85 protein-coding genes, 6 tRNA genes and 1 pseudogene (2 of these 92 running past the window's edge) are annotated in these 115,343 nt (G+C 26.8%); 67 read left to right on the plus strand and 25 right to left on the minus strand.

What is annotated here, in order from left to right; translation table 4 throughout:
• The 4 genes from rsmG to EXC36_RS00520 form a co-directional block, all read left to right on the plus strand.
• Nucleotides 1-343: the 3' portion of a 16S rRNA (guanine(527)-N(7))-methyltransferase RsmG gene (rsmG, locus tag EXC36_RS00505; RefSeq protein WP_129689988.1), read on the plus strand. 341 nt of this gene lie to the left of the window's left edge; 343 of the gene's 684 nt are visible here — the last part of the coding sequence; its start codon lies off the left edge, out of view; its stop codon occupies nt 341-343.
• A gap of 138 nt (nt 344-481) precedes the next feature.
• Nucleotides 482-2,578, plus strand: a complete 2,097-nt coding sequence (locus EXC36_RS00510) for a fructose-specific PTS transporter subunit EIIC (protein WP_010924933.1) — start codon at nt 482-484, stop codon at nt 2,576-2,578.
• A gap of 230 nt (nt 2,579-2,808) precedes the next feature.
• Nucleotides 2,809-3,144, plus strand: a complete 336-nt coding sequence (locus tag EXC36_RS00515) for a S1 domain-containing protein (RefSeq protein ID WP_010924934.1) — start codon at nt 2,809-2,811, stop codon at nt 3,142-3,144.
• A complete protein-coding gene (locus tag EXC36_RS00520; protein WP_010924935.1) occupies nt 3,132-4,415 on the plus strand; it encodes a glucose-6-phosphate isomerase in 1,284 nt (427 codons plus the stop codon). The genes EXC36_RS00515 and EXC36_RS00520 overlap by 13 nt, the downstream gene beginning before the upstream one ends.
• Here EXC36_RS00520 and EXC36_RS00525 read toward each other — a convergent pair whose 3' ends face one another.
• Both EXC36_RS00525 and EXC36_RS00530 read right to left on the minus strand, forming a co-directional pair.
• Nucleotides 4,416-5,567 (minus strand): AlbA family DNA-binding domain-containing protein, encoded by a 1,152-nt coding sequence (locus tag EXC36_RS00525; protein ID WP_010924936.1) that lies wholly within the window; start codon nt 5,565-5,567, stop codon nt 4,416-4,418.
• Nucleotides 5,568-5,638: 71 nt separating this feature from the next.
• On the minus strand, nt 5,639-7,540 hold the full coding sequence (locus EXC36_RS00530; protein WP_129689990.1) for a lipoprotein 17-related variable surface protein: 1,902 nt from the start codon (nt 7,538-7,540) through the stop codon (nt 5,639-5,641).
• 1,934 nt (nt 7,541-9,474) lie between these two features.
• Here EXC36_RS00530 and EXC36_RS00535 point away from each other — a divergent pair.
• The gene (locus EXC36_RS00535) at nt 9,475-9,864 is read left to right on the plus strand and encodes a hypothetical protein (protein ID WP_010924939.1); all 390 of its coding nucleotides are present in this window, start codon (nt 9,475-9,477) and stop codon (nt 9,862-9,864) included.
• Nucleotides 9,855-10,301: a hypothetical protein gene (locus EXC36_RS00540; RefSeq protein ID WP_010924940.1), complete on the plus strand. Its 447-nt coding sequence runs from the start codon at nt 9,855-9,857 to the stop codon at nt 10,299-10,301. Before EXC36_RS00535 ends, EXC36_RS00540 begins: the two co-directional genes overlap by 10 nt.
• Before the next feature lie 52 nt (nt 10,302-10,353).
• Here the strand turns inward: EXC36_RS00540 and EXC36_RS00545 are convergent, their stop codons facing one another.
• Entirely contained in the window at nt 10,354-11,067 is a 714-nt protein-coding gene (locus tag EXC36_RS00545) for a potassium channel family protein (RefSeq protein WP_129689992.1), read from the minus strand.
• 162 nt (nt 11,068-11,229) lie between these two features.
• Between EXC36_RS00545 and EXC36_RS00550 the strand changes: the two genes are divergently transcribed.
• The 9 genes from EXC36_RS00550 to grpE all read left to right on the plus strand — a co-directional run bounded on the left by EXC36_RS00550 (nt 11,230) and on the right by grpE (nt 15,958).
• Entirely contained in the window at nt 11,230-12,033 is an 804-nt protein-coding gene (locus EXC36_RS00550) for a Cof-type HAD-IIB family hydrolase (RefSeq protein ID WP_010924942.1), read from the plus strand.
• A gap of 106 nt (nt 12,034-12,139) precedes the next feature.
• Nucleotides 12,140-12,214 (plus strand) — tRNA-Cys (locus tag EXC36_RS00555).
• Nucleotides 12,215-12,216: 2 nt separating this feature from the next.
• A tRNA-Arg gene (locus EXC36_RS00560) sits at nt 12,217-12,293 on the plus strand.
• A gap of 21 nt (nt 12,294-12,314) precedes the next feature.
• A tRNA-Arg gene (locus EXC36_RS00565) sits at nt 12,315-12,391 on the plus strand.
• A 97-nt stretch (nt 12,392-12,488) separates the two neighbouring features.
• On the plus strand, nt 12,489-13,061 hold the full coding sequence (locus EXC36_RS00570; RefSeq protein ID WP_010924943.1) for a thermonuclease family protein: 573 nt from the start codon (nt 12,489-12,491) through the stop codon (nt 13,059-13,061).
• Between the two features lie 109 nt (nt 13,062-13,170).
• The gene (gene rpmE, locus EXC36_RS00575; protein WP_010924944.1) at nt 13,171-13,380 is read left to right on the plus strand and encodes a 50S ribosomal protein L31; all 210 of its coding nucleotides are present in this window, start codon (nt 13,171-13,173) and stop codon (nt 13,378-13,380) included.
• A gap of 38 nt (nt 13,381-13,418) precedes the next feature.
• On the plus strand, nt 13,419-14,027 hold the full coding sequence (locus EXC36_RS00580; RefSeq protein WP_041363932.1) for a hypothetical protein: 609 nt from the start codon (nt 13,419-13,421) through the stop codon (nt 14,025-14,027).
• A gap of 43 nt (nt 14,028-14,070) precedes the next feature.
• The gene (hrcA, locus tag EXC36_RS00585) at nt 14,071-15,114 is read left to right on the plus strand and encodes a heat-inducible transcriptional repressor HrcA (RefSeq protein WP_010924946.1); all 1,044 of its coding nucleotides are present in this window, start codon (nt 14,071-14,073) and stop codon (nt 15,112-15,114) included.
• Entirely contained in the window at nt 15,104-15,958 is an 855-nt protein-coding gene (grpE, locus tag EXC36_RS00590; protein ID WP_050780360.1) for a nucleotide exchange factor GrpE, read from the plus strand. Before hrcA ends, grpE begins: the two co-directional genes overlap by 11 nt.
• Before the next feature lie 220 nt (nt 15,959-16,178).
• Here the strand turns inward: grpE and EXC36_RS00595 are convergent, their stop codons facing one another.
• Together EXC36_RS00595 and EXC36_RS00600 are read right to left on the minus strand one after the other, a co-directional pair.
• Entirely contained in the window at nt 16,179-17,750 is a 1,572-nt protein-coding gene (locus EXC36_RS00595; protein WP_010924948.1) for a TrkH family potassium uptake protein, read from the minus strand.
• A 78-nt stretch (nt 17,751-17,828) separates the two neighbouring features.
• A complete protein-coding gene (locus tag EXC36_RS00600) occupies nt 17,829-18,401 on the minus strand; it encodes a thymidine kinase (RefSeq protein ID WP_010924949.1) in 573 nt (190 codons plus the stop codon).
• A gap of 212 nt (nt 18,402-18,613) precedes the next feature.
• Between EXC36_RS00600 and EXC36_RS00605 the strand changes: the two genes are divergently transcribed.
• From EXC36_RS00605 to EXC36_RS00630, 6 genes and pseudogenes are all read left to right on the plus strand, one after another.
• A complete protein-coding gene (locus tag EXC36_RS00605) occupies nt 18,614-18,841 on the plus strand; it encodes a YneF family protein (protein ID WP_010924950.1) in 228 nt (75 codons plus the stop codon).
• 117 nt (nt 18,842-18,958) lie between these two features.
• The gene (gene gyrA / locus EXC36_RS00610; RefSeq protein WP_010924951.1) at nt 18,959-21,622 is read left to right on the plus strand and encodes a DNA gyrase subunit A; all 2,664 of its coding nucleotides are present in this window, start codon (nt 18,959-18,961) and stop codon (nt 21,620-21,622) included.
• 290 nt (nt 21,623-21,912) lie between these two features.
• Complete coding sequence (locus tag EXC36_RS00615; RefSeq protein WP_010924952.1) at nt 21,913-22,896, plus strand: hypothetical protein; 984 nt, start codon at nt 21,913-21,915, stop codon at nt 22,894-22,896.
• A 398-nt stretch (nt 22,897-23,294) separates the two neighbouring features.
• Nucleotides 23,295-24,293, plus strand: a complete 999-nt coding sequence (locus EXC36_RS00620; RefSeq protein WP_143756256.1) for a hypothetical protein — start codon at nt 23,295-23,297, stop codon at nt 24,291-24,293.
• Entirely contained in the window at nt 24,283-24,723 is a 441-nt protein-coding gene (locus EXC36_RS00625) for a hypothetical protein (RefSeq protein ID WP_010924954.1), read from the plus strand. The genes EXC36_RS00620 and EXC36_RS00625 overlap by 11 nt, the downstream gene beginning before the upstream one ends.
• A gap of 84 nt (nt 24,724-24,807) precedes the next feature.
• Nucleotides 24,808-25,079, plus strand: a pseudogene (locus EXC36_RS00630) (IS3 family transposase); the annotation flags it as partial.
• 264 nt (nt 25,080-25,343) lie between these two features.
• Here the strand turns inward: EXC36_RS00630 and yidC are convergent.
• The 6 genes from yidC to EXC36_RS00660 all read right to left on the minus strand — a co-directional run bounded on the left by yidC (nt 25,344) and on the right by EXC36_RS00660 (nt 32,879).
• On the minus strand, nt 25,344-27,170 hold the full coding sequence (gene yidC, locus EXC36_RS00635; protein ID WP_129689994.1) for a membrane protein insertase YidC: 1,827 nt from the start codon (nt 27,168-27,170) through the stop codon (nt 25,344-25,346).
• Nucleotides 27,154-27,489 carry a ribonuclease P protein component gene (gene rnpA, locus EXC36_RS00640; protein ID WP_010924957.1) on the minus strand — a complete coding sequence of 112 codons (336 nt, stop codon included), beginning with the start codon at nt 27,487-27,489 and terminating at the stop codon, nt 27,154-27,156. Before rnpA ends, yidC begins: the two co-directional genes overlap by 17 nt.
• Nucleotides 27,490-27,516: 27 nt before the next feature.
• Nucleotides 27,517-27,663: a 50S ribosomal protein L34 gene (gene rpmH / locus EXC36_RS00645; RefSeq protein WP_010924958.1), complete on the minus strand. Its 147-nt coding sequence runs from the start codon at nt 27,661-27,663 to the stop codon at nt 27,517-27,519.
• A 219-nt stretch (nt 27,664-27,882) separates the two neighbouring features.
• Nucleotides 27,883-30,666: a cation-translocating P-type ATPase gene (locus tag EXC36_RS00650; protein ID WP_129689996.1), complete on the minus strand. Its 2,784-nt coding sequence runs from the start codon at nt 30,664-30,666 to the stop codon at nt 27,883-27,885.
• 69 nt (nt 30,667-30,735) lie between these two features.
• Nucleotides 30,736-32,427, minus strand: coding sequence for a GIY-YIG nuclease family protein (locus EXC36_RS00655; RefSeq protein WP_129689998.1), 1,692 nt, complete (start codon nt 32,425-32,427; stop codon nt 30,736-30,738).
• 35 nt (nt 32,428-32,462) lie between these two features.
• Nucleotides 32,463-32,879: a Dps family protein gene (locus EXC36_RS00660; protein WP_010924961.1), complete on the minus strand. Its 417-nt coding sequence runs from the start codon at nt 32,877-32,879 to the stop codon at nt 32,463-32,465.
• 162 nt (nt 32,880-33,041) lie between these two features.
• On the opposite strand from EXC36_RS00660, the gene EXC36_RS00665 reads away from it, so the two are divergent.
• From EXC36_RS00665 to rnc, 6 genes are read left to right on the plus strand one after another with little or no spacing between them, the layout of a single operon-like run.
• Entirely contained in the window at nt 33,042-35,021 is a 1,980-nt protein-coding gene (locus EXC36_RS00665; protein ID WP_129690000.1) for a hypothetical protein, read from the plus strand.
• Nucleotides 35,022-35,024: 3 nt separating this feature from the next.
• On the plus strand, nt 35,025-35,711 hold the full coding sequence (recO, locus tag EXC36_RS00670) for a DNA repair protein RecO (protein WP_010924963.1): 687 nt from the start codon (nt 35,025-35,027) through the stop codon (nt 35,709-35,711).
• Between the two features lie 16 nt (nt 35,712-35,727).
• Complete coding sequence (locus EXC36_RS00675) at nt 35,728-36,039, plus strand: hypothetical protein (RefSeq protein ID WP_129690002.1); 312 nt, start codon at nt 35,728-35,730, stop codon at nt 36,037-36,039.
• Nucleotides 36,026-37,663: a DAK2 domain-containing protein gene (locus EXC36_RS00680; protein WP_129690004.1), complete on the plus strand. Its 1,638-nt coding sequence runs from the start codon at nt 36,026-36,028 to the stop codon at nt 37,661-37,663. The genes EXC36_RS00675 and EXC36_RS00680 overlap by 14 nt, the downstream gene beginning before the upstream one ends.
• Nucleotides 37,664-37,665: 2 nt before the next feature.
• Nucleotides 37,666-38,643, plus strand: a complete 978-nt coding sequence (gene plsX / locus EXC36_RS00685; protein WP_129690006.1) for a phosphate acyltransferase PlsX — start codon at nt 37,666-37,668, stop codon at nt 38,641-38,643.
• Nucleotides 38,643-39,368 (plus strand): ribonuclease III, encoded by a 726-nt coding sequence (gene rnc, locus EXC36_RS00690; protein ID WP_010924967.1) that lies wholly within the window; start codon nt 38,643-38,645, stop codon nt 39,366-39,368. Before plsX ends, rnc begins: the two co-directional genes overlap by 1 nt.
• 127 nt (nt 39,369-39,495) lie before the next feature.
• Here rnc and EXC36_RS00695 read toward each other — a convergent pair.
• The 3 genes from EXC36_RS00695 to trmB all read right to left on the minus strand — a co-directional run bounded on the left by EXC36_RS00695 (nt 39,496) and on the right by trmB (nt 41,307).
• Nucleotides 39,496-39,569 (minus strand) — tRNA-Trp (locus EXC36_RS00695).
• Nucleotides 39,570-39,577: 8 nt separating this feature from the next.
• Nucleotides 39,578-40,684 carry a redox-regulated ATPase YchF gene (gene ychF / locus EXC36_RS00700; RefSeq protein WP_041363939.1) on the minus strand — a complete coding sequence of 369 codons (1,107 nt, stop codon included), beginning with the start codon at nt 40,682-40,684 and terminating at the stop codon, nt 39,578-39,580.
• A gap of 11 nt (nt 40,685-40,695) precedes the next feature.
• Nucleotides 40,696-41,307, minus strand: a complete 612-nt coding sequence (gene trmB, locus EXC36_RS00705) for a tRNA (guanosine(46)-N7)-methyltransferase TrmB (RefSeq protein WP_010924970.1) — start codon at nt 41,305-41,307, stop codon at nt 40,696-40,698.
• 100 nt (nt 41,308-41,407) lie between these two features.
• Between trmB and EXC36_RS00710 the strand changes: the two genes are divergently transcribed.
• The 8 genes from EXC36_RS00710 (at nt 41,408) to sufU (ending at nt 47,048) form a co-directional block, all read left to right on the plus strand.
• A complete protein-coding gene (locus EXC36_RS00710; RefSeq protein ID WP_010924971.1) occupies nt 41,408-41,923 on the plus strand; it encodes an MHJ_0274 family protein in 516 nt (171 codons plus the stop codon).
• Entirely contained in the window at nt 41,907-42,506 is a 600-nt protein-coding gene (gene pgsA, locus EXC36_RS00715) for a CDP-diacylglycerol--glycerol-3-phosphate 3-phosphatidyltransferase (protein WP_041363941.1), read from the plus strand. Before EXC36_RS00710 ends, pgsA begins: the two co-directional genes overlap by 17 nt.
• A 20-nt stretch (nt 42,507-42,526) precedes the next feature.
• Entirely contained in the window at nt 42,527-42,997 is a 471-nt protein-coding gene (locus EXC36_RS00720) for a transcription antitermination factor NusB (RefSeq protein WP_083801825.1), read from the plus strand.
• Nucleotides 42,960-43,415, plus strand: a complete 456-nt coding sequence (locus tag EXC36_RS00725) for a hypothetical protein (RefSeq protein WP_010924974.1) — start codon at nt 42,960-42,962, stop codon at nt 43,413-43,415. The genes EXC36_RS00720 and EXC36_RS00725 overlap by 38 nt, the downstream gene beginning before the upstream one ends.
• Complete coding sequence (locus EXC36_RS00730) at nt 43,416-44,132, plus strand: TlyA family RNA methyltransferase (RefSeq protein WP_129690008.1); 717 nt, start codon at nt 43,416-43,418, stop codon at nt 44,130-44,132.
• A 1-nt stretch (nt 44,133) separates the two neighbouring features.
• Nucleotides 44,134-45,282, plus strand: coding sequence for an aminotransferase class V-fold PLP-dependent enzyme (locus tag EXC36_RS00735; RefSeq protein WP_041363946.1), 1,149 nt, complete (start codon nt 44,134-44,136; stop codon nt 45,280-45,282).
• A gap of 91 nt (nt 45,283-45,373) precedes the next feature.
• Nucleotides 45,374-46,537, plus strand: a complete 1,164-nt coding sequence (locus EXC36_RS00740; RefSeq protein WP_129690012.1) for an aminotransferase class V-fold PLP-dependent enzyme — start codon at nt 45,374-45,376, stop codon at nt 46,535-46,537.
• Between the two features lie 76 nt (nt 46,538-46,613).
• A complete protein-coding gene (sufU, locus tag EXC36_RS00745; protein ID WP_010924978.1) occupies nt 46,614-47,048 on the plus strand; it encodes a Fe-S cluster assembly sulfur transfer protein SufU in 435 nt (144 codons plus the stop codon).
• A gap of 77 nt (nt 47,049-47,125) precedes the next feature.
• On the opposite strand, the gene EXC36_RS00750 is transcribed toward sufU, so the two are convergent.
• Nucleotides 47,126-47,341: an MAG6790 family protein gene (locus EXC36_RS00750; protein ID WP_010924979.1), complete on the minus strand. Its 216-nt coding sequence runs from the start codon at nt 47,339-47,341 to the stop codon at nt 47,126-47,128.
• 173 nt (nt 47,342-47,514) lie between these two features.
• Between EXC36_RS00750 and EXC36_RS00755 the strand changes: the two genes are divergently transcribed.
• From EXC36_RS00755 to EXC36_RS00830, 16 genes are all read left to right on the plus strand, one after another.
• Entirely contained in the window at nt 47,515-49,392 is a 1,878-nt protein-coding gene (locus EXC36_RS00755; RefSeq protein ID WP_010924980.1) for an MYPU_1760 family metalloprotease, read from the plus strand.
• A gap of 26 nt (nt 49,393-49,418) precedes the next feature.
• A complete protein-coding gene (locus EXC36_RS00760; RefSeq protein WP_010924981.1) occupies nt 49,419-51,209 on the plus strand; it encodes a DUF402 domain-containing protein in 1,791 nt (596 codons plus the stop codon).
• A 70-nt stretch (nt 51,210-51,279) separates the two neighbouring features.
• Nucleotides 51,280-51,957: a 23S rRNA (guanosine(2251)-2'-O)-methyltransferase RlmB gene (rlmB, locus tag EXC36_RS00765; RefSeq protein WP_223212138.1), complete on the plus strand. Its 678-nt coding sequence runs from the start codon at nt 51,280-51,282 to the stop codon at nt 51,955-51,957.
• A gap of 90 nt (nt 51,958-52,047) precedes the next feature.
• Nucleotides 52,048-53,250 (plus strand): IS3-like element IS1138B family transposase, encoded by a 1,203-nt coding sequence (locus EXC36_RS00770; protein ID WP_041363864.1) that lies wholly within the window; start codon nt 52,048-52,050, stop codon nt 53,248-53,250.
• Between the two features lie 32 nt (nt 53,251-53,282).
• Complete coding sequence (locus tag EXC36_RS00775) at nt 53,283-53,822, plus strand: sigma factor (protein ID WP_165152503.1); 540 nt, start codon at nt 53,283-53,285, stop codon at nt 53,820-53,822.
• Between the two features lie 40 nt (nt 53,823-53,862).
• The gene (rpmG, locus tag EXC36_RS00780) at nt 53,863-54,003 is read left to right on the plus strand and encodes a 50S ribosomal protein L33 (RefSeq protein WP_010924984.1); all 141 of its coding nucleotides are present in this window, start codon (nt 53,863-53,865) and stop codon (nt 54,001-54,003) included.
• Nucleotides 53,967-54,236 (plus strand): preprotein translocase subunit SecE, encoded by a 270-nt coding sequence (gene secE, locus EXC36_RS00785; protein WP_010924985.1) that lies wholly within the window; start codon nt 53,967-53,969, stop codon nt 54,234-54,236. Before rpmG ends, secE begins: the two co-directional genes overlap by 37 nt.
• Nucleotides 54,236-54,826 carry a transcription termination/antitermination protein NusG gene (gene nusG, locus EXC36_RS00790; protein ID WP_010924986.1) on the plus strand — a complete coding sequence of 197 codons (591 nt, stop codon included), beginning with the start codon at nt 54,236-54,238 and terminating at the stop codon, nt 54,824-54,826. Before secE ends, nusG begins: the two co-directional genes overlap by 1 nt.
• A 77-nt stretch (nt 54,827-54,903) precedes the next feature.
• A tRNA-Tyr gene (locus tag EXC36_RS00795) sits at nt 54,904-54,987 on the plus strand.
• A 1-nt stretch (nt 54,988) separates the two neighbouring features.
• Nucleotides 54,989-55,063: transfer RNA gene (locus EXC36_RS00800), tRNA-Gln, on the plus strand.
• 87 nt (nt 55,064-55,150) lie between these two features.
• Nucleotides 55,151-56,581, plus strand: coding sequence for a proline--tRNA ligase (gene proS / locus EXC36_RS00805; RefSeq protein ID WP_041363954.1), 1,431 nt, complete (start codon nt 55,151-55,153; stop codon nt 56,579-56,581).
• A 149-nt stretch (nt 56,582-56,730) separates the two neighbouring features.
• Entirely contained in the window at nt 56,731-57,108 is a 378-nt protein-coding gene (locus tag EXC36_RS00810) for a thioredoxin family protein (protein ID WP_010924988.1), read from the plus strand.
• A gap of 129 nt (nt 57,109-57,237) precedes the next feature.
• Entirely contained in the window at nt 57,238-57,492 is a 255-nt protein-coding gene (locus tag EXC36_RS00815; protein WP_129690016.1) for a DNA cytosine methyltransferase, read from the plus strand.
• 55 nt (nt 57,493-57,547) lie between these two features.
• Nucleotides 57,548-58,540 (plus strand): DNA (cytosine-5-)-methyltransferase, encoded by a 993-nt coding sequence (dcm, locus tag EXC36_RS00820; RefSeq protein WP_129690018.1) that lies wholly within the window; start codon nt 57,548-57,550, stop codon nt 58,538-58,540.
• Nucleotides 58,527-61,400: a DUF262 domain-containing protein gene (locus EXC36_RS00825; RefSeq protein WP_041363959.1), complete on the plus strand. Its 2,874-nt coding sequence runs from the start codon at nt 58,527-58,529 to the stop codon at nt 61,398-61,400. Before dcm ends, EXC36_RS00825 begins: the two co-directional genes overlap by 14 nt.
• Nucleotides 61,401-61,508: 108 nt before the next feature.
• A complete protein-coding gene (locus EXC36_RS00830; protein ID WP_041363962.1) occupies nt 61,509-62,765 on the plus strand; it encodes a Y-family DNA polymerase in 1,257 nt (418 codons plus the stop codon).
• A 7-nt stretch (nt 62,766-62,772) separates the two neighbouring features.
• On the opposite strand, the gene EXC36_RS00835 is transcribed toward EXC36_RS00830, so the two are convergent.
• From EXC36_RS00835 to EXC36_RS00870, 8 genes are all read right to left on the minus strand, one after another.
• Nucleotides 62,773-63,162, minus strand: coding sequence for a DUF4231 domain-containing protein (locus EXC36_RS00835; protein WP_010924993.1), 390 nt, complete (start codon nt 63,160-63,162; stop codon nt 62,773-62,775).
• Nucleotides 63,155-63,625: a DUF4231 domain-containing protein gene (locus EXC36_RS00840; RefSeq protein ID WP_129690020.1), complete on the minus strand. Its 471-nt coding sequence runs from the start codon at nt 63,623-63,625 to the stop codon at nt 63,155-63,157. The genes EXC36_RS00835 and EXC36_RS00840 overlap by 8 nt, the downstream gene beginning before the upstream one ends.
• Nucleotides 63,625-64,128, minus strand: coding sequence for a hypothetical protein (locus EXC36_RS00845; RefSeq protein ID WP_010924996.1), 504 nt, complete (start codon nt 64,126-64,128; stop codon nt 63,625-63,627). The genes EXC36_RS00840 and EXC36_RS00845 overlap by 1 nt, the downstream gene beginning before the upstream one ends.
• Before the next feature lie 214 nt (nt 64,129-64,342).
• On the minus strand, nt 64,343-65,314 hold the full coding sequence (locus tag EXC36_RS00850; protein WP_129690024.1) for an aromatic motif membrane protein: 972 nt from the start codon (nt 65,312-65,314) through the stop codon (nt 64,343-64,345).
• Nucleotides 65,307-66,146, minus strand: coding sequence for an aromatic motif membrane protein (locus tag EXC36_RS00855; protein ID WP_041363965.1), 840 nt, complete (start codon nt 66,144-66,146; stop codon nt 65,307-65,309). The genes EXC36_RS00850 and EXC36_RS00855 overlap by 8 nt, the downstream gene beginning before the upstream one ends.
• The gene (locus EXC36_RS00860) at nt 66,136-67,098 is read right to left on the minus strand and encodes an aromatic motif membrane protein (RefSeq protein ID WP_010924999.1); all 963 of its coding nucleotides are present in this window, start codon (nt 67,096-67,098) and stop codon (nt 66,136-66,138) included. The genes EXC36_RS00855 and EXC36_RS00860 overlap by 11 nt, the downstream gene beginning before the upstream one ends.
• Nucleotides 67,073-67,780, minus strand: coding sequence for an ABC transporter ATP-binding protein (locus EXC36_RS00865; protein ID WP_010925000.1), 708 nt, complete (start codon nt 67,778-67,780; stop codon nt 67,073-67,075). Before EXC36_RS00865 ends, EXC36_RS00860 begins: the two co-directional genes overlap by 26 nt.
• Nucleotides 67,780-69,600, minus strand: a complete 1,821-nt coding sequence (locus tag EXC36_RS00870) for an ABC-2 transporter permease (protein ID WP_129690026.1) — start codon at nt 69,598-69,600, stop codon at nt 67,780-67,782. Before EXC36_RS00870 ends, EXC36_RS00865 begins: the two co-directional genes overlap by 1 nt.
• Before the next feature lie 448 nt (nt 69,601-70,048).
• Between EXC36_RS00870 and EXC36_RS00875 the strand changes: the two genes are divergently transcribed.
• From EXC36_RS00875 to infB, 8 genes are all read left to right on the plus strand, one after another.
• Nucleotides 70,049-71,980 carry a PTS ascorbate-specific subunit IIBC gene (locus EXC36_RS00875; protein ID WP_165152505.1) on the plus strand — a complete coding sequence of 644 codons (1,932 nt, stop codon included), beginning with the start codon at nt 70,049-70,051 and terminating at the stop codon, nt 71,978-71,980.
• A 201-nt stretch (nt 71,981-72,181) separates the two neighbouring features.
• The gene (locus EXC36_RS00880; RefSeq protein WP_010925003.1) at nt 72,182-72,487 is read left to right on the plus strand and encodes an Asp-tRNA(Asn)/Glu-tRNA(Gln) amidotransferase subunit GatC; all 306 of its coding nucleotides are present in this window, start codon (nt 72,182-72,184) and stop codon (nt 72,485-72,487) included.
• The gene (locus EXC36_RS00885) at nt 72,480-73,802 is read left to right on the plus strand and encodes an amidase family protein (protein ID WP_041363968.1); all 1,323 of its coding nucleotides are present in this window, start codon (nt 72,480-72,482) and stop codon (nt 73,800-73,802) included. Before EXC36_RS00880 ends, EXC36_RS00885 begins: the two co-directional genes overlap by 8 nt.
• Nucleotides 73,795-75,216, plus strand: coding sequence for an Asp-tRNA(Asn)/Glu-tRNA(Gln) amidotransferase subunit GatB (gene gatB, locus EXC36_RS00890; protein WP_041363972.1), 1,422 nt, complete (start codon nt 73,795-73,797; stop codon nt 75,214-75,216). The genes EXC36_RS00885 and gatB overlap by 8 nt, the downstream gene beginning before the upstream one ends.
• On the plus strand, nt 75,216-76,274 hold the full coding sequence (locus EXC36_RS00895) for a YihY/virulence factor BrkB family protein (protein WP_010925006.1): 1,059 nt from the start codon (nt 75,216-75,218) through the stop codon (nt 76,272-76,274). The genes gatB and EXC36_RS00895 overlap by 1 nt, the downstream gene beginning before the upstream one ends.
• Nucleotides 76,275-76,437: 163 nt before the next feature.
• Nucleotides 76,438-78,090, plus strand: a complete 1,653-nt coding sequence (gene nusA / locus EXC36_RS00900) for a transcription termination/antitermination protein NusA (protein ID WP_010925007.1) — start codon at nt 76,438-76,440, stop codon at nt 78,088-78,090.
• Nucleotides 78,074-78,376: a YlxR family protein gene (locus EXC36_RS00905; protein ID WP_041364332.1), complete on the plus strand. Its 303-nt coding sequence runs from the start codon at nt 78,074-78,076 to the stop codon at nt 78,374-78,376. The genes nusA and EXC36_RS00905 overlap by 17 nt, the downstream gene beginning before the upstream one ends.
• Nucleotides 78,349-80,160, plus strand: a complete 1,812-nt coding sequence (infB, locus tag EXC36_RS00910; protein WP_129690030.1) for a translation initiation factor IF-2 — start codon at nt 78,349-78,351, stop codon at nt 80,158-80,160. The genes EXC36_RS00905 and infB overlap by 28 nt, the downstream gene beginning before the upstream one ends.
• Nucleotides 80,161-80,279: 119 nt before the next feature.
• On the opposite strand, the gene EXC36_RS00915 is transcribed toward infB, so the two are convergent.
• The gene (locus EXC36_RS00915; RefSeq protein ID WP_129690032.1) at nt 80,280-82,691 is read right to left on the minus strand and encodes a hypothetical protein; all 2,412 of its coding nucleotides are present in this window, start codon (nt 82,689-82,691) and stop codon (nt 80,280-80,282) included.
• Nucleotides 82,692-82,847: 156 nt separating this feature from the next.
• Nucleotides 82,848-84,575: a hypothetical protein gene (locus EXC36_RS00920; protein WP_129690034.1), complete on the minus strand. Its 1,728-nt coding sequence runs from the start codon at nt 84,573-84,575 to the stop codon at nt 82,848-82,850.
• 833 nt (nt 84,576-85,408) lie between these two features.
• Between EXC36_RS00920 and tig the strand changes: the two genes are divergently transcribed.
• From tig to EXC36_RS00960, 8 genes are all read left to right on the plus strand, one after another.
• A complete protein-coding gene (gene tig, locus EXC36_RS00925; protein ID WP_010925013.1) occupies nt 85,409-86,788 on the plus strand; it encodes a trigger factor in 1,380 nt (459 codons plus the stop codon).
• Nucleotides 86,781-86,945, plus strand: a complete 165-nt coding sequence (locus EXC36_RS03965) for a hypothetical protein (RefSeq protein WP_010925014.1) — start codon at nt 86,781-86,783, stop codon at nt 86,943-86,945. Before tig ends, EXC36_RS03965 begins: the two co-directional genes overlap by 8 nt.
• A gap of 452 nt (nt 86,946-87,397) precedes the next feature.
• Nucleotides 87,398-89,098, plus strand: coding sequence for a lipoprotein 17-related variable surface protein (locus EXC36_RS00930; RefSeq protein WP_129690036.1), 1,701 nt, complete (start codon nt 87,398-87,400; stop codon nt 89,096-89,098).
• A 30-nt stretch (nt 89,099-89,128) separates the two neighbouring features.
• Nucleotides 89,129-97,003 carry a gliding machinery surface structure protein Gli349 gene (gene gli349, locus EXC36_RS00940; protein WP_408634246.1) on the plus strand — a complete coding sequence of 2,625 codons (7,875 nt, stop codon included), beginning with the start codon at nt 89,129-89,131 and terminating at the stop codon, nt 97,001-97,003.
• Nucleotides 97,004-97,025: 22 nt separating this feature from the next.
• Nucleotides 97,026-97,481, plus strand: coding sequence for a hypothetical protein (locus EXC36_RS00945; protein ID WP_129690040.1), 456 nt, complete (start codon nt 97,026-97,028; stop codon nt 97,479-97,481).
• Nucleotides 97,408-98,610, plus strand: a complete 1,203-nt coding sequence (locus EXC36_RS00950) for an IS3-like element IS1138B family transposase (RefSeq protein WP_041363864.1) — start codon at nt 97,408-97,410, stop codon at nt 98,608-98,610. The genes EXC36_RS00945 and EXC36_RS00950 overlap by 74 nt, the downstream gene beginning before the upstream one ends.
• Nucleotides 98,611-111,450, plus strand: coding sequence for a gliding machinery surface structure protein Gli521 (gli521, locus tag EXC36_RS00955; protein ID WP_408634247.1), 12,840 nt, complete (start codon nt 98,611-98,613; stop codon nt 111,448-111,450).
• 671 nt (nt 111,451-112,121) lie between these two features.
• Nucleotides 112,122-115,343: the 5' portion of a lipoprotein 17-related variable surface protein gene (locus EXC36_RS00960; RefSeq protein WP_129690044.1), read on the plus strand. The gene runs 165 nt beyond the window's last position; the window shows 3,222 of its 3,387 coding nt (coding positions 1-3,222); its start codon is at nt 112,122-112,124; the stop codon falls past the right edge of the window.

Genomic DNA, 115,343 nt, shown 5'->3' on the forward strand with positions numbered 1-115,343 from the left:
TTTTAATGGAAGAGTTGAAAATTTTAACAAAGAAATTCACTTTGATTTTATAACTGCTCGTGCTTTAGCTCCTTTAAATATTTTGATGGAACTTACTATCAATTTAGGATCAATTTTGCCAAAACTAACTAACTATATTTTTGTTAAAGGTGCAAATTATTTAAGTGAATTAAATGAAGCTCAAAATGCAATAAAGATTTTAAAATTAAAAGTTTTTGATCCTAAAAAAATTGATGTTTTTTTTGACAAAAATATTTTTATGATTCATTACATAAAAACAGCAAATGTTTCAAAAGAATATCCTAGAGCTTGAGATAAAATTATAAAAAAACCAATTAGATAAAATGATTTTTAAGTTGTTAAATTTTTAACAACTTTTTTATTCTTTAAAGCTTAGTTAAAAAAATTCAGATATGCTAGCATGGTATAATTTTTTTAGTATAAAAAAAATTGTTATTTACTATATGTAAAGGATATAAAAATGCAAATAAGTTATTTTTTAAAAAACAAAAATTTCATTTATTTTAATAAAGAATTTAAAGACAAAAATCAAGCTTTAAAATTTTTTTCAAACCAACTTTTAACTCAAGGATATGCCCATGAAGAGAAAAAAGTTTTTGATCTTTTTGTCCAGCGTGAAAACGAGCTCTCCACTGGTATTGGTGATTCAATAGCACTGCCTCACATTAGAAGTGATGTAATGAAAAAAAGCACACTCATGTTTGCAAAAGTTAAGGATCTAAATTGAGACTCACTTGATGGCAAAAATGTTAAATATATTTTTGTAATTGCCATGTCAAAAGATGAAGGTCAAAATTCTCATCTTGAAGTAATTGCACAACTATCAAAACTTTTGTTAAACAAAGATTTTATTAATAATTTAAATAGTATTAATGAAGCTGAAAAATTCATTTCTTTAGTTGATAAATTTGAAAATCAATTACTTCAAGATGAAGCAAAAAATGACGTTATTCAAAAAAGCAATGAGGACTATGAAATTGTTGCTGTTGCTTCTTGTCCAACTGGAATAGCTCATACTTATTTAGCAGCTCAAAGATTAGTTGAAACTGCAAAAGATATGAAAGTTAAAATTAAGGTTGAAACTCAAGGAGCTCAAGGAAGTAAAAATGTTCTTAGTTCAAGAGATATTGAAAAAGCTAAAGGTGTGATTTTAGCCATCGATAGAGAAATTGAAAAGCAACGATTTTTTAATTCTGAAAATGTTATAGAAACTTCAACAAGAGAAGCCATTCATAATCCTAAAAATTTAATTGAAAAATCTAGAAATTTACAAGGAAAAAAAATCAAAGCTTCTCAACCAATTTCACAAGAAGATACTCAAGGTGGATATACTTTTGATAATTTTTTCAAAAGAATGTATAGATCACTTATGAGTGGAATTTCATACATGCTTCCTTTTGTTGTTTTTGGTGGAATCATCATTTCAATTGGATTTTTAATTGACACAATTTATGGAGCTACAAGTGGAATTTCTTCTGATCCAAAATTTTTAGCAAATTTTGGATCAAATCACATAGTCGCTAAGTGATTTAATAGATTAGGTGGAATTGCCTTTAGTATTATGGTAGCAATTTTAGCCGCCTATATTACTTATTCATTAGTGGGCCGTCAAGGACTCTTGCCTGGTTTTGTAATTGGTTTTATTTCATCAGGAAGATTAAAAGATACTTATAGTTTTTTAACTGACTCATTAACAAATAACTATGGTCTAAGCCCAGATAAAGTCTTAGAAACAGGATCGGGATTTGTTGGAGCAATATTAGGTGGTTTTTTTGCGGCTACCATGTTAATTTTGATGTCAAAATATATTTTTTCAAAACTACCAAAAAACTTGTATGGAATTAGAGATATTTTGTTTATTCCTATTTTAGGAACTTTGACAATAGCTTTTGTTTTTTGAGTTTTGAATATTGTATTTATTTACATTAATTATGGTCTTACAATACTTCTTCTTATCATAGAAACAAGAAGAGAAATCATTTGACTTCTTGGATTAATTTTAGGAATTATGATGGCAGTGGATTTAGGAGGGCCTATTAATAAAGCAGCTTATGTTTTTGGTACTTTAACCTTAGCTCAAATGCAAGGAAAAGGAACAATAGCTATGGCATCAGTTATGATTGCTGGTATGACTCCACCACTAGGTATTTCTGTTTCAATGTTTCTTCACAAAAAACTTTGATCAAAACAAGACATTGAAGCTGGAAAAATTTCCAATATTTTATTTGGACTTTCATTTATTTCAGAAGGAGCTATTCCTTATACTTCAAGAAACACAAAAGTAATGATTCCTTCTAACATAATAGGAAGTGCTGTAGCTTCACTTCTTTCAGCTTCATTGGGTGTAAGTATAGCAGCTCCTCATGGAGGAATATTTGTCTTCTTTTTAGCAAGATCTTCTTTATTTGAAAGCCAAGGATTAAGCATTGCTTTTGGAATTTTATTTTTAATTGGCTCAATTATTATAGGAAGTTTTGTATCAGCTTTTAGTATTTACTTTTTAACCAAGTTTTATCAAAAAAGACAAGCCAAAAAAGAATCTTTAAAGACAAAATAAATTAATTTAACAAAGTATAAAAAAAGACACCCATTGAAGGCGTCTTTTTTTTGTAAGTTTGTAAAAATTCACTATTACTATAACACAAAAAATATCTTTTTTTTTTTTTTTTTTTCAAAAAAATTATTGCTAGTTTGCTTAATAAGCTATATAAAAAAATATTTAAAATTTAAAAAGGCTAAAGCTAGATTATGCTATTTTATAAAATATAAAGTAAAATAATCTTACATATGAAAGTCGGTTCTATAATAAAAGGTAAAGTTGAAAAATTTAATACTGAAAAAATTTATTTAAATTTTAAAAACGGCTATAAAGGAGTTGTTGAAAAAAACGAAATATCTGATTTCAACACTAAAAATATTAGTAGTTTCCTAGCAGTAAATAATGTAATTGATGTCCAAATTTTGGAAAAGGACATCAAAAATAAATTTTTAAAATGCTCTTTTAAATCTTTAAGAGCAAATTTTAGAAAGAAAATTTTTTCATATACGCTAGAGCCTACTAAAAATGGTTTTACTAATTTATTAAATCTTACAAACAAGGAGTTAAAAAAATGAGAAGAATAAGATTAAATCTTCAAAATGCTATTAATGAAGAAAAATTAAAGGAATATGTCTCTGAAGTTGAACAAATTAACACAAAAATGAATAATTTGTCTTTAGAAGGCTTTGAATATTTGGGATGAAAAGACCTTCCAGAAAATATTAATAAAAATGAAATAGACAAAATTATTGAAACAGCTAATTTTTTTAAAAAAGAAGGAATTGAAGTTTTAGTTGTTATTGGAATAGGTGGTTCATTTTTAGGAGCTAAAAGTGCAATGGATTTTATTCAAGGTAACTATCCAACTAAAAAAAATATGGAAATTATTTTTGCTGGAACAAGTATTTCTTCAACAGAATTGACCCAGCTTCTTTATTATGTGGAAAACAAAAAATTTGCTATTAATGTAATTTCAAAATCAGGAACAACTCTTGAACCTGCCATTGCTTTTAGAGAATTTAGAAATTTACTTAATTCAAGATTAGGTGAAAATAATGCCAAAAGATACATAGTAGCTACAACTGATGCAAACAAAGGCCTACTTTTTGAAATGGCCAAAGAAAAGGGATATGCTCGCTTTGTGGTTCCTGACAATGTTGGAGGAAGATTTTCTGTTTTAACTCCTGTAGGACTTTTACCACTAGCTTGTGCTGGAATTGACATTGAAAAACTTTTAGAAGGAGCAAAAGAAGCCAACGCATTATACAAAAATTCAAACTTACTTGAAAATGATGCTTATAAATATGCTGTAGCTCGCTTTTTATTGCAAAAAAAATTCCCAGTTGAAATGTTAGTTTCTTACGAGCCAAATCATATGTTTTTATTAGAATGATGAAAACAATTATTTGGAGAATCTGAAGGAAAACAAGGTAAAGGAATTTTACCTCATAGTGCAATTTTTACTCGTGATCTTCATTCATTGGGACAATTTATTCAAGATGGTTCAAAAATAATGTTTGAAACTGTTATTTGAGTTGATAAACCTATTTTTGACTTAAAAATTGAAAAGGAAATTGAAGATTTAGACAAACTTAATTATCTAACAAATAAAAGCCTTCATCAAATCAATAAAGCGGCATTTGAAGCTACAGTTGAAGCTCATACTAAAGTTGGACTTGTACCAAACATTATTTTAGAACTTGAAGATAGTAGTGAAAAAACTCTTGGAGCACTTTTTATGTTTTTTGAAAGGGCAGTTGCTATGAGTGGATATTTATTAAAAGTTAATCCATTTAACCAACCTGGAGTTGAAGTTTATAAATCTAATTTATTCAAAATACTTGAAAAAAAATAATTACTTTTTAAAGTAAATTATGTAAAGATATGAAATTTCATCAAGTGATATGGACTCTTCTCCATATCACTTTTTTATATTTGAAATTCCATTTCCTCTTTTTTGATAATTTAGATATGAAAAAAGCTCAACTATGTTTGGATATTTTCAACTAATTGATTGTCTTTTTTGAATTTTTTCTAATGCGTTTTTTTGATATGAAAGAAACTGAATATGATCATCAAAAATTTCAATTATTGGACCATTATTTCCAAAGTGATAATAATCATTATGAATAATTATGTTGTAAATAATTTCAAGTAATAAATCATCTTTGATTTTATCCTTTGTAAAAAATAAAAGATGCTTTGCTAGAAAAAAGATGTAATAAAAAATGCACTTATTTTTGATTATACTTTGACCAAAAGGAATGGCATCAGTTTCTGTTTTTGAAAAGTTATTAATTTTGATTTTTGTAGTGTTTTCATCTGAGAGTAAAAAGGCTTCATAATTAAGATATTTTTGTTTTAAAATAGTTAGCTTTTGCTCTTTGAATTTTTTTCAAAATTTTGGATTTTTATCATAGTCATGATAGTGAGCTTTTAAAATTTCTCTTAGCTGCATAAAATTCAAATTATCAACTTGACTAGGAATGAGTTGAAAATCAATTTCATTTTTGCGATAGTTTTTTAAAATAGCTATTTCTTTGGGTCTTAATAATATGCTTTGTGATCCAATTCTTTCATAGACAAGACTTTCACTTCCTAAAGTATTTTTAAGTTCATAAACTATTTCTTTAGTAGGGTATATTTTGATAAGAATTATGTAAGGATTTTTCTTGTGTATTTTTACTGAAAAATACAAATTACTCAATCACGGATTAATCATTAATTTAATTTTGCTTGCAATATAAATTAGGGTTTTATCAACACATTTTTCAATGTTAGCAATGTCACAAAAATGAATTTTATCAATATTTAAATTTGATGTTTTTCTCTTTTCTCATGCATAGTATTGAAGGCCCTTTTCATTGCCTTTATCATCTACTCCAAAATAGATTTTTCCGCCCTTACCTGAATTTAAAAAAGCAACAATTGTTTTTAATCATTTATTAGCATCTTTTGAAAAAAATAATTTGTACTCAACATTAGAATCTTCACCTTTTAGTTCCATAATTAAAATTATGAATTAATTTTATTAATTTAATAAAAAAACTTTTACAAATAAGTTTTGTAAAAGTTAATCTAAGCTTTTTGATCTTCTTTTTTATCTGATGGAACAGACTTTAGTCCTGTTAATGTAAATGTTTTATCTTTTTGAGTTCTTGAAAATTTATTTTTTAGTTGAAGATATACTCTCAACTCTCCTGATTCAGAAGATTTATCCTTATTAACTCCTGCAATAAGGCTAAGTTCATAACCTTCAGGAATTAAGAATTCTGAGTTATCTTTTGTTAGAAGGCTTATTTGATTATTTTCGATTTTTGATCTATCTGGAATTTCTTTATTTGACTTATTTTTTAAGTCAGATCCATCAGCTATTTTTATGCTTTGAATCTTTTGAAATTCTAAGTTTAAGTGCTCTCGAGATGTTATGAAATTAGTAACTTCAATTTCTTTTAATTTTGATGATTTTTCTCCGTTTTTTGAATCAGGATTTTCATCACTTCCATTATGTATGTTTGCTTTAGAAAGTTTGTATCGTAGCCTAGCTTTTTTATCTCTTTCATAGTCACCTCTTCCTCTAAAATCTTCAAATTTTAAATCTAAATTTTTAGGAATAGTAACATCCAAATATTCTTGCAATTTTTTTATTTTATTTTCTTTTTCTTGAATTTCAGATAATAGACCTTCAAGGTGAGTTACGCTAATAACTTTTTTAAATGTTTGCGAAATTACAATATCTTCATCTATTGAAAATTCTTTAAAATCTCCAATGACATAAGTAAAATCTTTTTTGATATTTTCATTTAAATTATGTGTCAAAGTTACTTTAATTTTGCTTTGCTTTTCAACGTCATTTACTCATAATTTTTGAAAAACACTTTTGTAATTTTTTAAGTTTATTATTGATGAATGTAGACTAATTTTTGAATCTATAATTTTTCCATTTTCATCAATTATTTGACTAGCTAATATTTGTTCTTTGTCATTTACATTTAGTGTTAAATCATTTTGACTTGCAACATCTAATTTAGTTTTAAATCCAAATATTTGAATTGTTTTTTGTCTAATAGATTTACCTTTTTCGAATTTTAAATTTACCTTTAAACTACCTTGATCATCATCAAAATTTGAACCATCATTTTTTTCTAAAAGCTCAATTGAAGCACTTATTCCTTTAGATTTAAAATTGTCTTTATTTTCTTGAGATATTTCAACTTTAGAAATGTCCAATAAATCATCTTTTGATATTTCTGAAGCAAACTTTGATTTGATTAAAACTTCACTTTTATTTAAATTTAAAGTTTGAATTTTTTCAATTTCTTTTTCTAGTAATTTTTCACTTCCAAAATCTTCAAATGAATAAAGAAATTCTTTATAAATATTTGGGTTATCTTTTAAGACCAATTTAAGTTTTAATTGAACATTTTGCTGATTTTCATTAATGGTTACTAATTCAAAGTTTTTTGTGTATTTATCAAGATCTAGAAGCTTTGAAGATAATGAAAATTTATTATCTATAATCTTTTTATTTTCATCAATTATTTGACTAACTAATATTTGTTCTTTATCTATTACATTTAGTGTTAAATCATTTTTACTTACAGCATCTAATTTAGTTTTAAAACCATATACTTTAATTATTTTTTGTGAAACAGATTTACCTTTTTCAAGTTTTAAATTTACTTTTAAACTACCTTGATCATCATCAAAATTTGAACCATCATTTTTTTCTAAAAGTTCAATTGAAGCACTTATTCCTTTAGATTTAAAATTGTCTTTATTTTCTTGAGTTATTTCAACTTTTGAAATATCTAGCAAATCATCTTTTGATATTTCTGAAGCAAACTTTGATTTGATTAAAACTTCACTTTTATTTAAACTTAAAGCTTTAATTTTTTCTATTTCGTTTTTTTCTAGTTCACCATTATTTTTATTGTTATTGACTAAAATAGAAATATAAGATATTAAACCTACATTCACAGCAAGAAAAAGCCCTAATACTAGAGTTTTTATTTTTTGGTTATTTTCATAGAATTCCTTATAAATTTATTAATTTACAAAATATTGATTAAATTTTTAATTGATTTTTTACAAAAGTCACAAATTCATCTAGATTAGATTTATTTTATATAAACTTTGAAATACAACAACAAAATATTTTTACTCTTTTAGTAACATAACAAAAATTTAATATTACATTTTGTAAGATATATTTTTAAACTAAGCAAGAAAAGCAAAGTGACTATAAAACATAGACTTTAGATAAATTTAAAATATTAAAATAATCTTCAATTTGAATTTGAAAAAGATGTTTTTAAATAAGTTGAAAATTTAAAATTTTCTATATTTTTAAAATTGATGTTTCAATATAAATTTTAAAAATATATGATTGATAAATTAGAATAAAAAAATATTTAAAAGAGACTTAAAACACTTGACTTTGTTGAAATATTTTCATTCTGAGATTGACTTCAATCTTTCTTTATTGTATCAACGAATATAATTTTTTTGTAATTTATTAAATGATATCTTTGAAATATTTAGTTTATTTATGAACTCACTTTTGATATTTAAAAAGAAATATTTTGCTTTTTGATTATCAAGTTAATTTCCAATTTTGTTTATTTGAATAATGCCATTATTTTCAATGATAATTTAGCTATGTTTTATTGATAAATATTGACTTTTATGTTACAAGAAAATTATTCATAGTTTGTCAAATTTGATTTTGGAATTAGCACTTTTATTATTTTTATTTTTTAAAGTTTTTGGAGTGTTAATTCCTGAAAAAAAATTCAAAAAACATTATAGTTTTTTTATTTTTTGAAAGGAACTTTTTTGTTATTTATTAGATTTTTTCTAATCCTTAATTTGACTAAAATAAATTAATTCAAGCCTGTTTTTAAATAAAAAAGATCAAAAAGAACATAAAAAAAACTAACAATTTAAAATTGTTAGCTAATTTTTTAAAAAATTATTTTATTTTGTTGAGCAACCACATGAAGAACAACTGCAAGTCATTTCTGAACAGTTACAGTGTTTTGCATCATTGAAATCGTGTTTTGAGTAATTCACAACTCCTCCTTTAAATTTAATTTTTTTTATATATAGCTATATATCTTAATTATACATATTTTTCAAAAAAATATAAAAAAAGTTCATTTTTTGTTATTTTTGAATGCAAAAATGCATTTTTTTAAAAAATAGCCTTTTTTTTAATTTATTTTAATAGGCTCTTGCAAAGTGAGTAAATCTCTTACCATGTAATTACAAATTAGACATTTATTCTTGTGAAGTTTTTGATTATCAAAAATAGTATAGCTAGCTCTTGCTCATGTTTCTTTTTGGGTTTTTTTCAATATTAGCTGTGGTATAAAATAGAGCAAAAATAACAAATTTTTAATTTAAGCCCTTATCCTAAGATTAAGTGCCAAAATATCAATTTGAAGCAGGCTCAGAAAATAAGGAGTAATAATTGCTCTATTTTCCTTGTTAGTGAAGATAATAACTCCTATTAGCCTTGTAGAAATATCACAAGAGCTTTGAAAGATAAATTATTTTTTTCTTTTTTTATCTAGCTTTATTGTTTTGTTATTTTAAATAAAAATGAAGTTTGGTTTGTTATTGAAGTTAATGTATTACTTTAAAAGACAAAAAAACGGCAATAATGAAAGCCTAAATATATGGAATTTTATGGTTTTTTAATTCATAAAATAACTAAATATGATCAGTAAATACATAAAAAAAATTTAGTAATGCAAAATATAGTTAAAAAACAATTTGTGAAAATTATTAGTATTTTTTTCTATTTTAGAATAGTTTTTAATTGAGTATTCAATAATTTGTAGCTAAGAGGCTATTTTAAAATAAAATAATTTAGTAAATCTATATAAAAAAATTTAAAAGGTGGCTATATGAAAACAAATTGAATCATAAAATCTAAAATAAATAATTTGTTAGAAATTAGACCTACTAATTTATGTGATAAATTAACTTTAAAAAAATTGAAAAATATAGATTTTCTTGAAAATTCATCATGTTTTGAGTTAGAAAATTTTGGTGAAATTAAAAATAACATAATAGATAAATGTAGTAAAAATTATGAGAATTTATCTAAAAACATCTTAGAAATAATAAGTTCACTTTACAATGAATATTTAGCTAAGTTTAATAAAACTAATGACTTAAATTTTAAAGTTCAAGAGCCAAGCAAAGAAGAAAATTGAGAATATGATTTTAATGAAAAAGCTAATCTAATTTTCAACTACAAAAATATATTAAAAATAAGGGAAAAATGAAACTAATACAAGTGCAATTATTAGATTTTGAATTACAAGAAATAGTTGAAAGAATTTTTTATAAATATGAGCTAATGAAAAAGGAAATTGAAAAGGAAAATGAATTTGATTTAATAGTCTATAGTGAACACTTAAGAGACATAGTAATTTTCCAAAGATTTTTGCCTGATATAAGAAATGAAACAATTTATAAAAAGAACTTAAATCGAATTTTTCTTTTTATGGCAAAAATCAAACTTTCAAAAGATAAAAATAACAAAGAAGAAGAGCTAGCTTGAGTTAAGAATTTACAAAAAGAAGTTGATACTTTAGTTGCATATATAAAAATCAAATTTGATTATTTAAAAGATGCTCAAAAAGAGTTCATAGAAGCTATGAAAAACAAAATAGAAGATAAGATAAAAAACTCAAAAAAAGATGAAGGTGATGGCTTTATAAACTAAAGAAAAAATCTTATTTAAAATGACCTAGGATGGTTTTTAAATAAGATTTTTATTATTGCTGTTCAGTTGTGTGAATTGAAGTTTTTGTTGTTTCTTTTCTTTGTCGATTTAGAATTTCAAAAACAGCTGTTACAAGATGAGTTTTTCCGATGATTGTTATGATGTCATTTCTTTTTAAAACAGTGTTACCAGTAGGCACTTCTACTATTGTTCCTCTTTTGATTAAAAGAACATTAATTCCCTTTTTACTCAAGTTCAAACTCTTAAGAGTTCTTCCTTCAATTTTAGTGTTAAAAAGCTTGGTTGAACCAATCACAAAATCATCTTCAAGTTCTTGAAGTTTTTCACTAAAACGAATGAACTTATCATTTCCTGCAATTAAAGCAGTTTTAGTTCCAATTTCCTCTTCGGGATTGATGATAACATTTACACCAATTTGCTTTAAAACTCTAGAGTGGTTTTTTGATGAAGCTCTAGCTATAATATATTGAACATTTAACTCTAAAAGTGAGGCTACAATTTCGATGTTGTTATTAGCTGAGACAATAACAGTTTCAACATCCTGGATTCCTAAATTTTTAAGAGCATTAATATCAGTGGCATCAGCTACATAAAGAGATGAAATTTCATCTTCAAAAGGTTTGAGTCTGCTTGGATTGATATCAATTAGCATAATATTTTTTCTCATTTTTAATAGCTGCTTTGATATGGCAGAGCCAAAACGACCAATACCAATAATACAGATATCTTTTCTTAACTTAATCATGTGTGTCCTTAAATAATTTTGAAAGCTTCAAAGTACTATAAAATTTTAATAGAAATATAAGGTTATAGTTATCAAAGCAAATAAATCCAAATTTAATAGCTTTTTAAATTATAAACAAATTTAATTTTATAAAATTTTAAAAAATTAAGGAACATTTTTTATATGAAACCAAATATCAAAGCTTATTTTATTGACCTTGATGGAACTCTTGTTGATCAAGGAAAAAAAATTTCCCAACAAAACCAACAAGCCATTCAAAGTGCCCTTTCTCAAAACAAAGCCATCATTATCTCCACTGGAAGAAATATGAATGAAAAAAATATAAAGCTTTTAAGTAATCTTAATGTGGAGAGCATAAGCTTTTTAAATGGATCAATTATTTTGCACAAAGGCCAAATAATTCAAGATTTAAGTATTGATTTAAAACACATTCCTTTTTTTGCAAACTATGCCATTAAAAATAAATTAACTATTGCCTTAAGCCATAAAAAAAGTGCTAAGATTTTTTGGATTCATAGATTTAGCAGTTCAAAAAAAATATTAAAAAAAATTAATAAAACAATTGAAAACGGCTTAAAAATTTACAAGATTTCTCTTTTTTCCTTTGATAAAGAAAAAATTTCTAGCTCATTTCAAGAGCTTAAGTCACTAAATAACATGGATCTTTCTTTTGTTACTTCTTATGGAGGCAAAATTATTGAAATTACAAACATAAGCGCTGATAAAGGCCAAGCCGCTAGAAAAATTATGTCATTAATTAATGCTAGTGCTTCTGAGTCAATGCACATTGGTGATTCCTTGAATGATGCCCCTGCTCTAAAAGCCCTTGACCATCTAGTTGCTATGGCTTCAGGGGATAAAAATCTTTTTAAATATGCTTCTTGAATAGGCCCTCATTACAAAAAAGGGGGAGTTGCTAAAGTTATTTTGGAAAATGATTTTTATAAAAATGACAAAAAAATATAAAAAAAATTATAAAAATCATAGTTTATTTATAAAAAAAGCATTTTTTTTATATAATCAATAAAGTTTTTATATTCATAAAAACAAAAATGTCTTAAAATTCGTATATGGCACCATAGCCAAATGGCCAAGGCATGGGTCTGCAACACCCTGATTACCGGTTCGAGTCCGGTTGGTGCCTCCAATGCACTCATAGCTCAACTGGATAGAGTACTAGGTTGCGGTCCTAGAGGTTAGGGGTTCAAGTCCTCTTGAGTGCGCCAAATCTTTTTAAGACCACTTTTGCGTTAGTAGCTCAACTGGATAGAGTACTTGGTTTCGGCCCAAGAGGTTAGGGGTTCAAGTCCTCTCTAGCGCGCCATATCAAAGAAATTTGTAAAAACTCAGCAAGTTTTGCTGTTTTTTTCTTTTTTTACTTCTTTTTAGATTTTTTTGCCATTAACTAATGGAGGGCTCAAATGCTAAAAAGAAGAAAAATAAAAAATAAATGAATTTTTATGTTATTTTTAATAAGCAGTTTTTTTCTAATTCCTTTTGGCCTACTTAGTTGTAAAGCAACATCGGCTCAAAAAACTTACACTACAAAAATTGTTAAAGTCTATGATGGAGACACTTTTTATAGTACTAACAAAACTTATCGAGTTTTTGGAATAGACACACCCGAGCTTTCTAATGAAAAAACAGCTAAAATTGTCTCACCAATCGAAAATCACTATGGAAGTCTTGCTCGAAGTTTTGTTGAGAAAAAAATTCTTGGCCAAAATGTAGAAGTTCAAGAAATAAAGCTAGATAAATACAAAAGAATTGTTTCAAAAATTTTTGTAAATGGTCAAGATCTTGCCAAAATGCTCATAAGTGAAGGATTAGCAAAAGTAGCCTATATTTCAACTGATAAAAAGAGCCTTTTTTATACAAAAGATAGCTCTTATTATCATGAATTGGTCAAGCTTCAAAGCTCAAGTCAAAAAGCCAAAAAGGGGTTTTGGAAAAAAACTAAATGAAAATGAATTAATCTGGATAAAAAGATTTAAAATTTCTATAAAAAGCATTATTAATCTAAGGTATACAAACCTATTAGGTTATAATATTTTTGTAAAAAATTCAAAAATATAAGTAAGCAACTTATGTGAAAGGTAAAAAATGCAAAAGGACATTCATTTAAAAATGGAACCACTGAAGATTACATGTTCAACATGTTTTACTTCATTTGACATTGTTTCGTCAAGAAAAACAATAGCTATTGACATTTGTTCAAAATGTCACCCATTCTATACAGGAGATAGAACATTGGCTAAAGCAACTGGTCAAATCGATAAGTTCCAAAAAAGATTGCAAAAAAAGCAAAAATAAATATTTAACTATTAATTAATTTGTGAAAAGGAATAAGTATGTCAGATTGAAAAATAAGTAAAAATTTGCAAAACGAACAAACAAGAGCAAATTTAAATAAAAAACCGACTTTTGAAAATCTTAGAAAAGATAAATTTTTTAATCCGACAAATTATGATGCATTTCGCAATCCACAAGAAAATGTTGGCTATTATCCTAATCAAAATGTTGGTTATGTTCAACCAAACCCATATAATACTCAACCTTTTTCATACAACCCAAACAATCTTAACAACCAAGGTCATATTCACCATACTCAAACTCACCAGTTTAATCCAACAGCAAATAATTTTAGAGTTCAACAAAATCCTACAATGCCAGTAGTTGATCACACTCATGTCATTGATATTACTCAATTAAATACTATTAATATGGAGCAACATAGACCTTCATATCAACAGCCTTATAGACAAGATTATTTTTCACAGGATAGCATTTTAGATGAAAAAGATCTTTCACAAGAAAATAGGGAAAAATATAGAACTTTAAAATATTTATTGGAAAATGGTTTTATTTCTTCAGATGAGTTTTTGATTAAAAAGAAAAAAATTTTTATGAATGAAGTCACTCCTAATAGTGAGAGAAAAAATAGTTCATTTAAAAAATAATATTTACAAATTGTAAGTATTATTTTTATATATTTTAATTGTTATGAATTTTGAAAATAAAGAAATAAAATTAGAGACTAAAAAAACTATTTTATTTAAAAATATTGTTGAGCTTTATCTAAGAACTGGTAAACCCATAGGTTCTAAATTTTTAGTTGAACAAGACTACGGATTAGGAAAATCATCAGCTACTATTAGAAACATGATGCATGAATTTGAAGAAATAGGACTTTTAGAAAAAAGTCATATTTCTAGTGGAAGAATTCCTTCAACACTTGGCTTAAAATACTATGTTAAATATTTGGCCAATTCTGAAGATAGTGATCTAAAAAAGCAATTAAAAAAATTGTTTTTTCAAAGAAAGCTAACCATTGATGAAACCATTGAATTAGCTGCTAAAAGTATTAGTGAAATTGTTGGTCTTACAATGGTAACTTCCACTGAAAATAGCTTTGAGACTTTAAAGTCAATTCAACTAGTTTTATTAGACAAAAATGAGTCAATTATTATCATAGTTCTTTCATCAGGAAAAGTTATTTCTAAAAAGCTTGCTATGAAAGATTCGATAGTTCTAGATGATTTAAGAATAGCAGTGAGAATTTTTAAAGAAAGACTCATTGACACAAAAGTTTCAGAGCTTCATGAAAAAACTTTAGCTCTTAAGCCAATATTAAAAATTTCAATTCAAAACTATGAAGATATTTTGCAAGAATTTATTATCAATATCTTTGACTTTGAGGTTTCTCAAACCAACAATGTCTATGGTAAAAAAAATATTATTTTAGCCCGTGATATTAAAAGAGAAGATCTTACAAAAATTATAAAATTAATAGAAAGCACTTCTATTTGACAAACCATTGAAGATAATTTAGAAGAAGAGGAAAATATCAAAATTGAAATAAGACCAGATAATTCATCTTTTTTATCAAAGAAAATTAGTATTGACAATAAAATAAGAGAAATAAGTGTTGTTGGTTCTAAAAAAATGGACTATGCAAAAGCTAAAAGTGCTTTAATGTTAATTGAAGATTTAGTTGAAGAAAATAAGAAAAAAGAAAAAGGAAATAATGAAGATAATGAAGAATAAAATTTTAGTAAAAAACAATGAATTAACAGTTGACATCTCTGCCTTTGATGACAAAGATGAAGTACTTTCATTGCAAAGAAAAAACTTTAATTTGATCTTGGGAAAAGATAGTTTTTTAAGAGGTTTTGATGCAAATTTAATAGGTCAAAAATCACTTCCACTTTATGAATTTTCAATGGTCATTCCAAGTGATTTTAAAGATGAAAAATTAAGAGGAAAAACCCTTGATTTTAAAGTTCATAATAAAGCTAAAATTAAAGTTAATTCAGAGACTAATTTAGATAAAGAAAAAATTAAATCTTTAGAAAAAGAACTAGCAAATCAAAAAGAAAAAAATGCACTTTTATTACTTGATAATGTTAAGTTAAAATCTGAAAAAGAAAAGATTATCAAAGACTTCAAAGATGAGATCAAAACTTTTGAAAATAGAGCTAGAGAAAAGATTGCAGAAAAACTTAATTTAGAAAAACAACTTCTAGAAAATAAGTTTGAAGATTTTAAAAAATATGGATCACAAAAAATTTTTGAATCAATCATGCCAATCATTCAAAATCTTTTAGTTGCAATAGAATGAGGGAGCAAAAGTCAAAACCATGAAGTAAAGCAATATGTAATTGGTTTTACCTCACTTTTGGATCAACTTTTAAATACACTTAATTCATTTAATCTTGTTTTAATTGAGCCAAAAATTGGAGAGATATTTGATCCAGTTTTTCATGAAATAAAAGACTTTAGTAATGACTTGACTAAAGCAAAAGATTCAATAACTGAAGTTGTTTCTCTAGGTTATAAATTACATGAAAGAGTACTAAAACCAGCTGGTGTAAAAGTGGTTAAAAACTAATACAAAAAAACATAAAAAAGCAAACACATTAAAAAGTTGTGTTTGCTTTTTATTTTGACTTGGCTTTATGATCAAAAAACAAACTTTAGTATTTGTTTTTAAAAGCTTTTTTGATTAAGTTTTTTTAAAAAAATAGATTTTAAAAAAGCAAAAATAAGTCTAAACAAATATTAAAAAAACAAGAGATTAATTTCTTGTTTTTTGTCAATTAATTTTGGAACTAACCAATTGAAATGTCAGTTTCAACATAGTCATATAATCAAGGTTTTTTTCTCTTGTTTTTTCATGAAAGAATTGTTGAAGAAATACCAAGCTGACCAATAAACATTAAAAGACTCAGTGATACCAAGGAGAATGTATTTAATAGATGTGTTAGTCCAGTTGAAAGACCCGTTGTTCCAAAGCTTGAAGTAACCTCGAAGATGATGTGGCTAAGATCATATTCTCTTTCTTGGGTTCCATCAAAAAGTCTATGAGAAGTTAAAAGAATAAAAGTATTTGCAAGCACAATTGTCATTGAAAGAGTAAAAACTAGATATGACATTGAAACAGTGCTACTTTCAATTTTTCTTTTAAACATCCTTAAAGAAGGTTTGTTTGAAAGTTTGGCGGCTATACCTAAAAGTATGATTGCAAAAGTTGTTGTTCTTATTCCTCCACCAGTTGAAGAAGGACTAGCTCCTATAAACATGGCAATTGAAAAAATAAGAAGTGAACCAGGAGTTAAATTATAAAGATCAACTGATGAAAAACCAGCACTTCTAGTTGAAAGGGTATTAAAAATTATTGCCATGGATTTATCAAAGTTGCTTCCATTTTCTTTGTTGTTTCAAATGCTTGAAGCGCTTTTAGAAGTTGTTTCAAAGATAAAAACTAGAGCAATTGAAAAAATGGTCACTAGGAAGTAAAAAAGAACAGAAACTTTGGTAAAAAGAGATCAAATAATAGGCTCATTTTTTCTAAAAAGTTTTATATAAAGATTTTGAACAATATCATACACTGTTGGATAACCAATTCCTCCTACTATAAAAAGGATTATAAAGATAATTTGAAGTGAATAGTTTTGGTTATATGGAAGGATGGATTTGTCACTAATAATGTCAAAACCAGCATTATTTAAAGCTGTAATTGAGTGAAAAATTCCATATCTTATTGATTTTTTTCAGTCTCTTATTGGGCTATCAAAAGTATAGCTTTTTCTTGAATAAGTTGATGAAGGAGCTACATAATAAAAATAAAGAGTCAAAATTATTGATGAAATGATCATAAAAACAAACATTGTAAAAATTGAAACAACAATAACTCTAGTTGTTTTACCAACTTCTTTTGCCCCTCTTTCAATACTTACTAGTTCTCTTTGGTTAATATTGGAATTTAGTTTGAAAATTCAAGAGATAAAAAACATCTTAAGTGTGAAATATCCTAGTCCACCAACAAGAATTAAAATGGCTATTATGGCCTGACCTACCATATTTCAGGAGCTATAGGTTGGTTTTAAAACAAGCCCTGTATCACTAAAGGCACTAGCTGCTGTAAAAACACTTTCAAAAAAACTTATCTTAGCATTTGGGTTTTGTGAAAAACCTTGATAAAGAAAAATTGAACCAAGCATTGTAATAATAAAGTAGGTAAAAAGGATGTATCTAGCTTTTGATATATTTTGTTTGAAAACTCCATATCTTGAATAAAGATAGGGAATTTTACTTTTTTCTAGAATTTGTCTTAATCAATATTTAAAATACACATATACCTCGTTGATGTTATTTGATTTTTCATCAAATATAAAGCTCATTATATTATATTTAAAACTTTGCTAAATCCAATAACGAGTTTTTTAGCTTAAAATTAAAGCTTTTGAGTATAAAAAAAGTTAATTTTTATCTTTGCTTCCTTGAATATGACATTTTCTACATCGAGCTTCATATTCATCAACATCACCTAAAAGTTTAATCTCTTTGCTTTCAACTTTTCTAAAAGTAGTAGTTGCAGCTCTTTGACATTTTACACATATTGCCTGAAGCTTAGTAACTTTTTCGGCTATTGAAAGTAAATAAGAAACAACTTCAAAAGGTTCTCTTTTGAAGTTTTGATCAAGCCCACTTACTATTATGTGGTAGCCACTATTTGCAAGTTCTTCAATTAAATAAACTATGTCAAAGTCAAAAAAGTGAATTTCATCAATGACTAAAGCATCAAATTTTTCTTTTTCTAAAATTTTTCTAATTTGCTCAGTGTTTTTGACACTGTGAGTTTTAGTTTTTACCCCTGCTCGAGAGATAATCTCTTCTTTGCTAAATCTTGTATCAAAAGCAGGCTTGATCAAAAGAGTTTTTGCCTTTGCATAGTTTAGCAATCTAAAACGGCGTAAAAGCTCCTCTGTTTTACCAGAAAACATAGGTCCTGTTATTACTTCAATCATTCCTTTATTAAATCTGTTGTACATGTTCTTCCTAATAAGCTAATTTTTGTCTAAGTGTAAATGTAATAAACTATCATAGTACAAATCAAAAAAATTTTTTTATTTTAAAAAAGTTATTTTGATAAGAAAGCACTAATTAATAGATAAAAATTTAAAAAAATATATAATAAAAAAACTATATTTAACTTATAAATTTGAAATTTTAATTTCATAGCTATGGAAAGGATAAACAATAGATGTCTATAGGTTTGGCAGTAGGTTTAATCGTTGGACTTTCGATTTTGTTTTTTATCATTGGTGGAGTTGTAGCTTTTTTTGTAACTAGAAGACTTTTCCAAAAACAATTAAAAGAAAATCCACCTATTAATGAAAAAATGATTAGAGCTATGTTTTTACAAATGGGTGTAAAAGCTAGTGAATCAAGAATTAGACAAGTAATGAGATCAATGCAACAAGCTAAATAAAATTGTTGACATTATCTAATGGCAAAGAATCTGCTTTTGTTATATAATAACAATAATGTTTTTATGTATTTTAATACATAAAATCTTTTTTGTTGTAAAAAGATTTAAGGAGATTTAATGATTAGTTTTTGAAACTATGATGATAATGATGAAGATGATTTTTTAGTTGCAGATGATGAGTTAAAAGTTGTTTTCAAACAAGAAGAAACTAAAAAAGAGATAATTAAAGTTGAAGAGGAAATTATTCCTCAAGAAGATGAGTCCTATCAAGTCAAGTCACAATTAATTGAAGAGCCCATTTCTGGACTAGCCCCTGTGACTGTTTCTAAGGAAATGCAAAATTCATTTTTAGAATATGCCATGAGTGTCATTGTCTCAAGGGCTATTCCAGATGCCCGTGATGGACTTAAGCCAGTTCATAGAAGAATTTTGTATGGAATGTTTGATCTTGGTCTTCACCATAGCTCGGCTTTTAAAAAATCAGCTAGAATTGTCGGAGATGTTTTGGGGAAATACCACCCTCATGGAGACGCTTCAGTTTATGAGGCTATGGTTAGAATGGCCCAAGAGTTTTCAATGCGCTATCCTTTAGTAGATGGTCATGGAAACTTTGGTTCAATAGATGGTGATCCCGCCGCTGCTATGCGTTATACTGAAGCTCGTCTTTCTAAACTTTCAGCAGAGATGTTAAATGGAATTAGAAAAAACACAGTTAATTTTATTCCTAACTATGATGCAAGTGAAGTTGAACCTGAAGTGCTTCCTTCTCGTTTTCCAAATTTACTAGTTACAGGTGGACAAGGAATTGCAGTTGGAATGGCAACAACTATTGCCCCTCACAATCTAGCTGAGACAATATCGGCTACTATAGCTTATGCTAGAAATCCTCAAATAAGCCTAGCTGAGCTAATGGAGCATATTAAAGGACCAGATTTTCCTACTGGTGGAATTATTTTAGGTACTAAAGGAATTATTGATGCCTTTGAAACAGGTAAAGGTTCAATTTCAATTAGATCAAAAACTGAAATTGAATATTTATCAAATGGAAAAACTAGAATTATTGTTAGTGAAATTCCATACTCTGTTCAAAAAACAACAATTATTGAAAAAATTGCACTTTTAGTTAAAGAAAAAGTTATTGAAGGCATTAGTGATCTAAGAGATGAGACCAATAGAAAAGGAATTAGAATTGTAATTGAAGTTAAGAAAAACTTTGTTCCTGAGGTTGTTTTAAATAAATTATTTAAAACCACTAATTTACAACTTAACTTTAATGTTAATATGGTTGCTTTAGTCAATGGAGAGCCTAAACTTTTAAGTCTTAAAGATGCTCTAAGAGTTTATTTGGATCATCAAAAAGAAATAGTAATTAGAAGATTAAAATTTGACCTTGAAAAATCAGAGGCTCGTCTTCATATTTTAGAGGGACTAAAAATTGCAGTTTCAAATATTGATGAGGTAATTAGAATTATTAGAGCTTCAAAAACTGACTCAGAAGCTCAAGAAAAATTAGGACAAAAATTTAGCTTAAGTGAAATTCAAACCAAAGCCATTGTTGAAATGCGTCTTGGAAGATTAACGGGCCTAGCCATTGAAAAAATGGAACAAGAAATTCAAGAGCTTTTAATTACAATTTCAAATATCAAAGAAATTTTAAACTCTGAGCAAAAGCTTATTGATTTAATAGTTGAAGAACTTGAAGAAATTAAAGAAAAATATGGAGATAAGCGTTTAACTCAAATTGACTCTTATGCAATAGCTAATATCTCTGATGAGGATTTAATTCCAGAAAGAAACATTGCCATTATTCAAAGCGTTAAAGGTTATGTAAAAAGAATAAATCTTTCTGAGTATAAAGTTCAAAACCGTGGAGGAGTAGGAACTTCAACTGCTAAAACTTATGAAGATGATGATCTTGCATCTATTATTACAACAACTACTCACACAGATTTATTAATTTTTACCTCTTTTGCTAAAGTCTATCGAATTAGAGCTCATCAAATTCCAGAAAGCTCTAAACAATCAAAAGGTATTCCATTTATTAACTTAATTCAAATTGAAAAAGACGAAGAAGTTGTTTCAATTTTACCAGCTCAAAATTATGATGATGGTAAGTTCTTAGTAACTCTAACTCAAAATGGTCTTATTAAAAAGACTAAAATAGAGCATTTCCAAAGAATTAATACTAATGGAAAAATAGCTATGGTTATTCTTGAAAATGACAAGCTTGTTAGAGCTATGATTTTAAACAATGATGAAGAAATTATAGTTGGATCAAGCGAGGGTAAAATTGTTCGTTTTGATCTCTCTGAAGTAAGAGACACTGGAAGAAAATCAGCTGGAGTTAGGGCAATAAAATTAGCTCCAAAACACAAGGCTATTTCACTAAGTGCTTCAAGTGAAGGAAAATATGTCTTTTCATTAGGTTCTCTTGGATTTGGTAAAAAAACTCCTATAGAAGATTACAGGAAAACAAAGCGAGCAGCCAAAGGTGTAATTACTATTAAAGTTGACAAAGCTGGTAAATTAGTTCATTCAGGTTTTGTTGAAGGAAGCGAAGACATCATTATTTTAAATTCAAAAGGAATTGCAATTAGAACAAGCCTAGAACAAGTCTCTGATACAAGTCGTTCTACTAAGGGTGTAAAAATAATTCAACTCAAAAAAGATGAAAAGATTAAATCATTAACTTTAATTAATGTAAATAAAATTGATGAAGAAATAAGTAAAACTCAAGAAATTGAATTTAATATGAATTTAGATTCAAATTCAAGTGAATAAAATAATGAAAATGCTTTTTTAATTGAAATTTTAAATCTCCCACATTAACTAATCTAGAAAAAAAATTTTTCATATTGAAAATTAGGAAAAAATTTAATATAAAATTAAAAATGAAGTATTTAAGAAGTATTTAAATAAAGTATTAGTAAGTAAGGTAATAAGAAGGTAAAAGGTTATATTCTATGAATTTTAATTTTAAAAGTAATTTCTAGTATATAAAACTTTATTATTAGGGTAATTCTAATACTTTTTATTTACTTTGTTATATATCCATCGGGAGAAATGAAAATATGAAAGTAAAAAATAAAGTATTTATAGGAATATTAGTTGGTGTTTTACCTGTTAGCATCATATCATCAGTAGTGGCATATAAAATTATTAATGATAATAAAAAAACTTCTATTGAAAAAAATGAATTGTTTACTGAAAGTGAAGAAAAAGGTATTCAAGAAAGTTTGAAAAATGAATCTATTGAAAACCTAGATAAGGTGATTAATGAAACTTTTGAAAAAAGTTTAAAATTCAATTACAATATTGATCCAAATAAAAATAATGAACTATCTAATGAGGCAAAGGAATTTGTTTTAAAAACTGCAAAGGAATTTGTTAGAGATTATAGAGAAGGACATAGAAATATTGATGATGTTTTTAAAATGGCAGAAAATGCTGGATATTCTAAAATAAAATTAGAATTAAAGGCAAAAATAGACCAAATAAAAAAAATAAGAGAAAATATTAGTGAAAACAATAGCAATAATAATGATAATAATAAAACACAAAAAATAAAAAAGAATTTAGAACTTTTACACAAGCCATGAAGAGGAACTTATAGAGATATTGCTAATTCCATTAAAAAATCAGCAATTACTTCGACTGCTGTAGCAGGAGTAGGTTGAGCTTTAGCTGCAGGGTATTGAGCTGGAGCAGCGTTTTTTGGTTTAACAGTCCCATCTGCTATTGCAGCTACAACTCAAGCAACAATTCTTTCAGCAGAAGCTGTCGCATATTGAGCAGCATATGGAATAATTACAAATCATGAATCTTTCAATCTTTCAATTGTTGATCAAATTATTGTGGCTGAACACGTATATAGTCACTATAGTTTTATAAAAAACGTTAAAACTACATTGTATGGATTAAATATTGCAATAAAAGCTGTAAGATTTACTCTTTTAGGAACTGTATTTGCTGCTCCACAAGGATTAACAGTTGTTCATATTTGAGATATTATAAGTTCTATGGCTAGCACAGTTGAGGAGATTTTTGAATTATAATTATGAATAACAGAGAAAATCTTTTAAATAGTGATTACACACATATAAAAAAATTTTTAGACTTAAAAATAAACAAGTTTTTTGCCTTCATTCCGTTTTTGTCTAATTTCTTATTTTTTATGGTTTATGTTAGTATGTTAGAAGCTAAAATTTTTGATAGAAAAGTTGCTATGAAATTTAGGCAAAATCAATTTTTTAAATTGATACTTTTACCATTGCTTGTAATTTTATGACAAGCTTGATCGCTATTGTTTTTTGGAATTGTACGTGAAAAAACCCTTGAGAATAATTCAATAAAAATTTTTTTATGGTTTTATAGCTTTTTTATTTTTTATATATTAGTAAATCCAATTATTTTAATAAAAAGAAATGCTTATATACATTCAATCTTTCGAAAAATGAAAGATACATGTGAAATAATTTTAGATCCTTTGAAAGTAGTAGAGATTAACTCTTGATATGAATATTTAATAATTTATTCACAAATGCTTGTTCCAAATTTAAGAGTTAGAGCAAGTGATAATTTTAAATTTAAAATTGATAATCCTCCATATTTTAATAATGAAAAAGAAAAAGAAATATTAAGAAAGCAGCAACTGCAAGAAAAACATTTTTTTGGAGCATTTGCTAAATACATTTTTATGCGAAAATATTTTCTTTCTCTTTTTAACTCAATTTGAGCACTTTATTTAAGTGTTTTATTAAAAAATGAAAATTTTGATTTATATCTAAAAACAAAAATTTCAAAAAAATACTCATTTAGCTTTTTTATTTCATTTTTATTTTGATCAGGACTGACTGCATTTTTAGTTTTGTACATTTTTTCTTTGATAGAAATTAATTTTCTATGATTTATAGTTATTGTTATAGTTTCCTTTTTTTCATATTTTGTCTTTTCTTTTGTCAAAAATATAATTATTAGAAAAAATATTAGAAAAATAGGCCGTAGAGAAAATCCTATAATAGAAGTTGTAAAGAGTAATTTTATTGAAAACGTACTTATTGGAAGTAATGGTGATAAAAATATAACTTTTGAAGAAAAGAGAAAAATAATATTTCAGAATTTCGTAAATGCACTAAAGTGACATTCATTTTTTTGAACATTTTCGCTATTGATATCTGTAGTTGCAATTGCTATTAGTCTTTGAATGTTTATAGATAAAAATAATGACCTAAATAATTTTTCATTTTTATATATATTTATTTCTGCTTGAATTTTTTTCGCTTTAGATTACCTTTTATATATGATTGTCTTTTCAATTACAATCAAAAAATTAGGATACAAAATACAAAAAATTGACTACTTTAAAATTTTGTTTTTACCAATATTGGCCAACTCAATTTTGAAAAAATATAAAAGTAGTTTTATGACTAAAGAGGATAGAAATGAAATTTAATTTAATAGAAAAAATTTTACTTGGTAAAAATAAATCTAAGTTAATGTCTAATGAACAAAAACATGAATTTATTTCAATTAGATTTGCCTTTATATCAAGACTTATATTTATGATAATTTTTATAATTTTCATTATTTCGATTATTGGATTTAGTATTGCATTATTGTATTATTTTATTTACGTTCTTTCTACAAGCGAAAATCGATTAAAGCTTATAAAAATTGTTTCAATTGTTTCTTCCGTTATTTTTGTTGTTTCAATTGGATTTTTTTATTTACAAAGTTTTTTATTTGTTTTGACATCTAAAAAAATAAATTTTGAAATTACAAAAACCGAAAGAAATAAAATATTATCACTTCCATTTTTTATTATGAAAGTTACTTATCCATATACAAAAAAGTTTCCACAAAATATCAAGAAAAATAAATAGTCTTTTTAAACCAAGACAAAAAACAAAAAACACTTTTAAATATACTTTAAATTAGGAGTGTTTTTTGTTTTTTTTATCCTGCTTAATGTTAAGTTGATTTTAGATCATATTTCTAAAAACAAATTTGACAAAGAGTGAATAATTCACTTAGATCATGGGAGTCAATATTCATCCACTCAATATAGTGAAATTATCAAAGAAAATATGGAATTATTTCAATGAATAGAATTGAAAATTCACTTGATAATAGAGGAGCATAATAGTTCTTTTCAAACATCAAAAGTGAGTGTTTAAATGATCTTAAAATTTCAAAATTATCATTCAATGAATTACAAGAAATTATTAAAAATACAATAATGAAAGATTGTAATTAATTCTAGACTAAGCTGCTTTAAGTCTTTTTTAAATAGTCTATTTTTTGTCCTATTTAAATTTATTTACTAGTGTTTATTTTTTATTAAAACTCAAAAATTATTTTAGAGTATAAATACAAGCCTAATATAAATAAGTTCATAATTAAAAATTATTAATTTAAGTTAAAAATAAAAGACTAACTATTTTAAATAGCTAGTCCACTATTAAGAATTTATTTTTCTATAAAGTATTATTAACAATTATTTTTAATGTCTGTCCAATCAAGGCCGTACTCTATTTTTAAAAAAGCTTGTTTTTTGGAAATGATGAACAAAGAGTGTTTGACCAATTGTTCATAGACCTCCAATTATTCAGTAGATTTGAACTCCAGCTTGAAGTGTTATTGTAAAGACCATAAAAACAATTAACATAATGTTTTGAGTTTTATTGTTCTTTTTGTAAGATTGCATCTCATAGACATTAGCTCTTTCTTTAATTTTCTTTTTAGCAAGCCATCTAGGAAGAATTTGAGAGATAACCTGAACAATTAAAGCAAGAGATACAACTCATAAATAAACTCAATTTTTTGCAAGAATTTCTTGATATGAAGCTGTTGAGAAATTAACACCTAAAAAGAAGTTTGATTTAATAACCGGAACACTTTGGATAACCCTTCAAACTGCAATAAATAAAGGTGAAGATCAAGCAATGGAGGCAACAAAATCAATTGGTGAAATATTATGCTTTTTGTATAAATCTTGAATTTCTTTTTGCTTTCTTTGCTTCATCATCTTATTATTTTCATAAGCTGCATATTTAGCATCAATTTTAGCTTTTTTACCTTGCAATTCTTGTTGCTTGTATTGACTAAAAGTTGCTTTAAAGGTAAGTCCAAAAATAAAGAGCCTTGTTACAACAACAACAATAATAATGGCAAAGACAATTCCAAATCCTGATTCAAAAGCACTTGCTACTCAGTTAGTAAATGAAGCTATTGGAGCAACTAATAGAGCATAGAAAGGTCCATAATTTCAATACTCTCCTCAAGTAACAACTGGAATTTGACCATAATCACTTTGAGCAATTTTTTCTCCTTGTGAATAAACTAGTTCAAAATCATCAGCATTATTTAAAGACTTTTTAAGTCCAGTAAAGCCATTTTCACTTATTAGTGGATTTACTCTTGTAAGATAAGCATTTAACGCTGCACTTTCACTATCACTAAGAGTTATTGAATTTAAATCCTCTTCACTAAGCTCTTGTTTGTTTAGTTGAGTTTTTAAGTGGTTGGTTGTTCTTTTTTCAAGACTTGTTAAAAACTCATTAAAACTAGCATATTTACTTCCATCAGCTCTTAAGATATTTTGATAAACAGGGAGCTTTAAGGTTTTGTCATAAAGAGCTTGTAAAAAGTCTCTTGCAAATTTAATATTTGGTTGATACTCTCTAGAAATAGGCACTTCTGAGACTTTAAAAAGCTTTAGATGTTCAATTATTTTTGGATTGTTTTCTCTGAATTTAATTGCATCACTATCTCTTTCAGTTAAACGACCTATTGCATAAATATCAGTGAATTTGTTTATTGGATCATAAGTTGTTAAAGTATCATTGAAAAATAAATACTTACCACTATTGTCTTTATAAATAATTGACTTATTTTCTTGTCCATCAGAGTCTATATAAGTGTTATCTTCTAAAATGGCTAGAGCGCTGTTGCTTGATTTAGTTTTTCCATAAACTCCGTTGTGGTTTTTTGAAAAATCTTTTAAAGCTTGTAGGCTTTGTTCATCTTTAAGAAGCTCGTTAATGTTACGATCTTTAACATAGCCGTTTTCTTCTTTTTTATAAACATTTACCCTTGGAGCGACTTTGTCTTTGCTTGGATAAAGCTCAAGCCCAGCTCCTACATTAGGTGAAGATTGTACAACAAAGCTTTGGATACAGCCAGTTAGGGCTAGTCCAATTAAAAAAATATAAACTACAAGTTTGAAAATCTTGAAGTATTTTTTGAAATTTGTTTTAGAAAATTTGTTGGAATTGTTAGATGAAGAATTAAAATAGTCATATTTTTTTGATCTATTTTCTCTTTTCATTTTTAAACCTTTCTAACATTTTTTGGATCTCTTTTTTCTTTTCTAGAAAATCAAGAGCCATAAAATTTTTCCTAACAATCATAACAATTTTATATTCCAAATTAGTTAAATCTTGAATGTCTCTTAAAATTGCCATAATTTGTCTTTTATAAAAATTTCTTTTAACAGCTCCTGCAAATTTTTTTGGAATGGAAACACCGATTTTAAAAGTATTATTTCTTTGATAATAAAAAATTAGATTCTTGGAAATAACTTGGCGTTTTGAATTAATTATCGCTTGAAATTCTCAATTTTTTCTAATGTGATATATTTTTTTCATTTAAATATCCATTAAAAAACACAAGAATTACTTATCAGAAACAGTAAGTTGTTTTCTTCCCTTTGCTCTTCTAGAAGCTAAAACTAATCTACCTTTTTTTGTTGCCATTCTTGCTCTAAAACCGTGTGTTTTAGCGTGTTTTCTCTTATTTGGTTGATATGTTCTTTTACTCATTTTAACTCCTATATTATTTAAATTTATTCATTATTTTTCAATGCAAAATTATCTTGCAACATTAGCTAGCAATTATTTATTATATTAAATTTTTATTAGCATTGAAGATATAGCGTTTTTTTCTATTCTATCACAAAAATTTATAAATGAAAGTAGATAAAATAATATTACATTTTTTAAAAAAATATCTAAAATAACACTTTTAAATTAGCCAATATTTTAAAATCTACTTTTTTTACCTTTTATCATTTCAAAAGAAATGATCTTGTCCACCTTTTTTTCTTTGACAAAAAATTTGACAAAAGCTTTATGAATTTCTATTAGCAAAGTTGGTACAAAAGCTAGAGCAATTGAAATTCACAAAATCAAAGACATCTCAACGAATCTAGTATTCATTTTGAAAAACTCAGCTAGTTGAGGAACAAGTGAAACTAGTAAAATTAAAATAGAACTAAAACTTATTGCAAGAACAACTACTCAGTTTTGTTTTAAATTAAGTCTCAATATTGATTTGTTACTTAATAAATTAATTGCGTTTATAGATGAGCTTAGTCCTAAAGTTACAAAAGAAGCTGTTGAGGCAAAAGAGACTATTTCCTTTGGACTAGCACTAGAGACATTATTTATATAATAATTAGCAGCTAGGCCATAAACTAGAAGACAAAGAAAAGCTAAGATAAATCCTTGAATAAAAATTCTTCAGCCAAGTTTATTGGCAAAAATTGACTCATGTTTGTATCTAGGTCTATTTACCATTAAGTTTAGATCATTTTCAACAAGACCAATGGCAATAGCTGGAAAGCTGTGAGTAACTAAATTAATTCATAAAAGCTGAGTTGCTCCAAAAATGTAGACCTCTTTTTCAAAAAAGCCTTGGTGATATTTAAAAATTAAACTATAAATTATAATTCCAAAAAACACAGCCAAAATTTCAGCAACTGAAGTAATTAGTAAATTTTCAATAACCTTTCTTATTTTGAAATAAATTTTTCGGCCATTTTCAACTGAATTTTTAATTGTTGTGTAATTGTCATCAAGCAAAATAACATCACTAGCTTCTTTTGAAACATCTGTTCCAGTTATTCCCATTGCAAAACCAATATCACTAGCTTTTAAAGCAGGGGCGTCATTGACTCCATCTCCTGTCATTGAAACAACTTGATCATGATCTTGTCAGGCTCTAATTATATTAAGTTTATCCTCTGGTTTTACCCTTGCATAAACACTATAATTTTGAATATTTTCTCTTAGTTTTTCATGAGGCATTTGTGCTAATTCTTGGCCTGTTAAGTATTTATCCCCTTCGGATCAAAGTCCTATTTCTTTGGCAATGGCCACAGCTGTTTCGGGGTGGTCTCCTGTAATCATAACTGTTTTGATTCCTGCATTTTTAACTTCAAAAATAGCATCTTTAACTTGCTCTCGAGGAGGATCAACTATTGCAAGAAGTCCTAGTAGGCTAAAATCTTTTTCAATTTGCTCTGATTCTAAATTTTCTTGATAAGCAAGATTAGAATCAATTTCTTTAATGGCAAGGGCTAAAACTCGATAAGTTTTTCTTGATCAATCCTGGTTTATTTTTAAAATTGGCTCTTTGTCAACTTTTAATGATCTTTTTAAAATTTCCTCACTAGCTCCTTTGGTAATGGCTATAAATTTATTTTGATATTTAAAAATCATAGTCATCATTTTTCTAGAGCTATCAAAAGGAATTTTATTAACAAGAACAAAATCTTTTTCTAAATCAGATTTTGCTAAATTATTTTTTAGAGCAAATTTAATAATTGCAGTTTCAGTTGGATCTCCTACTTCTTCAATTGAGTTATTTTCACCTATTTTTACTTGAGCAGTTGTACATAAACTTGCATAGTGAATTAGAGATGAAAAACTTTTAAAGTCTTTTTGAGTTGAAAAAAATTTATTTTCTTTGATGTTATAGACATCAACTAATTCCATTTCGTTTTTAGTTAGAGTTCCAGTTTTGTCAGTACAAATTACTGAAGTTGAGCCTAGAGCCTCAACTGCTAAAAGTGATTTAACTAAGGCGTTTTGTTTTGACATTCTTTTAACACCTAAGGAAATAATTATTGTAGTAAAAGCAGCAAGACCCTCTGGAATAGCAGCTACTGAAAGAGAAATTGCAACTATTAAAGAATTAATATAAATTTCTTTTTGACTTGCAAAATTTGCAAGAGCTATTTGAATGAAAAAAGTTATTAAAAAAAGTGATATTCCAAGAAAACCAAAAAGCTTACCTAGTTTGTGTAATTTAATTTGAAGTGGACTTTGAAGTTTGTTTTGCTCATCTAAAAGTGATGAAATTTTTCCAACTTCTGTTTGGCTTCCTATTTTAATTACAATGGCTTTTGCATAACCATTTGTCACAGAACATGAGCTAAAGATTTTATTTTTTTCTTCTAGTTTTTCAAAGTCTAAATTAGCTATTTTTTCGACAGCTAGTGACTCTCCTGTAAGTATTGATTCATTAACATTAAATTGAGAAGATTCAATCAAAATTGAATCTGCAGGAATTTTATCTCCAGCTTCTAAAATAATTAAATCACCAGGAACAAGTTCGCTTGAATCAATGTTAATTAATTGACCATCACGAATTACCTTAGATTTTATGATATTCATTTTTTTAAGTGATCTAACTATTTGATTACTTTTTATAACTTGGACAGTTCCAATTAAGCTATTTAAAAAAATAACTAATAAGATAATAAAAGGCTCAACAAAAGCTATAACTAGTTCTCTTGAAAAAGCTCAATTATTTTGACTAAGCTCAACTAAAATAACAATAAAACTTATTAGTACTGCAAAAAGAAGTAATAGGTTCATAAAGTCTTTAAATTGATCTAGAAAAATTAAAAGTCAATGACGATTTTTTTTCTCTGGAAGTTCATTTTTTCCATAGATCTCAGCTCTTGTTTTTACCTCTTGAGTTGATAGACCTTTTTCGAGGTTATCTTTAGAGATTTTACTTAAATCATTTTCATTCATATTCAATCCTTTTATTGATTTTGCTAAAGACTAAATTTTATAACATTAAGATATAAAATTCTTTTAATTTTAAATGCTTGATTTTATTTTTTTTGCAATATTTAATGGAATAACTTTGGCAAGTTCTTCTTCAGAGGCATTATAAATATTTGAGTAAGTTTCAAAGTGGGAAATTAATTTTTTTTCCATCTTTGGACCTAATCCTTTGATATTTAAAAGTGATCCCTCCAAAGATGATTTGTCCCTTCTATTATAGTGATGTTTTTTTGCAAATTGGTCAACTTCATTTTGAATCATAGATAAAAAATTTTTGACTTCTTTATCTTCTAAAAGATGCTCTTTTTCATTTGTGTCAATTAATTTTTTTGTTCTATGAAAATCATCTTTTACAAGAGCTATGATTGGAAAAGTTAAATTTGCTTTTTTCATTTGCTTTTTTACCTCATGTAATTGAGCAAATGATCCATCAACTATAAAAAGATCAGGGACTATAAAACTTTTTGAATTAATATATTTTAAAAACCCTTCTTTAAAATATTCAATATCAGCTTTTCGATCATGATTTACATCTAAATTAAATTTTCTATATTCATTTGTGTTTTTGATTCCATCAATGTAACTAACAACAACTGAAATAGGATGAAAATTAGCAAAATGAGAATTATCCATCATGACAATTCTATGAAGATTTTTTACATTGATTAAATTTGATAGTTTATCTAAATTATTTTTAGTTCTTTCTATTTTTAAAAGATGTGTTTTTTCTTTTTCATTGATATTTGTAAGAGTGTTTTCATTAACTAAATCAATTAATTTTTTATAAATTCCTTTTTTAGGATAAAGAACTTTTGATTCAAAATTAAGTTGCAAATTAAGCTTTAAAAATGACTTATCTAAAATCAAAATATTAGGTGCGATTTTGTTTTTGTAAAACTCATTAATAAACTCTTCAACACTTGATTCAAAAGAAGTTTTGATTTCAATTATGTGATCAACTTTGTTTAATAAAATTCCATATTTATAAAAAAAAACAGTACTAAAAAGAAGGCCATTTTTTTCAATTATACTAATGACATCAATGTTTAAAATTTTTTTTAATTCAGCTATTTGAGACTCTTTTAATTTAGTTAAATATTCATGTGAGAGTTTTAAATCATTGGCTACTTCAAATTGATAATTTTGAGCGGCAATGAGCATTTTTTCTTTAATTTGATTTAGATATAAATTATTTTTAAAAGACAAGATATCTTTGATTTTTTCAAAGCGTTGTTTTCAAAAAACAGAGTCTTTATTTTCTATAAAAATTCCATTTTCATATAATGCTTCTCTTTGTAATAATTTAAGGATTATTGAAGAGCCATGTCCTGTCGGAAAAGGACCATAATATAATGTGTTTTGACTGTTTTTATAAACTCTTCTAGCTATAGAAATTTCTAAGCCATCTTTATTTAAAAAAATTTTGATATATGAAAAACGCTTGTCATCAGATAACAAGATGTTGTAATAAGGTTTGTGTTTCCTAATTAGGTTTCTTTCAAGAATCAAAGCTTCTTTTGGATTTTGTACAATGATTATTTCAAAGTTAGCAATTTTTTCTACAAGAGCATGAGTTTTATAAGAATTTAGTGATCCTTTGAAATATTGCTTCATTCTATCATTTAAATTGTTTGCCTTACCAATGTAAAGAATAGAATTAAATTGATCTTTTCAAAAATAAACTCCCGGCTTTTTAGGAACACTATCCAATTTTCTTATATCCATAAAATTATTTTTTTAATTACACTTTTAACATGTTGTTATTCAATGGTAGCGCCAAATTGTCACTTGGCTTTGTCTAGGCCTAAAATAATTTCATCAATTAATGGCTGTTCTGTAAAACTTCAGCTAACTAATTCAATGTGTTTAAGTAAAATCTCAATATCATTAACAACATTTTTTGCTATATGTTTAATGTCAAAAGCTACATCTTCTTTTTCTTCTTTAATTAATGAAATTTCAAGAGCTTTTTCTAATGACGAAATTGAAAATTTTCCGTTCATTCTAATTTTTTCAGCTACATCATCGGTGTAGTCTCTTACTTGTTTTATTAATTTTTCTAATTGTTTGTGTCATTGAAAAAAATGAGATCCATAAAGATTTCAGTGATAAGCTTGTAGTTTTTGGTTGAAAATAGTTAAGCTAGCTTGCAAAATTCTTAGTTTATCAAGGTTCATAATTAATCCTCCATTTTTATAATAATTTTCTATGCTATCATTTTATCTTAAGTTACGTTTTTTATCTTAAAATTCTTATATATCAATTTTATGTGTTTCAATTAATGGTTTTAACTAGAAATTGAATAAAAAATTTTATAAAATACCCATTAAGGAGATGCTATGACCAAAAAAAATAAAAACTTTAAAAAATTAAAAATTTATTCTTTTTTTTCTTTTCCATTTTTACTAGCTTTGGTTCCTTTTGTTGCTATTTCTTGTGTTCAAAATAACCAAGACAAAACTAGTAGTTCAGAAACACAAGAAATGGCCAATCAAAGCAAGCCATCTAATGAGCAAAAAAAAGATGATCAAACAAGTAAAAATGAAAATACAAATAAGGATATGGCTACTCCTAGCCAACCTGAGAAAAAAGACGAAAACGCTTCAAAGAATAATGAAAAAAATAACTTATCAAGTCCAAACAATGCTCAAGATAAAAAAGATCAAAGCAACAATCAAAGTACTAAGCAAGATCCAAAACAAAGTGAAGATCAAAAACAATCAGATACAACCAAAGATCAAGAATCACAAAAAAAGGTTGACATACAAAAGTTTTTTGACAACTTTAAAATTTCGGTAAAAAACACTGATAAATTCCCATCTATGTTATTAAAAAATGAAAGTGATTTTGAAATAGAAAAAGAAAATTTTAATTTAACAAATGATGATGCTTTTTCAAAATTAAATGTAAAAATAAATGCATTGGAATTAGATGATTTAAAAGGAACTTTAAAAGTTAATGTAAGTGTTTTAGATGGTAAAGATAAACATACTGAAGAATTTAGCTTCAATGATTTACAAAGTGAAGCAAAATTTTCAACTAATCATTTTTTTCTAGGTAAAGACATAAAAATTACTAATGATAAAACTGATTTTCAAGATGCAAATAAATTTGTTGAAGAGTTAAAAAAAATAACTGATGTAAATGAAAAAGTTAAAAAACTTCAAGAGATAATAGATTTCAAAATTTCACTTAAAGAAGATGAAAAATATCTTAGTGATATGATTAAAGTTTCGAGCATTTTTTCAGAAAAATTAGAAGTAAAAACTCAAGGTGAATCTAATCTTAGGCTTAAAGCTAATACATTAATTTTTAAATACAAATTAACTCTAAATCATAGTTTTAAAAAATTGGAAAATAACAAAATATCAATTGTCACAAAAACTTCTGAAATTAATAAATTGATCTCTGAAGCAAAAGAAATTAATGTTCCTTTTAAACTACAATTAAAAGCATTATTTGATAGTATTGAACCAAGAGAAGAGATAACAGAAAGTGAATATAAAAATCAATTACCAAGTTATTATGAGGTTCTTTGAAAAAAATATAAAGCAGGCTCATCTGATGCAAGAGATTTAGGTGGAAAATTAAATCATTTTGATGCTCCTTATCAACTATTTACCAAATGATTTAAAACGGGAGAAAAATTTGAATCAGCAGATAAATCAGGCTATGATATTTCAAAATATAAAGTTAAACCTGTTTTTGAAATTCAAAGTTCAAATGATCTTGAAGGAACTTTAAAATTAATTCTATCTTTTAAAGTTGATGATCATCATAAAGATGCAGATAATTTAAATGATTTAATAAATGATCAAACATTTGCTATTACAAAAGTATTTACCCTAAAAGGATTTAGAAAATTCACAGAAAAAGAATTAAGCAATAATGGTAGCAAAGGATTAGAAACTAGATTAAAAATAATTACAAGTAGTGCTAAAAATCAAATTGAAAAAAGTTTAACTGAAGAGCAAAAACAAAAAAATGAATTTATTGTTGTTAATAATGAAGAAACCATTAAAAAACTAAAAGAAAATCTTAATTCACAAAACACAGGAAGATCAGCAATTAAACTACAATATAAATCTAATAATGAATCAGAAGATGTTACCAAAAACGAAAATAATATTTGATTAGAAGATATTGTAGAAAAATATGTTCCAAGTATTGAATATACTAAATTTGAATACAATCCTAAAACAAAAGATCTAAAAATTTTTTATACATTAACACTAACAGTTAATGAAAAAATCTTTAGTTCTGATACTTACTACCAAATAAACTTAAATCCAACTAATAGAGAAAAGAAACAAATCTAATATATGGCAGAGATCATAAAAAAAGGAATTTTGTTAAGTGTTAAAGACTACTCTGAACATGATGTTATTTTAAAAGTTTTGTTTATTGATTCAACTGAGGCCATTCTTGCAAAAGGTATTAGAAAAATAGAAAGTAAAAATAGATCAAATTTAATGGTTGGTTCAATAGTTGAATTTATTTATTTTAAAGCTAGATTAGAAACTAAAATTTCAAGATTAAAAAAAGCAACGTTAATTCAACTTTTTGATTTTACTAGTGTTCAAAATCAATTTTTGTTTCAAAGAATTTTTCACTTTATAAATCAATTAACTAAAATAGATGAATATTTTTTCCAAAGTTATAGTGATATTCTAAATTATCAAAAAAAAGATTGCAACTCTCACATAATTACTTTTCTTTATTTTAGGACAATGAAGTCTTTAGGAATTGAACCTAATTTTTCAAGTTGCTATAGATGTGGATCATTTGCACAAATAGTTAATGTTAAAGTTCATGAAGGTGGCTTTTTATGTAGTAATTGTTCACTAAAAAGAAAGCCAATAAGAATGCTTAAAAATTTTTATTATTTAACTTTTACATTTAAAGATTATTTGAGAAATACAACCTTTGATGAAAATGAGATAATTAAACAAGAACTAATAAGCTATTTAGAAGAAAATGGCTTTTATTTTGGGCAAAATCAAAAATAAACTTGGAGAAAATAGTATGGAAAATTTAAAACTAGATATAATAAATAACTTGAAAAACATAATTGGTTTTTGTTCTTTAACTAACATTGATTTATCTGAAGCGTTTGCAAAAAAAGTAAATGAAAATAAATGAAATGAACTAATTTTAATTGAAACTAATGAAAAACAAGTTTCAATTAAATTTGCATTGATTGTAATGGATTCTATTAGACTAGATTTTATTATGAAATCAATTAAAGCATCTATTAAAAACATTCTATCTTCATATTCATTAACTATAAAGACATTAGATATATATGTAAGAGGAGTTTCTTGTGATAAAAAATAAAATTGGAGGCCATGAGTGATCTAAAGCTTTTATTTCGGCTTCAAATAATCTTCAAAATCATAAAAATGAAATTAACGCCTTAAATGTTTTTCCAGTTCCCGATGGAGATACTGGAACAAACATGGTAGCAACAGTAGTTGATTCAACCTTGCTTTTAGAGGATGAAAAGGAAAGTTTCATTGGTGTTATCTCAGAGATAATTTCAAAAAATATGTTGCTTTCAGCTAGAGGTAATTCAGGGGTTATTTTAAGCCAAATTTTTAAAGGTTTTTCATTAGCTTTTCAAAGCAAAAAAACAATTAACATAGCTGAGGCCATCGATGGCTTTGAACAAGCTTATAAAAGTGCCTATTCTGCAGTTTTACGTCCTGTTGAAGGAACAATTCTAACTGTTGTTAGAGAAACTTATGAACATTTATTTAAAAACAAATCTAATATTGATGATTTTATTTCCTTTTTTAAAAAAGCTGTTGAAGGAGCAGAAAAATCTCTTGCAAAAACTCCCGAAAAACTTCCTATATTAAAAGAAGTTGGAGTAGTTGACTCTGGAGGAAGAGGTTTTGTTGAAATTTTAAAAGGCTTTTTAGCTTTTTTCCAAGATGAGCCAATTGCTTTAAAGCAATTAGATAGCTCTGATTCAGCATTTTTTTTAAGCAAAGAAGTCTATGATGGTGAATTTGGATATTGTAGTGAATTTATTCTTGAGTTAAATGATGAAAAAATCAAAAAATTTAATAGAGATAAATTTGCAACAAAATTAGAAAAAATTGCCTCATCTGTTGTAATTATTCATGACAAAAATATTTTAAAAGTTCATGCTCATGTTGAAGAACCTGGAGTGTTTTTAAATATGGCTCAAAGGTTTGGTGAATTTACAAAAATTAAAATTGAAAACATGACAGAACAAGCCAATGAATCAAAAAAACTTACAAATCAAGAAGTTACATCTTTAATTTCAAAAGTTAATCAAGTTTCGGGGATTGTCTCATGTAATTTAGGACAAGGCTTTATTGATGAAATGAAAGAGTTAGGATGCAACTTTGTTATTGAAAGTGGTCAAAGTCAAAACCCAAGTGCCAAAGAAATTATGGAAGCCATTGAAAGTGTTGGAGCTCCTAATGTTTTTGTTTTACCAAATAATTCAAATATCTTTTTAGCAGCTCAACAAGCTGCTCAAACAGTTAAAGATAAAAATGTTTATGTAATGCAAACTAAATCGCAAGTCGAAGGAATTGTTGCCATGGAATATTTCAACCATGAAGCTAGTTATGAAGATAATAAAGAATTAATGGAAGAGGCCCTTGAAAACGTTCAAACAGGTGAGGTTACAAAAGCAAGCAGAAGTACAAAAATTAACGATGTTAAAATCAACAAAGATGAGTATTTAGCAATTGCTAATGGAAAAATTGTCGGTTCAGAAAAAACCAATGTTGAAGCCTTTAAAAAAGTTTTAAAACATTTAGTTAATGAAAACTCTGATTTAATTACAATTTACTATGGAGACTGAGTTTCTAAAACAGAAATTGAAGAGTTAACAAACTTTATTGAAATAAAATATGAAGTTGAAATTAAAATCAAAAATGGTAAACAACTTGTTTATGACTTTCTAATTGGAGTTGAATAATTATGAAAACAATAGCCTTTGACGTAATGGGAAATGACTTTGGACCACAAGCTGCAGTGCAAGCAAGCTTAGAATTTGTTCAAAAAAATCCTGATTTTCAAATAATCTTAGTTGGTGACAAAAAAGAAATCGAAAAATTTACAAAAGAAACTAGTCAAATTAAAATATTAGAAAGTCATAATATAGCCTCATCAAAAGATGGGCTTCGTCAAGTTTCTAAAATGGAAAATTCCATGAATAGTGCTCTTGATTTAGTTGTTGAAAAAAAAGCAGATGCTGTTCTTTCAAGTGGTGATTCAGGGGCTTATTTAACTAGTGCTTTATTAAAAGTTAAAAGGCTAAAAGGAATTTTACGTCCTGCTTTTATGCCTATTTTTCCAACAATTGTCAAAGATAAAAAAATTCTTGTTCTAGATGTTGGGGCTAATTTAGAAACAAAAGTTGAATATTTAATTCAATGAACAAAACTAGCTTCAATTTTTAGTAATAAAATTTTAAAAGTAAAAAATCCAAAATGTGCTCTTGTTAACATTGGAGTTGAAGATTACAAAGGTTTTGATTTTCATAAACAAGCAAATGAAGAATTAAAGCAAAGTAATGCCAATTATATTGGATTTTTAGAGCCAAGGAATATCCTTGATGGAAAAGTTGATGTAGCTGTTGTTGATGGCTATGGAGGTAACTTAATTTTAAAGTCAATGGAAGGAGCTGTTTTGGCTTTAAAAAAAGTTATTAAAGAATCTATAACTAAAACTTTTTTTAGAAAAATTTTGGCTCTTTTTCTAAAAAAAGCTTTTAAAGATGCTGCCGAAAGATTAGATTATAGAAACGTTGGTGCAGCTTGAGTTTTAGGACTAAATGGTATTGTTGTAAAAAGCCATGGATCAAATGATTTTAAAGCATATTTAGGTGCTTTAGAGCAAGTAAAACAAGGCATTAATGCAAAAGTAATTGATGTTTTTAGAGAGACTCTAGAATAATGAGAAAAAAAACATCTTGAAATATCAACACTCACATTCAAAAACATTTTAAAGATCTTGTTTTTGAACTTAATAAATTAGGTATTAATCAAATAAGTCAAAAAGAAAAAAACATTTTTTTTCAAGCTTTTACTCACACTACTTTTCACAATTTATATAAAGCAAAATCATATGAAATGTTAGAGTTTTTAGGTGATGCGATTTTACAAAAAAATGTCTCTGAATATATTTTTAAAAATACTGAATCAAATAAAATAAATCCAGGAACTGCAACTTTGATTCGTTCAAAACTTGTTAATAAAACTTGTCTTTCAAATTTAGCAAAAGAGCTAAAACTTGACAAGTTTTTATTGCTTCCAAAAGGCCAAGAAGAACTTGTTAAAAATGAAAAAGTTTTATCCGATCTTTTTGAGTCTCTTTGCGCTGCAATTTATATAACAAAAGGCAATGATGTTTTAGAAGTTTTTCTTCAAAAATATCTTTATCCAAAAATGCAAGATTTAGAATATAAAACTTTAAAAAATGCCAAGGGACGTTTTCAAGAAATTTTTCAAGCAACAACTAAATCAGCTGGAAAATATGTCATTAGTTTTGATGAAGAAAAAAAGATTTATGAGGCTAAGTTAATTCACTCAGAGACTATCTATGGAATAGGCTATGGAAAAAACAAAAAAGAAGCTGAACAAAACGCAGCTGAAGACGCTTTGAAAAAGTTAGTAATTTAATAAAAAAATCAAGTTCAATTGAGCTTGATTTTTTTGTGTTTTTTTGCTTTTATAAAAGTATCTAATAAAACTATTTTTTTGTAAAAATCAAGATTGTATTGTCTTGATTTTTGGTGCAAAATGCATTTGGCGAGAGATGTAGGAATCGAACCCACGCAAACAGGTTTGGAATCTGTAGTACTACCATTATACTAATCTCCCAGAAAAAATTATTTACCGAATTTAAAATGACAAATGTCACCATCTTGCATAAGGTAGTTTTTACCCTCAAGACGCATTTTACCATTTTCTTTTGCATTTTGTTCAGAACCAGCTTCGATAAAGTCTTTGTATGAAATAACTTCGGCTTTAATAAACTTTTTCTCAAAGTCACTATGAATAATTCCTGCACACTGAGGAGCTAAAGAATTCTTCTTGTAAACTCAAGCTCGAGCTTCAACTTTACCTACTGTAAAAAAAGTTTCTAAATCAAGTAGTTCAAAAGCTTTTCTTGCCAAAATATTAATACTTGAATCTTCAATATTCATAGCTTGCATCATTTCATTTTTTTCTTCTTCATTTTCAATGCTAGAAAGCTCAGTTTCAATTTTAATACAAATTGGAATTGTCATAAAATTTTGCTCTTGAGCAAATTTTAAAAGTTTTTGATAATTTTGATTTTTATCCAAATTATCAAGATCATTTAAACCGATGTTTGCTACAAAAATTTGAGGCTTCATTGTTAAAAGTTGATGTGATTTAATTAGATCTTTTTCTTCTTGATTTAAATTAATTGAAATGGCTAATTTTTGATTAGAAAGAGCTTCTTTAATTTTGTTTAAAAGTTCATATTCTTTTTTGACTGTAGCATCATTTGAACTAAGAGCTCTTTTTTTAATTCTATTTAAAATATTTTCAACACTTTGAAGATCAGCTAAGATAAGTTCTAAATTAATAGTTTCGGCATCAAAAACTGGATCAATTTTTCCACCAACATGTAAAACATCATTGTTTTCAAAACATCTTACAACATGAATGATGGCATCAACTTCTCTGATGTTTGCTAAAAACTTATTTCCTAGTCCCTCACCTTTTGAAGCTCCAGCTACCAATCCTGCAATGTCGACAAAATCAAAAGTTGCATAAATTATTTTTTTTGAATTAGCCAACTTGGCTAATTTTTGCAATCTTTTATCAATTAACTCAACACTTGCAATGTTAGGTTCTATAGTTGTAAAAGCATAATTTGCTGATTCAACACTTTTTTTAGTAATAGCTGAAAAAAGCGAACTTTTACCTACATTTGGAAGACCAACTATTCCTGCTTTTAATGACATCATCTACTCCTTTATTTTTTGAAACTAAACTCAACAAAATTTATATTTTTTCCTAGTGAAACAAACTTTTGTTCATAGCTAGTTTTTACATTATCTTTTGCAAATTCTGATTTTTCTAAATCACTTGTTTTGTTAATAATATTTAGACCATTTTTTTCTAAAGACTCAAGAGTTCATTGAAAAAAATCATCATTGTCAGTTTTTAATTTAATTAGACCATTTTCAGAGAGAATTTTTGAATAGATCTTCAAAAATTTTTCATAAGTAAGCCTTCTTTTATAGTGGCGTTTTTTAGGTCAAGGATCTGAAAATGTAAGTCAAATTAAATCAAAAGTTCCTTCAAAAAAATCCAATGCATTTTCTACATCATCAACAATGATAAAAAAATTATTTAACTCAAGCTTTTTTGCTTTTTTAGCGGCTATTAGTGCAACAGTGGGATATTTTTCAATTCCTACAAAAATTTTTTGTGGATTTTTTTGAGCTAGTTCAATGAGCATTTGACCTTTACCCATACCAATTTCTAAAGTTGAATTTTTTTCAACTTTAAAAGGAAAATTCTTAATTACATTTTCACAGCTTTCAAGCTCTAATTTAGCATTTTTATTATTTCTTAGTCTCATAGTTTATTGAATTAAAATTTTGTCTTAGATAACAAAAATCTTTACTATAGAATAGTATTACAAAATTAATTATTTAATTTAAAATAAATAGAGGTAAATTATGGAATATATTGTATGAGTCTTTTTCGGTCTAATTTGTGTAGCATTAATTGCATACTTTATTTTTAGTTTTATTAAAGACAAAAAAAAGCAAAAAAAAATTAGAATTCAAGAAAAAGAAACTGAGAAAAAAACTCATGAAAAATATCAAGAATACATTTTTCAAATTAATGAAGTAATTGATGAAAATAAAAATTTACTTGATTCATTTATAGCTTCAATTGGAAAAATGAAAATGGGAGAAGTAACTAAAAAAGCCTCTTTATTTTTGGAGTCAATTTATAATAGTAGAATTTATTTAGCTTTTTTTAAAGATAATCTTAAATATACAAAATTTGTTAAAAACTTAAGTGTAATTGCAAAAACTAAATCTAATTTGTGAGAGAAAAAATGTCAAAGTCAACTTAGCTTTTTTAAAGAAGAAAAAGAAAAAATTACTTTAGATGAACTAACAAAGCCAAAATTAGAAAAAGCAATAGAAATTGTCAAGGAGCACTACTATGGCAAGGAGCAATAAAATTAGTTTTGTTCCAAATCTTTTAACAATTTTTAGACTTATACTTGCTCTTCCTTATATTGTTTTATTTTCACTTTTGACTGGCTCTTTTTGAAAAAGTTGTGATCAGTATATTTCAATACTAATAAGTCTTATAGTAATTTTTGCTTTGTCAATGTTAAGTGATTTTTTAGATGGATATATTGCAAGAAAAACAAATTCTATTTCAAATTTTGGAAAGCTTTTTGATCCTATAGCAGACAAAATTATCATTAGCACTACATTAATATTTTTTGCGCTTTTAAATTACACTTATGTTGCTTTAACAGTTGTTTTTATAATTAGAGATTTAGTGGTAGATGGATCTAGAAATTTAGCTGCAAAAAATAACTTAAAAATTGAAGCATCAATTTGAGGAAAATTAAAAACAATTATGCAAATAGTAGCTATTTTTTCTATTTTTGGCGGTGTTTTATTTGCAAATAATTTGAATTGGCAAAACTTTAAAATTTTAATAAATATACCAATGTACATTGCTTTATTTGTATCTATTGTTTCTGGGTTTTTATATTTTTTACCAATAGTGCCATATTTAAAAAAATAATATAAAATTTGAGATTACATATGGAAAAGATAATTAATTCAGAACTTCCTAGCATATATAGGGATAAGAGGCTTTCAAGATTTTTAATGATTTGCGAAATTTACAAATGATATTTATCTGAAAGTAATTTAGATATTAATGATGATTTTGTAAATCAAGCCTTTTCACTTGAAGAAAATAAAGTACTTAAATTAATATTAAAAAATAAAACTAAATTTGAAAATTTAATTAGTAAATTTTTAAAATCAAATAGCTTAAAATGAGAGCAAATTTTGCCTTTGATTAAAGCCATCATTTTATTTTTTTCAGTTCAAATTAGTTTGCAAGATCTTGATGGACCAGTGCTTATTTCTGAGGCACTTGAAATTTCAAAAGATCTAATATATGAAAAAAAAGAAGTAGCTTTTATTAATGCTATTTTAGATAAAATATCAAAATTTTTTAAGGAATTAAATGACTATAAAGGAAATAAAAAAGAATCTAAAATCTAGATCACTTTTAAATTCATATTTAAGTAGTTTTAAATCTAAAAAAAACTACTTATTATTTTCGTCAATTATTATTCCAATTTTAGACTTTCAAAAATGTAAAGTTTATGATTTGACAAACATTGAATTTTATATTTCACAAAATTTTTCATCTCTTAAAGAGTTTGAAAAAATTTGTGATTTTATCAAAGATAATTGCCTTGCAGATTATGAACATGTTCGTTGAGATCAGTTCTTAAAGTTTTTGTTTATTTGCTACAAACAAAATGAAGAGAATGCAACTACTTCATTTTTAAAATGAGATTTCATTGCTGAAAACAAGAAAAAAAGAAATCACTATATAACATTTTTAGAATCTATTTGACATATTAATAATTACAATGATTTTATTAGAAATATGCTTTGAAGAATTGGTAAGTAAATGACATTAAAAGAGTATTTAATTTCGCTTGATAAAAATGAAAAAGAAGCTGTTGGTTTAATACTTTCTTCCAAAGTAAAAGTCAATGATGAATTTGTTTTACTTCCTTCTTATTTGGTAAAACAAAATGACATTATTGAAATAGTTAATGTTAAAGAATATGTCTCAAGAGGAGCTTATAAATTACTTCAAGCAATAGAAGATTTTAAATTAGACTTTAAAGACAAAATTGTTCTTGATATAGGCTCTTCTACTGGAGGCTTTAGCCAAGTGGCTTTAATCAATGGAGCCAAAAAAGTTTATGCTCTTGATTCAGGGACAAATCAACTTGATTATAAATTAAGAATTTTAGACAATGTTGTAGTTTATGAAAACACCAATCTAAAAAATATAAATCCAAAAATGTTTGAAGAGCAGCTTGACATTTGTGTTTGTGATGTTTCCTTTATTAGCCTAAAAGAAGTTTTTAAAGTACTTCAGAGTGTTTTGAAAAAAAATAAGAGCTTGATGGCTCTTATTAAACCTCAATTTGAAGCGCCAAAAAATTTAGTTGAAAAAGGTGGATATGTAAATGTTAAATATCATGAAGAGATAATCAATAAAGTAATTAATTTCGCTCATGATTATGAATTTGAATTAGTTCAATTTTTCCCATCAAAAACACCTGGAAAAAAAGCTAAAAACATTGAATACATCTCTCTTTTTAGAAAGGCTTAATATGATTGATTGAAATAAAATAAGAAAGTCTTTTCCATTCTTAAAACAAGGGATAATTTATTTTGACTCAGCCGCTAATTCCCTTAAACCTGAAAATGTAATAGACTCTGTTATTAACTACTATAGAAACTTTGGACTTTCTAACAAAAATTATGGTATTACACCAGCTTTAAAAGTTGAAGAAGAAAAGCAAAAAACTAGAGAGATACTAACTAATTTTTTAGGTATAAAAATGAATGAAATTTTCTTTACATCAGGAACACCTGATTCATTAGATAGAATATCAAAAATGCTTTTAGATGTTTTAGAAGATGGTGATGAAATTTTGCTTTCAGAACTAAATCATCCTTCAAATGTTTTGCCTTGAATTGAACTTAAAAAATATCGAAAAATAGAAGTTAAATTTTCAAGCAATTTATACAATGATATAAATGAAAAAACAAAAGTAATTTCTTATTCACAAGAGAGTAATAACTTTGATTTTAATGAGGATTTAGCTAAGATATACAAAAAAGCAAAAGAGTATAAATCTTGAGTTATAAATGATGCAGCTCAGGCAATAGCACATCAAAAAGTTTCCTTTGATTTTTGTGATGCTTTTGCCTTTAGTTCAAACAAATTTTATGGACCAACTGGCATGGGAGTTTTAGCTGTTAAAAATGAACTTTTAAATTTTATAAAACCGGTTTTTGTAGATAAAAAATCATCTATAAAAATTAACTTAGATGGTTATTTTGTTTTGCAAGATAGTGGAGAAAAATTTGGAAGTAGATCTTCAAATATTGCAGGATTAATTCAATTAAAAGAATCTTTTATTTTTATTCAAAAAGTTGGTATTGAAAATATTTTTAATAGAATAAAAGAGCTTTCAAATTATTTATATACAAAACTAAATGAAGTTGAAAATATTGAGATTTTTAATAAGCGCGGTTCTTCTTTATATATGTTTAATATTAAAGGTAAAAAAGCAGAAGATATAATTGATTATTTAGCAACTAAAAAAATCATTTTAAGAAGTGCTGTTTTTTGCTGTAATCTTTCGCCAAAATGTAAAGGAACAAAAGCACTAGCTAGAATTTCACTTGGAATGTATAACACTTTTGAGGAAATAGATAAATTTATTGAAGAGTTAAAGAATATAGATTTATAAAACTATAAGTATTTGTTTAAATAAAAACACATTAAAATAAGAAATTAAAGAGGCAAAAAATCAGTAGATTTTACATTTTGAGGAGCCAATTATGCCTAATTGAAAAAAAATAAGAGCACAATTTCCAATGACAAAACAAAATATCATTTATTTTGATTCTGCTGCAGCTTCTTTTAAACACAAAAATGTAATTCAATCAGGAAATGATTACTATAAAAACTATGGTATTTCTAATAGAAGCAGCGATAGTTTAATAGGACTAAAAGTTGAAGAAAAAATAAGACAAACTAGAGAAATAATTGCTGATTTTTTGAATGCAAATAATGATGAAATAATCTTTACATCAGGGACCACTGATTCAATAAATAAAGTTTCAAAAATGCTTTTAGATGTTTTAGAAGATGGTGATGAAATTTTGCTTTCAACACTTAATCACTCTTCAAATGTTTTGCCTTGAATTGAACTTAAAAAATATCGAAAAATAGAAGTTAAATTCTCAAGCAATTTATATAGTGATATAAATGAAAAAACAAAAATAGTTTCTTATTCACAAGAGAGTAATAACTTTGATTTTGAAGAGGATTTAAACAAAATATATAAACATGCAAAAGAATATGGTGCATTAGTTATAAATGATGCAGCTCAAGCCATAGCACATCAAAAAGTTTCTTTTGATTTTTGTGATGTAATTGCCTTTAGTGCAAACAAACTTTTTGGTCCAACTGGTGTGGGAATTTTAGCTGTTAAAAAAGAAATTTTAGATACATTAAAGCCAACTCATCTAGGCGGAGGTTCGGTTGTTAAAATTAATTTTGATGGCTCTTTTGTTTTGCAAAACGGAGTTGAAAAATTTGAAAGTGGAACTTTAAATATTGCAGGAATTATTCAATTAAAAGAAGCTTTTATTTTTATTCAAAAAGTTGGTATTGAAAATATTTTCAATAGGATAAAAGAGCTTTCAAATTATTTATATACAAAACTAAATGAAATTGAAAATATTGAAATTTTTAATAAAAAAGGTTCTTCATTATATTTGTTTAATATCAAAAATATCAATGCCCAAGATATAGTTCATTATTTAGGAACTAAAAATATCATTTTAAGAAGTGGTGTTTTTTGTTCTTATCTTTCAACTATAGATAAAAATGTAAAATCATCAGCTAGAGTTTCACTTGGAATATACAATAGTTTTGAAGAAATAGATAAACTTGTTGATGAGTTAAAAAATGGTGGAGATTTTCTTGATTGAATTTAAATTTTCAACTTTTAGAAATTAAGCTTTTTGATAGAATAAAAAAGCAAAAATGATCTCAAATTGATAGGAAAAAACAATGACAAAATTAAATGAAAATGAAAAAAGAAAATTAATAATGAAACATTATGAGTTTCCTATTAATTTGGACAAAAATTTGGATGAAAAAACAGCAAATCAAATTTATTCTTCTTCTTGTGCTGATTCAATAAGTATCAAATTAGAAATAGATAAAAACATAGTTAAAAATATCTCTTTTAATGGTTCAGGATGTGCAATTTTTATCTCAAGTACAGACTTGCTTTTGGAACAAATAAAAAATAAAAACATTGATGAAGTTTTAGACATAATTGAAAATTATAAAAATATGATTAATGCCAAAGAAAATGTAAAAGATGACAAACTTGGAAATTTAGTTATTTTTGAAAATGTTAAAAAACATTTAAATAGAGCTAAGTGTGCATCATTGACAGCTGATTTTATTGAAGAAAAACTAAAAAAACACTCTAGTTAAGAGTGTTTTTAAATGATTTGATCTAAAGATGATCTAGACAAACTTTTAAGCTTGTTTTTTGTATTTATAAAATTAAATTAAATTATTTTAATTAGTTTTTCTTTAGAGTGATCTGCTCCCTCTTTTTTATCTCTTAAAACATGGATAATTTCAACACCTACATGAGCGCTTGTATGCTGATTTCTCTTTTGACCTCTTCTATAAGTTTTTACTGATTTTTCAACATCTTCTATAGTGTGGCCTTCAGCTACTACTTCTCTAGTAGATTTTAAAATTGCTTTATATTGATACACATATCATGACCTCCATTTTTTACTATATTTTAATTATATCTAAAATAAATTGCTATCATTATAAAATAAACTTTCAAGTTATTTTTTTTAATTTTAAAATATAATTTATAAGTTCATTTTTGATTATTTTAAATGAAGAAAAAAAGTATATTTAATTTTTTAAGGATGAAGCCATGGAAAAAAAAGATAAAAGTTGAATTTGAGCTTTAGGTCTTGTTTCAGCTGTTTTTGCTATAATTTTTGTACTTGTTGTTGGCTATGGAACTTATGAGTTTTTTATCAAAGACTTTCAGGCAAAAGTTCAAAAAAAAATTATAATACCCCCTTTGAATAAGGCTCCTAAAATTCAATATGAATCAAAGGTAACTGGAATAAAATATGAAACTTTTTCTCATGGACAAATTGATGGAGTAGACCAATTTTTTTTCACACAAGAAGAACTTGAAAAAGTTGATAAAGAAATTTTCGAAAAACTAAGTTTTGGTCCTGAAATTTTTGCTCTAAGAAAAATTTCTTTTAATGATACAGAAGTGCTTGATCCAAAAGCTAAAGGACAATATATTCCTATTACTCGTGAAATTTATGTAAGTGTTACTTCTGAGGCTGACTTAAATCTAAGCTTTGAGCAAAAACTAGCTGCAATTATGCCAACAATTTTCCATGAATACATGCACCATTTTTCAAATGAGTATTTAAAAAGCGGCTCTGAAGTAAATGACAAAAATACTCAATTAGTTGATAAAACTGGTGAGCAAAATGAGCTAACTTTATGAAATAGAAAATTCGTTGAAACTTTTCAACAAGCTCTAAGATATACAGACAATCAACAAAATAGAACAATAATTTCACAAAACAAAAGCAATCCAAATTTTATTGGAAATTATTATTCAGCTTCTGATTTATACAAAATTGCAAATAGTCAAGACACTAGAGGATTAAATAGTGCCATTGATGAAATACCTTTAAACTTTAAAATAGACCCAAGAACTCACTCTCAACATTTTAATAAAAACTTTGATAGAAACTTTACAAGAAAAGAAATTCAATATTACTATTCACAAGAAGAACTTGTACCTAGAGAGTTTCAAAAAATAGCTTATCTACCTTATTACAATAGTCAAAAAACTACAAATCCAGAATTAAAAAATGAAGATGATGAATTTTCTCAAGATGGTTTTGGAGTTTTACGTAAATTAACAAGTTCTGTTACACCTAATGCATTTGCTTTTGATTGATCAAGAACAGCAATTTTAAATGGCAATCCAACCTTGCACAAAAATGAAAATGTTGTCTTAGGAGATAATTTCTTTTTAAACAATCCTTATGGTGGAAATATTGTAAGTTTTAAAAAAGATATTTATGGCTCAGTCTTTAGAACTTATAATGAAAAAGCTTTTATGAAAAATACAGTCAATGAATTTTACAATGCATTTTTAGAAGCTATGAATTATAAAAGTGAAATATCACAACTTTTTGTAAAAAACGAATCTAATTTAGAATCAAAAAGTAAAGCTAAAGTAAACCCTGGAAAAAATAATCATTTTGTAAGATTTACAGGATTTTTAACAAAAGAAAAAGCAAAGAAATATAAAGCTCTTGTTTTAACAGATGAAAAAGGAAATATCAAAAGACAATCAAATCTAAAGTTTTTAACTAGAAATGGAGATTTTACCTTTAAAGCTAAGAAAAACTTTAATGACACTAGCCACACTTTAGATCCAATAACTTCAGGATATGTAACTAAAGATGAAGAAAAAGTTTCATACTATACTCAAGATTATATAGATCTTAGAGAAGGTATATTAGGAAATATCAACCTTGATTTTAATCCAAACAAAACTAGAAGCTCTTTAGTATATTTTTGAAATGATAGAAATGGCGATGATCAAATTCAAAATGATGAATTAGAAAAACCAGTTGTTCCTAATGATTTATCTAGAGAAATTACAACCAACAGACAAGATAGAACTTTAGAAAACATTATTACCGGAAAAAAAGACACTTATTATATAGTTAATAACAATCAAGGTGTAAGAATTGTTCACAAATAAAGATAACTAATTTATAATGTAAATTAATGAAAAGTAAAACTTTTTTAGAAAAAAACTTTATAAATGTCCAAGCATACAAATACAATGGAGATTTATATAGACAATGAAATGGTTCTAAAATTATAAAGAATGACTCTCAAAACATCATTCTTTATAATTTTCATTCTAGAATAATGGAAAAATCGGGTAAATCTTGGCAAGTCTCTGAGCCTAGTTTATGAATATTTCCAAAAAATGAAAACTACAATGTTAATGTTTTACTTCGTCCTGAAGGAAATTACTACTATATTAATTTAACTTCGCCTTTTATCTTTGAAGATAACACCATTAAATATATTGACTTTGACATTGACATTAAAGTTTATCCAAAAAAAGAAATTGAAATAGTTGATATCAAAGAATTTCAAAAAAACATCAAAGACTATGGCTATCCACCTTCTGTTAGAAAAATGGTTTACAAACAAGTTCAAAATTTATTAATGTTTTATGAAAAACAAACATCATTTTTTCATCGTGATTTTATTGACAACATTGTCAATTCTTTGGCTAAAAATAAAATGCTTGTTTTTCAATCTAAAAAACTATCAAATTTTTCTCAAAGATACTTTGAAGAGCTAAGAAAAAACACTAAAAATGAAAAAATTTTTAAAGTATATCTTTGTGGACCAACTGTCTATGATGAAGTTCATATTGGAAATATGCGCTCTGTAGTTGTAGTTGATTTAATTGTAAGAGCTCAAAAATATTTGGGTAAAAAAACTCTTTTTGTTCACAACATAACTGACATAGATGACAAGATTATAGAAAGATCTATTCAATCTAAAATCTCTGAAAATAAAATCTCTGAAAAATACTTTAGAGAATATAAAAAAGTACTTAAAAAATATAGAATCAAATCCATTGATAAAATGCCCAAAGTCACTGACAACATCGACTCTATTGTAAAGTTTATAAATAGCCTTGATAAAAAAGGATATGTAATTCAAAAAGATGATGGTTTTGTTTTTGATGTTTCTAAAATCAAAAACTATGGAAAAAGACTCTCAAGAGAAGATAAAAAACAAGTTGAAAATTTTTATCTTTGAAAATCAACTACTAAGGGAGTTCAATATAATTACAATGGCTTTTTAGGTCGTCCAGGATGACATAGTGAATGTACTCTTTTTATTGATGATATTTTTAATTCACAAACTCTTGATATTCACGCAGGAGGAATTGATCTAACCTTTCCACATCATGAAAATGAAAATGCTCAATACATAGCAAAAAACGATGTAAAAATTACTAAACACTGACTTCATGTAGGTCAAGTGATGTTTAAAAATCAAAAGATGTCAAAATCGCTTGGAAATGTCATTTTAGCCAAAGATTTTGATGAAGATATTTTCAAAATCATCTTAATAAACTCATCAGTGACAGCTCCAATTTACATTACAAATGAGCTTATTGAAAATGCTAAAGTAATCATAAATAAATACAAAAAACTCTACTTTAAATTTTTGAATTTATCTCTTTCATTTAACTTTGATGATAATGTGCGATATATGGTTAGAAAAATTGCTGATAAAGATTTTTCTTCTTTTAATTTAAAACTAAATGAATACATTAAAGCTTACAACACTAGCCTAGAAGCTGATAAATTAACAATTGTCTCTTCAGTTATTCATTTTTTAAATTTTAGCTTCATTGAACAAATTGAAAAAGACTTTAGAAAAAACAAAAAAATCTATGATATTTGACAAGGTTTTTTAAAACAAAAAAACTATGAAAAAGCTGATATGTTTAGAAAAATTTTAATAGATCAAGGTCTAATTTAAAACAAGGAAAAAATCGATATAAAACTTAGAAAAAGATAGGAAAAATAAAAAAATTAATATGCCAAAATTAATGCTGTGTGGTAAGAATTCTGTTTTAGATGCCCTTGAAAATAATGTCAAAATTGAAATGCTCTATGTTTTGGCTTCTAAGGTCCATGAATTTAAACACATAAAAAACATAAAAATCGAAGTTAAAGATAAACAATTTTTAGACTCACTAGTCAAAGAAAATCATCAAGGCTATGTTGCTGTTTTGAAATCTTTAAATTTTGTATCTCTTGATCAAATGATTAAATCTAAAGAAACTATTTTAATCCTTGATCATTTAGAAGATCCTTATAACTTTGGAGCGATTTTAAGAAGTGCCAATGCCTTTGGGATTAAAAATATTATCTACCCAATTAAAAGAGCCGTAGATATAAACTCAACTGTTTTAAAAGTCTCTTCAGGAGGATTTGTAAATTTAAGATTTTATAAATCAAATTCAATTTCAGCTACTATAGATAAACTCAAAAAACAAGGCTATTGAATTTATAGTTCATCTTTGGATCCAACTTCAGAAGATATTAACAAAATAAGTTTTAATAATCCCAGTGTTTTAGTTATAGGTAATGAAAAGAAAGGAATATCCCAAACTACTAAAAAACAATCAGATCAACTTTTTTATATAAAAACAAAAGGAAGTGTTCAATCTTTAAATGCCTCAGTGGCCGCTGGTATTATTTTTAACTTATTTACAAAGGAATAAAGTGTTAAAAAATAAAAAAACAAAGCGTGAGTAAACTGGGACAAAAAAATAAAAAACACTTTTTAAAATATACTTTAAATAGGAGTGTTTATGAAACAACTAAAACCAGAACAATGAAAGAAATGATTTTCATTATATGAAGAATTTTATGATGGAAAAATTAATATAAAAAAATATATATTTTTAGTAAACAAAAATATTGGTAAAGATTGAAAAAATACATATGTAAAATCTTGATTTTTCAAAAAATATTCTGCTTTTCAAAAAGATGAACAATCTTTAATTTCACAAACTGGCAAATCTACAGCTAACAAAAAAAATAACGGTAGACCACCAAAAAGAAAAGAAGTTAATGAATATACAAGAGAAGAATTAGAAGAGATTGTTAAAATTTATAGAATAATTTTTGATGACATTAGTGAAAAAGAAATTCGAAAAAAAATTAAAGAACATAAAGATAAAGAAAAAATATTAACTAAAATTTCATGAAAAGAATTTCTCTTTTCAAAATCAACATATTATTCTTGAAAAAAACCTAAACTTGCAGAGCCGAAAAAAGATCAAGAAATTGAAGAAATTATTAGAAAATCATTTCATGAAAACAAAGGTATATTTGGTAGAAAAAGATTAGAAATTTATATTCAAAATAAATATAAAAGGTATATAAACTATCGAAAAATAGGTAGAATTTTGCTTAAATTAAATCTTTTTTGCAAAATTAGAAGAGCAAAAAGAAAAAATGAAATTAAAAATCTTAATACTAAATATCAAAATCTAATTCAAAGAGACTACAATGGCAAATTTAACAACATAGTTGCCACTGATGTAACTTATATTCCAAGCCCCAAAGATGCAATTAACAATCATGTTTATTTATCGATTGCAATTCATCATCAAAGCAAGAAAATAATTAATTGAAATCTAAGTAAAAGAAATGATGTTAAGTTAGTTTTAGATCATATTTCTAAAATCAAATTTGATAAAGAGTGAATAATTCACTCAGATCATGGAAGTCAATATTCATCAAATCAGTATAGTGAAATTATTAAAGAAAACAATGGGATAATTTCAATGAGTAGAATCGCAAATTCACTTGATAATCGAGAAGCAGAATATTTCTTTTCAAATATCAAAAGTGAGTGCTTAAATGATCTAAAAATTTCAAAATTATCATTCAAAGAATTGCAAGAAATTATTCAAAATTATATTGACTGATACAATAATGAAAGATTACAATCAATCTTAGAATGAAAAACACCTCAACAAAGCTGAGATGTTCTAAGTGTTTTTTAAATAGTCACTTTTTTTGTCCTAGTTTAGAGCATTTGAAATTATATGAAGATTATTATCCACAAATAAAAAGTTTAGCTAGAAAGGTTTTAAGTAGTTTTTATTCATGTTCTTTAGAAGTTCATGATCTATTAAATATAGCTTTTTTTAATTGAGAAAAACTTGTTCAAGACTATGATCCAACTAGGAACATAGTCTTTGAATTTTATATTCTAAAGTGAATGAGACTTTTGTTTTATCAAGGAATTAAAAATGACATTTCAAAAAGAAATTCTTTTTTGAGTCATTGCAAAGAAATTGATGAATTTGAAGTTTTTGACTTTGATGAAGAGAGCTTTTTTAATTCATTTGAAAAAGATAGCCTTTATATATACAACTTTTTAAAAAAGCAAAAAGCTTCAATTATTGTTTTGGATATTTTCAAAAAAGTTTTTGTAGAAAATATCCCTATTGAAAAATACAAACAAAACATGATTTGCACTCATCAAGTTTTTATATCATCACTTGTTTCTATTTGAGATTTAACTAAAAAATTTTATGACCTTGACAATATTGAAGAGCATTTAAAGAGCTAAAATTACTCTATTTTTTAGTTTTTATAATATTATATAGCTTGTGAAATCAAAAATAGCCTTGTCATGTGAAAAATGCAAAATAAAAAACTATAAAACTAATAAAAGTATAATTGAGCGTTTAGAATTAAAAAAATTCTGTAGTAGATGCAAAGAACATACTATCCACAAGGAAGAAAAGTAATGTCTAAAAAAAATAAAAAACCAACTTTGCAAAAATTAAATAAGAGAAATTGATTTTTTAACTACATAGTTCTTTTTATTAAGGAACTAAAAAGAGTTAGATGACCAAAATCACGAAAAACTTTTAGATCATTTTTCTTAGTAATTGTTTTTACCATTGGTTTTAGTATTTTTGCATTTGTTATTGCAACACTTTCAAGTTATATCTTTACGCAAATAGGAGTTAAATTGTAATGAATAAATTTAATTGATATATGATCTCGACCATTCCCAATAAAGAAAAAGAAGTTATTGAAGCTATTAAAAATAAAGTAGTTTCAGAAAACTTAGAAGCATATTTTAGTGACTTTAAAATTTTTTGAGAAAGTAGAATCTCAGCTAAAGAATTAGAAAAAAAACAAGCTGGTGATTCATATAAAACTACTAAAAAAAATATGTACAATGGTTATATTTTTATTGAAATGGTAATAACAAATGAAACTTGGTTTTTAGTTAGAAACACAGAAAATGTCTCTGGACTAGTTGGCTCTCATGGATTGGGTGCTTGACCTACTCCTATTTCAAAGTTAAAATTCAAAAAAATGATTGAAGAAGAGACTAAAAAAGAAGAGGAATTTCAACTTTCTCTAAATCTAAGCAAATTCCGTGAAGGACTTTTTGTTAAGATAGTTGATGGACCTTTTAAAAATGATGAAATTGTCTACAAAATAAAAAAGACTAACCATGAAAAAAAATATTCAATTTTAGAAATTGAATCTCTAGGAAAAAGTGTTGATACTCAAATAGATCATAAGCATTTAAAATTAATTGAAGACAAAGAATAAATTTTTTGATGAATTTATAAACAAATTAAAATTTTATAATATAATGTAGACTGGTTTTATTCTAAACCAGCTAAGGCGGGGGGGTAGCGAAGCGGCCAAACGCGGGTGGCTGTAACCCACTTTCTTCGGATTCGGGGGTTCGAATCCCTCCCCCCCCACCATTGCCCCATAGCCAAGCGGTAAGGCATCGGTTTTTGGTACCGACATGCGTTAGTTCGAATCTAACTGGGGCAGCCATATCATATAGTTATGTCTAACTTCACAATTTTTTTTGTGAGGTTTTTTTATATCTATTTTATTGTCTATAATGTATTATTTTGAGATATGAAAAAACTGGAAAAAATTACACCACTTGAAGAAAACTTTGCCAAGTGATATACGGATGTTGTAAAAAATGGAGAATTAATTGATTATGGACCTGTAAAAGGTACATTAATTTTTAAACCTAATTCTTATGGAATTTGAGAAAACATTCAACTTCAATTTAATAAAATTTTAAAAGCAAAAGGTATTAAAAATGTATATCTACCTCTTTTAATACCAGAGTCACTTATGAAAGCTGAATTTGAGCACATTGAAGGATTTGCTCCTGAACTAGCTACTTTAACTAAAGTAGGATCTAAAAACCTTTCTGAAAACATTTATCTTAGACCCACTAGTGAAGTTTTATTTCAAAAATTTTTTAAAGCCGAAATTGAAAGCTACAAAGACTTACCAAAAATTTATAATCAATGAGCTAATGTAATTAGATGAGAAAAAACTACTAATCCTTTTTTAAGAAGTACAGAATTTTTATGACAAGAAGGACATAGCAGTCATGAAAGTGCAATTGAAGCTAGAAAATTTACAAGAGAGATGTTAAAAACATATTGCAAATTTTTAAGAAAATTTTTAGCCATTCCCACAATTATGGGAAAAAAAACTCCTAGAGAAAAATTTTCTGGAGCTTATTCAACTTATACACTTGAGGCAATGATGAAAGATGGTAAAGCTCTTCAATCAGGAACTACCCACTATCTTGCTCAAAATTTTTCAGAGGCCTATGATGTAAATTTCAAAGATAGTGAAAATAAAAAACAATTTGTCTATCAAACTTCTTGAGGTCTTTCGACAAGGCTAATAGGAGCTATCATCATGACTCATGGAGACAATAGAGGAATTATTATTCCTCCTTTTGTAGCTCCTTGTCAAATTGATATTTTGGCATTTAATCCTAGAAGAAGTGCTGAAATTGAAAAATTTGTTAATCAAGTTGAAAAAATTCTAAAAAAACCTTTTAGAGTTAATGTTGATAGAAGCGATAAAACACTTGGCTTTAAAGCTAGCCAAAGTGAAATTCAAGGAGTTCCTTTAAGAATTGAAATAGGACCAAGAGACTTTGAAAATAATCAAGTCACTCTTGTTAGAAGAGACACCCTTGAAAAACAAAGTGTATCAATAAATGACATTGTTAAAGTCTCAAGAGAAACACTTCAAGCAATTCATAATAATTTATATGAACAAGCTAAAATAAGACTAAAAAACAACATAGTTGAAATAAATGACTATGAAGAGTTTAAACAAGAAATAGCAAATCACAAATTTGTTATTTCTCCTCTATGTTGCACTACAGCTGAAGCTGAAGAAGAAATTCAAAAAGAAACAGGAGCAACAGCTAGATGTATTCCTTTTGATTACCAAAAACCTGGAGAGAATAAATGTTTAATTTGTAAATGTATGACAAAAAGATTTGTTCTCTTTGCAAGAGCCTATTAAAAATAGATTAAAAAAAGCCATTTTTTAAAAAAATGCATTTTTGCATTCAAAAATAATAAAAAATTAACTTTTTTTATATTTTTTTGAAAAATATGTATAATTAAGGCATACATTTATATATTAAAATTTTTATATTTTAAGGAGAAATTATGGATTACTCAAAATACGATTTAAAAAAAAGTGAAGTTGAGCCTAAATTAAAAGAGGGAGTTAAAGTACTTTCATTTTACCAAATAGGTTGTCCACCATGTGATATGATCAAACCAGAACTTGTAAAATTGGTTGAAAAAAATAAAGACAAAATGGAACTTTTTCTAGTAAGAATTAACAGAGACGGAAAACACGACGAAGAAAGAAGATGAGCAGCTGAATCTGGTGTTAGTGCAACACCTACAACATTTATTTACAAAGATGGAAAAATTGTTAATACAATTGTTGGATACAAACCTCTTTCTGTACTAGAAGAAGAGATGTCTAAATTAGAAATGAACTGTGCTTGCTCTGAAACAGGTTGCGCTACAAAATAAGATAAATTTTTTAAAATATTAGCTAACAATTTTAAATTGTTAGTTTTTTTATATTTTTTTAATTTTTTTTATTTAAAATGTACTTTAATAAATTTATCTTTGTTAACTAAGGATTAGAAGAAAAAGCTAATGAATAATAAAAAAAGTGTCTCTAAAAAAAATAAAAAAACTCTCAATGTTTTTGAAACTTTTGCTGGAATTGGAGCTCAAAGAAGAGCCCTTGAAAATGTAAAGAATAAAAACCCTAATTTTGAATACAAAATAGTAGCCACTAGTGAATGAGATATGTATGCAAATATCTCTTATGATTTAATTCACCACAATACTTCTAGAGACAGAGAGAGAGAGAGAGAGAGAGAGACTAGCTGAAGTAGAAATTGATAAATTTCTATCTAAATTTGTTCACTCAGCAAATGGCAAAAGTCCAATTAAAAAAGCAATAACTAATTATGATCTTGAATTTAAAAAAGATCTATATTTTGCTATTAAAAAAAATAACAATATTGGAAGCATCAAGGAAATTGATTTTAAGAAAATTAATCAAGTAACTAAGGGCAAAAAAATTAATTTATTAACTTACTCTTTTCCTTGTCAGGATCTATCTAGTGCAAATGGTTTTCATCAAAAAAATTTAGGAATGAAAAAAGGAAGTAACACAAGAAGTGGGCTTGTTTGAGAAATTGAAAGAATCTTAAATCAACTCAATGACTTTGGTGAACTTCCTGATTTTTTGCTATTAGAAAATGTCAACGCTCTATTAAATAAAAAACATATTGATGATTATAAAGAATGACTAAAATCTCTACGAGATTTGAATTATAGCACCGTTACTTTTCAACTTAATTCTAGTGATTATGGCTCTGTTCAAAGTAGGAAAAGAGTTTATGCCATTTCTATCTTAAATTATTGAGGAAAAATTGATCAAGATGGAAACATTTTAGACATTGATAAACCTTTGCCAACTCCTAAAAGAAAATCCATAAAAGATATTTTAAAAGTAGACTATGAAAATGAACATCATTACCAAGAAGCTTTAATTTCTCAACCTAATAGAACCCCTTCAAGAAAACTTATTTTTGAAAAAAATCCTAAAATTGACATAAATTCTACTAGCTCTTTAATTAGAACTCTTACTACCCGTCAAGATAGACATCCCAATAGTGGTGTTATCGATTTAAAAAATACAAAATTAGACAATTCATCTAGGAAGAAAAACAATAAAGCAAACTTTAGATTTTTAACTCCTAGAGAAGCATATTTATTAATGGGTTTTGAAGAAAAAGATTATGAAAAAATAAGTTCTAAATCAATAAGTAAAACAAAAATGTATCAACATGCTGGAAACAGTATATCGATTGAAGTTATGGAGAAAATTATGGAAATAATACAAAAAAAATTTCATGAAAAGGAAGAACATAATGACAAAAGATAATTACACAACATCAGAAAAATTTTGAAAAATAGGCACAAGCATAAGCTCTTATATTGATAATACAACTTTGATAAATTTGAAATTATTAAATAAGCATAGTGTCCTAAAAGAAGATTTTGACAATAAAGAAAATAAATATCAAATTTTAATTTCTGATAATTCAAAAATAAATATTATCGAAAAGAAAAAAGAAGCCACTTTTTATCAAATAAAAAGAACTTTGTTTTTCTTGGGTATTTTTAGTTTTAAAGATCATGAAAAAGCAATATTTGAATTAGATAATCATCTTTCGGAATTTAAAAAAAGTCATGATTTTAATTTTAATTTTGACTCAAATGATCCAAATCTTTTTTATAAACAAATTTTTGAATTTTTAAAAGAGCAATATAAAACAATGAATGATAAAAAATTTCAAATTAAATCAAGAACAAGTTTCTATTTTTCTCTAGCTTATTCATATATTTTTATCAAAAAATATAAAACAAATAAAGAAATATTATTTAAAGATGGAATTAATGATAAAGCAATAAATTATTATAAAGATATTGTTGAAAATCTAAAAAATATCGATGATAAAGATGGAGAATTTGAAAATGAAATAGAAAAATTTTTATCTATTCAGGATGTAGATTTTGAAAAAACAACTAAGTTAATTGAGTTAAAAAAATCAAAAACAAAAACTTTAGATGAATATAATGAAAACACAAAAATATTAAAAAATAATTTAAAAAAAATTAAGACATTAGCTTTAGATTACAAAAACAAAAACATTCAAAAAGTCACCAATGATAAGATAGAGGTTCAAATTTTTAGTGTTTTTGATTTTATTGCAAGATTACCTTATGATCAATTTAAACAGATAAAAATTCCAATTTTTCAAAGAAAATTTAGTTGAGATTGATCAATAATCACAAATTTATTAAGTGATATAAATAATAAAAAGGAACATAAATCTTTTATTTTTTTAGGAAGCATAATAACAGTAGAAGAAGATAAAATTTTGAAAATTATAGACGGACAACAAAGAATTTCAACATTGTTTTTAATTTTTGTAGCTCTATCTATTTTTTCAGTAAAAAATAAAGTAGAGAAATGAAATTTTGAAAATCTGATTGACGGTTTTGATTCACAAAATGATGATCTAGCAAAAAAGATATTTATGTGTTTAGAAGTCCTTTATGAATCTGTAAATGATCAAAAAGGAGAAAAGACAGTTTTATCAAATTATTTTTATCGAATAGATGGCTATGATGATGTTGAAATTTTTTCAAAAATTTGATCCTTGAACAAATTAGAAAAAGAAATGTTAGAAAAAGAAAACAACATTATTAAAATTTTTGTAGACATCATCATTTGATTTAGAGAAAATTTAACATCAAAAGATGAAATACTAAATTTTTGAAAAAGCTTTTTAGAAAATATATATTTTACTTTTACCAACCTTAAAGATATCAATGAATTTGATCTTTTTGAAAGAATGAATACAACACAAGTGCCTTTAAGTGCTATTGACTTGATAAAAAATAGAATCTTTGATTTCTATGAAGAAAAAGATGAAAAAATAGATCAAAAATCATTTCAAGAATTATTTGATAAAAAAATTATGAAAAAATTCTTATCAAAAAAAGGAGATAACAACCAAGATCTTAAAAAAATAAAAGAATTTTTAAGATACATAAGTTCCATTTACGACATAAGTGATAATGAAGTAAAATTAAAAAGTTCAGACTCAACTGATATGAAGTTATATTTCAAATTTTGAATATATATTAAAGATGAAATAATTTATGACAAAGATGAAGAAAAAACTCTTCCTTATGATCAAGCTTTAAAAAGATTAGGTGATGAAATTAAATTGTTTTTTGAAGTTTTAGAACCTAGTGAATACTCAAAAAATAAAGATCAAAGATTTTATTTTATCAGTGATTATTTATATACTTTGATAAGTTATAAAAAAACTTTATATATCCCTTTGATAATTCAAATATTAAAAACACAACTTGGAGAAAATAAGATTTTTGAATTTGATTCTAAAATTGAAAATGAAAATGAATTAAATTCTTTAAGAGATTTATTGAAAGCAATTCAATCTTATGAAATTAGAAGATCTGTTGTTGCTAAAGAAGGACAAAGTATGACTAGTTTTATGGATTCTTTTTTAAGAGACATTAAAACAATTAATATTTTAGATAAACACACTCTTTATAATGTATTTGTAAATAAAACAAAAAACACTAATAACTTAAATCATGGAACAATTAAAGATTTTTGAGAAAATGTAGCTAAGAAAAAAATTCAAAGCAAAAATCAAGACTTGCTTTTAATAATTTTTGAAAATTTCATAAAAATAGAAAAAGACAAAAAGAAAAATATTTTAACCAAAGAATTTTTCAACTTTGATTTAGGCTCTTATTTAGAGAAAAAAAATAAATTAACAATAGAACATATTTTACCTAGATCACAAGGATCCAACGATCAAGAACTTGATGAATTTAAAGACTATATTGGCAATTTACTTTTTATAAAAAGATCAGATAATTCTGAACTTGGTGCTAAAAGATTTAAAGAAAAAAAACAACTATATAACACTAAAGAATATATTAGTGTTTTAAAAAATGTAAAAGGTATAGAAAAAGAAAGTATTGACAAATATATTTCAGAAATAAAAGATATGGTTGAAAAATATAATGAAAATTCAATAAAAGATAAAGAATGAAACATTGAAGAAAGTGAAATTAAAGAATCTTTAGAATCTTTATATATTTTAGGAGAAGATAAAAATGATTTTGGCATTGAAGATATTAAAAAAAGAAGCGAAGGCATAGCTTGAATTCTTTGTCTTGCGCTTCAAGATTTATAATAGTTTAAATTAACTTTATAACAAAGATTAAAGATTCAAAATTGAATCTTTAAAAACACAAAAAACTAATTTAACTTTTAACTAATAATGTTAGTTAAAATTATTTTTATGTTAAAAAGCAAAGTTATTTTTCATTTAGATGCAGATTCTTATTTTGTAAGTGCCATTAGAACAATTAGAAAAGATTTATTTGGTAAATCTATGGTTGTAGCACATAATCATAAAAGAGCAATTATTACTTCAGCTAGTTATGAGGCAAAAGCTAAGGGTATAAAAGTTGGTATGCCCCTTTACAAGGCAAAACTAATTGATCCGAATGTAGTTGTTGCTGATTATAGCTTTGAACTCTATAGCAATTTGTCATCAAATATCTTTAACTTTTTATATGAAAATTACACTAAAAAAATTCAAATTTACTCAATTGATGAATTTTTTATAGATGCTAGTGATTTGGTAGTTAAAAAAGGCTCAATTTTAAAACTAGCACAAGAAATGCAAAAAGCCATCATGGACAATTTTTCTATTCCTTTTTCAATTGGAGTAGGACCTAATTTATGAATGGCTAAAATGTCCACTTCTATTAATAAACCTTATGGAATAACAATTACAAAAAGAAGTGATTTAAAAAAGAATATTTACTCTCAAGACATTTCTGAATATGTAGGTATTGGAAAAAGTGGCCTTGCAAAGCTATCTCATTTAAATATTAAAACTATTGGTGATTTTTGTAATAGTGTTTTTGCTCAAGGAGCTCTTGAAAAAATTTATGGCATAAAATTAAAAACAATTAAAGAAGAGTGTCAAGGAATAAGCAATGATCAAATTGATACAAGTCAAAATGATGCTCAATCACTTGGAAGTGAAATTTCCTTTAGTCATGATGATCTAGATGAAAGATCTTCTATTTTTAATTATTTCAAGTTAATTTGTGAATTATTAGAGAAAAAATTAAAAAATAGAGGTATTTATGCTAACACCCTTACAGTTAAATTAAGAGATCAAAATTACAAGTGAAAAACCAAAAGAAAAAAATATTCAATTAAACTTTTTGAAAGTCAAGATATTATGAATAGAGTAATTGAGATATTTAATCAATTTTGAGATGAAAAAAAACTTAGAGGTCTTGGGATAAGTTTATCTGATTTTGGCGATATATACCAAAGTGATTTATCTTTTGATCTTTTTGATCAAAAATATGATTCAAAAAAAGAAAAAATTAATGCTTTGATTAAATCAATAAATAAAGATAAAACAAGAAAAGTTATTTACTTTCTAAATGAATATCAAGACAGTCAAATTCACAAATCTAAACAAAGTAAATTTATAAAAAATGAACAAAAGAAGATAAAAAAAACATCTCTTTAAGATGTCTTTATTCTTCTTTTGATTTGTTTCAATTTAGACCAAATTCATCAACTACTACTTTTTCAATTTTTCCATTATCAAGATCTACAATTGCCTTATCAACTATTTTGATTTTATCAACTAATTCATCAGTTTTTTCTCTGAAATTAAATAGGGCAATTAAAGCACTAAAAAAAGTTATGATTGCAAAAAGAACAGTTATGATTATGAAAAAATGAAGTGTCTCATCTGGAAAAGCATTGTATCTAATTGAATATAAGTTTAAGATGATTAATGAGATGTTAATTACAATAATTATAAATTGCAAAAATGCAAAGATGAATCTAGATATTTGAAATTTTTTATTGTATTTTTTATATACAGATAAAGCATATTCATTAGCTTGTTCTTTAGTCATTTATCTCCTCATCTAAATATTTTTTATGTCCAGTAATTTCGCTTGTTTTTTCAAATAAAAGATAATCTTTTTTTTGAGTATCAGAATAGACTCCTGCATTTACTTCATAAAGTATTTTTTGAATAATTAATTGCTCATAAATCATTTTATTTCTATGGAATCTTTCTTTCATAACAAAAAATGAAGTTAAAGAAGTAAGAAGTGAACTTGAAGCTGAAACTAGTGTTGTTATGATAGGAAAATCAGATCCTCCTGCACCAAGGATTGAAAAAGACTGTGCAAGCTCTGGAAATTTGGCTCTATGAATGATGGCAGCAAGATGTAATGAGCTGACAATTGTTGAGTAAAAAACAAGACACAAACTTGCTATATTTAACAAGTAAAAACTATATTTATAAATATTCATCTTAATTAAAGAATCATTTAAATGTTTGTTGAAAAAATCATAAAAACTTATTTTCATTAGATCTCTCCTCTAAAGTACTTTATGATGAATTGTTTAAATCCTAGCCTTTCGTTATTATGGTGTTTTTTTACACTCTTGTTTATTAAAGCAACAAACTCTTCAGGAGTTCATTTGTTTTCTTCAGAGTTAAACTTAATGCTATAGTATTTGATTTCTCTTTTGATTCTTCGATAGTGTTTATATTTCATGTTAATTTTATAAAACTGAAAAAATATTCCCAAAAAGAAATTAAGAATAATAAAAAAGCTCAAAATAGAAATCAAAACAATAGTAGTTGTAGCACTTGTTGAAGAGTTACTATTAGCTGGTATTTTTTTAATCATCAATGAAAATATATAAGATGAAATTGAAACAATTGTTAAGTTTAAAAAAATAATCCCGATAGATAAAAGGTTATCTAAGATGATGTTAATAACCAAAGATCTCTTCATATATGCAGATTTTTTTTCAAAATAAATTCTAGATTTATTGATAGTTTTTTTCTTAAAAGGTTTAAACATATTTTTATTATAAATATAAAAACCTTATAAATCTACAAAATAAAAAAGATATTCTTTTGAATAACTTTATTTGTGATTTCTTGATGATAAAAACTTGAAAATCAAAACAACAAAATAATAAAAATTTTTAGACTTTAGATTAAAGAAAAAAGCAATAGAAGATAACTTATATCTCATATTGCTTTTTAACTTTTTTTAACTAAAAATACAAGATTTATTTTTTATTTTTAGTCTGAATTATTCCATATCTTAGTTGTTCTCCACCATGCAATTCTTCAAACAAAATTTTATCCACTTCATTTGGAATGTAACCTTCGAAAAATTGAGTATTTTTAATGTAATCTGATAATGAAAAATCCTTCTTTTTATTAGTTGATTTTAACAACTTTGGATATGACTTTAAATAAGGAAATGAACGTATATCTCTTTCTATTTTAAATTGATTAGTTTTTGGATCTTCTTGATAACTTGAGTTGATTTCTAATTCAAATATAAAACCATCTTCATTCATTAGAAAAAAATTAGTTGTTTTTCTATGAAAACTTTTATCATCTCCATCAGGAATAGGCTTATCAAAAGTGTTTGAGTAAATCATGCTAGCATGGTCAATAAAATTATTTGTTTTTGGTGAATAAAGTGAACCAATGTTTAAATTAGTTTCTGCTACTTGTTCATCATATTCTTCAGTTGTGTGTTTAAAAAGATCTCGCTCTAAAGAATAGATAAAAACAAACTTGTCAAAATTGTATAAAAGTCAAAGTCAATTTTTGCTTGTTAAGTCTTTTATTTTTTCTCTAGAATTTTTTACTGAGTGAATAGGAGTTTCAAAAAGAGATAATATAAATGAATTGGTTTGTATAAGGTTGCTATAAAATAAACTTTCTCTAATTTCTTGCAAATATTTTTGAGTATCTATTGCCTTTTGTTCTTTAATAAAATTTTGCTTTTCATGCTCATCAACTTGTTTGGTTTCTTCATTATAAAAAGCTGTGTTTAATAAAGTATTTATAGATTCAGAATTTAAAAAACTATTTCAATTTTTATCTTCTTTTTCTTGGGCGCTTAATGATAATTGGTTATTTATTTTTACAGGTATTTCAGCTTGTTTTTGACAAGATAAAAGTAATGGTAAAAAAACTAAATTAGATAAAAAACCTATAGATAAAAGTAATCTCTTTTTATTCATTTTTAGTCCTTATTTTCATAAGCATTAAAGCTGGTTCACCATAGGCATGTTTTTTGATAATTTCCTTTTCAAAAATGTCAACATATTTTTGATTATGATGAATTAGTGCATTATGAAAAATATTCGATATTAAGTTAATAGATATGTCATTTTTTGTTTTTGCAAAGTTGTATACAAAAGGAGAAAAACTAATTTTAGATTCATTATCTTCTTTAGTAATTTTTAAGTTAAAAAGTAACTTATCTTTTTTAATATAATAGTCAGCAAAAGAATCACTTAAACCTGAAGTTTCTCCTTCTTTTATTTGATCTAGATAAGCATCATTAAATTTTAAATTATTGTATTTTTTAAGAGTTTTTAGATTATCTAAATATTCCATAGAACTTTTAGCAGTTTCTCCTGAAGTTGTATTTTCAACATCAATGGTATATCAACTAAAAAAATCAGCATGAAACTTATCTAAATTCTTCAAAATTAAGTATCAATTTTGAGAAAAAATTTTATTAAGTTGATCAATAAATTCTTTAGACTTTTCATCAACAATTTTGTTTGAAATTTCTTCTATTTGTTTAAGAATTTTTTGTTGATATTCGGTCTCATCTTGTTGTTTTTGAAAGTTGACTTTAGCTACTTCATCTTTTTCAAAATAGTGATTTAAAATTACATCTAAAATTTGGTTTGTTTTTATTTGTTGAGGGTTTTTTAAAGACTCAACAACATTTTTATTTACATCTATGTATTTATTAAAATTTGAATAATCAACAGAACATGAAACGATAGCTAATGAAAAAATACTAGTAAAAATTAGAAAAAATGTTTTTTTAAATTTCATCAATTCCCCTTAATGTATAACGATAAATTTGATTTTCACTTTCCATTTCATTTAAAGACTTTATAGCATTTCTAATTCAATCATAGTATTGCCCTTGAAAAAGTTTTTCATATAAATGTGAGTCATTATATTTTTTGTAAATTGGATTTTCATCTTCATCAGGTTCAATTTCATTTTGAATTGACATTTTTCTTTGTTTGATTATTTCTTGTTCAAATTTTTGTAAATAAAATTCAACATTGTTTGTATTTTTTATTCAGTAAAGATCTGGTCAAATTAAGATAATAGTTTTATCTTTATTTTGTAATTTATAAATTTTTAAAAATAAATTATTTTCATATTCTAAATAATAAATTTGTTTGTTTTGGAAAACATCCTCATTTAACTTTTCCATATTAATTTTGTAGATGTTTTTTATTTTATTTGACTTAGCCTGTCTTGATAGAAAACCAAAAGTTTTAATATGATCTTCAAAATCTTTTTTTTCTTGTCTATATCCTTTTAGTCTTTGTCCATAGGGATTAAAAGCATATTGAAATTTATCAATGTTTTGAAGTGATCAATATCAATTTGAACTTAGAGCTTCTAAAATAAATTCATGTGATCTTTTTCTTGCTTGGCTATGACCTATATCATTTTGATCTTTGCTAGATCAGATGTTGTTGAAATAAACTAATGAAAATTGAAGTTGTTTTAAAAGTGTTTTTGGAAGATTTTTTTGAGTTAAAACATAGTTATTTTTTTCACTTGAATTGTCAATAAAATCATTGACTAAATTTTGAATATGTTTTTGATTAGAAAAACTTTTTTGACTAGAGATTTGCTCATCTTTTTGATGATCTATTTGAAGATGATTTTTTTCCTTATTATCTTGAGTTTTATCACACGAAATCACTGAAAAAACAGTTAATAAAGGTAAAAAAGAACTAATTAGTTTTAATGATTTTTTCATGGTAAATCTCTTCTAAATTTTGATTTTTTTCTCCATTAAAAACAATTTGACCATCATGTATTAAAGTAAGGCTATCAATATATTTGTCAATTTCACTAAGAATGTGTGATGAGATAAAGATAGTTTTTCCTTGATTTTTAAGATCTTCTAAAATTTTGAAAAGCTCATATCTTGCACTAGGATCTAGATTAGCAGCTGGCTCATCTAAAATTATTAAATCTGGCTCATGAATTAAAGCTTGAATTAATAAAACTTTTTTCTTTTGTCCTGATGAAAAAGAATATGGTTTTTTATTAATTAAGTCAATGATATCTAACCTTGTTAGCATATCCTTAATTTTTTCTTTAGCTTTGGCTTTGTCCATTCCTGAAAGAAGAGCAAAAGAAAGTAAATAATCAATAGTTTTTATCTCTTTTGGAAAAAGTGCATTTTCAGGAACATATCCAATTTTTTCTTTAGACTCAGCTGTTTTGTTATCTTTGTTATCTATTAAAATTTGTCCAGTTCAATTTGAAAAAGAATTAATTATTGATTTTATAGTTGTTGTTTTACCAGCTCCATTTTCTCCAATGAAGGCGTGGAAAGATCCTCTTGGAACTGAAAAGTTTAAATTTTGAATTCCTCTATTATCTTTTTTGTTATAAATTTTTGAGAGGTTTTTAACTTCTAAAATTGCATCCATTATTTAAAATCCTTTCTAATATATAGAGCAAAATTTAATGCAACAAGTAAAAGAGTTAATGAAATTCAAATTAATGGAAAATAATTTTTGTTAATTACTTTTGAATCTTGTTTTAATGAATAAAATTGATCAACAGTTTGGAATAAGTAATTATTACTTTTTTCCAAGTTATATCTAAAAATTATTTTGTTATTAACTGCTTGTTGAACTTGAACAAATGAACTATATCCACCAATGTTGTATTTTTCATTATTGATTAAAAGTTGTATTTGTTGAGGAGTATATTTTAAATTTGGATTGTCATTTTCCAATAAGGTTTTTAATAATGGTGAGTTTTGATAATTAAAGTATAAATAGTAAATTAAACTAACTCCAATTAGAACTTTTTTCTCAGTTAGATTTTTAATTTTTTGAAGATCAATTTCACTTGAAAAAAGAGTAGTTGATTCATCAATTAAATTAGTAAAATTTAATCCATTTTCATCAAGGGCTTTTGATATTTGACTTAGTAAATCAGCTTTGGTTATTTGCTCATCTAGAGAGTCAAAAAATTCTTTTGCTTGAGCTTGAAAAATTTTTGATTTTAAAGCTTCTAAAATAATATTTGAGTCAATTTTTCCAACTAAATTATCTGGCTTTGAAAAAGTAAAATCATCTTCTTGAAAAGCCACATTAAAATTGTTTGCACCTTCTCTTGCATAAATAAGATCTTTGTTAATTTGGTTAGGAATTAAACTTCTATTTTTCAAAAATCCGGGAACTATATATCCTTGGTATTCTATTCCATTTTCAAAAGCATCAACTTTTAAAAGTCCTTTAGAATCTTGTAAAACATATCTAAAATCTTTTGAATCTAAATGATTGTAATAAGGATATTTTTCTAAATCACTTTTATCATTTTCAAAGATATTTTCAATAACATCTTTGTCATTTTTGTTAAAGATATTTAAGAGTTGATAAGGAAGTGAAAGTCATGAAAAATTTTGATATAAATTTGCACTTTTTTTAGTGCTTACAAAGGCTTCATTAATAAAGTCTTTTTGTCTTTGATCTAAAGTGTTTTGATCAATGTTTTTTGGAATAATAAAAAGTTCATCTTTTTGATTATTCAAATAAAATTTTTCTGCATTTAAAATGGTTCCACCATCATAGTGTTTGTAAGGCAGATTTAAAATTTTTGATATTTTCTTTGGTACAGAACTTGAAGATCCATTAATAAAATTTCCACCAATTACTAATGGAGTAAAAATTAAAATTGGAATAGCCAATGCTAATTTTGGTGAGAATTTATATGATATTAATGAAGTAATAAATCCAAAGATTAATCCACAAAATAATGGAGAAAAAAATGAATAAATTAAAAAATTATTTATAAGATCAAGTTTGTTATAAGTGATAATAAAAATAATTAAATTCATTAGAAAAATTAATAATGATCAAAATAAATTTATCAAAATAAAAAGAGTAATTTTTGATCAAATAATATTTCTTCTTGTTATTTTTTTGGAAAAAGAAATTATTTCAATTCCTTCGCTTTCCATGTCGTTAAAAATGTTTATTGCTTTTATGCTTGAAAAAATAATAGTCAAAAGCAATTGAACAAAAACTAGTGCAAAAATAGCAATAGTTGCATGAATATTTGTTGAGACAAAAATTCCAATTAATATTGCAAGAACAACATTAATTGCCACCAATAGAACTGGTAGAATTATTGAACTTTTCTTTCTAATTATTATTTTTAATAAAAGCTGTATATATGAAGTGCTCATCTTAAGAGCTTGGTTTTTAGGTGTGTATTTTTTTAAAAATGACTTAGTCACGTTTTAAAATTCTTTCTACATAATATTTCAAAAAATATTATTAAGTTATATTAGATTTCTTTACAAAAAAAATTGTAAATTGATATGAATTATACATTTATAAATAGAAAAATTTTTTTATTTTCATAAAGTTTTAAAAACTTATTTTTATTGATGAAAATATTAAAAATGTAATACTTTTTTTTATAATTTTTATTAGGTGATAAAAAAGATGAAAAAATTTTTTCCTAAACTTTTTTCTTATAAATACCAAGTTATAAAGCTTTGAAAAGATGGTCTTGAAATAGTTTATAAATTATTGTAAAAAAACAATTTTTAAAATAAGTCTTTTTTGGAAAAAATGATCTTACTTTTATCGATCAAAAGTTCATAGATCAATTTAAAAATTAGCTCTACAAAGGAGTTAGTAAAACAAGCAAAAAAATTGATAAATAACATTGGAGTAACTATGAGATTTTTAGCATCATTAGAGCCAACAACAAGTGAATATTTTATAAATTTTTTTAAACAATTTATTGGCACACCTGCAATTTTAATAGGTCTTTTTACTCTTATAGGTTGTGCTTTGCAGCGTAAAAAAATTACTGAAATAATTACCTCAACAATTAAGACAATTATTGGTTTTATCATAATTGGAGCTGGAGCTGGTTTTTTAGCTTCAGCTGTTGCCAAACTTGGCTCTGCTTTTAATTTACTTTTAGGAGTAAGTGGAGTTATATCCAACAATGACTCAGTTCCAGGTATTTTTCTAGAAAATCTAAGTCATCTAGTTTTAGCCGGCTCGCTCATTATGATAGTTGCTATGTTTTTAAACATATTGCTAGCTAGAATTACTAATTTAAAATATATCTATCTTTCAGGACATGTACTTTTTTATATGTCAGTTATGTTGGCTAGTGTTTTTTATGTTGGAGGTTTAGATAAAGAAGTTGACATTCCAATTATTGTAATAAGTGGATCATTAATTTTGTCACTTTGAATGATTATCTCACCAGCTTTTTTAAATAAATATGTTGTACAAATCACTAATTCAAATGACATAGCAATTGCTCATACAGGCTCACTTGCATATCTTTTTTCTGCGTGAGTTGGTCTTGGAGTTGCAAAGGTTCATAAAAAACTAAACAAAAAAATTGTCTCAACCGAAGATATTAAATTTCCAAAAACTCTTTCATTTTTAAGAAACACTAATGTTGCAATAGCAATTACTATGTTTTTTATCTACTTAATAATTTATATTGCAGCTTGAATTGCAAAGGGTTATCAAGGACTTGTTTTAAGTGGAGTAATTGCTAGTCAAGATGATGTTATAGTTCAAGGACTATTGCAAGCTTTTGTCTTTGCCGCAGGGGTGGAGATCTTACTTATTGGAGTAAGAATGTTTATAGCTGAAGTTGTTCCTTCTTTTAAAGGTATTTCTCAAAAACTTGTTCCTAGTGCAAAGGCTGCTCTTGATTGTCCTACTATTTTTCCATATGCTCCCAATGCTGTTTTAATTGGTTTTATTTCATCATTTGTTGGAGCTCTTTTGGCTATGACCATCACCATTGGAATAACTAGTGCCTTGCCAATAATGAAAAATGATTCTATAGGATGGGCAATCATTTTACCTAGCATTGTTCCTCATTTTTTCATAGGAGCTACCTCTGGAGTTTTTGCTAACAAAAACGGAGGAATTTGAGTTGCTGTGCTTGGTCCTTTTTTAAGTGGGCTTTTAATGTCTTTTGTTCCTTTTATTTTCTTTGGACTTGAATACATGCCTACAGTGCTAGTTTCAAATGCTAGTGGTCAAAAAGTTCCTAGTTCAATTACTTGAGGAGATAGTGATTATTTATTAGGAGTTCCTTTTTCCTTTATTGGAAAAATAGTTGGCAGAAATACCTTTATTTGACTTTTACCTACTTTAGCCGCTTTTCTTTGATTAATTTATCCAGTTATTAACTTATCTAAAAAGCTTTTAAAAATCAAAGACAAAAATGCAAAAGTTGGTGATGAAAATTTTGATCAAAAACAAGAAAAAAAGCTTGAAAAAACTAAAGTTACTAATGAGCCAAAAGATTTATTTTTAAAAAGCAATGTTGGTCAAAGAAACAAACTAATGGCAGTTTGTGGTCAAGGACTTGGCTCTTCATTATTAATTGAGATAAATCTAAAAACAGTTCTTAGAGATATGCAAATTCAAATCATTGAAGTAGATCATACAAATGTCAATTCATTTAATAAAGATGATCCAAAAATCTTAGCTGTAGTTTGTGGAGTTGATTTGGCCAATTCAATTGATTTTGATAATAAAATTATTTTGAATAATTTATTAGATAGAAATGAGCTAAAAAATAAACTCAAAGAATTTTTGCAAAAAAATAATTTCTTAAATAACTAACAATTTTTAAAAAAATAGCTTCTAAAAAGAAATTAAATAAGCTTTTAGTATTAAAAAAAGCTTATTTTTTTATAAAGTTGTAGAATTTATATCTTAGAAAAGTAAATTAGTCTTATTTTTGCTTAAAAAATAAGTTATTTTTTATAATAATAAGCACTAAAAAGCAAAGGTTAAAAAATACTAAGAATAAGGAGGCTTTATATGAAAGTTAAAAAAGAATTTTTAGATGACATTTCAAAAATTACTTATTTTAAATTAAAACCAAATGTAAAAACTATGCTTCAAAATGAAGCAAATTCACTTTTTGAAATGATTGAAAAAATTAAAGATTTAACCATTGAAGATCAGGATTATTTTTCAAGAATAACTCAAGGCCAAACTAGCCAAGTTTTAAGAGAAGATGAAATAGATCTTTCAGAGCTTTTGAAAAAAGAAGAGATTTTGCTTAATACAAAAAATTCCAACAAAGATTTTTTTGTTGTTCCAAAAAAGGAAAAAAATGTTTAAACAAAAAGGAAATTTTCAAAAAGCTCTTCAAGAACTTTCAAAAGATACAAACAATGTTGTATCTCAAGTTATTGACAAACAAAATGAAAATGATGGAATTTTAAAAGGAGTTGTCTACACTCTAAAAGATAACTATGCAACTAAAGAATATGAAACCAAAGCCTCATCAAAAACTTTAGAAAATTTTAAACCCCTTTATAACTCAAGCGTTTATCAAAGACTTGTTGATCAAGGAGCTTCAATGGTTGCCAAAGTCCATTGTGATGAATTTGGTCTAGGAGGAACAGGAACTTTTAGTGCTTATGGAATTATCAAAAATCCTTTAGATTCTACTCGCCTTGCAGGAGGCTCTTCATCGGGCTCTGCTGCTTCGATGTTTTATGACATTGGTTTTTCAATAGGTAGTGACACAGGTGATTCAGTAAGACTTCCTGCTTCTTGAATTGGAAAAGTTGGTTTTAAACCCTCATATGGAGCAATTAGTCGTTATGGTCTTTTTACTTATGCCTCTTCTCTTGATACAGTAGCTTATTTTTCACATAATGTTAGCGATGCAATTGTGCTTTCAAAAGTTCTTTATGGTAAAGACAAAAAAGATATGAGCTCAGTTGAAGTTTCTTTAGAAAAAACTCAAGAAACTAAGCCAAAAAAAATAGCTTATTTTAATTGTTTTAATGAGCTTTCTAAAGAAGTAGCTCAAAGTTTTAAAAACTTAATTAAATTTTTAGAATCTCAAGGAATTGAGATGGTAAAAATTGAAATTGACTATCAAATGATGAACAACATTAAATATGTCTATGACATCATTTCATACTCTGAGGCTTTTTCGAATTTATCAAATATTAAAGGCCTTCATTTTGGAAAAACCTTTGATAAAGATGATTTTGACTCTTGAAAAGAGCTTTGTCTAAAAAATAGATCAACTTTTTTTGGAGATATGGTTCAAAGAAGGCTTTTATTGGGTTCAATTTTTTTAGATGAAAATAACATTGATCAAACATTTTTTAAAGCTAAAAGACTTAGATATTCAATTTATAAATATCTAAGTAAAATTTTTGAAGAAAATGAAGTTTTAATCTATCCAGCTTATAAAGATATAGCTCCTAAATTTGATGAGCAAAATGAGCAAAATTACATGGACTTTATTTTATCTTCATCTAATTTAGTAGGCAATCCATCAATAACTATTCCTTTTGGAACAAAAGATAATATGCCCTTTGGTATCAATATAAATACCAACTTATATGAAGATGCAAAGCTTTTATCTTATAGTTTGTATTTTGAAAAAATTCTTAAAGGACAAAAACATGAATAATTTTGAAGTAATTATTGGAATTGAAATTCACCTTGAATTAAATACAAAAACTAAGTTTTTCTCTCCAAGTCCAATCGATTTTGAAGCTGAGGCTAACACATTAGTTCATCCAATAGATCTAGGTTATCCAGGAACTTTGCCTAGAGTTAATAAACAAGCTATTATTAATGGAATTAAATTAGCAAAAGCTCTTAATATGACAATAGATAGTGAAATTCATTTTGACCGTAAAAATTATTTTTATCCTGATCTTCCAAAGGGTTTTCAAATTACTCAGCAATTTCGGCCAATAGGAAAAAATGGAAGCCTTGTTTTATATATTGATGATGAAAGTGTCAAAATAGATATTGAAAGAATTCATCTTGAAGAAGATACAGCTCGTCAATATATTAAAGAAAATGAAATTTGATATGACTTTAATAGAGCCGGAATTCCTTTAATTGAAATAGTAACTCGGCCAACAATTAAAAGTTCAAAGCAAGCAAGCAGTTATATCGATGAAATTAGAAAAATTGCTCTTTTACTTGAAATAAGTGATGCTCGAATGGATCGAGGCTCACTTAGAGCTGATATCAATGTTTCTTTAAGACCTTATGGAAGTGACAAACTTGGAACAAAAGTTGAAATTAAAAATTTAAATTCACTTAACAATGTCAAAAAAGCCATTGACCTTGAAATTAAAGATCAATTTCAAAAGTTAATTAACAATCAAGAAATTATCCAAGTAACCAAAAGATTTAATGAAAAAGATCAAGTTTTAGAAACTATGAGAAAAAAAGAATCAACCATTAACTACATGTATTTTCCAGAGCCAAATATTCCAATTATTAAACTTGAACAGGACTTTATAGATAAAGTCCAAATTAATGAGCTTCCCAACGAAAAAAAACTAAGATATCAAAAAGCTAACATTAATAAAATCTATATTAATTTATTAATTAATGATCCTAAACTATCAAAGTATTTTGATAAAATCAACTATGATGATAAAGAAAAGATCTCTAATATCTTTTTCTCTGAAATTGTCGCTTTGGCAAATAAGCAAAACAGGCATGCCACTGATTTAAATATTAAAGCCTCAGACATTGAAGATCTTTTAAAAGAGCTTGAGCAAGGAAATATCTCAGGAAAGCATCTAAAAAAATTAATACCTCTTCTTGTTGACAACCAAAAAGAAATAAAAGAGCTTTTAGAAGAAAATAAAATGATTTTAATTAGTGATCAAAGCTATTTAAGGGCAAAAATTCTTGAAATCATTGAAGCTAATTCAAAGATTGTTGAAGAATACAACCAAAGAGCTGAAAAAGTAACAAAGTTTATTTTAGGCTCACTAATGAGCCAAACTAATGGACAAGCAAATCCAGTTGTTTCTTCAAAGCTAGTAAAAGAAATTCTTGAAGAAAAATTTAAATAATGTTTAAAAAAAATAATGACTTAGAGAGCGGATGAAATGATTTTGATCCAAAAAGCTCTAAAAAAAAGAATAAAAAAAGTGACTCATCAATTAAAAAATCATGAGTTGGTAAAAAACTAACTAAAGATTTTTCTAAAAAGTTTAATTTTTTAGAAAAAATTGTTAAGTTTATCATTTTAGCAGCCCTTGTTATTTTTGTCTCTTCAAAAAGGCTAAGTCAAAAATCAAAGAAAAATGAGCTAGTTAAAAGAACCTATGAAAAAATCTCAAGTAGCGAATTTTCATTTATTCCCCCTTCAACTGCCTTTTTCATTTTGCTCTCATTTATTCCTATTATCAGCTTAGTTTTGATTTTGCTTAGCACAATATCAGATTATCAAAAAGTCTTTGTTGATGAAATTTTAAAAAAATTCATTCCAGGACTTTCTGATTTTATTAGCTCATTTCAAAAAAACAAAGAATTATCAAGCTTAGAAAACACTGGAATTTGATTTTTAGTTGCTTCACTAATTTGAATTTCCTCATCGGGCTATGCTCGGTTTGTCTATTCAATTTCCTATATTTATGGACACAAAAATTTAGGAAATGTTATTTCCAATAAAATAAAAGGAATCTTCATTGTTATTGCAATGGCCCTTTATATAACTCTTGCTCTTTTAATTTATATTCCCTTTATTAATTTCTTGAAAAAAAACCTTGATGATGATAGTTTATATTTAACATTCTTTTATATAAGTGCAACTATTTATGTGGTCTTTTTTTACTACTTTGGAATGATTTTGTTTTTTAAATTTGTTCCAAAATTTAGACTTAAATGAAAACACATTAATCCAGGGGTTTGAATTAGCGTTTTACCAATTTCCCTTTTTACAGTTTCCTTTGGTTTTTTAGCCTCATTAAGTAGCTATGGAAGTTATGGAATCCTTGGTACTTTTATTTATATTTCATTTTTTACCTTAATTTTAACTTACTTTATGTATGTAGGGGTAATGGCAAATGAAGCCTATTACAAGACTTATTTTTCACTTGATACCTATGGCTGATTTGAAAGAAAATAATTTTTTAAAAAAAGATAAATTTTTTAAAAAAAATTGCCTTATAATGTTAAGGCAAATCATGACTATCAATACAAAGAGTTGCGAAAGCAACTTTTTTGCATTTTTAAACAAAATAAAACTTTAAAATATACTAAATTATTCAAAAAATACAAAAGAGGAATCAATGTTAGAAAACCAAAGCCAAAATCCTGAGCTAAAAATCTCATCTAAAAAAGCAAGGTCACTTTTAAAGTCTAATAAAACTATTGACTTCTTTTTATCTCTTGAAAATTTGTCAAGAGATAAAAAGTTAAAAATATCAACAGTTAAACAAATTTTTCAAGAGGCCTTTTTCCAAGTTATTAAAAATGACTTTGATCCAGATGCTGATTTGGAAATTGTTTATGATGATGAAAAAAAAGAAGTAACTTTTTATAACAACAATGCCATAGTTATAGAAGATGCCCTTGAAGAGGCAGATGATGATTATTCAGCTGAAGAGATGCTAGTAAGCTTTGTTAGACTTAGTGATGCTAGAAAAGAAAAAAGTGATGTTCAAATAGGTGATATAGTTAAAAAACAAATTAAACATGATGAACTTAAGCTAAATGAAGTTAAAAAGATTTTTTCAATATTTCAACAAAACCTTGCAAAAGAGGCAAAGCAAAGTGTTCTAGATTTTTATAGCTCAAAAATTGGACAAAAAATCCAAGTTAAAATCGAAGAGTTTAAAAACAGAGGATTTTTTGGAAGCGTCGTTGGTGATATGGAAACTAAAGTTTTTTTACCAAATAAAGAAATTAACAAAAATTCTAAAATTGCTTTGGGTAAAAAAATTGATGTTTATTTTATTGAATTTGCCAAGGAATTTCAAAATAAATCAGAGACTCTTTTAATTGTTTCACTTAATAGCCCTCTTGAGGTTATCAATGTTTTAAAAGAGACTTTCGAAGAAATAGCCAATGGTTCAATTATTATTAAAAAAATTGCTAGAAAAGCTGGAATTAGAACCAAAATTGCAGTTGAAAAAAGCCATCTAGCCTCTGAAGGACTTAACATCATTGGAACACTTATTGGCCAAAGCGGAGATAGAAATAAAATAATAAGTGAAAAATTAAACAATGAAAAAATTGACTTTGTTATTTATAAAGAAGATCTTCAAGAATTTATTGTTGAATCTCTAAAACCAGCTAATGTCATTTCAATTGAAAGAGTTGTGCCAGAAACACATATTCCTGCTTTTAATGTAGTTGTTCCTAATTCTCAAATGTCAGTTGCCATCGGTAAGGCCGGAATGAACACCATTTTATCAAGTGAGCTAAGTCAATCTAGAATTAACATTGAAACTCTTGATAAAGCCAAAGAAAAAGGATGATCTATTCTTTGAAATGGAAATGTAAAAGAGCATGAATTAGAAGAAATTGAAAAACACTCATGACAAAACAAAAAAGTTATTAGTCAATTTAGCACTCGTCGCTCAAAAGCTAGAAGACAAAATGATTTTTCAAATTATGCAAACGATTTTGGAAAAGGCTTTAATATTGATGAATTTAAAAAAGACTTTGAAGACTTTGAAGCTTACTTTGAAGAAAACAACCTTGTAGCAAGTGATGAAATGGATACAAGCTTAGATATGGCAATAAATGACTTTGAAGCTCCTAAGCTTGAAAAAACTAGCCAAGAGCAAGAGTCAGAAAGTCAAGAAAGCCAAGAAAAAGCTCAAAGCAATAATAAGCAAATTAACAGACTAAAAAATTATGTAATTAATGACAAAGATTTTTCAGATTTTGCCCTTGATGGAATAGACTTAGATGACTTTGATGATTCAGAGTGATAATTCCAAGACTTTAACTAGAAAATGCATTGTAACGGGTAAAATTTATTCAGTATCACAGCTGCTTCGCTTTTATAAATTCAATGACAAAGTAGAACTGCAGCTAGGCTCAAGTAATAAAAAAATTGGAAGAGGAGCATATGTACTTTTTGAAAAAGAAAAAATAGATTATCTTTTTCAAAAAAGATTATTAAATAGATCATTTAAAAAAAATATATCAAATCACGAGTATGATTATCTAAAAGAACAAGTAGAGGCAATATGGCAAAAAAAAGAGATAAAAGATTAAGTAATATTAATGAAATTAAAACACAAATTATTAATGTTAAAACTGAGCTAAAAAATGGTGTATTTATTTTTAGCTCCCCAATGACAATTGGAGAGTTTGCTCAAAAAATTAACATTTCAGGAACTGAAATTGTTAAAGAATACTTTTTAAAAGGAAAAATGTATACCTTAAATCACATTTTAAGTGAAGAAGAAATTGCTGATTTGTGTTTTAAACATGGCTATGACTTTAGAGTCGAAAAAGAAATAAATGCATCTAATTTTTTAGATAACATTGAATTTGAAGATAAAAAAGAAGATCTTGAAACTCGTCCTCCTATTATTACTATAATGGGTCATGTTGACCATGGAAAAACTACTTTAATTGACAAAATTAGAAAATCAAATATTGTCTCAACAGAATCTTCAGGAATTACTCAACACACTGGAGCTTATCAAATTATCTATGACAACAAAAAAATAACTTTTTTAGACACTCCAGGTCATGAAGCCTTTAGTGCCATGAGAGCTAGAGGTTCAAAAGTTACTGACATTGTTATTTTAGTAGTAGCAGCCGATGATGGAGTTAAACCTCAAACTAAAGAAGCAATAGCTCATGCCCAAGCTGCCAACGTTCCTATTATTGTCTTTGTTAACAAAATGGATAAGCCTTCTAAAGATTTAAATCGTCTAAAAAATGATCTTTCAGTTTCGGGAATTAACCTTGAAGAATGAGGAGGAGACACACCCATTGTCTATGGATCTGCTCTAAAAGGTGAAGGAATTGAAAAGCTTTTTGAAAATATTAACTTACAAGCTGAAATTTTAGATTTAAAATTTAATCCAAAACGTCATCCTCTTGGAGTTGTTATTGAATCAAAAATGGACAAAGGAGTAGGTTCTCTTACAACTGTTATTGTTCAAAATGGAACTCTTCACAAAGGTGATTTTTTAGTAGCTGGTCCTCGTTATGGTAGGGTAAAGGCTATTTATGATACTAACAAAAAGCCTCTTAAAAAAGTAGGAGCTGGAACACCAGTTTTTGTAATCGGGCTAAACTATGCTCCTTCAGCTGGAGAAAAATTTGTTGGAATCAACGATGAAAAATATGCCAAAAAGCTTTCTCAAGAAAGAGAAGACTCAGAAAAACAAGAAAAATTCTTGCAACAAACTCAAACAATTAGTATCAGAAGAGACAATGACAAAAAAATCTTTAATATTATCATTAAATCAGATACCCAAGGAACAGCTGAGGCTATTAAAGATTTAATTCTTCGAATTGCCAATGATGAAATTGAAGTTATAGTAGTTTCTTATGGAATTGGAGTTATTAATAACTCAGATTTACTTTTGGCTCAAACTTCAAATTCAGAAATCATTGGTTTTAATTCAAAACCAAATCCAAATATTAAACAACAAGCTGAAGATTTAAACATTCAAGTTAACTCTTTTGATGTTGTTTATAAAATTGTTGATTATTTAAATGAAAAAATCAACAAAATGGTTAAGCCTAAATTTGAAAAAAGAACCATTGGTAGAGCCAAAATTCTAAAAGTTTTCTTCTACTCAAAAGTTGGAAACATAGCAGGGTGTTTAATGGAAGAGGGCCATGTTAAAAGCGACTCTTTTGTTAAGGTCTACCGAAAAAATAAGCTTATCCATGATGGAAGAGTTGAAACTCTGCGTAAAGGTCCAGATGAAGTTAAAAAAATTGAAAAAGGTTTTGAATTTGGACTACGTATTAAAAACTTCGATGATATTAAAGAAGATGACCAGCTTGAAATTATTGAAGAATTTAGAATATAAAATTTTTTAATTTTGACAAAATCAATTTACCAAAGCTTTAAGCTCACTAAGAATAAATAAAAAAGTTTTACCAAGCAAGTAAAACTTTTTTTGTCAAATTTTTTAGTTATTTATAAGCACTAAGCATTAGAGCTAGCTTTTTTAGTAATTGGCATTAAAGCTGCAACTGAAGTGTGATGAGCTTTTTTGTCTTTAAGGAAAGTAACTCTAACAGCTTGAACTTGATCTTTTTTAATTAGTATTTCTTCTTCAATAAAGCGATTATCTGAAAATTCATGAACTTTTCTATTTGAAATATCAAGACTTTCTCAAGGACCATTAGCTGTTTTTCTATATTCTACTTTATAAGAATCGCTTCTGTAGTATTGACCTTTTCAGAATAAAAGTTTAAATCCATAGATTAGATCATCTTTATTTTGATCTTTAAATGAAAATGTTAGTGAAGGATTTTGATCTGAATAACTAGCTAATCAATAATATGTTTGTCATCAATAAGGTTTAAAAACTAAGTTAGCTGAATAACCTCTATGTTGAGAACTTACACTAATGTTAAAATCATTTTCTCTTTGTCAAGATTCATAATCTTTGTCATAGTCTCCATATGTTGCAAATCCATTTATGCTTATTTCAATTAGAATACCTTGGTAATTACCTCTTGAAATCTCAAAAACAAGTTTTGCACTACCTTCTTTATCATTTAATGAAGCACCATGGTTTTCTTCAAAAGTAGAGTTATTGTATTTTAAAATTCCATATCCTTTAAAAGTTGCATCAATTTCATCTTTTAAAGAAATTTTTGTTGATTTTGCTAATTCTTTATTTTCACTTCCAAGGCCTTTTTTGTAATTTGGAAGCTCTATTGGAAGAGTATTTTTTCGATTTTCAAAATATTTTTTGATGATTAAATCTTTTAGCTCATTATAGCGTTGCTCACGTTTTTCAAATTGGTTGTAAATTGATTGTAAGCTTAAATATGTTCATTCAATCGTTTTAGTAAAAGCAAATTTATCATCAATATGAACATCAAGATTAACACTTCTTTTACTATTGTTTACTTGTTCACTTTGGCTTTTAAAAGTAAATTTTACTTTAGCTTGTTTAAATTTGTTTTTATCTAGAATTTCTTGAGGAAATTCAAAAGTTTTTGAATTTTCATTTGATTCTTTTTCAATTAAACTATAGTTAAAATCATTTATACCTATATGAGAAATTTGTTGTATATTCTTTTTCTCTTCTTTAACATTAATATCAAGATTTCTTAAAAAATCTCTTGTAGCTAAAAAATCCTCATTTGCTGATGTGTAGTCAAAGGTATTATTTGAGTTTGGATAAAATAAAGCAATACCAAAAATTATATGACTAATTGTATATTTTCCTGATCTTAATTCACCTAAGTTAATTTTTTGATCTTTAGATTTTGTAGTACTAAAGTCTATTTCTTTTGTTTGTCCACTTTGATCATCAGTTTTTGAAAATACTAATTTAGCTGTTATGCCTTGAGGAAGCTCTTCTGAAAATGATAGATTTAGATTTTGACCATCACTAGAAATTTTTGTCAGCTCTACTTCAGGAGCTCCTGAATTTTGCCATCATTTTTGTACATTTGAATCTTCTTGAGTTTGGCCTTGATCATTTGCATTGTTTTGAGTATTTCCTGGATTTTGTGGCTCTTCAGCTTTAGGAGCTTTTGGCTTTTCAGGAGTTTTTTGAACTTCTGGTTGCTTATTTTCTTGTTGTGTATTACTACTTTCAGGATTTGTAGGAGGCTTTTGAGTCTCTGGTTTTTTAGAAGCCTCTGGCTGTTTTTGTGGCTCTTGAGGAGCTTGATCTTTTTGATCCATATTTTTAATTTCAGGATCTTTAGGAGTCTGTGCTTGTTTTTCTGGAACTTTTGGACCTTGGATATTTTTATTTGCCATGTCTTTAACTTGAGGATCTTTAGGAGTCTCTGCCTGCTTTTCAGGAGCTTTAGGATCTTGAGGCTCTTTGTTTTGATCTTCAGATTTTACAGGAGGCTTTTGAGTCTCTGGTTTTTTAGGATCCTCTGGCTGCTTTTGTGGAACTTGAGGAGCTTGATCTTTTTGGCTCATGTCTTTTATTTCAGGAGCTTTTGGTCCTTCATTTTTCTGATTCATATCCTTAATTTCAGGAGTTTTTGACCCTTGATCTTTTTGTTCCATTTCTTTTGTTTCAGGAGCTTTTGGTCCTTCATTTTTTTGTCCGTTATCCTTAATTTCTGGATCTTTTGGACTTTGAGGCTCTTTGTTTTGATCTTCAGGTTTTGTAGGAGGCACTTGAGTCTCTGGGGTTTTTGAACTATCTGGATTTTGAGGGCTAATTATTGAGTTTCCATTAGTATTTGTATTATTTTCTTTAGGAGCGCTTTGAGGACTAGTTTGTTTTGTGTTTTGTTTTGCGCTTGGATCAATTTGATTATTAGACTTTGTTGTAACACAAGAAACTAGAGCCATTGGAGATAAAATTAATGTTGAAAATATTGCTATAAATGTAATTTTTTTACTTTTTTTCATAATATTCCTTATATAAAATAATTTTTTAAGACTTTTTGATATATAAAAGCTAACTAAAAAAGTTTATAAAGTTTGCTTGATATATCTAAAAAAGTACATTGAAAAATATACCAAAGAATTAAATAAAAATTAAAATTTAATTCATTTTGGTTAAATTTATCTTAGGATTTTGGTAATTGGCATTAAGCTAGCAATAGAAACTCATCTTGGTTTTTTTCCATCCAAGAATCTAATTCTAACTGCATTAACTACTTTTTTGACCTCAACTATTTCTTGAATAAAGCGCTTGTCTTTTTCAAAAGGTTTAACATCTTTAACTAAAGTATCTAGTGCTTTTCACTCACCATTGGCACTTTCTTTATATTCAACTACATAAGAGTTTTCTTTGTAATATCTTGGATCATTTCAAATTAAAAGCTCAAATCCATATATTAGATTTCTTATTCCGCCTCTTCAGGCAAATTCTACTGTAGGTTCTTTTTCACTACTTGTATATCAATAATCATTTGTTCTATTGTAATGAGTAAATACATAATCTACTTTATAGTTACCACCATGAGAGCTAGATTTTAGTTCAAAATCTACACTTCTTTTTGCACCGTCATAACCAGATTCATAGTTACCTACTTTTGCAAAATTGCCAATTGTTATTTCTATACCTTTTTTGACATTACCTCTTTTAATTGTAAAATGTAAAGTTGCATTTCCATTATAGTCATCAAGTGTTCCAAATTTACTAAAACTTGCAACAACTTCATCTTTTAGAGAAATATTTTCTCAATTATATTTTCTAAAAGTAGGTATTTCAAAAGGATGTATACCTTGTCTTTGGCTAAAATAAGTGTTTATTAGATGATTTTCTAATTCTTTATAACTAGGATTATCTTTTACATATTGATTGACAATTTCTAGGTTAGTTTTAAAATTTCATTCAAGATTTTTAACTACAGCAACTTTATCGCCAATTTGTACTTTAATAGCAACGCTTCTTTTTTTATTTACTATATCTTCATTTGTTGATTCAAAAGAAATTTTCATTTCAACATTGGTAAGTTGATTTTCATCTAGTGTTTCTTTAGTAAATGTAAAAATATCATTTGCCTTATCAGTGCTTTTTGGATTTAACTTTAAATCAAAATCATTTAGGCTTAAATTTGAGAAATTTGCTAAATTTTTTCTATCGTCTTTGATAGCAAAGAGATGTTTTTCTAAATATGCTTTTATTTTATTAAATTCTTCATCAGAAGTATTTGCAATTATGTTTGAATCAAAGGTGTTATTTTTAGTTGGTGTGTATGTAGAAAGACCAAATAAAATTTTCGAAATTTTTCATTTGGCCTTTTCTAAATCACCTAAACTAATGGTTTGTGTTTTTGATTTTGTAGTCACAAGATCAAAAGTTTTTTCTTCAGTGCTATTTTGATCATCCTTTTTAATACTTACTTTAGTTTTTATACCAGCTGGAATTTCTTCTTTAAAAGTTAAATTTAGATTCTTTCCATCACTTGAAACTGCCAAAAGTTCAACTTTAGATTCTCCTTGAACTTCCCACCATTTTTTATCACTTGGCTTATTTGGCATTTCCTCTTGCTTAGGAGGATTTGAAGGAGTATTTGACTCTGGTTTTCGAGTTTCATTGTTTTGAGTATTGTTTGAATTATTGTTCGAATTATTGTTTTGAGTATTATTTGAATTATTGTTTGGCGTATTATTTGGAGAATTGTTTGAATTATTGTTTTGAGTATTGTTTGAACTATTGTTTTGAGTATTATTCGAATTATTGTTTGGGGTATTATTTGTAGAATTGTTTGGAGTCTTTGGGGTATTGCTTGTACCACAAGAAACTAGAGCAGTTGGAGCTAAAATAATTGTTGAAAATATCAATGAAGATATAAATTTTTACTTTTTTTCATAACTTTTCTTAACTTTCCTTACATAAATAGTTTAAATAAATATATGTATGCACATATTCAATCATTTTAACAAAAAAACTCGAAAAATCTTCTTTTCATAAGCTTATAGGTTTAAAAACACCTTGAAAGTCTACTTAAAATATTATTTTTTCTAGTTTTTAAAAAACAAGAAAAGTAAAAAAACCTCAAAAAATCAGCTAAATTTACTAAAAAAGTCTTAAAAATTCAAATAAAAGTACTTTTTTATTATCTTTTTTGGGTTTTTTAGTTTATTTTGATAAAAAACTAAAAGATGATCTAAAAAAGGTTTAAAGATTATTACTATTTTAGTTTTTTTAATAAATATTTTTTTAAAAGCAATCTTTTAAAATAAATAAAAGAGACATTATAAAAGCAGTTTTGTTTAAGTTTAAAGATCAAAAATCTTGAAGTTAAGTTAAAACAAAATTTATAGACCTTAGCTCAAAAAAACATCTTTTTTTATTAATATAATAGGAGTTATTTAAAACTTGATTTTGATTGATTTTTTAAGAAATAAAAAAGCCAATCTATAAATATTTATTTAAGATAAGTAAAAACTTATTTTTTGATTAAAAAGCCAGTTTTTATTTTGAAATTTTTGAGCTCTAATAAGCAAAATGATAAGTTTTTGCATATATATGTGTAAAAAATAAGCTATTTTAATTTTTTGTTATATACTTTAAAAAATATAAATGATCTATATTTTTTTTTTATGGATTTTTAATCCAAAATAATAAGCAATAATATCTTAATAATTATATTTATAAGGAGATAAGGAGAATAATGTCAATAAAAACTTATGACAAGGAAAACAGTGAAATTCACGTTAAAACTCCAGTAGAGAGCACTCTTTGAAAGCAAAGTCAAAAAAAAGCTTTTAATAAACTAAAGAGCAAAATTAATATTCCTGGATTTAGAAAAAACTCTTCAAGCCCACAATTTGATAAAATTGCAAGAGCTAAAATATCAAAAAATGATATTTGAGCAAAAGCCATTGATGAGACTTTAAATAGCACTTTTGAAATAGCTCGTAAAGAACTAGACAAAGAAGATTTAGAAAGAATCCTAGGAAGAGCTAATTATAGAGTAAGTAAAATTACTGAAGATGAAGCTGAAATTGAATTTTTCTGACCAGTAAGACCTGAAATTGAAGATTTTAAATACAAAAACTTAAATGTTAAGTTTAAAGAAGTAAAGGTTACCAAAAAAGATATTGACCAAAGAATTCAATCTTTAATGGAAATGGGTGCACCTATTGAAGAGTCTAATGAGCCAGCAGAGTTAGAAAATGAAATGGTTTTTGACTTTAAAGGTTTTATTGACGGTGAAGAATTTGAAGGTGGCTCAGCTGAAGAATTTAAATTAAAACTTGGATCTAAATCATTTATTCCTGGCTTTGAAGATCAATTAGTTGGTTTAAAAGCAGGAGATGAAAAAGAAATTAAAGTTACTTTTCCAGCTGATTACTATGTTGAAGAATATGCAGGTAAAGAAAGTGTTTTTAAAATTCTAGTTCATAAAGTTTTTAAACCTAAAGCCAAAGAAATCAATGATGAAACAATTAAAGAATTAGGCTTTAAAGGAGTTTCTAACTTAGAGCAATTAAAAGAATATCTAAGACCTTCAATTGAACATAAATTACTTGAAGATTCATTAACTGAATTTAAAAATGAAGCTTTTAATAAAATTAAAGAGCTTAATGATATCAAAATTCCAAGAGGACTTCTTTTAGAAGAAATGACTGCAATTAATGAAAAATTCAATGAAACTCTAAAAGCTCAAGGTCTAAAAAGACGTGAATATTTAGAAATGACTAAGTTAAGTGAAGAAAAAGTAGCTGAACAAGTTAAAAAAGAAGCTATTACAAAAATTAATGAATATTTAATTTTTGAACAAATCAAAAAAGCAGAAAATGTAACTATTAGTGACGATATTATTGAAGATCATTATAATATAATGGCTAAAAATTACAATATTGAAGTTGACAAAATAAAAGAATTTATTCCAGTTGATAAATTAAAGGAAGATCCTAATTTATTAAATGAACAAGTTATTTTGAAACTTTTAGAAGTAAATGACAAAAGCGCTTTTGAAAAAGCCAATGCTTTAGGAAAAGCCAAAAATCCAAAAAGTTCAAAAGGAAAGGAAAAAAATAATGGATAAAAAATTAGAAAATATTTTAGAAGATGAAAATAAAAAAAGCTCTGAACCAGTTGAAGAATCAGCTAGTGTTGTTGGAGAAGTTAAGGTTTCAAATGAAATTTTAGACTTTTCTTCAAGAAAACGAAGAGTTAAAAAAGATTCAAACAACGACAATTAATTTCTACTAATTATCTATTTATAACTAACTACCTAAAAAGTTTTAGGTAGTTTTTTATTGCTTTTTTTGACAAGGCCTTTTAAATAATAGGTTAATATTCTTAGCAAAAATACTTTAAAAAATCTCTTAAAAGTTTTAAAAAATTCCTAAAAAATTCCTGAAAATTTATTAAAAAAGTCTAAATTATTTGTTATTTTTTGTCTAAAAAGAGCTTTTGAGCCATGAAAAAAAGACAATTTTTAGTGTATTATTTACAAGATAATAGAATTAATTACCAAATACTTAGTTTGTTTTTAATGAAAAAAACCTTAAATTCGATTGATAATTAGAAATTCTAATACAATTGTTAATTATTAGGATAAATTCGTAAAGTTTAATAACCCTAACTAATATTTTTATTATTTATCTTGGAGTTATTATTAAAGACAAACTTTTTTTGAGAAAGAGGATCTATGCAAAAGAAAACAAAAGCAATTATTGGTATTACTACAGGAGTTGTTGCAGTAGGTGCAACAGCTGGTGGACTTGGGGCTTACATTGGAACTTCCAAAAATATTGCCTCAGATAGTGATCTATATTTAGTAAACACTGCCCCTGAGTTAGTTCCTGTTGTATCGGAGAAATTTTTACAATCAATTACAGCTCGAGATCTTACATTAAGTGATCTTCAAGGTAAAATCTTAGACCAAGAAAACATAAGTTTTGAAACTAGAGATTTATCTGTAAAGTATCAAATTATTAGCTTTGAACAAATTGCAAACACCAATGGACAAAGAATTAGTGTTACTATTCGTGTTTCTAAAGGAAACCAAAGTAAAACTTATACTAAAGAAATTAATGGATTTTTAACATTAGTTCAAGGAACAGAGAAATTTTTAAATTCAATTAATGAAGATAATATCAAAGATCATATTAAACTTTCACTTCAAGAAGCGGCCAAAGATAAAAACGCTTCTCAGATTCTAGCAACTGACATAGTAGTTGCTTCTGATTTAGTTCTTAGAGACTATGAAATTAAAGTCTCTAGTGTAAATGTTGCTTCTTTGACTTCAGTTAATGTTAATTTACTAATTTCAAGAAATGGAATTCAAAAAGAAGTAAAACAAACAATTATTGGAATTATTCCAGCATATCAATCAAAAGTAGATCAAGCCAATGATGTTAGACCACTTATTAAAGATAATTTAGTAATTTCATATAATAATGGAATCGACTCTCCAAGAGATCTTATTAATAAAGTTGCCTCTCAAATAAGCTTAAACGATTTTCATCCTATTGTTCCTTCAGATAATGACGTTGATTATAAAGTTGTTTCAATTAAAGCCTCAGAGCAAAATGCTCAAAGTGTTATTTTAACAATTAGAAAAACTTCAAAAACTCATGGAAACAATGCTCCATATTCAAAAGACTACACTGTTGAATATGATAATTTACTTTCAAGTGATATGTTTGAGTTATATAACAATAGAGTTGAGGCAAACTTTAGTGTTAATTTTCAAACTCAAGCAAAAAGAAGTGCTTATGAATATACAATTAGCGATTTAAAAACTATTGGTCGTTTTTCAATAGATGATCTTCAAGATCCAAGTAAAACTATTTCTTCTCTTCAACAAAGAGGTTTTAAATATGATCTAGTTGATTGGGCAGGAACTGACTTTAGTACTGGACTTGCAACTATTGAAATTTCTTATGGCCAAGAAAAATGAAGATATTCTAAGAGTGTTTCTGGATTTTTAAGTCAAAATGAACTACAAAAAAGAATTTTTGATGAACTTGTAAGTAAATTTAGTGCTAATGAAATAACAGCTTCAAGAATTAGCTCAAATAACGGAAGACTTGTTACACAATTTGTTACAAGTGATTTTAAAATTGACACTCCCGAAGGAGATATTTACAAAAGAGCAGGAGTTAATAGTCAAATCTTAAGTATTACTAACGCTGACGATGAAAAAGGAAGTTTAACTTTAAAAGTTAGACTAATAGTTGGTTCAAATCAAAAAGAATTTGATATAAATGTAACTAATCTTCCTACTAGAGAAGTTGTTCATAGATTTTTAATTGACAATCTTGTAAATGAATTAAAAAATAATGAACAAAGACCTTCACTTGTTAATCGTGAAACTTTAGATTCAAAAAAAGCCTCAGAAGTTTAAGTTAGTGACTTTAACCCTATTAGAAATAGTATTGAACAAGATGGAAGAGCAAGCGCTGTTCTTAAATCTATTGAAAATACCAATGACCAAGAAGGACGTCTAACCTTAGTTTATGAAATATCTGTTAAAGGAGTTACTAACATTAACTCTGGTATATATAAAGTAGACTTTGGTGGATTTAATTCAGAGAGAAAAACTAAAGAAAATCTAATTAGAAAATACACTGAAAAACAGTTAGTGCCTTTTTTTGATGAAAAAGAAAATAAAATTAACTTTCTTCCTAGCCAAGCTACATCAGATAATTGGTCTAAATTTAAATTCCCTGCCTTAGATGATGAGGATAAAAACAAAAACTTAAAACTTTCAATTGTTAATACCACAGAAGCAAATGATGAAACTGGAACTCTTAGTCTTCAAGTAAAAGTTGAAATAGAAGGTTTTAGTGATCCAAGAGTTAAAGATACTTATATCGTTAATGTCTCTGGTTTTAGTTCAAATGCATATGTTAAATCTCAAAGAGATGTTGAAGCTTATTCAAGAGAAATTGCAGCTGAAAATCTAATTCAACTTAGAAAAGATTCATTAATTGATAAACAAACAACTCAATCAAATGACTCTTCTTTAATTAATAAGTTGGAAGTTTTACCTTTTTCTAAAGGTGGCGTTGAAGCTAAAATAACCAACACAAGAAGAAAAGGTGATGGTAAGTCAGAAGAGACAATATTAGTTGTAACACTTGAGCTAAAAAGCCAAATTTTAGCTACAGAAGAGTTCTATAGCAAAAGCTTTGATTTTGAAGTGCCAGGATGAGCCTCAAGTGAGCTAATAAATAATAAAAATGACCTAGAAGGTTATGTACAAAACACTTTAGTTTCTAAAAGACCAATTATTCCTTTTGTCAAAGATTTTGACAAAAGTACAACCTTAGTTGATGCAGTTAAACTAGAGGATTTTGTTAAAGATTATTCAGTTGTTCATAATGGAAAAGGAATTAAATTTGAAGTAATTAGCTGAAGTTCAAATCCTCTTAGTGAAGAACAAATAAGAAATTTTGAACAGTCAAATACTGAAATTACTCACTCAGGAACAGCTACTGTTAGAATTTCTATAGGTGAAAATACTAATAAATGATCAGATACATATACTTTTGTAGTTGAAGGCTTTCCAAGTTCTAGAAAAGCTGATAACCAAAAAATTGTTAATGATTATGTTGATCTTCCAGAAACAGATACTACAAAAGCTAAACCTTTATTAGCAAGAAATGTTAATAGAAATACATTAGCTCCAAGATCACTTTTAACTAGTCATTTTGAAATAAACACTCATAGAAATAGATCTAGAAGAGTTAATGTAATTATTAAATCTGTAGAAGTGGACAAAAATGACCAAACCAAAGCTATTGTAACTTTAGAAGCTTCAGCTGGTAGTGGAAATGAAAGAGCTACTAAAGAATATGCATATAGATTTGAAGGATTTTTAAATAACCTTCAAGAAGATATTTACAATGACATTGAAGCTATTGCAAGAAGAATTAATGCAGCTCAAAGAGCAAATAACATTGAATTAATTTCTTCATCTTTTAGATTAGCAGATCCTAGATCAAAAAAATTAGCCTCAGAAGCTCTTGCTAGTGATTTATTCTTTGCAAATTCAAATAGCGGTACTATTTTTAGTGCCAATATTGACTCAAGCGGAGCCCAAGACATTAGTGGTAAAGTTAGATTTACCATTAGAGGAACAAGAGATGGTGAAAGTATTAACTCTTCAACATTAGTTGAAGCTACTATTTTCTCACCTAATGCACAATTAATTATTAATAAAGCCCCAGAACTAGCTCCTATTTTTGCCGGTCAAGTTCAAGAAAAAACTAATGCTAATGCACAAACTAGTGATCTAAGAGTAATTGCTCCACAAAATCAAGAATATGAACTTGAATACAAAATTGTTTCTCTTAGAGCACACAACTCAACCAATAGAGCAATAGATGGCTCTGAAGTATCTGTTCAAATTAGTGTTAACATCAAAGGACAAAGTGGATTTACACCTAAGGTTTATACAAGAATTTTTAGTGGATATTTATCAAATGATAAATTTGCTAACAAACAAAAAGTTGATGACTATATTTCAAGAGGCTCAAGAGCAAATTTAGTTATTGATAATGCCATTAAAGGACAAAAATCTGTTATTGAACTTGAACCTTCAGATTTTAGCTTTGATTTTCAAGCAGCTGGACTTAACTTAGAAATTGGAACCATTACTACCAAAGGCACACTTAATACAACAGCTGTTGTAGAAGTGCTTGTTTCAGCTGGTAATACAACTAATTCTCGTTATACCAAGAGCTACAATGTTGAAATAGCAGGCTTTAAAGAACCAGGAGCAGCTGAAAATAGAATTAAGCTTAAAAAATATATTAATGATCTTGCAAATAGAAAAAACCCAGTTTTACTTCAATCAGTTGACAAGGAAAACACTAATGCCTCAGATCTAAAAGCTAGTGATTTTGAAATTGTTAAAAATGCTGGCTTTTCTGGAGATATTATCCAAACTATCGAAAGCATAGCTAGAAAAGATAGAAACCCAGAAGTAGCACTAGTGACTATTAAAGTTGTAACTGGAGAAGGTGATAAAGTTGCTGAAGATAAATATACCTATGAAATTCCAGGTTTTGCTTCTAATGAAAGAATTAGACACCTAGGATTAATTTCAGCTTATACCTCTTCAATGAGCGAGGCTTTATATCAAAGAGCTAAATTAACTCAAAATAGAAAACCAAATCAAGTTTCGCTTTTAGCAATTACCCAAGATCAATTAAGTGTTAATTCTAACTTTACAATTGATCAGTTATCTAATCACTCTCAATTACACTTTTCTGTTTTATCAGTTGTTCCAAAAATTAATGAAGAAACAACTGCCATTATAACCATTAGAATTCAAGCTCCAACAAGTAATGCAGGAGTAGCAGACAAAGACATAGCAACATTTACCTACTCTTATGAAGAAAGTGGATATTTAACTAATGGACAAGTTCCAAACTTCTTAAAAGCTCAAGATTATGCTAAAAAAGCAGAAAATCAACGTTCTAAACCAATTTTAAATACTGGTTTAGATAAAAATAAAACCCCTGTTAGACGTCTAACAATTAACTCATTTACAATTACTCAGCCAACTGAAGAAGGTCTAAAACTTGAAATAACCAAAGTTGAGCCTGATCCAACTAATAACAATAATGCTAAAGTAACAATTACAGTTGTTGCAGGATCTGGAATAAACGAAAATAGATCAGTAACTTATGAACACATTGAAAGAGGTTTTGCCTCAGAAGGAAAAGCTGTTAATGAAGCAAATGTAAAAGAATACATTGAAAGTAGTGATAAAGCCCTTCCAAGCCTAGTAGTTGGAATTGAAAAAGAAAGAGTAGAAGCTCAATCTATTAGCTCATCTAATCTTTTTATACAACAGCCCGATCCTACAAAAGGATTAAGTTTAACAATTGAAAAAGTAAATGTTCAAGATCAAAGTTTAATTGTTGAAATTAGAGTCTCAGCTGGAAGTGGTCAAAATCTAGCTAGTCAAACATATAATCACACAATTACTGGCTTTGCAACACAAGAGCAAACTAAAAACTATGCTCTTTTAAGAAAATATGTTACTCTGCCAGGAAGAAGAACTCCTAGCTTAGTTGAACCTCAATCTAGAAGTGTCAAAACAGTAAGCCAATTACAAACTAATGATTGAAAAATTGACCAACCAGGATCTGGAGAATATAGTTCTATACAACTTTCTATTAAAGAAATTAAAGAACTTGAAAGAGATAAATCTTGAGCTGTAGTTATAGTTGAAGCAACTATTAATGGCTTAAAAGATACTTATCAATATCTTTCATCTGGTTTTGCAACTCAAGCTAAAAAAGTTAATATTGACTTAGTTCAAAAATGAGTTAAAGAGCAAGCCCAAACTAATAAACCTACTTTAAAAAATGAAGTTGAAACACAAAAAGCAAATATTGCAGTTATTAACTTAAATGTTGACAATGACTTTATAATTCCTACAAATCTACCAGAGAACTTAAGTATAGATCTTCTTTCAGTATCTGAAAAATCAGATTCAGAAACTGATCAAAAAATTGCAAGACTAAGAGTTAAAGTCTCAGCTGGTAGAGGTAGTGACTATTATGAAGAGTTTTACTATGTAGACTATGAAGGTTTTGCAGAAAGAAGAGTTGGTCAATCAATTAGAGCAATTACTAACTACATTGCCAATGTTGAAAATAGAGCTCAAGTTTTCTTGAAAGTTACCTCATCTATTAATAAACACCCTTCTGAAATTACCAAAGAGGATTTAGACATTCCTAACTCAGGAGTTGAAAACATCAAAGTTGAAATTACTGAAGTTAAAAAAATAGAAAATGACGCAACTACTTTAGATCTAAACAGAGTTACAGCTATTGTTAGAGTAAGCTCAACTGATCAAAGTCTTACAAGCCATACTGCAACTTATGAATCTAACATTTTTGGCTTTACCACAAGAGCTTCATATTTAATTCAACAACTAATAAACTCAAATGCAAGACCAAGTGTTTTACAAACAAAAGATGGTAGTCAACAAGTTGTAAGTCAAGAAGAAAGAAAGAAAATTTTACCTTCAGAGATTAACGTTGAAAGTGATCTTTCATTTAACAATGTGACTATAAATAATCTTACTAATGATGATTTAAAACACTTTAATTTTAGATTTACAAATGTAAATCCAAACAATGATAGAGGAACTTTAAGTCTAAGTGTTATAGCTACAGTAGGAGCTACTACAAGATCATTTAACATTAGCCTTGAAGGCTTTGCAACAGCTTCATCTCGTGCAGTTGAAAAAGCTCCTCAACTACAATATATCTACTCTAATGCAAATCTTAGCCAAGAAGAGCAATCTGCATCAAAAGTAAATGCAGTTGATTTTAGACTAACAAGTGATAGTCAAGCTAATTTACCTCAAAATTTAACTTATACAATTACTAATGTAGTCTCATCAACCTACAATGTTACTCAAGGCTCAACTACTCAAAGTAGAACCAAAGCTACTTTAACTATTACCATTAGTTCTTTAGATCAAACTTCATCTAGAACTTATACTCAAGAAATTGAAGGCTTTGTAAGTGATAATAGAGCTGAAAATATTGTAGCTGTTAAAGGTTATCTTTCAGAAATTCAAGCCAGTGGAAGAGCCCCTGAAAGTGGAACTACTGTTATTCAAATTCCTACTTTAGATCCAAGTGTAACTCAAAATAACTCAACTGATGAATTTGTTAATAAAATCCTTACAAATGAACATGCTAGTCTTGGAATTAACATTAATAAAAATCCTCAATCTAATAATAGCAATTTAGAACAGAGCATTTTAAGTGCTGAAGTTTTAACAACTAATGAATATCCAGCTGAAAGTGTTAAACTTATCATTCAAGTTAAATCTAAAAAAGGTGATGATCAAGATCACTATAGCAGAGAATACTGAGTTGTCTATAGTGGATTTATCCAAAGAACTGGAGCTGATATTCTAAATATTAGAAGAGCAATTGAAGCTTCTTTAAGAGAAAACGATAAAGCTCAGCACATTGTAAAAGTAAAAGAGTCTTCAAGAGAAAAAATTACAAAAGTAGAATCAACTACCACAGTTGGCAAAAACTTCTTTACAACAAGTGATTTTGAAATAAACAATGAGCTAATTAAGACAAAAGTAACAAATGTACAAAATATTGACAATTACAATGTTGAAATTTTATCTGTTTTAGATATTTCTCAAGAAAACATAATCAGCGGTAATGCTAGAGTTAAAATTAGAATATCTAAAAAAGATAACTCTAGTGAAAAATCTGAATTTATTGTAAATATTAGTGGTTTTGAAACTCTTTCTGAAGCTTTTGATAAATACATAGAAAGTTCAACAAGATTTATCCCTTCTGTTAAAGAAGCAAATAAAGATCTTTGAGATACAAAAGCTACATCTGAAGAAAATTTCTTTAGCACTCCAAGCCAAAACAAAATAGATAACAAATTTGACCTTGCAGTTAAAGAAAGATTTGTCTTTAGTGTTGATACATCAAAGGTTAAATTTAAAATGGAACTTTCAAAAACCATCAAAACTAACTTTGGAATAGAATCAACCTTTTTCCAAAGTGCTCAATATGAAGAAGATGTTGATGGATTTAAAAAAGAGCTTTTTGATACAAATGACATTTTTAGAGTCCAATATGAAAAAGATGGCAAAACTATAAATAAATATGTCAAAGAAAATGAAAAAAACTCTCACAATATAGACTTTACCAAGATAAAAAAACTTGAAATAGGACCTAACTTTAGTGAAATTCCTAAAGACTACTTTAAAGATGCTTCAAGTTTAACTGAGCTAAAAATAAATAGCGGAGTAAGCAAAATTAAAGAAAGTGCTTTTGAAAGTGCCAAACTTACTTCATTAGAACTTCCTAACTCTCTTGTTGAAATTGGTCCAAATGCCTTTAAAAATTCAGTTTTAACCTCTTTAAGTGGTCTTGAACAAACTAAGCTAAGTGCTCTAAAAGAAAATGTCTTTGAAAAAGCAAATGATAGTATTAAAACTATAATTTGAAATTGAAAAAAAGAGCTAGCCCTTAAAGAAGAGCCTATTTTGACCTCAACTAATAAAATTCCTAGCTCAGAGGACAAAAAAGCTAAAAAACCTAGCCAATTTGAACAAAGCAACTTTAGTTTTGCCCCTATCAAACAAGAAGACAGTGATATTCACTTTGAAATTACAGGCTTTAGCCAAGATGATGTTTTTGGAACAATAGAAATAACTTATAAAATTAAAATTAAAAAAACAGATGAGTCTTTCCATGTCTTTGATGAAAATAATCCAAGTAAAAAGGTCTTAACTGACTTTAAAACTAATCTTGAAGAAAAAGTTACTCAAATTAAAAATGCCTCTTCATATTTTGACAGTTCCAAAATAGAAACTATCGAAAAAAGAAAAGACACAAGCTCTAATAATACTTCAACTGAAAATCAAAATAAATATAGATTAGTTCAATGAAAAGATGTTAACAAAGGTAGCCAAAGTGTATTTTTACCTCAATCAAGTGTTAATGCTCCTTTTGTTGAAACAACTCAAATTGGAGACAAAACTACAAGTGTTTTAGATTTTAATAACCCACAAGGATCTCAAATAAGAAACAATAGTCTTTTTGAAAATTTAAAACCTAAATCAAGTGCTTATTTAGTTTGATCAAATGATGCTTCTTTAAAAAACCAAAGTAAAATTACCTTGCTTTCAACATTTAAAAATAACTCTACTCACTCTCTTCACTTTGAATCAAAAGTTTTATCTGGATGAATTCCAGGTCCTGGATCTCTAAGATTTGACCAAAATAATTCTAATATTGATCGAGAATCCCAAGATGTTAACAAAGCCAATATTGAAAGCACTGAAAATAACATTACAGCCAAAGGATCTATGCCACAATCATTTATTTTTGGACAAGAATCAAAAACAATTTTAGAAATCTATAGAGATGAACAAGGACGCTATGAATTTACTTTCTTTGTCTTTAACAACAATGACAAAGTTAAAAGATACAAAGTTAGAATGAAAACTGAAGCAGTTGCCAAAGCATATCTAATAGATCTTAGTTCTATTGGAGATACTGGAAATGCAAAGTTCCAAGCAAAATTAAAATCAGTAATTTCATTTAATCAGGAAAATAATTTCTTAACTTATGAAGAAAGAATTAAGCTATTAGACGAGCTTGGTAAAAAATGATTTAACAATATTTCAATTAAAGATGACTCAAGTGGCAAAGTAGAAAATATGACAGAGTACCATAATTGAAAAACTGCTGAAAATAAACAAAATACTACAACCACCACCACAACAAGCTAAGTTTTGTACTAAAGGATAAACTATGAAAAAAAATAATGATAAAAACAAAACATATCTAAAAAAATCCATTGTTGGACTAACTCTAGTCTCTGCTGTTTCTTTATTGCCTTTAACTTTTGATAAAACTTCTTCAAAAGAACAAGCAGAAAGCTCATCTGTTGATTTAAAAAGTAATTTTCAAACTAACACGCCTTTGGCAAATGAGCAAGTATCAAAAGTTCAAACTTACCAAAAATTTGGACATGACCAAGGTGTTTCTTCAAGTATTTTGGCAGTAACTGATCCTTGAGAGACTATTGTTGACATTACAAGATATGAAAAAGATAACAAAAAACATCTAATTGCTAAACTGGGACAAAAAAATAAAAAACACTTTTTAAAATATACTTTAAATAGGAGTGTTTATGAAACAACTAAAACCAGAACAATGAAAGAAATGATTTTCATTATATGAAGAATTTTATGATGGAAAAATTAATATAAAAAAATATATATTTTTAGTAAACAAAAATATTGGTAAAGATTGAAAAAATACATATGTAAAATCTTGATTTTTCAAAAAATATTCTGCTTTTCAAAAAGATGAACAATCTTTAATTTCACAAACTGGCAAATCTACAGCTAACAAAAAAAATAACGGTAGACCACCAAAAAGAAAAGAAGTTAATGAATATACAAGAGAAGAATTAGAAGAGATTGTTAAAATTTATAGAATAATTTTTGATGACATTAGTGAAAAAGAAATTCGAAAAAAAATTAAAGAACATAAAGATAAAGAAAAAATATTAACTAAAATTTCATGAAAAGAATTTCTCTTTTCAAAATCAACATATTATTCTTGAAAAAAACCTAAACTTGCAGAGCCGAAAAAAGATCAAGAAATTGAAGAAATTATTAGAAAATCATTTCATGAAAACAAAGGTATATTTGGTAGAAAAAGATTAGAAATTTATATTCAAAATAAATATAAAAGGTATATAAACTATCGAAAAATAGGTAGAATTTTGCTTAAATTAAATCTTTTTTGCAAAATTAGAAGAGCAAAAAGAAAAAATGAAATTAAAAATCTTAATACTAAATATCAAAATCTAATTCAAAGAGACTACAATGGCAAATTTAACAACATAGTTGCCACTGATGTAACTTATATTCCAAGCCCCAAAGATGCAATTAACAATCATGTTTATTTATCGATTGCAATTCATCATCAAAGCAAGAAAATAATTAATTGAAATCTAAGTAAAAGAAATGATGTTAAGTTAGTTTTAGATCATATTTCTAAAATCAAATTTGATAAAGAGTGAATAATTCACTCAGATCATGGAAGTCAATATTCATCAAATCAGTATAGTGAAATTATTAAAGAAAACAATGGGATAATTTCAATGAGTAGAATCGCAAATTCACTTGATAATCGAGAAGCAGAATATTTCTTTTCAAATATCAAAAGTGAGTGCTTAAATGATCTAAAAATTTCAAAATTATCATTCAAAGAATTGCAAGAAATTATTCAAAATTATATTGACTGATACAATAATGAAAGATTACAATCAATCTTAGAATGAAAAACACCTCAACAAAGCTGAGATGTTCTAAGTGTTTTTTAAATAGTCACTTTTTTTGTCCTAGTTTATGCCCTAACTGCTTATTCACTTTTTTCAAAACCTAAAAGTGAAGTTCAAGCTACCAAAAATCAAAAACTAAGATTTTTTGAATTTTCTGAAAAATACAACACTTATGTTTTTAAAAAAGAAGTAACAATTAGTGACTCTATTGAAGATGAAAACAACAATAACACTTATAGTCAGATTTATAATAATAAAAATAATAATAATGAAACTATCTTTAATGATTGGTATAAAAACTTTTCAGTAAGCAAAGTAACTAACTTAGAATATCTTGCCCAAGATGATAAATTAGTTTTATATGGAACCAATGGTTATGCTGGTGTTTTTGCCTCAAGCGAGCTAAATAATAATGCAACTATTGCCCTTCCTGTTACAACTGTTCAAGCAAACGATCAAGTGCAAAGACAAAGTACAAGTACAAGTCCAAGCACAAGCCAAAGTACTAATGCAAGTTCAAATCCCGGAGTTAAAAACAAAGGAATATCTTGGTTTTTATCTGAAAATGACGGAACTTTCAAAAACACTTATAATTCTTTTCAACAATCTTATTCTAATTACAAAGATCAATCGTTTGAAACCAAAGCTTTTTTAAGAGCTTCTAATGGAAAATACTTTTGAGCTGGAGAAGCTGAGTATTTAACAATTACAACAAATGAGGGAGTTCCTGAAAATAAAAAATTTGGAATTTTCCAAGGTGAAGATTTCTTTGGCTTTGAAAATATAGTTGCCAATGAAGAAAAAAATATTTATTGACACTCTAAATACACAAAAGACTACGAAAAAAAATGAAGCTCTTCTGTTAATCTTTTACTAGAGCATAATTCTACTATTTATGCCTTTGGTGGAATAGAGCATCAAGGATATGTAGCAAAAATTAATAGCTCTACTGGAAATGTAGATACTAAAAAAGAGTTACAATTTCAAAACTCTTCTTTAGGAGAGATTATCTCTGGTTTTGTCTTAGATGGTAAATTTTTCTTAGCTTCAAAAACTCAAATTATTGAAATGGACGCTGATTTAAATGTAAAAAAAACTTACAACATTAACACTCATCCAGATGCTTCAAAAATTATGCTCTCACCAAATGGAATTAGAATTTCTAAAATTATTTCCAACGGTCAAGGTGGTTTTAGTGTTTTAACTACAACTAATGATAGTTTTGAAAAAAAACTTTTATCAAATAGCTTTAATAATACTCATTTAGCTATTTTAAAAGTAGGATATCACAATTTAAATAAACAATATGTTGCAAATACCTACCACTTTAAAAATAGCCCTCCTAGTGGAGAGACTGTTACTAATGAAAATGATTTGGTTAAAAAAGTTAGAGGTTCTAATCTAACTTCTATGGGTTCTTCACTTTTATCTTTTAATTATAATTCAGAAAGTGGCTTTGTTCCTTCGGGCATAAACAATAACTATGGATTCTATATTAATGGAATTAATGCAGCAAATTTTTTTACACACTCACCAAGTGGAATCAGCGATATCTTCTATGACGGCAAAGGTGGCTACTACAGCGTTCATCTTGATGGAACCATCAAGAAATTAAATTCTAAATTTGAAGAGAGCTCTTGAGTTTCTGCATCTAATCCTTATGAAAATGAAAATTTATGACATATTAATAAAAACTTTGATTCTATAAAAACTGATATCCTTCAGAGTGAAAAAAATCCTGTAAAAACATATTTTACTAAGGATCATAAAGGTGTTTTTGTAATTGCCAAAAATGGTGTTCACTACAAAAGACTTGTAGGAAGCAATACTACTATTTTAAATACTAATCTAAGTGATGTCAAAGACATAATTGAAATTTCACCTCAAGCTTTTCTTATTTATTCATCAAAAGATGCTAAAATGCTTATTTTAGATGATAGCTTTAGTAAAACCACTATAGATGTCTACACTCTAGGTATGAATGGAAATAATAATCCTTTTAAAAACCAAGATATTCAAAAAATTCTTCACTATAACACTAGAACAAAAATTCCTGCTCCTGCTTCAAGTAATAATAACAATACAAATAACGAAAATGTAACTTCAAGTTTTGTTATTTATTATCGCCATAATACAAATCAAGCTTCTTTAGAAAATTGAGAATTTGACTTTTCTACTAAAAAATGAATTCAAAAAAATGTAATTAAGGATAACAAAAAACAAACTTATACTTTTAGTAGTGAAGAAAATGTTAAAACCACTGATGTTTTTATAGACCCTTCTACTAAATCACTAATGCTTCTTTTAGGTAGTGGAAATAAAAATAATGAATTTAATCAACCTAATTTTAAGGTTTATAACACTATTTTAAATAAATACAATATTTCAAAGGACTATAATTTTTCTTCTGCTGAAACTACTACTCAAGAGCAAAACTACTACTTAGGTTCAGGAAAAATTCAAACCACTCAAAGTGCTTGAAGTGATTATCAATTAGTTACTAACAAGCAAACTAGTACAATTCAAACAGTAATTAATGCCCAAAATATAAATACTTCATATTTAGCTGCCAAAGGAGCTAAAAACGCTCTTGTTCAAACAAATGATAAGAAAGTCTATTTAATTATTACTGGTAATCCTAAGTACTTATCTGCAAGTGGTTTTGAAAATACAAAATATAATGCCTTTGGTGTTGCAACAATAAGTGATGTTCAGAAAAAACTTGATCTTTCTGAGACTAAGTATTCTCACTTTATTGATAGTGACTTTGCAATTGAGTCAATTGTAAATGATGGTTTTGGTGGATACTATCTATATGGAAAAACAACTTTAATTAGATTAAATAGCCAATTTGAAGTTATAAACTATCATGATTTTTCTAAAACTATGTCTAAGATCACTAGCGTTGCTCTTGATCTAAAATCTAACATTGTTGTCAATGGTACTAAAAAAGACAATACCACTCAAGGCACCGTTGAGTATTTAAACCCTCTATTTTCTAAAGGCTTTGTAGAATATTCACAAAGTTCTAATTTATATACTCAATTTAAAGATAGTGAAACAAAAGAGGAATATACAAAAAGACAAGATGCTTGAAAAAGTGAAGACAAAGCTTATTATGATCAAAAAGCAAATCAAAATAAAACTATTGCAAGTCAATATAAACTTGATCAAAAAGTCTTTAAAATTCCTAAAAATTCAAAAGATGCTCTAAAAGAAATTACTTTTTTAGGAACTACTATAAACCTAACTATTAATGAAGATAAAGTTTGAAGAGCTGATTTTGCAGATGACAAAGAAATAGACAAAATCAAAAAATATTACAAAGACTTAGAAATTCAATATTCTTTTGAAGGTTATACTAACTCAAATGGTGAACAAATTTGAGTTAGAAATGCTCAAAATGAAGAAGCTCATGCAGTTTTTAAAAATTTACTAAGCTCAGACAATAATTCTTACAAAGGTTATTCTTTGAGTGTTGATCAAATTAATGCCTTTGATAAGAAAAAAATTCTTGTTAGATTTGCTAAAAAATTTAGCAATAGTGATTTATTTCCAGATACCAATCAAGAAAAAGTTTTACTAAGTGAAACTAAAAACCATCAATCATTAAAACAAATTGTTAGAATCTTTAACAATGGTTCATTTTTTACAAATACATCTAATTACTGAAATAGTATTTCATCTTTAGATACACAAAACTCTTTTGTACTACAAGCCTCTGACAATACTAAGCAAATTTCTTCTTCTAATATTAAAATTGATCTTCCACAATCAATTAAAGACTTGAGTCTATACAAAAATGGCATTCTTGATGTTAAATTCTCTACTTCTTCTGATTTTAGTAATGCCCAAGACAAAGATAACATTAGTAAACTTAGCAATATAGCAGATGAGTCAACTCAGCTATATTGAAGATTTGAAATAAAAGATGCCCATAAAAGCGACTATGTTTTCCTTGGTGAAAATAATCAAGAAAACAACTATTCATTTTCAAAGTTAATTCAATCATTTTCAATTCCAAGTGCTCTTGAAGGAGCTGAAATTAAAAATTATGATTTAACAAGCTTTAGTGGAAACTCTAAAGAATTAAGTGCAACTGAAACAATAGGTGATGCTGTTAAAGAACAAGCTAAAAGCTTATTAGTAGTTGAATATGCAATAGGTAAAGAAAATTTTGACACCCAATTTAATTCCAATTCAAATATTAGAACAAGTGAATATCTTCTTTCTAATATTTCAGGTAAAGAGTGATTTACCTTAGATGAGCTAAAAAATGCTCTAAAAAACCAACAAATTAGAAACTTTAACTCAACTGATGTACAAAACATCTATGCACGTTTAAGGCTAAAAAACCAAAGTGACCATGGAAAATACTATTTTGACACATCAATCAAAAAAGTTTATTCTCATGCAAATGGATCAACTAAAGACTCATCTAAATTTAAAGTTTGAGTTAATGTTGCCAATGAATTTAATGAATTAGGTAATTCTACTTCAAGTAATAGTAATAACTTACTTTTTGTTAAAGGTAATGACACTTCAAGTGTAGTTTTTGATACCTCAAAAACAAGATTTTTAATAAACTATGACACTTTGAAATCTAGAAAAGTTTATCTTGAATATAACACTGTAAATGATAGTTCAAATACTACTACTACTGATTCATGAAAAAGAATTGACTCTTTTGCAAGTGCCATTGACATCTCTTCTACAGGAAAAATATTTGTTAGAATTAAAGCAGAAGAAGGTTATGAAATTGACCAAGATAAAGGGATTGTAAAAGAACTTGGAGTAGCTCAAGAGACTAAAATAGTTATTACTGATATAAACTCTAGTTCTCTAAAAGAGCAAAGCAAATTAGTTCTTAGTGGTAATTTATTTAACCTAAGTATTGAAGAAAAAGATGAAATTTTTAATTCAAAACACTTTAGTCAAAGCAACACTGTTGCTAATTTTAAGGCCAATGTTGAAGTAGGTTATAGAATTGACTCTTCAGGAGGTTATGTTAATAGAGCTGCCTTTATTAGCTATTTACAAAGTCTTAGCCCTTCTGATATATCAAAATTAAGAAAAGAAAATTTAGAAGTTTTATTTATCTTAACTAGAGCTGGAAGTCAAAGATATGTTATTCAAACTAATAACAATGATGCTCAAAAACCTCATGTTGATAATGTTAAAAACTATGCTAATGTATCTAAACACATTGAAAACACAAACATCTTAGAATATGTTATTTTAAGTGGTTCATCTGACGAATTAAATATTAACCCTTCAGGAATTTACTCTCAAGATTCTTTAACTGAAGCTGGTATAAAAATGTTATATGGTCACTGAAGTATTTCAGGTCAAGAGCTTAGCTATACATTTAGTGAAAATGCTCCAACTAAATTAATTACAATTAACAACAGTGACTATGACTCATATACTAGTTTTAAATTTAATGGAAAAAGTAAAACAAAAGAAGAGATTAAAGCTTTAAATCTTGATCCTTTATCTATTAAATTTGCAGCCACTGATGAATCGACTACTATAGTTGGTCTTGGAAATAAAGAAAGTGGAACAAGTGATGTTCAAGAAGAAAAAGGATATCGCCTTGATCATACAAGAATAAGACAAGTAATTAATGTTAGTCAAATAAAACTTAAAGATTACTTGAATTTTAGTGGTTCTACAAAAAATCTTAACTCTGGTATCAGCCAAGAAGACTTTGAAAAAAATGCCTTTAAAAATGAAGCTGGTCAAGATCTAAGTCAAGAGCACAAAAATGCAATTCGAATTGAATATCAAATAAAACAACCAAATGGTACAATTTTAAGCTCAAGTGAAGGTCATTCTTGATATAACTATGCAACTTTAATTGAAAGCATTCATAACCTAAATGCAAGACTTCAACCAATTGATCTTAAACACTCAACAAATAATGCTAGTGATACTAACGTCTATTCAATAAATGCAAGATATGCAATTGTCCCTGGTGGTGCACTTCCTTATGCTCTGAAAAATCAAGATAATCTTTTTTCAGAGTTAAATCTAGATAATGTTAAAGCCAATGTTAATTTGGATCAATTATTTAACACTTTAAAAACAATGCGTACAAGAGCTGAAGGTGATTCATCTAACATCCAAAACATTAAACTTCCTTTCCCAGAAAAGATTAAAAACCATTCAAATTTTGAAGATTATTCAAAATTATTAAAAGAAAAATATGGAATAGTCTTTGAATTTAATGCCCCTGGAGATAGTCAAAACGCAAATAACTGAAGAGCTCTTAGTGAAATTAAAACTTTAGGTCAACAAAGAAATCTTAAACTTAGAGTTAGACTTGAAAACACTCACAGTACTAAAACAGAAATTGATCTAAATCCAGAAAACTACACTACAAAGCAAAATGATGGTTCATATGAACTTTCACTAGATGTTCAAATACCAACTAGAATTGAAGTTCAAAATACTTGACTTAACACTTTAGAAGCAACAGGAAATACTAAAAACATTGATATAGACCAGAGCAAAGTTGATGAGATTATTCAAAAAATTATTGATGAACATCGTCAAAGAGTTCAAATAGAATTTGCAATTGGTAGTGATGTTCAAAAAATAGCTATTAAAGAAAATTCAAGTCAAACTTGATTTGCATTAAGTGAATTTAAAGAAAATCTAAAAAACTATAATGATTTAATAAATCATGATAACAAAAATGTTTATGCAAGATTTAGACTTAAACCAGAAGTTAACTCTGATGACTATGTTATTTCAGAGAGCCCTGATTCATCAACTAAAATTGTGGTAGCTACTTTAAAATCTTATTTAGATGTAAGTAAATATCTATCTAATTTTAGATTCTCTTCACCTACTTTCTTAAATGATAAAGGAGAAGAAGTTCACTCTAACAATGTAACAAGTATAACTCCTGGCTTTACAATTAATGAATCACAGGCAAAACTTAAATCAGTTGGTGTTGAAGTAAGATTTTTAAATAGTGAAAAGGGAACTTTTTCAACTGATTTTCCAAAATTAGGTCAACCTCCAAAATTATTTGCTATTTTAGCAATTAAAGAAAATCAGCTAACAGAATTTAGTGAACATGGCAGTGCCAACAATGTTACAAAACCAGTTGAAATTCCTCTTGATACTCTAAGAAAATACATTGATATTTCAACAGATGAGCTAAAAGATCTAATTGATTTTTCTGGAAATACTAAAAACATTAATATTGATGAGGAAAAACTAAAAACTAAAAATTCTTTTGGTTATGAAAGAGTTGATGTTCTTTATGCCTTTGGTAAAAAACAAACCAACGATGATGCAAACAACATTAGTTTAGACCCTTCTGAGCCAAGTAAAAAATGATTTACAAAAGATGAAATAACTAGTCTTTTAAAATTATTTAACTCAGATATCTATCTATATAGAAAAAGCCTTGATAGAAACGATGCTGGTCTAAAACCTTTTGAAGTTGTACTAAAAGCTAAACTTGATTTAAAACATGGAATTGCCTCAAGTGATTATGTTATTAACAAAGCTGATGAAGTTGTTATAGAAGATCTAAAAAGTGTTAAATCTTATGTTGATCTAAAAAGACACTATGAAGCATTTGACAATAGAGAAAACCATGACTATAACCTAATTACATGAGGAAACTCTACAAGTGCAAGACAAATCAAGAAAGTTGTTTTCCCTATTAGTGTTGGTGAGTCTAATGAACTAAGAAATAAAGGAATTGACCTTAAATTTGGTCTAGGAGAAACTAGCGATAACTTAGATCTTAATTGAGATAATGATTTTTCAAATGATCCTAAAGACTTAGGTGAGCCTAAGAAAATGAAAATTAAATTTGAAATTAAAGAAAGCCACAAACAATTTATTCATGTTGAAGATCAATATACTCAAACAATTTTAAAACAAAATGAACAACTTGCAATTCCAAATTTAATTGTAGTTGATACAAATAATCTTTTAAAAATTCAAATTAGCGGTGATACAAAAAATATTCAAATTGATGATAGTCAAGCTATAAATTCAATTACCCTTGATAAAGAAAAAGTTCAAGTTCTTTATTCATTAGGTGATGAGGCTAAAAACCAGCTTATTAAACTAAAAAGAAACTCACAAGATGAGTGATTTACTAAAGAAGAATTCATTGATCTTCTAAAAAGATACAATCTAAATATTTACAAAGAACAAAAAATTATTAATGTTAAATATGCTCTAAAATCTGGTTTAAGTATTAGAACCCATGATGTTTCTGATAAAAGTTCAAAAAGTCCTAGTCTAAATAATCTAAAAACACACTTAGACTTAAATGAAGTCATTGAAAGAATTCAAAAAGAACACCTAACTTTTGCAAGTGCTAAAAACACCAAAGATTTAGGTCCAGCTGAGCTTCCATTAACCCCAGCTGAAAAAGAGATTTTCAAAGAATATGGAATTGTTCCTAAGTGAAGCACTATAGCTAATCCTAGTGATGAAAGTGCTATCTTAGATCAGCAGCCAACTATATTAGGAGAGCCTCCATTTTTAGGACTAAAATTTGCCCTTGATAGCAATGGACAGACTAAAACTGTTTTAAGTGAAGATTCACAAGCTTGAATTGATGTAACTCCTTATGCACTTAAAGAAACAATTAATGTTGTCTCTTCTGATCTTACAAAAATTGCTGCTACTGGAAATACCAAAGACATTGTCATTGATGAGTCTAAAGCTCTTGAAAATCTTTCTCAACATGGACAAAAATTTGTTGAAATAAGATATGCAATTAATGGAATAGACTTTAGCAACTCTCTAGAGCATAACAACCGAAGTTGATTAACAAAAGATGAGCTTTTAGAATTTTTAAGATCTTACAAAAATGACATTGTTGGAAATCAAAAGAAAATTCTTGCACACTTTTTCTTAAAACCTGGAACTGACAATACTAAATTTGAGCTTACTTCTAAAGAAACAATTGTTGAACAAGAAATCAACGTTAGTGAACTACTTTCATACATTCATTTAGAAGAGCACATTAATACTCTTGAAAAAGAATCAACTACTTTTGGAGACAATGACACAACAACAAATATAACTCAAGTGTTTTTACCTCTTGAAGAGTTGAAACTTCAAAGACTTCAAGACTCTGGAATAAAGCTTCAATATGCAACAAGAGCTAGTCGAAGTGGATCATCATGAAATGTTGAAGAAAATGATTGATCAGACAATGTTCCTACAAGACTAAACACTGATACTAACGGAAAACCTCAATTACTTCTAAGGTTTGTAGTTGATTCGACAAATTCTCAAAAACCTTTTATTGATCCAAGTTTTACAAGAGCAATTAAATTAAATGCAGCTATTAAGATTAACATTCAAGTTATTCCTTCAAACCTTGCTCTTGTAGATATTGTTGGAAATACTAGAATTCTAGATATTTCCAATGAAGAAAGAGCTCTTGAGTCAATTGAAGTAGGAAATAAATCAAGAGTTCAAATCCAATATGCAATTGGAAGTGCTCCTTCATATATAAAACTAGATGGTCAAAAAACTTGATATACAGCTTCAGAGTTTAAAGAAGCTTTAGCTAAATATCCTCATACAATCTATGCTAAGAGAATTAGTGCTCGCTATAGTGTTATTGCTTCTCAAGAAAATGAATATAAAGTCTCTTCACAAGCTCCACAAATAGTAGAGCCAGAGTCAATAGCTTCAAGTTCAAAAGTTCAAGTTTATGTTCACCAGATTCAAGGTGATATTGTAAATAACACTTTAGTTTTAGGTACAAACGATGACGTAAGAATAACTCTTCCAAAATGACTACAAAAACGCCCAGCTGTTTTAGCAGAGGGTGAAAGTGCTAGTGATTATTTAGTTCAAGGACTAAAACTTCAATACACTAACTCAAGAGATCATTCAACTTGATATGACACAGCTCCAGCTAGCATCGATGAAAAAGATAAATACCTTGCTCTAAGAATAGTAGGTGAGCCTGGTTATATCTATGCTTCAAATCAAGTTCATGTTCTTAGAACAGATAAGATTAAAGATAATGTAAAAATTGAATCTTATGTTTCTCTTCTTTCTTCAACTTCACTAACTGGAAATACAAGAGATATTCAAATTGATGAATCAAGAGCAAGAGCTGTTTTAGAAAAAACTAGATATAAAGATGACATTGTTATTAAATACTCTTTAGGAGTGGCAATTGACGGAATAAGATGGTTTGAAAAAAATGAATTTATTAATCTATTAAAACGACTAAACGGTCAAGTAAACGAAACAAATGCCATTATTAAACGTGAGCAAATTGTAGCTCGTTATGATTTCAAAGATCCTAATGAACAAAGATTTGTCCTAACAATTGAGGGAATTTCTGTTTCTTCTGAAAATATTAACTCAGAAGAAAGAAGTAAATTTGTTGTCAATGTTGTTAGTCCAACTAATAATACAAACCTTAAAGGTTACATTAACACCCAACACATTCTAGGTCAAAACTTAGACAAAGTAGAAGTTAGTGGTGAGACCAAAAGACCTGTTTTAAAAATTAATGAAACATTCTTAAACTTCTTAAATACTTACAATGGTCAAAATTCTCCATTTATTTTGGAATACACTTCTAAAACAGACGGAGAAAACCCTGATTTTTCAAGTGCTACTTTACTTGTTCCAAGTATTCTTCCATTCCAGCCAGTTTGACCTTTAAATACAGAACTTGACTCAGAAAAACCTTCTTTTGCCTTTAGATTCAGAGCAAATTCTAATTATGTTTTAGGTGATGGAACCAATGACAATACTTTAAATGAATTTGTTTATAAATTTATTGACAAAAAGAACATTAAAGTTTTAAAAACTCTTCAATTTGATCTAAATTCAAAACCTCAATTAGAATTAATAGCTGGCTCTTCTGATAATGGCGTTATGTACCAAGGTAAAACTTCAGTAAATAATAAATCAACTGAAACCTTAGATTCAAGGCTAACTTGATACTACCATGTTACAAAAACAAAATATGAAACTAGAGAGCAAATTGAAAATATTGTAAAAAACAATGCAGCTTGAACTAGCCAAGTTCCTACAAACTTAAAAGTTGGCGATTATGTAATGGTTAAAGCAGACGTAAGAGATGCAAATGAATATGTTCTAAGATCAACAAATCAAAATTACTACTCAGACCAGCTTTTTGTAACAGGACTAAAACTTGACTCATCACATCTAAAATTAGATTCAAACAACGTTGAATATGAATCTATATCTAGAGATCTAAGAAGAAATTATGATGGTCAAGCAATTATTTCTAGACTTGCTTTAGAAAAAGATGTTTTTGGAAACCATCTTGGAGTTGACATTGAAATGTATGTAGCTCCAAAATACATTAAAAACAAAGAAGGAAACATCATAGTAGATCGCTTTGGAAGTCCAATTATTGAACGTGAAGGAGCTAGCTCTGGAAGAAAAATCCAAGTAGATACAGGTGGAAACTTTGCAATTGATGCTCAAGGTAATGATCTTTACTATATTGTTGATTCAAATGGACTTCCTGGAAAACCAAAAACTGATGAAAATGGTAAATGAGTTGCTTTAGAAAATGTTAAAGGTGATGGTGTATTTAACCAAATAAACACCTCTGAAGGACTTTTTGAAAATCAAGATGTTAAATTTAGATTCAAAGCTAAAAATGGCTTTATCCTTGACGACCAACTAACAAAAGAAATAAACCATACTATTAGAGGCCTAAAATACCTAATTGGAAATACACTTCAATTCCAATTTGCTGATTTAAAACCTAACTATACTTCATCAAGAGCTAATGAATCTAGAGCGGTAAATGGCTTTAGTAGATTTACCCAAGATGCAATTAGTGCTAGAATTTTAGACAAGCCAGGAGGCACTTTCCAAGAAGTTGTTGGATTTAACAACATAATTGATGCTCTAAGAAAAATCAATCCAAATCTAAATCTAAAGATGACTATTAACAGAGTCTCAAGTGGAAGATTTACAATCTATGATGATCTTGACAAGGCTCTTCCAGGAGATCTTTCAAACCAAGATGAGATATTAATTGAGGCTTATTCAAAAGATCCAAGATTTGACATTGAAATTGAAAGTCTAAAATTAACTGTTAATGGCTTACCTGTTGAGCCTCCTATTGCAAGTTTAAAATATCTAAGAACTAACTTTGTGGGTGAGTTAAATGGAACTGGAACTTTTGAAGTATTAACAACCAACACTGAAACTCACCAAGAAGAGCTTTCAAAAGATTATGTATGAGAGTACAAAGTTAATAATCAAAAATGACAAAGAAACATTTTAAACAATCTAAAAAACGGAGATAAAATCCAATGAAGACTTGTAAAAAGTGGTGATGTGCTTTCTGATGAGTTCTTAAACAAAATTGCCTCTCCAATAGGAAGCCAAAGCTTTAGAGTCTCAACATATACCGATGATGATAATAAAGTAAAAGATGGATTTATTGTAAGAGGACTTAAAGATGAAATTGTAGTTGGTGATTTCAACGCTGAAAAACTAGTTGATTTAGATCTAAGCTTTGTTGGAGATAGCGGTAGTGGTTCAATTAAACCTAATCTTTCTGGACTTGCCCTTCCTGAAGGAACTGAAATTCAATACATTAGAAAATCAACTGGTGAAGTTATTCGTGATTTAAGTAATGCCAAACTTTCAAATGGTGAAATTATTATTACAAGACTAGTAGCAACTGAAAAAGCTCTTTCAGAAAACAAAATTCTAAAAGCTGTTGTTGAAAGAGAATGAGAAGTTAAAAACCTTGAAAAAGAAAACTCAGTTATAGCTACCGCTGTTTCAGCTAGTGTGGCAGCTGTTGGTGTTGTGCTAATTTCAATTCTTGGTTTTGGTACTTACCGATTTATTCGAAGACGTAAAATGAAATAATTTTTAAACTAAATTTAAGTTAAACAACTTTTGCACTTAGCCAAAAGTTGTTTTTCTTTTTAAAATTAAGCTTTTGACCTTGCAATTAACTTAATCTTGATAAATAAAACAATGCTATAAAAAAAGCCAAAAAAGCCAAAAATTAGGAAAAGTCCTAGTAAAATTCCTAAATTTTTCCTAAAAATCAAAAAAATCACAAAAAAAGGAATATATACTATGCAAGAGTTTTGCAAAATTTATCTTGGAAAAAAGCTAGCAAAAATAAAAGCTACTAGCAAAAACTAAAGACAATAAAACTCTTGCTCTTTTTTAGGTTAAAAAACTTAGCTTTTAGATGACTAAGCTTTAAATAAAAATGAGAGTTTTAAAAAAGTTAAAACTCTTTTATAATTGAGCTAATAAATAAGTTAAAATTAGAAAAAACAATAAATCAAAAGATTAAAATAATTCTTAAAATTAGCCTTTAAAAACTTTGAGTTAAAAACAAAAAACTCTTTTAGTCCGAAACCAAGGGCCTTTTTTTAGTATAATATAAGCGTTTTATATTTTAATATTATTTCAATGTCTAAAAAAACCAAATTTAACATAGTTTAAAATAAAATTAATTTATAATTTACAATTAAAAAATTTGTGTTTTTTATCTATCAATAATTTTAACCTTAGGAGAATCAATGAAAAAAAGTAGAGTAATCTTGCTTTCATCACTAGCTGTTCTTGCCGTTCCTGTTATTGCAATTACATCAGTTGGAGCTTATTTTGTTACTAAAAAACAAGCAGACATTACTATTAGTTCAGAAAAAGAAGCTGAATATAAAAATGAAATTAATGACTTTCACCAAAGATCTGAATTTCGAATTGACTTTGCACCAACAAGATTAGTAGCCAATATAAAACAAATAACAAATACTAATCCTAATATCTCATTAAGCAATTTCAACCTTTTTTCTAGAACTAATTTTTCAAATCCAACTTTTAGAACTGAAATTCTTAGTTGAAAGCCTCATGGAATAGACTCAGTTTTAGTTGAATATAGTGTTTCAAAAACTTTTAGAGAAGTAGAAGGAGACAAAGAAGTTAAAGAAGTTTTTTCTGGAATTCTTAGTGGCTTTAAGGTAGATGCAAAAACAGCTGTTGATACTATAGTTTCTCAAAAACCTGAAATCTTATTTAATATAAATTCTCAACCATCTTCAAATGTTCCTCTTAATAAATCAATTAGAAACATCTCTGAAGAAGATTTTTTAGCTCCTAAAGCACAATTTGGTGAAAAATACAATATTAAAATTGTAAATAGAGATATTGAAAAAAATATCTTAACTTTAGAAATTAGCGTTTCTAGAGATGAAACATCTTCAAATGAACAAACTAATACTTACAGTGGAACTTATACTAAAGTTATTTCTAATTTAACAGATCACTTAAGTGTTAGTTTGTTAAATCACTTTCAACAAGAAAGCTCTCAAATTAGACTAGGTTTTAGAAAAAACTCCTCTGATAATCTAGAACAAAGAGCAGATGAGAATATCTTGCCTTCTTTATTAAAAAAAGAAAACTTTGGACTATTGCAAAGCGAAGGTCAAATTGAAGTTGATGGAACAAGCCACAATGTTGTTTTTGAAGTTGATTCAATTAATCAAGTAGATAATGAAAATGGTAGCTTATCATTAAATGTTAAAGTTTCGCTTCAATCTAATTCTAAAATCTCTGCAATTGTTACTAAAACTTTTGAAGGATTCCAAAAAAAAGCAGCCTATCTTGATAGTATTATTGAAAAAATTGGAAGACAACACGGAGAGTTACAAAGTAGTTGAGTAGATAATTTAAAATTCTTTAGAGAAAATTTTTCAGCTTCAGAGTTTAAATCTAAAGAACCTGCAGTTCTAATCAATGATTTTGGAAATAGAATTAAAGAAACTTTTGAAAAATTAATTCTGCAATCAAATACAACTTTAACAGATGAAGAAAAAGCATTTTGAACAGTTGATAAATTGGATGCTCTAAGAGATTTAAAAAATGAAATTATAAAAGTTGATATTCCTAACAAAGGTAATCAAACATCAAGTGATACAGTTGTTATAGATGTTAAAGTCTACTTTACAGTTGAAAATGGAACTTCAACTGAATTAGCTTTAAGACTTGATGGATTTTTAAGTGACTTAGACTTTGAGTTGTTGCAAGTTGCCAATAATATAAGTCAAAGACAAAACTCTTCATTAAGAATTTCATTTAATAACTCATATGCAAATAGATCAAGTTTTACTCCAAGTAATTTCAAAAAACTAATAGAACAAAGACATGCAACCAATAATGCTGCAAATACAGCTCATACTTTATTGGATGAATTAAAGTCAGTTTATAGCCTTAGTGCACAAAACTCTAGCTTTAACTTTGAAATAGTTGATGATGTTAAAGAAAACAACCAACATGTTAGTTTTGAAGCTGATGATCGAACTGGAAGTATTTCATTTTTAATTAAAATTACTAAAGTGGGAGATACTTCAGGAAAATTTAGATTATATAGACACTATGATTCTTCTTATGTTAGTGAATTTCAAAATGCTAATTTAAGAATTAATGAAATTATTAGATCAAGATTATTGCCTGATTTTGTTCACCACGAAAGAAAAGAAATCACGCAAGTAAAACCCTCTGAAGTTAGAGCAGATGATTTTACTTTTTTACCTACAACACTTCAAAACAACAATGTCTCTAACGATATTCAAATAAGAGTTATTCAGATTAAAAATGATGCAAATGCTGATGTTAGCGGAATTGTTAAGGGAGTAGTTGAGCTTAGAACAAGTTTTGGAAATTCTAGAACTTATGATTTTGAAATTCCAGGTTTTGCTTCGGAGCGTTTAACTAATAAACAAGCTATTGAAAGAGCAATTACTGAAATTGAAAATATCAAACTAAGAGAAAGTGATTTAGGAACTCTTCCTTCCCTTTTAAACAATGCTTCATTTAGAGAACTAGTTTATGAAAAAGACAAAGACATTACTTTTAATATCACTAAATTAGAAAATGTTAATGATGTAGCTGGAACAATAACAGTTGCAATTGAAGCTAGAAAAGGTCAAAATGATTCACTATCAATTGTTTCATTTACCCAGACTCTAAGATTTTTATGAAACATTGGTAGAGAATTAAATGCAAAAATTGATGATCAAAGAATTAACTTTATATTACAAAATAAAGGTGAAAAACTTCCAAGTGATCTAAAAAAACTTAGTGATCAAGAATTTAAAGAATATGTAAAACTAGATCCTACTATTTTCTTAAATAGTTTGAATGTTTCATATAAATTTGTCTCAGGTCAAATTTTACAAAATTCAAAAGATGATAATGACATTCCAAGTTTAGAGATGAGATTGGTTCTTGTTTCAAATCCAAATTACATCAACAACCTTCCTCAACCAATTGAATCTAAAGAATTTACCATTAATCTAACAAGAGTACAAGGTCTAAAATCAAATGAAGATTTAATTAATGAAGACTTTGATAAAAACTTCTTGACCTCTTCAAGAATTGTCTACAATGGTGAAAAATCTCAAAAAGCTCCAGATTCATTATTAACATCTGATTTGAGTATAAATGATGCAAAAGATTCTCAAAATAGATCAGTTGCCTCTGATGTTGTTTATGAAGTAACTAATGTAATGGCTCAAGACTTAGATAAGGGAAGTGCTATTGTTGAAGTTACAGGTAAAAAAGATCGCTCAAGTGTAAAAAGGAATTTTGTTGTTGAAGGATTTATGACTGCAGCGATGGCTGTTAGTGAAGCTTTCAAAGATCAAATGCATCCACGTTTAGTTGCAAATGTTGATAGATCACAAATTTTAGCCTCAGCTATTACAAAAGAATCTCTAACTTTCCATGATATAGCTAATCCA

Source organism: Mycoplasmopsis pulmonis, from assembly GCF_900660575.1.
Taxonomy (GTDB): Bacteria; Bacillota_I; Bacilli_A; order Mycoplasmatales; family Metamycoplasmataceae; genus Mycoplasmopsis_B; species Mycoplasmopsis_B pulmonis.